Below are 111,513 nucleotides of genomic sequence, written 5' to 3'. Positions count from 1 at the left end.
AGAAGGGGAGACTCGATGCGAGCCGACGCCCGGCGCAATGCGGAGCGGATCCGTGCCGCGGCGGCTGAGGCCTTCGCTGAGCACGGGATCGACGTCCCGCTGGAGGACATCGCACGGCGAGCGGGCGTGAGCCCGGGCACGATCTACCACCGGTTCGGCAGTCGGGAGGGGCTCACCGATGCCGTGGTCGCCGACGTCGCCGCGGAGAAGCTCGCTACTGCGGTCGCGGCCACCGCCGGCGCGACCCCGTGGGAGCGGTTCTCGAGCTACGTGTTCGCGTTGGGCGCGGCTCAGGCGGCTGATCCGACCTTCAACGCGATCGTCGCGCGCCGCCATCCTGAGTCGGTCGCTCTGCGCGAGGTCACGTCGCAAGCGGTCGCGCACGCCGCTCCCCTCATGGAGGCCGCCCAAGCAGACGGCACGCTTCGCGACGACGTCTCCGGCGAGGACCTCGACCGACTCATCTGGCTGAACGCGCAGGCCGTCCGGTTGGGCGACGACTGGTGGCGCCGCTCGCTCGAGATCTTCCTCAACGGCCTGCGGGCGGACCGTTGAGCTGCCTTCAGGTTGCCGGGTGTCGCAGGTTTCCGGTGTGACCGGTGTCGGTGACGACAGAGCGACTCGCTGTCCGCGACGAGCCTAGGACCGACGGCGCAGACGCATGGAGCCTTGTTCGGGGAACGTCCAGTCACGACGCACCGCGGCCAGACGCACAGCGACCGTCACGGTTGCCGAGCCTGCCCCCGCGATCAGGATCGGGGTGGAGAGTGCGACCAGGACGATGAGAGCGGCCGCGCCTGCAGCGGCGGCCACGGCGTACAGCGTGCCGACGTGGAGGACGGAGACCGGCCGGTTCATCAAGATGTCGCGCAGCACGCCACCGCCGATCGACCCGATGACGCCCACGACCAGCGCTCCGACGTCGCCCACCCCCAGGGAGAGCGCCTTCGAGGTGGCGATCGCCCCGAACAGGCCCATGACGATGGCGTCGAGCACCGTGAGCGGCCACTCGGCGCGGGTCAGCGTCTGCTGCAGCGTCATTCCCAGGACGGCGGCGGATGCAGCGACCAGCAGGTAGCTGTTGGCCCAGATGACGACAGGTGGCTGGTCGAGCACCACGTCGCGCAGCAGGCTGCCGCCGAGCGCGACGCTCAGACCGATGATGACGACACCGAGCACGTCGACGCGGCGGTCGCGGTGCGCGGCCGCGAAGAGAGCACCCTGAAGTCCGCCGAGGGCGGCGGCGAGCAGCTCGATCCCGAGGGGGATCTCGAACGTCGCGACTCGCATCGCTCCTCCTCTCACGAGGGTCCGGCCGGCTCGCGGGGGTCGCGCGAGCCGGCCGGGACTGGTGGGTGTGCGTCTCAGTTCGCGCTGACGAGGGCGTGCTCGGCGGCGTCGACGATGACGTCCGCGACGACGGTGGCCTGAGTGAGGTAGACAGCGTGGCTGCCTGCGACCGTGGTGATCTGCGCACCCGCCCGCTGAGCCATGTGCTCGAGCATCGCCCGGTCGAACGCCTTGTCCTCGGTGCCGATGACCGCCCACGACGGCTTGCTGCGCCAAGCGGCGGTGGTGACCGGGCTGCCGAAGACCGACATGTTGATGGGGACCTGCGAGTCACGCATGAACTCCGCCTCGGCATCACTGGCGTCGGCGGCGAAACCGACCTTGAACTTCCCGGGGTTGAGGAAGCCGTAGCCGTCATCGCCGACATCGATGACGAAGTCGGGCGTTGCGGCGAAGCCCTCGTACTGCTGGGCTGTGGTCTGGCCGGAGTCAGGCGCGAGCGCTGCGACGTAGACCAGCCCGGCGACGTTCGGGTGGGACCCTGCCTCGGTCACGACCGTGCCGCCCCACGAGTGCCCGACCAGGATGGTCGGCCCGTCCTGGCGGTCGAGGACTCGCCTGGTCGCGGCGACGTCATCCGCGAGCGAGGTGAGCGGGATCTGCACGATCGTCACCCGGTAGCCGCGGCCGGTCAGGTCGTCGTACACGCCGCGCCAGCCGGAGCCGTCCGCGAACGCGCCGTGGACGAGCACGACGTTCTTGATCCCGTGATCGGTGGTGGTGTCCATGCTGCTGTTCCCTTCGGTGCCCGCAGACCGCGTCCGCGGAGTGTGTGGTGGACGTCGTGGCGTCGGAAGGCCGGTTCGACCGTCCTCACGCTGACGAGTCCCAACGTAAGAAGGGGCGCGCGCTCTTCGCGTACGTCACATGACGGTCATGCCGACCGTGCGCTGGTCCGTGGGTTCAGAGACCGAGGGCTTCGCGCAGGGCAGCGCGGGAGGTGATCCCCAGCTTGGGGAAGAGGCGGTGCAGGTGGGTGCCGACCGTCCGGTGTGAGAGGTAGAGCCGCGCGCCGATCTCGCGGTTGGTGAGACCTTCCGCGGCCAGCTGGGCGATGAGCAGTTCCTGAGGACTCAGCTGTTCGCGAAGGTCGGCGTTGCGTGGCCTGCTCTGCTCACCCGAGGCGCGCAGCTCCTGACGCGACCTCTCACCCCAGGCCACGGCACCGAGCGCGTCGAAGGTGTCCCGAGCGGCCCGGAGCGGCGCCCTGGACTCGGCCCCCCGCCGGCGCCTGCGGAGCCACGCGCCGTACGCCAGCTGCAGCCGCGCACGGGCGAAGGGCCAGGCGCTCAGGTCTGCGGCCAGCGCGGCCTCGTACAGCCGCTCGGCCTCGTCCTCGGCTGCCAGCAGCGCGCGGCCGTACCGCATCCCGACGTGCAGCATCGGGGAAGGCGTGGCGTGGGCGACCCTCTCGAGCTCGGCCATGACCTGCTCGGCCTCAGCGCGGTGTCCACTGTGCACGGCTGACTCGACGAGGTCGGCCGCAGTGTAGGTGTGCACCACGGCGTGATAGGCGGGATCAGCGGGGTCGGCGACCCGGATCAGCTCCTCCCAGGCCTCGTGGTGACGCCCCCCGCTGAGTGCGATGGCGCCGCGGGCGACCTGCACCACCGCCAGGACCCCGTTGGACTGGACCTGGATCCCCAGTCGAGACGCCTCGTCGAGGCGTTCCGCAGCATCTCGCTCAAGGTCTTCCGTGGCGCGCAGCGAGGACACGACGGACTGGACGACCAGTGAGATGGCCCGCACCAGCGGCTGCTCGGTGTCCGCGGCGAGCCGGCCGGCCTCGTCGGCTGCCGTGGCGGCGAGGTCGAACCGGCCGACCATCAGCGCACTCCAGGCCTGCACCATCAGGACCCGGCACAACAGTCCGAGTTCTCCGCCGGCCCGCAGACCAGGGAGCGCAGAGGCCAGCAGCTCGACGGCGAGGGGCATGTCGCCGGCCACGCTCGTCGCGAACCCGGCGGCACGTGTGCGCGCCGGGTCGAGGAGACCAGGGGAGTCAGCGCGCAGGCGTTCCAGGACCACGGCTCCGCGCTCGAACGGCAGGACGTACCCGATGCACTCGAGCGCGAGGGGGTCGTCGGGCTCGAGTGCCTGCTCGACGACTTCCACGACGCGGGCGCGCGTCGCCGCGCTGGCATCGGCCCACATGCACTGCAACGACGCCGCCTGGAGGAACACCAGAGCCTGATCCGTGCGACCGTCCGAGGCCGCCGCAGCGGCTGCCTCGGTCAACCTCCTGGTGCCCGCGCCCTCGAGGCCCTCCGCGAAGTTGTCGCGGATCACTGCCATCCGTGTTCGTTCCAGGGCAGGTACGTCGAGGGCGGCCGTCTCCTGCAAGAGCCGGTCGACGATGTCGGGTCTACCCCACTCGAACGCGAGCTCAGCGGCCATCAGGTAGCGCCTGATCCGGGCCGCCGGGTCCGCGCTCAGCCGGGCGGCACGCTCGAGTGCCGCCTGTGCTGCCGCCACCCCTCCGCGGTGCCGGGCGCGTGCGCCGACCTCCTCCAACTCCGAGGCGAGCTCCTCGTCCGGCCGGTCGGTCGCGGCGGCCCGGTGCCAGACCTGGCGGTGCGGGTCCACCAGTGTCTGCGCCAACGCGCGATGGGCGCTCTGCAAGTGGGGCAACGTGGCCTGCTGCCGGATCGCGTGGCGGACCAGAGGGTGACGGAACTCCAGCCTCCCGCCGGCCAGAGCGGCCAGTCCGGCCTCGACGGCCGGGACCACAGCCTGCGCAGACACCTCCTCGCCACGCAGAGCAGCAGCGGCCCTCAGAGCGTCTCCCAGGTCTCCTTCGCCTTCCAGGGCGGCGACGAGCAGCAGGTCTTGCGTCACGTCGGGAAGAGCGGGGAGCCGGGCTGCGAAGGCGCGCTCCAGGCGCGCGGTCAGGGACGGGGGCGCGGAGTCGTCGTACACGCCGTCGAGGGGCAACTCGGTCAGCGCAAGCGGGTTGCCCGCTGCCACGTCCAGCAGACGACCCAGGTCGGTCGACCCGAGGTGCGGCGCGCGGTGCGTGAGCACCTGTTCGGCCAGGTGGCGGTCCAGGCGTCCCAACGGCAGCTCGTGCACGACCGAGCCCGCAATGACAGGCGGGAAGTCGTCGCGTTGAGCGACCACCATGACCACCGCCTCGGACTCCAGACGTCTGGCGATGAAGCCGAGGACGTCAGCGCTGGGCCGGTCCAACCAGTGGGCGTCGTCGACCGCCAGGACGAGGGGTTGGCCCGCCGCGCTCTCGCTGAGCAGGTTCAGTGCCGCCAGGCCGATCAAGAAGGGCTCCGGCGCGGCCTCATCCGTCATGCCGAAGGCCGCCATCAGCGCGCGCAGCTGGGGGGGCGGGCAGTGTCGAGAGGCCACCCAACATCGGTTGGATCAGCTGGTGGAGGCCGGCGAACGGGAGCGTCATCTCGCCCTCGACGCCAGTGGCGCGCAAGACGCGCAACCCGCGTCGGGCCGCGGACTCGCGGCCGAGACGCATCAGTTCAGACTTGCCGATCCCTGCTTCTCCACGGAGGAGGACGACGCGCCCGTGGAGCCGGATGTCGCGGAACAGCTCATCGAGTACTGCCAGTTCGGCGTCGCGGCCGACCACGCCCTCAGTCGTCATCTCCGCGCCCCTGTCCCTCGTGCCGGCCGTCGTGGGGATCCGCGATCGGCCCACGGCGACGCCAGGGTAGGCGAGAACGTGGTCGGAGACGCCGACGTCCCTATGGGTGAAGCAGGCGGAACGGCCTCCTGGTCGACCTCAGTCCTTCCGGTCCACGCGCTCCACCAGAGCCAACGTCGGGGAGACCGTCACCTGACGTACGCGAGGAGGTGGCGCCCGTTCCTACGGTCGTCCCATCAGCGCACACGGCGGCCAGTTCTGGTCGTCCACGGCCGCTGCGGATCGAGAAGGACAGTGATGATGCTCAGTCGAAGGGGCCGGGAGCACGAGGGGAGTCCGGGAGCCGCGGCGCGTGGACGCTACGACTACGTGGTCGTGGGTGCAGGGTCGGCCGGTTGTGTGGTGGCCGCCCGTCTGTCCGAGGACCCGGCAGCTCGGGTGCTGCTGCTCGAATCCGGGCCGGCGGACAGTCTGCCGGACATCGCCGCGCCGCCGGCGTGGCCGGCCCTGTGGGGCACTGAGGTCGACTACGCGTACCGCACGGTCCCGCAGGCCGGCACTGATGGCGCCTCCCACAGCTGGCCACGAGGCCACACGCTCGGCGGTAGCAGCAGCATCAACGCGATGGTCTACCTGCGTGGTCACCGCAACGACTTCGACCAGTGGGCCGCGTCCGGATCTCCAGGCTGGGACTACGAGTCGGTGCTGCCCTACTTCCGCCGGATGGAGACGACCGTCGGACGGGACCCGCGGTACCGGGGGACCGAGGGGCCGATGCGGCCGGCACCTGCGTCCGGTCCCAACCCCCTCTCCCAGGTCTTCCTCGACGGTGCGGCAGCCGCTGGCTACCCGTCCACCGACGACTTCAACGGCGAGCACGCCGAAGGTGCTGGCTGGCACGACCTGTCCATCGCTGGGGGAGTGCGTCAGAGCACCGCAGTCGCGTACCTCCATCCAGTACTCGGTCACAGGCCCAACCTGACCGTCGCCACCAACTCACGGGTGCGGAGGCTGCGGTTCGACGAAGACCGCTGCGTGGGCCTCGAGCTCGAGCGCGACGGGCACCTCGCCACGGTCCACGCCGACCGTGAGGTCGTGATCACCGCAGGTGCGGTGGACTCGCCCCGGTTGTTGCTCCTCTCCGGGGTCGGCCCAGCTGCCGAACTCGAGGCCGCAGGGGTCGACGTCGTGATCGACCTGCCGGGAGTGGGCCGCAACCTGCACGACCACCCCCTGTGCGGGGTCGTATACGAGGCGGCCCAGCCGATCGCCCCGGGCCGGAACAACCACGCCGAGACATCGATGGTCTGGCGCAGCGAGGTCTCGCTGAGTGGTCCGGACATGCAGCTGATGTTCATCCACGTGCCGTTCCACCCACCGCACCTGGCGGCGCCCGCGAACAGCTTCACTCTGGCGGTCGCCACGGTGCCGGAGGCACGAGGCACGATCCGCCTCGCCGGGCCGGACCCTGCGACCGCGCCTCTCATCGACCCGAACTACCTGGGCACGGAGTCCGACGTCCGGCGGATGGTGCACGGAGTGCAGGTGGCACGCGAGATCGCAGCGAGCGAGCCGTTCGCGCCCTGGCGCGCCCGCGAGGTGCTGCCGGGACCGCACGTCACGGACGAGGCGGCTCTGCGTGCGTTCGTCGCCCGCGGCACCAGCACCTATTACCACCCCGTGGGCACGTGCGCGATGGGCACAGGCGCGGATGCGGTGGTCGATCCCGAGCTGCGCGTCCACGGTCTGGCTGGTCTCCGCGTCGCCGACGCCTCAGTCATGCCACGCATCACGCCGGTCAACACCAACGCGGCGACCATCATGATCGGCGAGAAGGCAGCCGACCTGATGCGCCGGTCGGGGGAGTGGACGCGATGAACAGCAGAGGCGGCCAGACCCCCTCCGTCAACCGTGCGGCACGGCCGTTCGGCGACCTCGTCGCCGATCTCACCGGAACCGACGACAGCAGGCCACCGGTCGTCCTCGTGCACGGACTCACCTTCGATCGCGGTATGTGGGCACCGGTGGTGGAGACCCTCGAGGGCCGCCGGTCCCTGGCCATCGACCTGCCTGGGCACGGCGACTCGCCAGCGAGGAGCTCCTACGACATGGCAGATGTCGCGGACGTCCTGCGCGGCGCCATCACCGCGGCGGGCCTGGACGCCCCGGTGGTCGTGGGGCACTCGATCGGAGCGCTGCTGGCCACGGTGTACGCGTCGCGCCACCCAGCACGGGCAGTGCTGAACATCGACCAACCGCTGTTGGCCGGGCCCTTCGCCGACATGTTGCGTTCAGTGGAACCAGTGCTGCGCGGGCCGGACTACCTGAGCGTGTGGGGACAGCTCTTCAACGACATGGCCACCGACGAGCTCAGCCCACGGCAGCGGGCGCTCTTGCGCTCGACCCCACGCCAGGACCTGCTGATCGGATACTGGGCGGAAGTCTTGGAGAAGTCGGCAGACGAGCTCCGGCAGCAGCGGACCGACGAGCTCGCGGCACTGCGGGCGCGCGGGGTCGCGTACCACCACGTCAGTCGCACTCCGCTGCCTCCGCCCTACCTCGAGTGGCTGCGCGCGGTGCTGCCCGCGGTGGAGATCACGGTCCTGCCGGGCGGTGGGCACTTCCCGCACGTGGCCCACCCGGCCGTGATCGCAGAACTCGTCTCCCGCTGGGACTGAGCTGCTCGGCGGCCCGACCTGCCCTGGACCTGCGGAGCGGGAGCCGGTCGACGTCACCGTGGGCGACGCTCGCTGCGACTCGAACGCATGACGGGGTCGAACGTTCCGTCTCTGGGGCGGAGGGACCCTCGGTCCGATCATCGCGGCCGAGAGGCTCGAGCAACGTCCTGCTGTCCTCTCATACGACCTGGGAAAGGATCACTCGTGAAGATCGTCTGCTGGGCCCTCGACTGGCTGGCTGAGCGAAAGCGCCGGCGGACACTCGGGTGAGGTGTCGTCGTCGTGGGTGACGTGTCGGAGGCAATCACAGCGTTGCCTCGTGGGCGGTGTCGACGAATCAACGGCTCCCGCACGTCGATCGGATGTGCCGGCTCCGGCGCGCGACCCACCACGACGGTGCGGCTACTGCCCGCCTGATCTCGTGGCGGGGCCGTGGTTCAGTTGGTGGTCGTCGTGCCGGTGGTCAGCGAGTCGACCTTGACGAACGACACGGTGGAGAACTCATTGCCACTCGTGTAGATCCTCGTGGCGCCGCCGCTCTGAACCCCCCACTGGAGTCGCGCGACTGAGCCGGCGGCAACCACGACGATTCCGGAGCTGGCGCACGAGGTGACGCCGCCGTTCGTCGTGGTGTAGACGAGGCCCTCCTCCTCGATGCTGGTAGCGCTCGGCTTCAGGTAGCACAGGACGGTCGACGGCGGGTCCCAGATGGCGTTGAAGCTGAAGGCGTAGGTGCCAGGTGCCAGCCCGGGGAAGTTGAAGTGACCACTGGTCGCGGTGGCGCCGCCCTGCGGCAGTCGGTAGCGGTAGGCCGCGGTCTGGTAGGTGCTGGCCGGCTGTCCGTTGAGGTTGGTGGCGTTGGTGGCGTTGGTGGCGTTGGTGGCGGTCGTGGCGGTAGTCGCGGTGTTGGCTGTCGCGGCGTGAGCCACGGACAACGACGGGGCGGCCTTCTTGATCACTCTGGCCGCGATCTTCTTGACCGAGGACTTGGTGAGAGCGCCTGCAGCTTGCCCGGGTGACCCGGCGCCGGCCATGAAGGCGACCGCCATGAGGGCGACGACGGCAAGGGCGGTTGCTGTTCTTCTCTTCATGCCGTCATCGTGGCCGCCCGTCGCCGTTCGCGCCTGACCCGAAGTGACCATCTGGTCGTGAGCTGTGGCAGGACGGCCGGGGTTCTGGCCCTGGACCTGGAGGAACAGCGCGGACCGGTCGTGGAGCTGGGCGGTGTCGTCGAGGGCGAGGCCGTTGCCGGCGCGGCAGACGACCAGCGCGCGGGTCAGGGTGGTGAGGGCTTCGAGGACCGCGACCTTGAGCGCGAGCCGCTCGTCCAGGCGGGCGGGGTCGGCCTCGTCGGCGAGGGCGTAGGCCTCGGTGCGCCAGCGGGCGACGTGCGGACGCCCCGTGGCCGTGACGTCCTGGCCGGTCCCGGGCTGCTCCAGCTCGAGCAGCACCTGCTCCGCCAGGCCGAAGCGGTGCGCTCGGGCGTCGCCGGCCAGGTCGGCGTCGCTGCGGCGCCGCTCGTCCCGGGTCTGCACCGAGAGCACCCGCTCGTCCGGGACCGGCGCGTCAGCCACGGCGACGCGGTGGGTCCGCGAGCCGGGGACCACGCTCAGCTCCAGCGGCACCAGCAGGGTCCGGTCGTCCACCAGCACCAGGGCGGTCACCACCCGCTCGGTCTCGGGCTCCACCGCAGCGATCGTTAGCGCGTCGTGCAGCCCCCAGCCGCTGACCCACGAGATGGTCCCGCTGCACGGGCGCGGTCCCCGCCGCCGGCGTCTGCGCCAGTCGCCCCACCGCCGGTGCGTCTGAGCCACACCAGCCAGGTGTCCAGGGCACGCCCCGGCCACCAGCTCGTGCCCGTGCCGGTCCTGGGCCGGGCTCAGCCCCGCGCCGCCGTACGCCGCGGGCGCCAGGGCGTTCAGCAGCCCCAGGCGGCCGAGTTCCGCGACCCGCTCCCGGTCCACCCCTCGCGGTCGGTCCGCAGGGCACTCGGGCGGAGCACGCCCTCGGCGTACTCCCGGACGCGGGCGACGGACGGGTGCTCCGCGCCCCGCTCGGCCTGCGCTCGGGGCGGGAGGTCGCCGTCAGGCGTCCCGGCGGTCCAGGGCGACGGCGGCGGCGACGAGACCGGCGGCGACCGACGCGACCATGACGCCGAGGCCGACCCAGGGCGACAGGGCGTGCGGCTGGGCGAGCGTGGTGGAGAAGCTCTGGCCGGCGCCGGTGGCCAGGTAGGCGGCGATGTAGCTGCCCCAGCTGGGGAAGACCCCGGTGCCGCCCTGCGGCGCGGGCGGCGCCAGGGCCGCGGGACAGCCCACGGCCTCATGACCCGCGAGGAGGCGGAGCCCGATGAGGACGAGGTACGCCGCCCCGACGTACCGGATCGCCAGGAAGGCCGGCTCGGAGGCCACGAGCACCGCCGTGAGGCCGACCAGCGAGGCCACCATCCAGACCAGGTCGGCGACGAAGACGCCGAGGGCAGTCGCCGCGGCGGCGCGGGCACCCCGGCGGGCGGCCGAGGTGGAGACGAGCACGACCGCGGGGCCCGGCACGGCGACGAGCACGATCGCGAGCCCGACGAAGGCGCCGTAGGCCGTCACGAGCGACGAGTGTGGTAGCCCTCACGTCTCGTCGCACCCCACGGGGTGGTCCCGCGGGTGGGGCCATCGGCCCACGATGTACAGACATGGACACCGGACTTGGACAACTCGTGCAAGGTCTCGTGCCGGTGCGGGTCCTGGCGGCGGCGGGCCTGCGGGTGCCCGGCGGGTCCGGGCCGCACGTCGTGCTGGTGACCGGGGCGTCCAGCGGCATCGGGCGGGCGACCGCGCTGCTCGCGGCCGAGCGGGGCGACCGGGTGGCGCTCATGGCCCGCAGCGAGGGTGCCCTGGACGACCTGGCCGACGAGTGTGTCGCCGCGGGCGCCGAGTCCGCGGACGTCGTGACCGCGGACGTCACCGACGACGCGTCGGTCGCGCGGGTCGTTGACGACCTGGTCGAGCGCCACGGGCGCATCGACGCGGTGCTCCACTGCGCCGGCGTGGTCACCTACGGGCGCACCGAGGACGTCGCCGCGGACGACTTCGAGCAGGTGGTGTCCACCAACCTGCTCGGCTCGGCCACCGTGGCACGGCACGTGATCCCGGTGCTGCGCAGGCAGCGGTACGGCGTCCTCGTGCTGGTCGGGTCCCTCCTCGGCCACGTCGCGGTGCCCGACATGACGCCGTACGTCGTCTCCAAGTGGGGCGTGCGCGCGCTGGCCAAGCAGCTGTCGCTGGAGAACGCCGACCTGCCGGACGTGCACGTGGTGCACGTGGCGCCGGGCAGCGTCGACACCCCGATCTACGGCAACGCGCTCGACTCGGCCGGCGCCGTCAACACCCCGCCGCCCCCGGTGATCAGCCCGGAGCGGGTGGCCCGGGTCATCTACCGCCAGCTGCGCTTCCCGACCGCGGAGTCGCAGACCGCGTTCAGCAACTACGCCATGATCTGGACCCACAACCTGCTGCCCTTCGTGTGGCGCCGGGCCGTCGGCCCCGTGTTCCGCGCCGTCTCGCACAAGGGGTAGCGGCGCGGGCCTCGTGGTGACGGTCGGCGCGCCTCACCGCCCGGCGTGCCGGTACGCAGCGCCGGCGGCGACCAGCACGAGCGCGACCTCCAGCGCGCCGTACGCCACGGCCGTGGTCTCGAGCCCGAAGCGACCAACGGCGAGCCCGGCCGCCAGGGCCGGGACGCTGAAGGCGAGGTAGCTGACGATGTACATCGTCGCGAAGACCTCGCCGCGGTGGTCGGCGGGCGCGGCGGCGCCGATGGCTTCGACCGCCGAGCGGAACGTCGCGCCGAAGCCGAGGCCCGCGACCAGGGAGCCGAGCACGTAGACCGGCAGGGTGTCGGTGTGCAGGGCCGCGATGGTCAGCACGACGCCGAGGGTGAGGGTGGCGAAGCCGAACGGCGCGCGCCGGTGAGCGGGGAGCGCGGCGGCGAGGACCGGGCCGGTGGCGCCCGCGGTGAAGAACACGCCGAGGACGGCGCCGACGAGGAAGTGGTTCTGCACCGAGAGCACGGTGCGCAGGATCGACGATCCCAGCGAGAGGTAGAGGCCGCCGAGTGCCCAGGTCGCGGCGATCGAGGGCAGCAGCGCGAGGAAGACCGGTCGCGTGACGGGGGGAAGCGCCGCCCGGGGGCGGAGCGAGCGCCAGAGCGATCCGCCGTTCTCCGGCTCGGGGCGGGGGCGCTCGGGGACGAGCCAGACCAGGGCGGCCAGCGCGAGGTAGGCGGCGCCCAGGATCCAGAACACGAGCTGGCGGGGGAGCGGGGCGTACTCGACGAGACCGCCCGCGAGGACCGCTCCGACGGCGATCCCGAGGGAGGGCACCGCGCTGCTGACGACCGAGCCCGACCGCGGGTCCGGCGCGTTGTCCATGATCATCGCGGTCGTGGTGCCGGTGGCGGCGCCGACGGCGAACCCCTGCACGATCCGCGCGGCCATCAGCCCGCCCGTGCCTGCGGCGGTGGCGAACAGCACCATCCCCACCGCCAGGAGCACGAGGGCCGCCGACGCGACCGGCCGCCGTCCCACCCGGTCCGACAACGACCCGACCGTCAGCAGGGCGAGGAGGAGCGCGAAGACGTAGACCGCGAAGACCAAGGTCAAGGTGAACGCCGAGAAGCCCCACAGCCGCTGGTAGACCGGGTAGAGCGGCGAGGGTGCCGAGGCCGCCGTCAGCGTCGCGGCACCCGCGGCGCCGGCGACGACGAACGAGAGCGGTCGGCCGAGCACGTGTCCTCCTGAAAGCAATGATCTTGGCTTTAGAGACACTAGAGGGAGTCCGCTGGAAGGGCAAACATCTTTGCTTTAGCCTGGCTGGATGGCACACGCACAAGCCACGACCCGCCCCGGTGGCCGGAGCAGTCGGGTGCTGGCGGCCATCCACACCGCGGTCGGCGAGCTGGTGGCCGAAGGGTCGGACAAGATGACCTTCCCCCTCATCGCCGCGCGGGCCGGGGTCAACCCGACGACGCTGTACCGCCGCTGGGCCGACGTCGACGAGCTCCTCGAGGAGACCGCCGTCGCCGCCCTGACCCAACAGGGCGGGGCCGTGCCGGACACGGGCACGCTCGAGGGGGACCTGAGCGAGTGGGCGACCCTGATCGCTCGCGACATCACGCGCCCGGTGCGCGTGCGCTACCTGCGCGCCATGGTCGGCGCGCGCGCCGACCTCGTGACGCACTGCCCGGTCACGGAACGGCGCACCGAGCAGGCCGCGGAGATGCTGCGGCGCGCGGAGGCGCGAGGGGAGGAGGTGCCCACGGTCGCGCAGGTGCTCGACCACGTGGTCGCGCCGCTGTACTACCGGGTCACCTTCGCGCTCCCGGTCGACGAGGACCACGCCCGCCGGCTGGCCCGAGACGTGCTGGCCATGAGGCGGTAGTCCGGACCGGCCGACCCGCGCCGTCCCGGCGCCAAGTGCCGTGTTTCCGCGGCTGCGGGAGGCGCCTGCGCACACGCAACATCGAGGGCATGACGACGACGACACCGACCGACGAGATCTGGCACACCCACCCCGACCTGGCGCTGGCCGGGTCGCTGAGCGAGGACTGCGTGGTGGGGCTGCTCGGCATCGAGTTCACCGACGCGGGCGCCGACTGGCTCACCGCCCGGATGCCGGTCGACCGGCGCACGCGGCAGCCGCTGGGGCTCCTGCACGGCGGCTCGTCGGTCCTGCTGGCCGAGACCCTGGTCAGCTTCGCGGCGAGCTTCGTGGTGGAGCCCGGCCGAGCGTGCGTGGGCACGGAGATCAGCGCCCACCACCTGCGCTCGGTCCGCAGCGGGTGGGTGACGGGGACGGCCCGGCCGGTCTCGATCGGGCGGCGGACCCAGGTCTGGGACACCCGGATCGAGGACGACGAGGGCCGGCTGGTCTGCGTGTCCCGGTGCACCGTCGCCGTGGTCGAGGCGCGGTGAGGTGCCCCGACCACGGCGGCCGGTCCTGCTGACGACGCCTAGATCGCCGCGAGCTGCGCCCGCGTGGGGGCGTACGGCGTGAGGTGCAGCCGCAGGCCCGCCTCGGCCGGGGTGCGGTTGGCCTTGCGGTGGTTGCAGGGCGCGCAGGCGGCGACGGCGTTCAGCCAGGTGGTGCCGCCGCCGCGGCTCTGGGGGAGCACGTGGTCGACGGTGGTGGCGTGCCGGCCGCAGTAGGCGCAGGTGTGGCGGTCACGGGTGAGCACGCCGGTGCGGGAGTAGCCGGCCGTGCGGTGCAGCCAGTGGGCGGCGACGTAGCGGACCAGCCGGATGACGCGAGGCCACGGGTGGGGGCCGATCATGCGCTCGCCGTGCTGCTCCTCGACGAGGGCGACCTCGCGGAACAGCATGCGCACGGCGTGCTTGAACGACACCTTGCCGAGCGGCTCGTAGGAGGCGTTCAGCAGGGCGACTTGTTGGGCGCTCACCGCTGGACCTCCTTCCGGTCAACTCTGGTCGGCGGTGGACCGACACGCGACGCCGAGCGCGCGGGCCTCGTCCTCGAGGCACGGCACGCACGGGGCGAGGCGGCTGGTCACGCGCACAGCGTACGGCGGGGGGCCAGCGGCAGACGAGAGATTTTGCGGCGGTTCGGTGAACAGGCGGTGGCGCCGACAGTGGTGCTGGCCCCACCCCGGCTCGGGTCCTGGCACTCCTGTCCGCGGCGCCGGACGCCGAGAGGCTCGAGGGCATGGCGACCACGACCTCGACGCTCCCCGCCCGCCCCTCCCGAGCCGCCGGCACTGGCAGCGACTTCGCCGAACTTCGCCGGCGCGTCGACGCGACCGGGCTGCTGGAGCGCAGGCCCCGCTACTACACGGTGCGCATCGGCGCGGTGGCGGCGGCGCTGGTGGCCGGCTGGTCGGCGTTCTTCGTGGTCGGGGCGAGTTGGTGGACGCTGCTGGTGGCGGCGTTCCTCGCGGTGGTCTTCGCGCAGGTGGCGCTGGTCGCGCACGACCTCGCGCACCGCCAGGTCTTCCGCAGCAACCGCACGAGCGCGCGCGCCGGGCTGGTGGCGGGCAACCTGGTCATCGGCATGTCCTACGGCTACTGGATGGCCAAGCACACGGCGCACCACGCCAACCCCAACCACGACGACCTCGACCCCGACGTCGGGCCCGGGCTGCTGGCCTGGGACGCCGAGCGGGCGCGGGGGTTCGTGGCGAGGCACCAGGCCTACCTGTTCTTCCCGCTGCTCACGCTGCTCGGGATCTCGCTCAAGCGCGACAGCGTGCGCGCCCTGCGCGACGGCACGGTCAAGCGGCCGCGGCTCGAGGGCGGGCTGCTGGCCGTGCACGCGGTGCTCTACGTCGGTGCCGTGCTCGCCGTGCTCGCCCCCTGCAGGCGCTGGCCTTCGTGGTGGTGCACCAGGCGCTGTTCGGGGTCTACCTCGGGCTGACCTTCGCGCCCAACCACAAGGGCATGCCGCACCCGGACGGCACCGAGGACTTCCTGCGCAAGCAGGTGCTCACCTCGCGCAACGTGAGCGGCGGCCGCCTGGTCGACGTGGCCCTCGGCGGGCTCAACCACCAGATCGAGCACCACCTCTTCCCGGCCATGCCGACGCCGAACCTCCCGCTGGCCAAGCCGATCGTCCGCGCGTACTGCGCCGAGCTCGGCGTCGCCTACGAGGAGACCACGCTGGTCGACTCCTACCGCCAGGCGCTGCGGCACCTGCACGAGGTGGGAGCCGGGCTCAGAACAGGGCGCGCACCAGGGCGGTGAGCGCGACCGCCACGACGACCGCGAGGACCACCGACCGGCCCCGCCACAGCAGGACCGCGCCGGCCGCGACGCCGACCACCTCGGCCCCCACCCCGAGGTGGCGGCCGTCGGCGAAGACCGAGGTCACCACCAGGGCCGCGAGCAGCGCGGGTGCCATCATCGCCACCACGGCCAGGAACCGCGGCCCCGGTGTCCGGCCGCCGAAGACCACCGGCCCGGCCGCCTTGATGAGCGCCGTGGTCAGGGCGAGCAGCCCGATGGCCAGCCAGATGGTCACCGGCGCAGCCCCAGGAGGGCGGCGGTGGCGGCGGCCATGATCGGTACGCCGGGCGGGGTGAACGGCACCAGGGCCAGCGCGACCACGGCGCCGAGCAGGGCGACCACCCGCGAGCGCGGGTCGCGCAGCTCGGCCAGCAGGATGCCGACGAAGAACGTCGGGTAGACCGCGTCGAGCCCGAGGCGGTCGGTGTCGCCGAGCAGGTCGCCGCCGAAGGCGCCCAGCGCCGTCCCGAGCGCCCACCCGACGTACTGCGGGAGCGTGGTGCCGAACAGCAGCCACCGGTCGAAGGTCCCGTCGCCGCGGTTGGCCAGCGCCCACGACGCGTCCACCATCGTCTGGCCCTGCAGCGCCCGCTTGACCGGGCCGCCGGGCAGTGACGGCGCGAGCGCGGTGCCCATGGCCAGGAACCGGCCGTTCATCAGGGTCCCGGCGGCGACGGCGGCCAGCGCGGAGCCGCCGCCGGTCAGCACGGCCAGGGCCGCGAACTGCGCCGAGCCCGCGAACACCACCAGTGCGGTGACGATGGTCTGCAGGGCGCTGAACCCGGCCTGGCGCGCGAGGACCCCGAAGGACATGGAGAGCACGAGCCCCACCGCGGCGTACGGCACCCCGAGGCGCACGCCGCGCGCGAACGAGCCCGTCACGGGCACAGGCTAGGTCCACCTCTTACCGCGGAATCATCCGGGCCACCGCGGCGTTCGTTGAAACGTGAAGAACATCGGCTTCCTGTCCTTCGGGCACTGGACCCCGTCGCCCCAGTCGCAGACGCGGTCGGCCTCCGACGCCCTGCTGCAGTCCATCGACCTGGCGGTCGCCGCCGAGGAGCTCGGCGCGGACGGTGCGTACTTCCGCGTCCACCACTTCGCCCGCCAGCTCGCCTCGCCGTTCCCGCTGCTGGCCGCCGCGGCCGCCAAGACCGCGCGGATCGAGCTCGGCACGGGCGTGATCGACATGCGCTACGAGAACCCGCTCTACATGGCCGAGGACGCCGGCGCCGCCGACCTCATCGCCGAGGGCCGGCTCCAGCTCGGCATCAGTCGCGGATCACCGGAGCAGGTCATCGACGGCTTCCGCTACTTCGGCTACCAGCCCGGCGAAGGCCGCGACCACGCCGACATGGCGCGCGACCACACCCAGGTCTTCCTCGAGGTCATCGAGGGCAAGGGCTTCGCCGAGCCGAACCCGCGCCCGATGTTCCCCAACCCGCCCGGCCTGCTCCGCGTCGAGCCGTACGCCCCCGGGCTGCGCGACCGGATCTGGTGGGGCGCCGGCAGCCGGTCCACCGCCGTGTGGACCGCCGAGCAGGGCATGAACCTGATGAGCTCGACCCTGCTCACCGAGGACACCGGCGTGCCGTTCCACCAGCTGCAGGCCGAGCAGATCCAGATGTTCCGCGACGCGTGGAAGGCGGCCGGCCACGAGCGCGAGCCGCGCGTGTCGGTCAGCCGCTCCATCTTCCCGCTGGTCAGCGACATGGACCGCGCGTACTTCGGCCACGACCGCAGCAGCCAGGACCAGGTCGGCCAGATCGACGGAGGACTGGCGCGCTTCGGCAAGTCCTACGCCGGCGAGCCCGACCAGCTGGCCGAGGAGCTGGCCGAGGACGAGGCGATCGCCGCGGCCGACACGCTGCTGCTCACCGTGCCGAACCAGCTCGGCGTGGACTACAACGCCCACGTCATCGAGAGCGTGCTCAAGCACGTGGCGCCCGAGCTCGGCTGGCGCTGACCCGCCACCCAGCCGCCGTCGCACGACCACCCCGAAGGGGCACCGCCGACTCCGGCGGTGCCCCTTCGCCGCATCGTCGCTGGTCAACCGGAGGGTCAGGGCCATTGCCAGCCATGACTAGACCAAGGTTGACTGAAAGGTGGACAAACCCGAGGCATTCCCCGATTCCGCCTCGGGCTGGGGGGAGCACTACCTACTGTGAACGCGATCTGGACCGGTCCCGTCGCCGCTGACCACGGCGTACCGACCTCGACTCAACCGGGTGGGTGGCATGTCTGAGGAGAAGCGTCGCGGCAGCGCGGGACGCATGGCGTCCGCCATCGCGCTCCCGGAGTGGTCGCTGCGCCGCAAGCTGGCCCTGGCGCTGACCATCCCGATGCTCCTGGCCGCCACCTTCGGCGGCCTGCGGGTGCAGAAGGAGCTCTCGGAGTCCGACAACTACTCCGCCACCGCCAAGCACGTCACGATCCTGCGCCCGGCGCTGGACTACCTCGCCTCGGCCGAGCAGGCGATCATCGTCTCCCGGCAGAAGCCGGCGCTGGACGACCCCGAGCGCGCCTCCGCGATCGAGGCGGTCAACACCGCCGCCCAGCGGCTCGAGGACGCGGCCGGTGCGGCCGACCTCAGCGCGGCCCAGCAGAACCGCTTCGACAGCATCCTCAAACTGAGCACCCAGCTGCGCGACGGCTCGGCGTACCCCTCCGCTGGCGGTGCGGTCGCCCAGGTCCGCCAGCTCCAGCGCGGCATCACCGGCCTCATCGACGCGATCGTCGCCGAGCAGCGCCAGCCCGAGCCCAAGCTGGCCGCGCTGCAACAGGCCATGGACGGCCGCGTGTCGCTGGCCATGCAGCAGTTCCAGACCTACGGCCCGGCCGCGAACATCAACGACGTCGACCTCGCCGCCGAGCTGGGCGTCGAGCAGGTCATCATCGACCGCCTCGGCTCCTACCTCGGCACGGACGACCCGCAGGTCTCGACGCTGAACCAGCAGAACGCCGCGCACTTCGGCGTCATCCGCAGCGGCAAGCACGACCTGGGCGACGCCGAGGCGTTCACGCCGTACGACGACCTGAGCAACACCCTGCTCAACCAGATCGACGGCAACCTGAGCAGCGCCGCGAACGACGCCCGTGCGCTGGCCATCGCCAACGCCGTCATCACCGCGGCCCTGCTGCTGGCCGCGATCTTCCTGGCCCTGCTCGTCTCGCGCCTGCTGCTGAACCCGATCCGCCAGGTGCGCGAGGGCGCGCTCGAGATCGCCAACGACCGGCTGCCCGCGATGGTTGCCCGGATCCGCGCCGGCGAGGAGCCCGGCGAGATCACGCCGATCCCCGTCACGACGCACGAGGAGATGGGCCAGCTGGCCCGCGCGGTCGACGACATGAACCGGCAGGCCGTCACCCTGGCCTCCGGGGAGGCGCGGCTGCGCTCGCAGGTCGCCGACATGTTCTCGACACTCTCGCGCCGCAACAACTCCCTCATCAACCAGCAGCTGAGCCTCATCGAGCGGCTGGAGAAGGACGAGGAGGACCCGCAGCGCCTCGAGTCGCTGTTCCGCCTCGACCACCTCGCCTCCCGCATGCGTCGCACAGCGGACTCGCTCATGGTCCTCGCCGACGCCCCCGTCCAGGCCAGCGACTCCGACGCCCTCGAGCTCGGTGACGTCTTCCAGGCCGCGATGGCCGGTGTGCAGGAGTACCAGCGCGTCCAGATCGAGGCCGCTCCTGCCGAGAAGGTCACCGGCGCCGCGGCCGCGGACATCGTGCACCTCATGACCGAGCTGGTCGACAACGCGCTGGCCTTCTCGCCGCCCACCGCGCCGGTGAAGATCACCAGCAAGATGGCCGGCGACAGCGTGGTCGTCGAGGTCAGCGACGGCGGTCTGGGCATCGCCGCCGACGTCCTCGCCTCGCTCAACGACGACCTCCGCTCCGGCGGCGAGGTCACCGTCGAGACCGCCCGCCGGATGGGCCTGCTCGTGGTCAGCCGGCTGGCCAAGCGTCACGCGCTCACCGTCTCGCTGGCGCGCAACACGCGTGGCGGCACGACGGCCACCGTCCTGCTGCCGCCCAGCGTGCTCCGGCGTACGGCGAGCGCCCCGGCGCCCGCTCCCGCCGCCAAGCAGCGCCCGGGTCTGGGCAGCATGACCTCGCTGCGCCAGGCCGAGCCGGTCCGCGAGGAGCTGAGCAACGACGCGCCGGCCGCACCCGAGGCTCCGGCCGCTGCCGCTCCGGCGGCTCCGGCGGCTCCGGCGGCTCCGGCGGCTCCGGTCGCCCCTGCTGCCGAGCCGTTCGCCCGCCCGACCGTGGTGCCGCCCGCGGTCGAGCCGGTCGCTCCGGCGGCTCCGGCCTCGACGCCGGCCGGGCTGCCGCTGCGCAGGCCCGAGCCGGTGGCCCAGGCCGCGCCGCCCGCGCCGGCTGCTCCGGTCGAGTCCGAGCCCGCGGCTGCCGCCGCCCCGGCCGCCTCGGCCGGGTCCGACGTGGACCCGATCGCGGCCGCGATCAACGCCGTCACCCGGCTGCCCCAGCGCTCGCCCGGTGCGACCCGGTCCGGCGGTCCGATGCCCGGCTCCGCGCCCGTCGGCACCACCGGCGGCTCGCTGTTCCAGCGGCTCCAGGCCCGCAAGGCCGAGGAGGCCGCCCAGGACGACGCTGTCGACCAGCCGGCCGAGCCAGCCGCCGAGACCGCCGAGCCCACCGAGACCGCCGCCGCCGAGGCGCCGGCCGCGGAGGGCACCGGCAGCGACCTGCCGCAGCGTGAGCCGGCCGCCCCGACCGGGGCGTTCGCGGCCATCGACGAGGCGACCGCCCAGGCCGACCCGCACGCGCTGCGCGAGGAGGCCGACCAGCAGGCCGGCTCCGCGCTGGCGGCGTTCACCGGGATGGCCGCGGCCCCGCCCGCACCGGCGGGTGACGACGCGCCGGCGCTGCCGCGCCGCAACGGGTTCAGCAACTTCCACGCGCTGAACCGTCCCGGCGTCAACGGCGCCGTCAACGGCGCCGTCAACGGCGTGGCGAACGGCAGCCTGAACGGCCATGCCGCCGAGCACGACGAGCCCGCCGCGGAGCCCACTGAGCAGTCCACTGAGGAGCCCACTGAGGAGCTCGTGGAGCCCGCCGAGGCGCCGGTGGCCGAGGAGGCTCCGGCCGCGGAGGAGTCCGTCGTCGAGGAGCCGGTGGACGCCGAGAGCGCGGAGATCGACGCCTCGGCGCCGGTGGCGAGCTGGGTGACCAGCCCGGCGGCCGGCGTACCGGCCCCGCCGCCGGCCCCCGCGAGCGCCTACGACCTGCTCGACTCGCGCACGCCGGTGGCCGAGACCGACCTGGCCGACGCGCCGCTCTACCAGACCCTCCGCTCGCGCTGGCTCAGCACTGACGAGGACGGCGGCGAGTGGACGACCTCGGAGATCGAGGCCGGCTGGGAGGCCGCCGAGCAGGTCGCGGAGAAGCCGCCCCTGCAGCGCCGCGAGTCCGGGCTGCCGGTGCGCCGGCCGGGCAACCGGCTCGTGCCGGGCGGCGTCTCGCCCACCCCCACCATCGTCCGGCGCGACCCGGAGGCCATCCGGGCGCGGCTCGCCGCGCACGCCGCGGGCGTCTCTCGTGGTCGCTCCGCGGCCACGGTCGACGAGTCCGTCACCACCACCGAGGAAGGCCCCGCATGACCGAGAACCTCACCGAGACCGACGAGCGCGGGCTCGACTGGCTCGTCAGCAAGTTCGTCGACGAGGTGCCGTCCGCGGCGCACGCGGTCCTCGTCTCCGCCGACGGGCTGCTGATGGCCAAGAGCTTCAGCCTCCCCGACGAGCGGGCCGAGCAGGTCGCCGCGGTCTCCTCCGGACTGGCCAGCCTGGCCGTGGGCGCGGCGCGGCTCTTCGAGGGCGGTGCGGTGCTGCAGACCGTGATCGAGATGCAGCACGGCTACCTGCTCCTCATGAGCGTCGGCGACGGCTCGCACCTCGCCGTCCTGACCGAGGACTCCGCCGACATCGGGCAGGTGGGCTACGAGATGGCCCTCCTGGTCGACCGCGTCGGCCGCATGGTCCAGGCCACCGCCCGCGTGAACCTCAGCGGCGTCTGAGGGAGAACCAGAGACCGTCATGGCACTGCCGACCCAGCCGTGGGAGCCGGAGGACGACGCGCCCGTCGCGCGCGTCGTCCGCCCCTACACGCTGACCGGCGGGCGCACGGCTCCCAAGGTCGAGCTGCCCTTCGAGGCGACGCTCCGCCGGGAGTCGGGAACCGGGGAGCCCACCGACCCCAAGCTGGCGCAGATCCTGGCCGTGTGCGACAAGCGCTCGGTCGCCGAGGTCTCCGCGCACGTGCACATGCCGATCGGCGTCACCCGGGTGCTCCTGGGCGACCTGATCGAGCAGGGCTTCGTCCGGGTGCAGGCAACACTCACCGCTGATTCGTCGCACGACGAGCGACGAGAGCTCATCGAAAGGACCCTCCGTGGACTACGCACGCTCTAGCGCTCAGCGCTCCGCTGCGTCGACGAAGATCGTCGTCGCCGGCGGCTTCGGCGTGGGCAAGACGACCCTCGTCGGGTCGGTCTCGGAGATCATGCCGCTGCGCACCGAGGCTCTCGTCACCAACGAGTCCGAGGGCGTCGACGACCTCGCGGCCGTGCCCACCAAGGCCACGACGACCGTCGCCATGGACTTCGGGCGGATCACGCTGGCCGAGGACCTGGTCCTCTACCTGTTCGGTACGCCGGGCCAGCGCCGCTTCTGGTTCATGTGGGACGACCTGTGCCTGGGCGCCATCGGCGCGATCGTGCTGGTCGACACCAACCGGCTCGACGAGGCGTTCTCGCCGCTGGACTACTTCGAGTCCAAGGGGCTGCCGTTCATCGTGGCGGTCAACATGTTCGACAACGCCACCCGCTACCCGCTCGACGAGATCCGCGCGGCGCTGGCGGTCCCCGAGCACGTGCCGATGATCGAGATCGACGCCCGCGACCGCGAGTCGTGCAAGAACGCGCTGATCAAGATCACCGAGTACTCCCTCACCCAGCTGATGGAGCCGGCCCCGGCCCCCGCGCCGGCCTACTAGAGGTACTGCTCGACCAGCCGTCGCTTGACCAGCTTGCCGGTCGGCGTGCGCGGCAGGTCGGCCACGAAGTCGACCGAGCGCGGCGCCTTGACGTGTGCGATGCGGGCGCGGACGTGGTCGATGAGCGCACGCTCGAGCTCCGGCCCGGGAGTGGCGTCCTCGGCCGGGACGACGACGGCCTTGACCACCTGACCCATGTCGTCGTCGGGCACGCCGATCACCGCGACGTCGTAGACCGCCGGGTGCAGGGCGAGAGCGTTCTCGACCTCCTGCGGGTAGATGTTCGCGCCGCCGCTGATGATCATGAACGCACGACGGTCGGTGAGGTGGAGGAAGCCCTCCTCGTCGACCCGGCCGATGTCGCCCGTGGTCGCCCAGTTGTCGTGGTGCGGGTGCTGCGCCTCGCGGGTCTTGTCCGGGTCGTGGTGGTAGGCGAACGGCATCACGTCGCGCTCGAAGTAGACGAGCCCGGTCTCGCCGACCGGCAGCTCCTCCTGGTCCGGTGAGTCCGGGTCGACCACGTGCAGGACGCCGAGCGCGGAGCGGCCGACCGAGCCCGGGTGGGTCAGCCAGTCCTGCGGCGTGATCCAGGTCAGCCCGATGGCCTCGGTGGCGGCGTAGTACTCGTAGAGCACCGGCCCCCACCACTCGATCATCCGCTGCTTGACCTCGACCGGGCACGGCGCGGCCGCGTGGATGGCCACCCGCATCGAGGACACGTCGTACGCCGCACGCACGGCGTCGGGGAGCTTGAGCATCCGCACGAACATCGTCGGCACCCACTGGCTGTGGGTGACCCGGTGCTCCTGGATGAGCGCCAGCGCCTCCTCCGCGTCGAAGCGTGGCATCATCACGACCGTCCCGCCCGTCGCGGTGATGACCATGCAGAAGCGCAGGGGCGCCGCGTGGTACATCGGTGCGGGGGAGAGGTAGACGGTCTCGGCGTCGAAGCCGAACATGGCCGGGAACAGCGCGACGTAGGTGTTGCCGGGCTCGTCGACCTGGTGGTCCTTGAGCGGCGGCTTGACCGCCTTCGGGAAGCCGGTGGTGCCGCTGGAGTAGAGCATGTCCGAGCCGGCCGGCTGGTGCTCGAGCGGCTCGGCCGGGACCGACGCGATCGCGTCGAGGACCTCGGCGCCGAGCAGCACGGTGCGTACGGCGGGCGCGCGGCTCGCGATCGCCGTGGCGCGCTCGGCCTGCGCGGCCGAGGCGAGGAGCAGCTGGGCGCCGGAGTCGTCGAGGACGTAGGCCTGCTCGTCGGCGGTGAGGTGGTGGTTGAGCGCCACGAGGTAGAGCCCGCTGCGCAGCGCCGCCCAGTAGGCCACGAGGAAGAGCGGGCTGTTCTCGCTCAGCAGCGCGACCGCGTCGCCGTGCCCCAGGCCGGCGTCGCGGAAGACGTGCGCGAGGCGGATGGACTGGTCCTCGAGCTCGGCGTAGGTCAGCGTCTCGCCGGTGTCGGCCATGACCACGGCCGGCTTGTCGGGGGTGGTCTGGGCGAAGAGGCCGGGGTACACGACGTCACTCCAGCACAGCCAGGTTGGCCGGTGGTGTGCTCAGCGGTGGTGCTTGTGGTGGCCCTTGGCCTTGCCGGGCTTGCCCGGCTTGTGCTTGCCGGGTCCGTGGGGCTTGTGCGTCTTGTGCGTCTTGTGGTGCTTCTTCTTCGCGTGGTGGTGCTTGCCCTTGCCAGCGTGGTGCTCCGCCCGCGGCGTCCTGGCCCTCGTCGGGGTGGGCTGCGGCGCGACAGCGGGTACGACGGCGGCGGCCTCGGGCGTCGGGGCCGCGGCCTGGCTGGGCTCGGGTGTCGCGGACCCGGCGCGGGGTCGGTCGGCGGCGGCCGCGGGGGGGCGCGGCGTCGGTGGGCCAGATCGACCAGGTGAGGCCGCCGACGGCGAGCAGCGCGGCGACCGCGACGGCGACCAGCGCCGAGCGGCGGCGCGGAGCGGCGACGGCGGGCGGGGCGACCGGGCGGGCCACCGGGTGGGCGAGCCCGGGGACGACGTCGCCTCGGCGGACGGCGCGGATCCGCTCGGCGACCTCGGCGGCGCTCGGGCGGGCGAGGGGGTCGCGGGCCGTCATCTGCGTGAGCAGCGCGGTCCAGGCCGCGGGCAGGGTGGTCGGGACCTCGGGCTGGCGGGCCAGGCGGGCGAACGCGCTCTCGACCGACGAGCCGGCGTACGCCCGGACGCCGGTGAGCGCCTCGAGCAGGACCAGGCCGAGGGAGTAGACGTCGACCGCGGTGCTGACCGGCTCACCGGCGACCTGCTCGGGACTGAGGTAGGCGACGGTGCCGACCAGGAAGCCGGTGCGCGTGTGGTGGACGGTGTCGTCGACCAGGCGGGCGATCCCGAAGTCGGCCAGCTTGGCCGTGCCGTCCTGGTCGAGCAGGACGTTGCCGGGCTTGACGTCGCGGTGCACGATGCCGGCCGCGTGGACGTGGGCCAGGGCGTCGGCCACCTCGGCGCCGATGCGCGCGACCTCGTCGGCGTCCAGCCCGTCGTCCATGGCCTCGGCCAGCGAGCGGCCGCGCACCAGCTCGAGCACGAGGTAGGGGCGGTCACCGTCGATGCCCGCGTCGAGCACGCGCACCAGGCCGGGGTGCGACAGCCGGCCGAGCAGGCGGGCCTCGTCGGCGAACCGGGCGCGGTCCTCCGCGCTCGTCGCGGTGTCACGGAGCAGCTTGACCGCGACCCGGCGGTCCAGGCGGCGGTCCTGCGCCTCGTGGACGACGGCGACGCCGCCCTCGCCCAGGCGCGTGGTCAGCTCGTAGCGCTCGGCCACGACCCCGGTCGAGCGCCCGGCCCCGAGCAGTGCGGCCATGTCGGCGACGACGGTCTCGTCGTCGTCTCCCACGGAGCCGGCAGCAGGGCGCGCGTCGTCGACCACGGGTCAGTCCTCGCGGTCAGCGGCCAGCAGGTGCGGTCTGCGCCGGCGGCGCAGGCGCCGGGGCGGCGGCGTCGATGGCCCACGCCGCACCCGTGACGCCCAACGCCAGCAGCGCGCCGGCCAGAGCCGTGGCGAGCGGCTGCCGGGCGAGAGGTGCGGTGGACATGGGTGCACGGTTCCCGCCCCGAGGGCATTTCAACCGCCGCGCTAGAACTCGTACCCGTACGCACGCAGGTCGGCCTCGAACAGCTCGGCCACCCGCTTCCTGGTCCGCTCGCTGTAGACGTCGCGGTAGTCGGGCCGACCCGGGTCGATGTTGACGCTCTGCAGCCCGGCCCACGGCAGCCCGAGGTGGTCGTAGATGTGGTGCAGGTCGGCCTCGAGGCTCTCCTGGCGACCGGTGAAGTCGGCGCGCTTCTGGTCGTTGTTGAGGAAGGCCACCTGGGGCTTGCGCAGCCGTGGGTGCTCGTCCGGCGCGTGCATGATGAACGACTCGAAGTCGGGGTGCGCCTCGAGGATCGAGGCGATGAACCGGTTGCGCTGGAGGTGCTCCACGTGGCGCTCGTTGCCGGCCGCGGCGCCCTCGCGGAAGCGCTCCATCATCCGCCACCACGAGAGCATCCGGGCCCACGGGTTCCGCACGAAGCCGGCCGTCCAGTACGACGCCAGCCCCGGCTCGAGCTGCAGCAGCCGGTCCAGCGGGGCGTGCCGGTTGGCCGCCGAGATGCGTCGCACGTCGCCCAGGGCCGCGGTGAGCCCGTTGTCGATGGTCGACCCGCCGGTCTTCTGCACGTGCACGAAGAGGAACCGGTGCGAGTCGGAGATGAGCACCGGTGCAGTATTGCTGCACTCGAGGGCCCTCGCTCCGCTCGGGCGTGCTCGGCGCGCTCTGACGAACCGTCCCGCGGGCCTCGCTGGCTCGCCCAGGGGCTCGCTCCGCTCGACCCGCGGGACGGTTCGGCGCGCCGAGCGGGCCCGCCTGTCGGTGGTGCGTGCCAGGCTGCGGACGTGCGGGAGCTGGGGGACCTGGTGGTCGACCTCAGCGTGCGCGGGGACCGGACGACGGCGCTCTACCGCGCGCTGCTCGAGGCGGTGCGGGGCGGGCGGTTGGCGCCGGGGGAGCGGCTGCCGCCCACGCGCGCGCTGGCTGCGGACCTGGGGGTCGCGCGCACGACGGTGGCCACGGCGTACGACCGGCTGGTGGCGGAGGGCTACCTCACCACCCGGGTGGGGGCCGGGACGTTCGTGGCCGAGGCGGCTCGACCGGCGCCGGCGCCGCGGCGCGGCACCGACCTGGCGCCGCGGGGCGGGTGGGAGCGGCGACCCCAGCCGACGAGCGGGGGCGCGCCGAAGCCGGCGTACGACTTCCGGGTGGGGATCCCCGACGCGCGGTTGTTCCCGTTCGACACCTGGCGCCGGCTGGTCACCGCCGAGCTGCGGGTGGGCGCGCACGACCTCGGGACCTACGCCGACCCGGCGGGCCACCGGCCGCTGCGCGAGGCCATCGCCCGGCAGGTGGCGCTGGGCCGCGGGGTCACGACGACGGCCGACGAGGTGCTGGTCACCCAGGGGACCCAGCAGGCGCTCGACCTGGTGACCCGGGTGCTGGTGTCACCCGGTGACGTGGTCGCGGTGGAGGAGCCCGGCTACCCGCTGGCGCGTGAGGTCTTCGAGGCCCACGGCGCCCGGGTCGTGCCGGTCCGCGTCGATCTCGAGGGGCTGGTCGTCGACGAGCTGCCCGAGCGGGCGCGGCTGGTCTTCACCACCCCGTCGCACCAGTTCCCGACCGGCCCCCCGCTGTCGATGTCGCGGCGCCGGGCGCTGCTCGCCTTCGCCGCGCGGCACCGGTGCGCGGTCGTGGAGGACGACTACGACAGCGAGTTCCGCTACACCGAGCGCCCGCTCGAGACGCTGCACGCGATGGACGACGCCGGCCGCGTGCTCTACCTCGGCACGTTCTCCAAGTCGCTGGTGCCGGGGCTGCGGGCGGGCTACCTCGTCGCACCCGCCCTGCTGCAGGACGCGCTGCGAGCCGCGCTCCAGCTCAGCGTGGGCTACGTCGACGTCCCCGCCCAGGCCGCGCTGGCCCGCTTCCTCGAGGACGGCCTCTTCGCCCGGCACCTGCGCAGGGCGAGGGCGGCGTACGCCGAGCGGCGGGCGCTGCTGCTCGAGCAGGTCCACGGCCCGCTGGCCGACCACCTCGAGCTGGTCCCGTGCCAGGCCGGGCTGCACATGACGACGGTGCTGCGCGACCAGTCCCGCGACGACGGGGCGGTGGTCCGGGCCGCGGCCGAGGAGGGCGTCGCGGTCGAGGCGCTGTCGTCCTACGCCGTCGGCGGCGCGCCGCGCGGGGTGGTGCTGGGCTACGGCGCGGCCGACCCGGCGACGATCAGGCCGGGGCTGGCGCGACTGGCCGGGGTCCTGGCCTCAGCACCGTCCACAGCAGGGCCCCGACCCCGATGAGCGCCGGGCCGAGCAGGTGCGCCCCGGTCATGGCCAGCAGGGCCAGGGTCGCGACGAAGGCCACGCCCGCACCGCGCCGGACCCAGGTGCCGCGCGGCAGGAGCTTGAGGGCGGCGGCCGTCCCCACGGCGTACACCAGCGTGAAGGTGCCGGTCGTCATCATCAGCGGGGCGTTGATGGACAGGTCGCCGATGGCGATCACGCCGAGCGAGGTCAGCGCGCCGAGGCTGAGGAACGCCAGCGAGCGGCGCGGCACCTCGCCGGCGCTGGAGCCGCGGGCCAACCAGACCGGGAACGAGCCGTCCCGGGCCAGCGCCGCGCCGAGGCGCGCGCCGCCGGAGAAGTAGGCGTTCATCGCGCCCACGGACAAGAGCACCGCCACCACCGTCACCACCGGCCGTGCCCACTCGCCGAGCCCGAGGACCAGCAGATCCGACAGCGGCGCCCGCCCGGGCTCGTCGCCCAGCACGACCACGGTGGCGAAGGCGATGCCGAGGTAGAGCACCGCGATGACCACGATCGCGATGCCGGTGGCACGGGTGATGTCGCGCGCCGGGTCGCGGTACTCCCCGCTCAGCGACGTCACCGCCTCCCACCCGGCGAAGGCCCAGACCAGCAGGGCGGCGGCCGAGCCGACGGCCAGCCACCCGTGCGGGGCGAACGGCGTGAGGTGGCCGAGCTGCGCGTGCGGCAGCGAGACCACGGTGGCCCCGGCCAGCAGCACCCCGAGCACCCCGGCGATCCCGAGCTGGACGCGGCCGGAGACCTTGAGCCCGAACCAGTTCATGACCGCGACCAGCGCGATGATCCCGGCGGTGGCCAGCAGCATCGTCCGGCGCCCGCCGCCGGCCGCGTCCGCGACGTACGCCCCGGCGAACCCTGCAGCCGTCGGCGCGCCGACGAGCACCGCGAAGAAGAAGCACCAGCCGATCACCGTCGCCGTGCGCGGACCGAAGGCCCGCCGGGCGTACGTCGACACGCCGCCGCCGTCCGGGTGCCGTGCGCCCAGGGCGGCGAAGGTCGTGGCGAGCGGGATGGACAGCAGGAGCAGCCCGGCCCACGCCAGCAGCGACGCCGGCCCGGCCTCCTGGACGGCCAGCGCCGGCAGCGAGATCACCCCCGTGCCCAGGACCGCGCCGATGGTGAGGGCCGCGCCCTGCGGCACGTCGAGGCTGGCCCCGGTGACCGCGGGCGTGGTGGGCGGAGCGACGGACGTCATGGCTCGATCCTGACGGGCCAGGTGGCCGGGTTGAACGGCCAATCCGGGCCGTTCCGGACCGGCCAATCCCCACCTGTGCCCACCGGGTAACGGTTAACCGGTGTGCACACTGCTGAGCGTGAAAGTGTGCACACCGCTTAACCGTTGAGCGGTGGGCACATCTCAGGCGAGGTCCGAGATCTTCTCGATGAGCGCGGTGGTGGAGATGGCGGGGGTCCGGGGCAGGTAGACCACCTCGCAGATGTCCTCGAACTCGTCGAAGCGGCCCTTCCAGTCGTCACCCATCACCAGCACGTCGGCGCCGAACTGCTCGATGTAGTGCCGCTTGAGTTCCAGGCTCTCCTCGACGAAGACCTCGTCCACCGGCTTGAGCGCGCCGACGATGGCCAGCCGCTCGGCCTGGCTGAAGACCGGCTCGCGACCCTTCTTGCTCACGTTGAGCGCGTCGGAGGAGACGCCGACGACCAGGCGGTCGCCGTACGCCGCCGCCCGCTCGATGACCCGGAGGTGGCCGACGTGGAAGACGTCGAACGTGCCGAAGGTCAGGACGGTGCGGGGCATGGGCGGATTCTTCCAGCCGGCGCACGTCGGTGAGAATCGAGGCCCATGACCACCACGGCCCCGATGATCGCCGGCGACCCCGCGGCCGACGCGCGGCGGCGCTCGGCGCTGCGCCGGATGCGCGGGGTGGCGACCGGGCTGCTGGTGCTGGCAGCCGTGGTCTACCTGCTCACCCGGGACCGGGACGGCTTCCTCGGCTTCGTGAACGCCGGCGCAGAGGCCTCGATGGTGGGCGCGATCGCGGACTGGTTCGCGGTCACCGCGCTCTTCCGGCACCCGCTGGGGCTGCCGGTGCCGCACACGGCGCTCATCCCGCGCAAGAAGGACGAGCTGGGCCGCGGGCTGGAGGAGTTCGTGGGCGAGAACTTCCTGCAGGAGGCGATCATCCGCGAGCGGCTCCTGGCCGCGGAGCCCGCGCGGCGGCTGGGGGAGTGGCTGGCCGAGCCGGCCAACGCCCAGCGGGTGGTGGACGAGGTGGCCGACGTGGCGGCCATCGCGCTGTCCAAGGTCCGCGACGACCACATCGAGTCGCTGGTCCGCGACGCGCTGACGCCGCGGTTCCGCGAGGAGCCGATCGCGCCGCTGCTGGGCGGTCTGCTGAGCGAGGCGCTGGCCGACGACCTGCACCACGGGCTGGTCGACCTGGCCCTGGACGAGCTGCACGGCTGGCTGGTCGACAACCCGGACACGGTCACCGAGGTGCTCGGCGAGCGGGCGCCGTGGTGGGCGCCGCCGCGGCTCAACGAGGCGGTGACCGGCCGGATCCACACCGAGCTGGTCCGCTGGGTCGGCGACATCCGCGACGACCCGCAGCACCGCGCCCGGCAGGCGCTGGACTCGGTCCTGCGCCAGCTGGCCGACGACCTGCTCCACGACGCCGACACCCAGGCCCGCGCCGAAGGGCTCAAGGAGCGCATCCTCGACAACCCCGCGGTCATCCGGTCCGCGATCTCGCTCTGGGACGCCCTGCGCCGGGCGCTCACCACCTCGCTCCAGGACCCCCAGGGCGCGGTCCGCGCCCGGCTGCTGACCGAGGCCACCGCGTTCGCGGCCCGGCTGCGCGACGACGCCGCGCTCCGCACCCGCCTCGACGGCCTGGCCGCCGACGCCGCGGTCTTCGTCGTGGACCGGTACGGCGCGGAGCTCACCTCCGTCATCACCCAGACCATCGAGCGCTGGGACGGCAAGGAGGCGGCCGAGCGCATCGAGCTGCACGTCGGGCGCGACCTGCAGTTCATCCGCATCAACGGCACCGTGGTCGGCGGCCTGGTCGGCGTCCTCATCCACGCGGTGAGCGTCGCGCTCGGCTGATTTGGGGTCGCGACACGCCCGGGAGGACAATGAGCGGGTGAGCGACTACAACGACGTGCCGGTGGAGGACGACTCGATCAAGCTCGGGCAGTTCCTCAAGCTGGCCGACCTCATCGAGTCCGGTGGCGAGGCCAAGCAGGTGCTCTCCGGCGGGATCGTCCGGGTCAACGGCGAGGTCGAGACCCGCCGCGGCCGCCAGCTCGAGCGCGGCGACGTGGTCAGCGTCGCCGCCAAGTCCGCCCGCGTGGGCGGCGAGCGCAACTGGGAGTGAGTCTCGGGGACGTCCGCGACCTTCCGTAGCGTAGCCAGCCCCGCCGGGCTACCCCCGACACGGACTATTCCGAAGCCTGGACAGCCGGTGGGATGGTCCGTGCATGACCAGACTCACCTCGTTCACGCGATCCTCCGGGCGGATGCTCGGTGTCGTCGCCGTCGTCATCGCGCTGTGCAGCGCCACCTTCGCCGTCACGTACGCCACCACCGCCGAGAAGGGCGGCACGATCACGGCGTGCGTCAAGAAGGGCACCGGTGCGCTCTACTCGGCGAAGAAGTGCGCCAAGGGCGACAAGAAGCTGACCTGGAACAAGATGGGCGTCGCCGGCCCCGCAGGCCCGGCCGGGCCCGCCGGGCCCGCCGGCGCCGCGGCAGGCTACTCCGCCTCGCAGACCGGTTCGCTGACGATCAACAGCAACCACAACGTGCAGAACACGGTGCTGTCCAAGAACCTCCCGGCCGGCAGCTACGTCGTGAACGCCAGCTACACGCTGAGTGCCTCCGACGACACCGACGACAGCTTCGCCAGCATCGAGTGCCACCTCGGCGGAGCCGGCTCCCAGTCGGTGCAGTCGTGGACCGAGGAGCTCGGCGGCGTCATCCTCGTCTACGCGTGGACGGCCAGCACGGGGCAGACCGTCGCGGTCACCAGCGCGAGCCCGTTCACCGTCACCCTCAGCTGCGAGGACAACCACACCTCCAGCCAGACCAACTTCACGGAGTCCGTGAGCAACGCCAAGCTGACCGCGGTGCAGACCGCGTCCAACTCCTGATCTCCACAGCGCGCCCCGTCCCGGTCCTCGGGGCGGGGCGCGCTGTCGTGTCGGAGGTGGGTCTCAGCTGACGCCCAGCAGGTCCACCACGAAGACCAGGGTCTCGCCGGGCTTGATGACGCCGCCGGCGCCGCGGTCGCCGTACCCGAGGTGCGGCGGGATGACGAGCTGGCGGCGGCCGCCGACCTTCATGCCCTGCACGCCGGTGTCCCAGCCCTGGATGACCTGGCCGACGCCGAGGCGGAACTTCAGCGGCTCGCCGCGGTTGTAGGAGGCGTCGAACTCCTCGCCGGTCGAGTGGGCCACGCCGACGTAGTGGACCTCGACGGTCTGCCCGCTGCGCGCCTCCTCGCCGTCGCCCTCGCGCAGGTCGGTGACGACCAGGTCGGTGGGCGGGGTGGGGTCGACGAAGTCGATCTCGGGCTTCTCGGTGCTCATGCCGCGAGCCTAACGACCGCCTGCGACCCGCAGCGTGGTGCCGGTGACGTAGGACGCCTCGTCGCTCATCAGCCAGGCCACGGCGTCGGCCACCTCCTCCGGCTCGCCCGCGCGCTGCAGGGGGATGAGCGGCGCGACGCGCTCGAGCCGGCCGGGCTCGCCGGCGTCGGCGTGGATGGTGGTGCGGATCATCCCGGGGGCGACCCCGACCACGCGCACGCCGTCCTGGGCCACCTCCTCGGCCAGGCCGAGGGTGAGCGCGTCGACACCGGCCTTGGCCGCGGCGTACTGGACGTACTCGCCGGGTGAGCCCTTGGTCGCCGCGCCGGAGCTGATGTTGACCAGCACGCCGCCCTGCCCGTCGTACGCCGTGGAGAGGGCGCGGACCGCGGCGCGGGCGACCAGGATCGCGGTGGTGAGGTTGAGGTCGACGGTCCGCCGGATCACCTCGACCGGCGTCTCGGCCAGCGGCCCGATGTGGAACGTCGCGCCGGCGTTGTTGACCACCCCGGTGAGGGCGCCCGCGGCCGCGAACAGGTCCTCGACGCCGTCGTCGTCGAGCAGGTCGCAGCGCACCAGCGTGCACTCGCCGCCGGCCGCCTGCACCGCGGCCTCGGCCAGCTCCGCGGCGGCGTCGTCGTGGGCGTAGCCGAGCACCAGGTCGTGGCCGGCGCGGGCCAGCCGCTGCGCGACGGCGGCACCGATCCCGCGGGTGCCGCCGGTGACGAGGCTGCGGGGTCGGGCCATGGGCCCCAGCATGCCGGTCCCGCGGTCCGCAAGGGCTCAGTCGAGTCATTCTGGGCGCCGGGTGCAAAGACGAGGATGGCGAGCATGAACCGCCTCGTCGCCTCGGGAGCGCTGCTCCTCGCCCTGGCCGCGCCGACCGCGCTGCCCTCGCCCGGACAGGCCGCCGCACCGGACCAGCCTCGCGCCGGCACCGGTCTCGGCCTCACCTCCAAGGCCCTCGACGTCGTGATGACCAACGACGGCGCTGCGGTCGTCGCCCTGCTGGACCGGGCCGCGGTCGGGCAGCCGTACGCCGTCCGCATCTGCCGGATCCCGGCCGGCGGCTCCGCCTGCGCCCTGACTGCGACGCTCTCCCCGCCCACGCCGGACGACGTCGACGACAGCACCGGGCCGTGGCTGGTCACCGACGGCACCAAGGTCGTCGTGGCGATCGGCAACCACGACGGTGCTGCGGAGCGGACCTACGCCGCGGCCTCGGCCAACGGTGGCGCCACCTTCGGTCCGATGGCCAAGGTCGCCAACGTCACCGCCACCGACGTCGAGCTCGCCCCTGGGAGCAACGGGCTCTGGATCGCCTCGAACAGTGGCCCTACGGGGGCCGCCGCTGACTACCAGGCCTTCACCGCGGCGCCGCTCCCCGGTGGCGCGCCCACCTCGGGCGCGACGTTCAGCACCGGCGGTGGCAGCGAGAGCGTCGACGGACTCCTGGTCGGCGTCACGCCGGAGGGTCGGCCCCTGGCCTTCCTCAGCGGCTTCGCCCCGGGCCTGGCCAACGGCACCTACTACCGGGCCTTCAACGGCAACGTCGTCCCCACCGAGATCAACGACATGAGCAAGTGGTCGAGCACGCCCACGAGGTACGACCTCGGCGCGCCCTGGGAGCGCAACGGCTCCTATGACGTGACGTCGGGCGCGGGTCGCCTGTGGCTCGGCTACGAGGGGCTGCAGCGCGACACGGTGCTCCGGCCGTTCGCCGGCGGTGCCTTCGGTGCGCCGGTGTCCCCAGACTGCGTGAGCAGCCGCTTCAGCTCGGGGACCCAGGACGCGCCGGACGTCGCCATCACCCGTACCGGCGACCTGCTCGTCACCGAGACCGGCAGCAACGGCAACGGGATGTTCCTGGGCTTCTTCCACGGCACGGCGGACGGGGCGACGTGGTCGGCGTACAGCGAGCTGGCCGCGGCTCCCGGCATCCGCGACGTCGAGACGGCGGCGGATCCGACGTCCGACACGACGGGCATCGCGGTGTGGACCGCGGACGACATCTACGGCGGCCCGGTCTCCTTCGCGCGGATCCCGTCTGCGCCCCCGGTGGGCTGCAGCTCCGACGTCGGCGCCAAGGTCGGCAGCGCGACCGTCACCCTGGACGGTCCCGAGGGCTGTGTGCCGTCGGGCAAGAAGTACCAGCTCAAGGTGACCAGGACCAAGGGCAAGGGCACCATCCGCCTAGTCGTCTTCAAGGCCACCGGCGCCAAGAAGAAGACCGACAAGGCGGCACCGTTCAAGACCAAGCTCAAGGTGAAGAAGGGCGCGGCCAGCGGCTCGACGGTCAAGGTCAAGGCCAAGGTCACCGTCAGGCAGCCGAGCGGCAAGCTCAAGACCAAGAGCCTGAAGACCAGCTTCACGGTCTGCTGACGCCGCCGGGCCCGGGCCCGGTCGCCGCGCGGCGGCCGGGCTCAGGTCTGGTGCACGTAGGAGTCGAGCTGGTCGCGCTCGAACTCGAGCTGGCTCATCTTGTGCTTCACCACGTCGCCGATGGAGACGATGCCGACCAGCCGGCCGTCGTCCACGACGGGCACGTGCCGGATCCGGCGGCGGGTCATCGTCTGCATGAGCTCGTCGAGCGTCGCGTCGGGCTCGGTGGTCTCGACGACCTCGGTCATGATCGCGGCGACGGTGTTGTTGATGACGGTGCCGTCGTGGTGCAGGTGGCGCACCACGTCGCGCTCGCTGACGATCCCGGCCACCGTCTCGCCGTCGGCGCTGACGATGAGCGCCCCGACGTTGTGCTCGGCCAGCTTGGCGATGAGCTCGCGCACGCCGGCCTCGGGGGTGATCGTGACGACCCCGGCCTCGGGCTTGGCGTTGAGCACCTCGACGATCTTCACGCGGACCTCCCAGGACGGTTCGGACCTCGACCGTAGCGAGGTGCGGCGGCGCTGGGAACCCTCGCGCCGCCAGGCGGGCCCCGTCTCGGGCTCAGCCCTCGGACCCGTCCTCCGGGCCGTCCTCGGCGGCCGGCACCGGCCGCGGACCCCGCGGACGCAGCTCGGAGACCGAGCCGGGCCCGGTCGGCTGCCAGTCGGGGTCGCTGTCGTCGTCCACCGAGCCCAGGAAGGACAGGGCGGCGTCGTGCAGGTGGCCGTTGGTGGCCAGCGCGTTGCCGCCCCACGGGCCGTCCTCACCGGACAGCGAGGTGAACGTCCCGCCGGCCTCGCGCACGATCACGTCGAGCGCGGCCATGTCGTGCAGCGCGAGCTCGGGCTCGGTGGCGATGTCGACCGCACCCTCGGCCAGCAACGTGTAGGACCAGAAGTCGCCGTACGCGCGGCTGCGCCACACCCGCCGCATCAGCGAGACGAAGTCGTCGCTCTGGCCGCGCTCCTCCCACCCGTGCAGCGAGGAGTAGGACAGCGAGGCGTCCTCGAGGCGGCGCACGTCCGAGACGTGGCACTGGGTCGCCTTCAGCAGCGAGCGGCCGGTCCAGGCGCCGGAGCCGGACGAGGCCCACCAGCGCCGCTGCAGCGCCGGGGCCGAGACCACGCCGAGCACCACCTCGTCGTCCACGGCCAGCGCGATGAGCGTGGCCCAGACGGGCACCCCGCGCACGAAGTTCTTGGTGCCGTCGATCGGGTCGATGATCCAGCGCCGCTGGCTGTGCCCGGTCGAGCCCTGCTCCTCGCCGGTGACTGCGTCGCGCGAGCGCACCCGTGACAGGGTGCGGCGCAGGCTCTCCTCGACCGCCTCGTCGGCGTCGGAGACCGGGGTCAGGTCCGGCTTGGTCATGACGTGCAGGTCCAGCGCCTTGAAGCGCGCCGTGGTCAGCGAGTCGGCGTCGTCGGCCAGCACGTGGGCCAGGCGGAGGTCGTCGGTGTAGTCCGCCACGGGCGCCACCCTATGCTGCGGTGAACCGTTCGCCGTGGAGGTACGTACAGCAGACATGTGGGAGTTCAACGGGTTGCCGCTCCACCCCCTCATCGTGCACGCCGCGGTGGTGTTCGGGCCGGTCTCCGCGCTGGTGGCCATCGCGTACGCCGTGCTGCCGCGCTACCGCGACCGGCTGCGCTGGGTGACGCTGGGCCTGGTGGTCATCGCCTTCGTCACGATCTGGGCCGCCTACCTCAGCGGGGACAACTTCCTGGAGAAGGGGCAGCAGTTCGCCAACCTGGGTGGTGAGGCCGCGGAGCGGATCGAGCACCACGAGGAGCTGGCCGACGTGCTGCGCTGGATGACCACCGGCTTCCTGGTCGTCACGGTCCTCGCGGTCTGGCAGCACGCCAAGGCGGGTGCGACCCGCTACGCCCTCGGCGGCCTGGTCGTGGTCGGCGCGGTGCTGACGCTGGTGTGGACGGCGCTCACGGGCGACGCCGGCGCGCAGGCCGTCTGGGGCAGCTGAGGCTCAGTACGCCGGCTCGGAGCGTGCGGCGAGCAGCCGCCGGAACGACGCCACCCGCTCGGGGTCGGCCTCGCCGCGGGCCACGGCCTCGTCGAGGCCGCACTCGGGCTCGTCGGTGCCGTGGGTGCAGCCGCGCGGGCACTCCTCGGTCATCTCGTCGAGGTCCGGGAACGCCTCGATGAGGTGCTCGGGCTGCACGTGGGCCAGCCCGAACGAGCGGATGCCGGGGGTGTCGATGATCCAGCCCTGGTCGTCGGGCAGCGCCAGCAGGTAGGCCGAGGTCGACGTGTGCCGGCCGCGCCCGGTGACGGCGTTGACCACGCCGACCTCGCGGTCCGCGTGGGGCACGAGCGCGTTGACCAGCGTGGACTTGCCGACACCGCTGGAGCCGAGCAGCACGCTGGTCCGGTCGGCCAGGCTCTCGCGCAGCTCGGCCAGGTCGCCGCCGCGGTGGGTGACGACCCAGGGCACGCCGAGCGAGCGGTACGTCGCGAGCAGCGGCTCGGGTGAGGCGAGGTCGGACTTGGTCAGGCACAGCAGCGGCGCCAGCCCGGCGTCGAACGCCGCCACGAGGGCGCGGTCCAGCAGCCGCGGCTGCGGCTCGGGGTCGGCGATCGCCACCACCACCACGAGCTGGTCGGCGTTGGCCACGATCACGCGCTCGACGGGGTCGTCGTCGTCGGCGGTGCGCCGCAGCGTGGTCGTGCGCTCGTGGACCTCGACGATGCGGGCCAGGGTGCCCTCGTCGCCGGTGACGTCGCCCTCGACCTTGACCCGGTCGCCGACGACGACGCCGCGGCGCCCGAGCGGGCGTGCCTTCATCGCGTAGACGAGGTGCCCGGCAACGAGGACCGTGAACCGACCCCGGTCCACGGTGACGACCACGCCGTCGGCGGCGTCGTCGTAGGTCGGGCGCTCCTTGGTGCGGGGGCGGGTCCGGCGTCGGGGACGGTCGTAGTGCTCGACGTCCTGGTCGGAGTACCGCCCCGTGGGCATCTCAGAACAGCCCGGACCAGAAGCCGGCGAAGTCGGGGAACGTCTTCGACGTCGTCGCGACGTCCTCGACGAGCACGCCCTCGACCGCGGCGCCGACGACGACACCGGCGTGCGCCATCCGGTGGTCGGCGTAGGTGTGGAAGACCCCGCCGTGCAGCGGGGCCGGGCGGAAGGACAGGCCGTCGGGGTGCTCGGTGACGTCGGCGCCGAGGCCGCCGAGCTCGCGGGCCAGCGCGGCCAGCCGGTCGGTCTCGTGCCCGCGGATGTGGGCGACCCCGCGCAGGTGCGAGGGACCGTCGGCCAGCGCGCACAGCGCCGCGACGGCCGGGGTGAGCTCACCGTGGTCGTGCAGGTCGACGTCGATCCCGCTGAGCCGGTCCGGACCCTGCACGGTGAGGCCCTCGTCGGTCCGCTCGACCGTGCAGCCGAATGACGTGAGGATCTCGCGCAGCGCGTCGCCGGCCTGCGTCGTCGACCCGGGCCAGTCGCGCACGTTCACCGTGCCGCCGGTGACCGCGGCCAGGGCCAGGAACGGCGCCGCGTTGGACAGGTCCGGCTCGATGACGTGGTCGACGGCCCGGATCGGGCCGGGAGCGACGGCCCAGCGGTGCGGGTCGCTGTCGTCGACCTCGACGCCGTGCTTGCGCAGCATGGCCACGGTCATGTCGATGTGGGGCAGCGAGGGCACGGGCTTGCCGTCGTGGCGCACGTCCACGCCCTCGTCGTACCGCGCCCCGGCCAGCAGCAGCGCGGAGACGAACTGCGAGGACGCCGAGGCGTCGATGACCACGTGGCCGCCGCGCACCGAGCCGGTGCCGTGCACCCGGAACGGCAACGAGTCGCCGGGGGAGACGTCCACACCGAGCGAGCGCAGGGCCGCGAGGACCTCGCCGATCGGACGGGTGCGCATGTGCGGGTCCCCGTCGAAGGAGACCGTCCCGCCCGACAGCGCGGCCGCGGGTGGCACGAACCGCATCACGGTGCCGGCCAGGCCGCAGTCCACGTCGGCGTCACGGTCGAAGGGGCCGGGGGCCACCGCCCAGTCCTCGCCGGCCGTGTCGACGGCCGAGCCCAGCGCGGTGAGGGCGGCGGCCATCAGCAGGGTGTCGCGCGAGCGCAGCGCGCGGCGCACGACGGAGGGACCGCCGGCCAGCGCGGCAAGCAGCAGCGCGCGGTTGGTCAGCGACTTGCTGCCCGGCAGCGAGACCACGGCCCGGACCGGGCCGCTCGCCCGGGGCGCCGGCCAGTCCGGCGCCGCGGGCGCCGTCGGTGCGGTCAACTCAGGTGACCTTGGCCTTGGCGAGGGCCGCCTCCCGCCGGGCGGAGCGGGCCAGCACCTTGGCCTCGCGGCGGGCGTCCTTGGCGGCGCGCCGGGTGCGCCACACCACGCCGGGCTGCCCCTCGGTGTCGCCCGAGGCGATGATCAGGCCGCCGAGCATCGAGACGTTCTTGAAGAAGTGCACCCGCTGCTGCGCCTTCTGCGCCGGGTCGCTGGCCTCCCAGAACCGGTGGCCGGCGGCGGTGGTCGGCACCAGGCTCGCGGCCAGGACCGCCGCGGACAGGCGCGGGAACCGGCCCGTGGCCAGCGCCAGACCGGCGGCGACCTGCACGCCGCCGTTGAGCCGGACCAGCGAGGCGGGGTCGGACGGGAGCTGCGGCACGGCGCGCTGCAGGAGCGGCGCGACCCTGTCGGTCACCGGACGCGCGGCCTCGGCCTTGGTCCGGGCGTTGCGCACCGAGTCCAGGCCCCCCACGATGAACATCGAGGCGAGCATCGGGCGCGCGAGCAGTCTGCTGATGGCCATGGCTCAGTCAAGCACGTCGACCTCACGGCGCCGCGGGCGACGGCACGAGCGCGGTGAGCACCGAGGCCACCACGGCGACCGGCTCGATCCCGGCGACCCGCAGGGTGGGGTCGACCTCGACCAGAGGTGGCGGACCGGCGGTCGGCTGCTCGGTCGGTACGTCGGTGGGTGCGGCCGTCGGCGCGGTGGTCGGCGCGGTGGTGGGCGCGGTGGTGGGCGCGGTGGTGGGCGCAGCGGTCGGCCCTGTCGCGACGAACTGCGCCGCGGGCCCGGCGGTCGGCGTGGGTCCCGGACCGGTGGGGGGCGAGGCGGTCGGCGTGCTGGTCGAGGGGACCGCGCGCGGCGGGCGTGCGGGCTGGCCTCCGCGCGGCGGCTGGACCGCCGGCGGCGCGGCCACCACGCCGGGGTCGGAGCGGTCCGGCGACCGGTCCCCTGGGCCGGCGCCTAGGAGTACGGCGGCGACCAGCCCTGCCGCCGCGCCGCCGACCAGCAGCCGGCCGGTGCCGGCCGGGACGACGAGACCGCGCCGCACCAGCCGGGTCCGCGCGTCCAGCATCCCGGCGTACGCCTCCGAGCACGCCGCACAGCAGGCCAGGTGCGCCGCGACCCGCGCCGCCTCGGCGCCGGTGAGCGCCGCGCGCGCGTGCGCGGCCAGCCTCGGACGCACGGCGAGACAGCCGGCCCGGGCCGGAGCCGTCGTCGAGGTCGGGCTCACACCGCACCAACGGGGCAGCGGCCGTTTCAGCACGCTCGGTCCAGACCACCGCGCGCTCTAGGCTGGCCCCATGTGCGGCCGCTACGCCTCCAGTCGGCGCCCCGAGGACCTCATCGAGGAGTTCGAGGTGGTCGACGACCGGGTGCCGCAGCCCCTGGCCCCGGACTACAACGTCGCGCCCACCAAGGAGGTGTACGCCGTCGTGGAGCGGCCGCCGTCGAGGGAGGCCGGCGACGCGGGGGAGCCGGCCGAGCGGCAGCTGCGGACCCTGAGGTGGGGCCTGGTGCCGTCGTGGGCCAAGGACGTCAAGATCGGCAGCCGGATGATCAACGCCCGCATGGAGACGGTGGCCGAGAAGCCGGCGTTCCGCCGCGCCCTGGCCGCGCGACGCTGCCTGCTGCCGGCCGACGGCTACTTCGAGTGGTATCCGACCGAGGAGCTGACCAAGGCGGGCAAGCCCAAGAAGCAGCCGTTCTTCATCCGCCCGTCGGACGGCGGCACGCTGGCCATGGCCGGGCTCTACGAGATCTGGCGCGACCCGGACAAGGCCGAGGACGCCGACGACCGGTTCCTGTGGACGTGCACCGTCATCACCACCGACGCCCCCGACGACCTCGGCCGGATCCACGACCGGATGCCGCTCATGGTCGAGCGCGACCGGTGGGCCGCCTGGCTGGACCCGCGCACCGAGAAGGACTCGGTCCTGGACCTGCTCACGCCCGCGGCGCCCGGACGGCTCGAGGCCTACCCGGTCTCACTCGCCGTCAACGCCGTGAAGAACAACGGCCCCGAGCTCCTCGAGCCGCTCGCCCTGTCCTGATGGGGCCCCGGTGAGCACCGAGCGGGAGGTCGCGACACCCCACGGCCCCGCCCGGCTGTCCGTACGCCGCGCGCGGTCGCCGTACGCCACCCTGCTGCTCTCCCACGGCGCCGGCGGCGGGACCGGCGCGCGCGACCTCCAGGCGCTGGCCGAGTGCCTGCCGCGGGAGCGGTTCAGCGTGGTGCTGCTCGAGCAGCCGTGGCGGGTCGCCGGCCGCAAGGTGGCCACCGCGCCACCGACCCTGGATGACGCCCTGGTGGCCGCCTCGCGCTCGCTGCGCCTGCGCACCCTGCTGGTGGTCGGCGGCCGCTCGGCCGGCGCCCGCTCGGCCGCCCGCTCGGCCCGGCAGGTCGGCGCGGTGGGCTGCCTGGCCCTCTCCTTCCCCCTGCACCCGCCGGGGCGACCGGAGAAGTCCCGGCTCGAGGAGCTGCGCGGCGCCGGCGTACCCACGCTCGTCGTCCAGGGCGAGCAGGACACCATGGGCCGGCCCGAGGAGTTCCCCGACGACCTCGAGCACGTGGACTTCGCGGTGGTGCCCGGCGGCGACCACGGGCTGCGGGTCCCGAAGGCGGCCGGGCTGACCCAGGACGAGGCCATGGAGATCGTGGTGGAGTCGACGCTGGAGTGGCTGGTGCGAGAGGTGACCGGCGTCCGGGAATGACCCCGGCGTGCGCGGCGTTCTGTCGACGTGATCGCGCTGATGGAGCCTCCCGCCTCGCGCGTAGGCTTGGGGGCGATGACTGAGACTCCCGACGACCTGTCCTCGCTCGACGCGCTCGAGCTCGAGGAGCCGGTGGACGTCGCCACCGAGACCGAGGACGAGCGGGCGCTGCGCTTCGAGCGCGACGCGCTGCCGTTCCTCGACCAGCTCTACTCCGCCGCGATGCGGATGACCCGCAACCCGGCCGACGCCGAGGACCTGGTGCAGGAGACGTTCGCCAAGGCGTTCTCCTCCTTCCACCAGTTCCGCCCCGGCACCAACCTCAAGGCGTGGCTCTACCGCATCCTGACCAACACCTTCATCAACAACTACCGCAAGAAGCAGCGCCAGCCGCAGCAGTCGATGTCCGAGGACGTCGAGGACTGGCAGCTGCACCGCGCGGAGTCGCACACCTCCTCGGGCCTGAAGTCCGCGGAGACCGCCGCGCTCGAGCACCTGCCCGACTCGCAGGTCAAGGACGCGCTGCAGCGGCTCCCGGAGGAGTTCCGGCTCGCGGTCTACCTCGCCGACGTCGAGGGGTTCGCCTACAAGGAGATCGCGGAGATCATGGACACCCCGATCGGCACCGTCATGTCGCGGCTGCACCGCGGCCGGCGCCAGCTGCGCGACATGCTCTCGGACTACGTGCGGGCCAACGACCTGCGCCGCCCCGAGCCCGTCAAGGCCGGAACCGAAGGGGACTCGTGATGGCTCACGACCACGGCGACCCGAGCGCGAGCGACTGCGCCGACTTCCTCGAGCAGATCGTCTACTTCATCGACAACGAGCTCGACGCCGCCGACTGCTCGGCGGTCCGCGCCCACCTCGACACCTGCAACCCGTGCCTGGAGCGCTACGACCTGCAGCGCACGGTGAAGTCGATCGTCGCGCGCTCGTGCTCCGAGGCCGCCCCGGCCGAGCTGCGCCAGCGCGTGATGGTCCGCATCCGCGAGGTGCAGGTCCGCATCACCGAGAGCTGAGCGGAACAGCCCGCGCCCACCCCTGCAGACAGCACGAGCCCCAGCCTTCCGGCTGGGGCTCGTTGCGTTCAGCGCCTGCGCTCAGGCGTTGGGGCGCTTGCCGTGGTTGGCGGCCTTCTTCTTGCGGCCGCGGCGCTTGCGTCCGGTCTTGCCCATGGTGACCTCCTGCGGTCTCTTCGATCGCTCCAGTGTCCCAGGCCGTGGGGAGGCGGTCTAATCGGCGCCCTGGTCGGGGGCGGGCCGCAGCCGACCGAGGAACCGCTCGGCGTCCACCACCACCCGGGTCACCTCGCCCGAGCCGACGACCTTGCCGTCGACGTGCCGGGCGGTGACGGTGAAGCGCCGGAGCCGGCCGTCGGCGTACGCCACCTCGGCGGTGACCTCGAGCTCGGCGCCGACCGGGCTGGCGGCCAGGTGCTCGAGCTGGACGCGGGTGCCGACCGAGGTCTCACCGTCGCGCAGCTCGTCCTCGAGGGCGGCGCAGGTGGCGGCCTCGCACCAGGCCAGGAGTCGCGGGGTGGCCAGCACGGGCAGGCTGCCCGAGCCGAGGGCCGCCGCGGTGTCGTCGTCGGTCACGGTGAACCTCACGCCAGCACCCTCTCGAAGCAGATGAGGTCGACGCCGGGCAGCGGCGACCAGTCGCGGTCGGGGAGCCGCTCGAAGCCGAGCCGGCCGTAGAGGCGGTGCGCGGCGCTCATCTCGGTCAGGCTCGAGATCACGACGGCGGGCGCGCCCTGTTCGCGGAAGTGGTCGAGGCAGTGCTCCACGAGGGCCAGCCCGACGCCCTGGCCCTGGGCGGCGGGGTCGACGGCCAGCATCCGGAACTCGCCCTCGTCGCCGCGCGCGACCTCGCGCCACGACGAGCCGTCGGGGCAGAGCGTGACGGAGCCGAGCACGGTCCGGTCGTCCTCGGCCACCGCGACCCAGAGCTCGGCCTCGCGGTCGCGCGCCCCGGCGTCGCGCAGCTTGTCGAGGTAGGGGTCGTTGCGCCCGGCGACGAACGAGGCGTACGCCGCGACCGTCGCCTCCCCGACCGCGGCCAGGTCCTCGGGCCGCGCGCGTCGCAGGTGCACGGGAGGCCTCAGATGCCGAACGTCGCCCGCGGGTAGCCCGCCTCGACGTCGGTGATGACGTTGACCAGGTAGGGGATCCCGCTGGCGAAGGCGCGGTCGAGGGCCGGCCCGATCTCCTTCGGGTCGGTGACGGTCTCGCCGCCACCGCCGAGGGCCTGGACGACCTGGTCGTACGGCGTGCGCGGGGCCAGGTCGGCGATCACGTCGTAGCCGTAGAGCATCTGCATCGGGCCCTTCTCCAGCGCCCAGGCGGAGTTGTTGCCCATGACCATGACCACCGGGAGTCCGTGGCGGACCATGGTGTCGACGTCCATGAGGGAGAAGCCGGCCGCGCCGTCGCCGAGCAGCAGCACCACCTGCGAGGACGGCCGGGCCAGGCGGGCCGCGATGGCCGCGCCGGGGCCGGCGCCGAGGCAGCCGTAGGGGCCGGGGTCGAGCCAGCCGCCGGGCCGCTTCGGCTCGACGTACTTGCCGGCGAAGCTGACGAAGTCGCCGCCGTCGCCGATGACGACCGCGTCCTCGGCCAGCCGCGGGACGAGCTCGCCGTAGATGCGCGCGGGGTGGATCGGGTCGGCCTCGGCGCCGAGCAGCTCGGCGTCGCGGGCGGCGGCCGCGGCGACGGTGTCGGCGAGGGTGGTGCGCCACGCGGACCAGTCCGGCTTCGCGCCCCGCTCGACCGCGGCCTGCAGGGCGTCGAAGACCGCGGTGAGGTCGCCGGACACCGAGCCCGCGAGCTCGGCGTGGGCCGCGACCTGGCCGGGGGAGTCGGCCACGTGCACCACGCGGGCGGGGGTGGAGCCCTCCTCCTTGCCGCCGAAGACGCCGTACCCGAGCCGGAAGTCCAGCGGGGTGCCGACCACGACGACCAGGTCGGCGCCCCCGAGCCGCCGCGCTGCGGGCCTTGGTCACCAGCAGCGGGTGGCCGCCCGGCACGACGCCGCGGCCCATGCCGTTGGTCAGTGTCGGGACGCCGAGGTCCTGCACGAAGCGGAGCGCGGCCTCCTCGGCGCCGTCGGCCCACACGTCGGTGCCGAGGACCAGCACCGGCTGCCGGGCCTCGCCCAGCAGCCGGGCGATGGCCGCGATCGCGTCGCCGTCAGGCTCGACCCGCTCGCGCACCGGCGCGGTGGGCGCGGGGCCGGAGGCCTGGTTGAAGAACTCGTCCATCGGCACGTCGACGAACGCCGGCCCGCGGTGCGGGCTGCGCGCGGCGAGGAACGCCTCGTCCATGCCGGTGAGCACCTCGCCGGCGGTCATGATGGTGCGCGCCAGCTTGGACACCGAGGCCACGATCGGCGGCTGGTCCAGCTCCTGGAGCGAGCCGGAGCCCCAGCGGTTCTGCGGGGCGCGGCCGCCGACCACGACCATGGGCGAGCCGGCGAACTGCGCCTGGGCGATCGCGCTCACGCCGTTGGTCACGCCCGGCCCGGCGGTGAGCACCGCGAGACCCGGGACGCGGGTCAACTTGCCGGTCGCCTCGGCCGCGAAGGCGGCGGTCTGCTCGTGCCGCACGTCCAGCAGCCGCATCGGCGGGTCGGCCTGCACCGCGCCGTCGTACATCGGGAACACGTGCGCCCCGGACAGCGTGAACATGGTCTCGACGCCGTGCGCGCGGGCGACCTCGACGGCGAGCTTGCCGCTGTGCCCCTCGGTGGTCCCCGTCGTGGTGCTCTCCGTCATGGGCTCACTCTGGCAGAGCCCTCGTGGGCCCGGTCGCCGAGTCTGCTCAGCGCGGCGACACGGACCGCTGCAGCTGCGGGTTGGTCGCCCGCAGCACGTCCACGAGGACCAGCAGCAGGTCCGAGCGGCACTGCGGCGGCTGGGTGCCGAGCGCGAGCTGGAGGTACAGCGCGCGCAGGTAGGCCTCGGCGTTGCCGCTGCGCAGGTGCGGGTCGCGGTCGTCGTACGACGCGCGCGCGGCCGCGCTGGCCGCGATCCGGGCGATCCACGGCTCGATCACCTTCATGGTGACGATGTCGCGGCGCAGCACCGCCATGGTGGCGGCGGCCAGGCGGTCCGGCTCGCCGTTGCTGAACAGCCGGTCGACCGGCAGCAGCAGCCGGTCGGCGATGACGTCGAGGAGCACGGTCAGCTCGTTGACCGCCACGTGGGGGGACTGGGCCAGGGTGCCGAGGGCGTCGGCGCCGTGGGCCACCGCGTGCGCCCACCCCTTGCCGGGCACGAACCCGCGCAGGTCGCGCTCGCGCAGCAGCCAGGTGGCCAGCCGGTCGCCCCACTCGAGCACCTTGCTGCCGGGCACGAGCGGACGCTGGTTGTCGCGGCCGATGCACTCACCGAGGATCAGCGCAGAGAAGCTGCGGCGGAAGACCGAGTCGGTCTCGCGCTCGCCGAGCCCGACGCCGAGCCCGGCGGCCATGCCGTCGCCGAGGCCGGACAGCAGGTCGTCGTACACGCCCCGGGTGACCCAGGTCGCGAGCGTCGGGTACGCCGTGCCGTCGCGGGTCTCGGGGTCGGCGTCGCCGAGCATCCGCGTGAGCTCGGCGGTGAGGTCGTCCAGGGCCCGGTCCTGCGGGACCGCCAGCCCGGAAGCGGCGACCTGCTTCCAGTACTGACCCGGCATGCGGCCCATCCTGCCAGGGTTTCCGGCCGCGCTGCAGACTTGCGTCAGCACGCCGAACATGCTTGCGGCACACCACCTACGCTGACCTGCGTGGCGTCCCTGATCGAGCTCGTCCGCGCCCACACCGACCTCGACGAGGACGACGTCGCGTGGCTCCAGCTGCTCCAGGCGGACTGGCAGATCATCGCCGACCTGAGCTTCGCCGACCTGGTCCTGTGGCTGCCCGACCGCGACGGCCACGGCTTCTGGGCCGGCGGCCAGATGCGGCCGACGACCGGGCCCACGGCGTACACCGACGACGTCGTCGGCACCTTCGTCCCCAGCGGCAAGCGGCCCCACCTCGACATCGCGTACGCCGAGGGGCGGCTCGTGCGCGAGGGCGACCCCGAGTGGCGCGACGACGTGCCGGTGCGGGCCGAGACCATCCCGGTCCGCCGCGGCCAGGAGGTCATCGCGGTGGTCGGGCGGCACACCAACCTGCTCGGCGTCCGGACCCCCTCGCGCCTGGAGCTGACCTACCTCCAGACCGCCGCCGACCTGACCCAGATGATCGCCGGCGGCCACTTCCCGGTGCCGGGACAGCGCAGCGACCACGCCGACACCCCGCGGGTCGGCGACGGCTTCCTGCGGGTCGACGAGCAGGGCCGGGTCGCCTACGCGAGCCCCAACGCGCTCTCGGTCTACCGCAGGCTCGGCCACTCGGGCGACCTGGACGGCCTCCGGCTGTCCGAGGTCACCCGCGAGCTGGTCCCGCCGCGGCTGCGCCCCGACGAGGAGACCCTGTCGGCCGTCCTCGGGGGTCGGGCCAACCGCGACGCCGAGATCGGCACCGACTCGGTGTCCCTCATCGTGCGCGCCATCCCGCTGCGCCCGCACGGCCGGCTCATCGGTGCGCTCGTGCTGGTCCGCGACGTCACCGACCTGCGCCGACGCGACCGCGAGCTGGTGACCAAGGACGCCACCATCCGCGAGATCCACCACCGGGTGAAGAACAACCTGCAGACCGTCGCCGCCCTGCTCCGCCTCCAGGCCCGCCGGATGAGCAACCCGGACGCCAAGGCGGCGCTGGAGGAGGCCGTGCGCCGGGTCGGCTCGATCGCGATCGTGCACGAGACGCTGAGCCAGGCCGGCGAGGAGAGCGTGGAGTTCGACGAGGTCGCCGACCGCCTCGGCGGCATGGTGGCCGACGTGTCCTCGGTCGGTGCGCGGCTGCGCGTGCACCGTGAGGGCTCCTTCGGGGTGCTGCCCTCCGAGACCGCGACCACCGTGGCCATGGTGCTCACCGAGCTGGTGCAGAACGCCGTCGAGCACGGCTACGCCGCCGGCTCCGCCGGCACGATCACCATGAGCGCCGCCCGGACCGACGGCCGGCTCACCTTCACCGTCGACGACGACGGTCAGGGCCTCCCGGACGGCTTCGACGCCGCCGGCTCGACGACTCTGGGGTTGTCGATCGTGGGCACGCTGGTGGAGTCCGAGCTGGGCGGCCGGCTCACCCTCGGGGCGTCACCGACGGGCGGCACCCGTGCGGAGATCGACGTCCCGGTCTGATCGGCGGTCCAGAGTCACGCGGTGCGGACGCGGGCGCGGGCGTTGCGGCGCTTGAGCGCGCGGCGCTCGTCCTCGGACAGCCCGCCCCAGACGCCGTGGTCCTGCCCCGCCTCGAGGGCCCACTGCAGACACTGCTCGCGCACGTCGCAGCGGCGGCACACCTGCTTGGCCTCCTCGATCTGGAGGATGGCCGGACCGGTGTTGCCGATCGGGAAGAACAGCTCCGGGTCCTCATCGAGGCACGCGGAGCGGTGGCGCCAATCCATGGCTGGGCTTTCCTACTTTCTGGAGCGGCAAACAGTTCGTCGGGTGGGGGCGTCATGGCCCCGGAGGGTGGGCTGCTGGCACAGCAGCGGGCACGGCGCGACGACACCGGCTCACCCGTGCACCTCCAGCGTGCCGAGAATTGTCGCTCCGCACAAGAGGAATCGCGGGTCTCGTGGATCACAAGCTTCCCGACGACGGATTCCGCAGGACTCCTGCCTATTCTCCCACCGTGACCTCGGGCGCCCGCACACACCCCCCTGTACCCCTCCTGGGGGCCGCCACCCTGGTCGCGCTGCAGGCCCTGGCCCTCGTGGTGCTGGGCGTCGTGGAGGTCGTCAGCGCCGACTCCGAGCGGGTCGCGCTGGCCGTGACCACCACGCTGTTCTTCGTCCTGCTGGCGGCCGGACTGGCCGCCTGCGCGCGTGGTCTGGTCCAGGTGAGCTCGTGGGCGCGCGGCCCGGTGGTGGCGGCCGAGCTCATCGGGCTGCTGCTCGCCTACAGCTTCTGGGGCGGTGGGACGACACCGGTCGCCCTCGCCCTGCTCGCGGTATCCGCGCTCACCCTCGTCGGCGTCCTGCACCCGGCCTCGACGCAGGCCCTGGCGGCCGGGGACGAGCCCGACGAGCTCTAGGCCGGCCCGCTACGGGGACTCCGCCTCCAGCGAGGTCCGCAGCTGCTCGAGGGTGCGCGAGAGCAGTCGGGAGACGTGCATCTGCGAGACGCCGATCTCCTCGGCGATCTGCGACTGGGTCATGTTCTTGAAGAAGCGCAGCAGGAGGATCCGCTTCTCCCGGGCGTCGAGCCGGTCGAGCAGCGGCTTGATCGACTCGCGGATCTCGACGTGCTCGAGGTTCTCGTCGTCCACGCCGATGGCGTCGAGCATGGTCGCCGCGCCGTCCTCGTCGTTGTCGCTGGCGTCGAGGGAGAGCGTGGAGTAGGCGTTGCTGGACTCGATGCCCTCGAGGATCTCCTCGACCGAGCAGCCGATCTTGTCGGCCAGCTCGCGCGGGGTGGGGGAGCGGCCCAGGCTCTGGGTGAGCTCGGCGCTGGCCGAGCCGATCTGCATCCGCAGCTCCTGCAACCGGCGCGGGACGCGGATGGCCCAGCCCTTGTCGCGGAAGTAGCGCTTGATCTCGCCGATGATCGTCGGGGTGGCGTACGTCGAGAACTCCACCCCGCGCTCGAGGTCGAAGCGGTCGATGGACTTCAGCAGCCCGATGGTGCCGACCTGGACCAGGTCCTCGAACGGCTCCCCACGGTTGCGGAAGCGGCGCGCGCAGTGCTCGACCAGCGGCAGGTGCAGGTGCACGAGCCCCTCCCGCGCCGCCTCGTGGGAGGTGGTGGAGCCGTCCTCGTCGCGCAGCTGCGCGAAGAGCTCGGCACTGCGGCGCCGGGTGGCCTCCACGGCGGAGGACCGCTCGGAGGCCGCGTCGAGCGTCGCGTCACCGGTCATCACTGGACCACGCTCAAAGCGCGGGCTCCGAGAGGGTCGACTGCATCGAGAGCGAGATCGTGAAGCGCCCGCTGTCGGTGGTCGCCGAGGTCTTGGAGGCCAGCGTGTTGAGCACCTGCCAGGCGAAGCTGTCCTCGTCGGGCGGGGTCGGCTGCCGCGCCGGCACGCCGACCGCGATGGTCAGCTCGTTGGAGCGCATCCAGAACTCGCACGACAGGTCCGAGCCGCTCTCGGCCTCGGGCAGGACGAGCGCACAGGCCTCGCCGACCGCCATGCGGAGGTCCTCGATGTCGTCGAGGGTGAAGTCCAGCCGCGCCGCGAGCCCGGCGGAGGTGGTGCGCAGCACCGACACGTACGCACTATCGGCGGGCAGGCGGAGCTCGACGTCGGCGCGCGGGTCGGCACCGGGTCCGTTCACGGACATCCTCAGTCCTCCGGGTGGGGTCGTGGGTGGAGCGTAGACCGTGTCCGCCGGTCATCCGAGGCGCTACCCGCGCGCGCCGCCGCCGAAACACCGGACGTCCTCCCGGTCCGGACCGCTGCGCCGTGCGCCGCTCCGAGGCGGTCGGGGACCGCTCTCAGACGCGCCAGTCGTGCGCGCCGTCCGCGGGCAGCTCCGCCCGCTCGGCGGCCCGCAGGAGCCCGATCCGCTCGATCCAGGTCATGCCGTCGGACCACGCGCAGCGCAGCGACAGGTGACCGTCCGGTTCCTCCACCGTGAGCAGCACGACCGCGCCGCACACCTTCTCGTCGGGGTCGATCTGCTGCGTGACGCCCAGCTGGTCGATCAGCTCCCCGAGCTCCCGCTCGTGCGGCACCTCAACCACTTCTTCCCGTGTCGTCTGCCCCAGATACGTCGGTGCCTCCACGGTTCCCGACCGCGCCGCGGTTCATGCACCGTCTCAGGCCCGTCGGGCCGGTCCCGCAGGCCCGGACACAGCACGACGCCCCCGGTCACAGGACCAGGGGCGCCGCGGAGCTGCGGGGCGCTGCGTGGGGCCAGGCGAGCGATCTGCGTGGTTCCGGGTGGTGCCGGGCCCCGTCAGGAGGCGACGGCGTCGCCCGCACCCAGCTCGGTGCGGAGCTGGTCGAGGATCCGCTTGAGCAGGCGCGAGGCCTGCATCTGGGTGACCCCGAGCTCGTTGCCGATCTCCTGCTGGGTCTTGTCCTCCACGAAGCGCATGTGCAGGATCTTGCGGTCGCGCGGGCTCAGGTGACGCACCGCGGGCCCGAGCATGAGCCGGGCCTCGAGGGCGCGCTCGTCGCCGTCCTCGTCGGAGGCCAGCTGGTCGATGGCCGGGCGGCCGTCCTCGGTGACCGGCACGTCGAGAGAGACCGGGCGGAAGCAGCCCTCGGCCTGCAGGGCCTCGGAGACGTCCTGCACCGGAAGGTCGAGCTGCTCGGCGATCCGCTCCGCCGAGGGAGGGGCGCCGTGCTCCTCGCCGCGGTGGTAGGCGTGGATGACCTTGGACTGGATCTCCTGCACGCGCCGCGGCGGGCGGATGGTCCAGCCCTGGTCGCGGAAGTGCCGCTTGATCTCACCGGAGATCGTCGGCACGGCGTAGGTCAGGAAGTCGCGCTCCTGGGAGACGTCGAACTTGTGCGCCGCACGCACCAGCGCCATGCAGGCCACCTGCTCCAGGTCCTCGACCGGGACGGAGCGGTTGCGGTAGCGGTGCGCGATGGCGTGCGCGACGCCGATGTTCAGCACGATGACCTGGTCGATCACCTGGTCACGCGCGGTGCCCTCGAGCTCGCTCGCCTCCTGCAGGAGTCGAGCGGTCTCCTCGCGGCGTACTGCTCGCGAGGGAGCTTCGTCAATCGCCGAGATCGTCATGGGCGGCCACCTACCCCTGCGGGGACGGCGCGGAAACCTGGTGGTTCACAATTCACCCTTCGGGGTGAGCGACACCACATCGACCCGTCAGGTCCGCCTGTCTGACGGTGTGCCCGTCCGCCCGGTTCCCGAAACCGCCCGGACGCAGGCGACGGGCCCGACCACGAGGTGGTCGGGCCCGTCGCGGGCGGAGCGGGAGCGGGGCTCAGCCCTGCTTGGTCTCCTTGAAGATCCGGTCGATCTCGTCGATCTTGTCGAGCAGCTCCTGGGCCTTGCCGGCGTCGAGCGCACCCTTGGTGCCGCTGGCCCCGGCGAGCTTGGTGGCCTCGTTCACCAGGGTGTGGAGCTCGGGGTACTTCTCGAAGTGCGGCGGCTTGAAGTAGTCGGTCCACAGCACCCACAGGTGGTGCTTGACGAGCTCGGAGCGCTGCTCCTTGATGATGATGGCCCGGGTGCGGAAGTCGGGGTCGTCGTTGCCCTCGACCTTCTTGCAGATCTCGAGGACGGACTGGGCCTCGATGCGGGCCTGCGCGGGGTCGTAGACGCCGCACGGCAGGTCGCAGTGGGCCGAGACCTCGATGGTGGGCGCGAACAGGCGTCGGAACATGCTGGTCCTTCCGGTGGTCAGATCGGTGTCGTACGTCGTGGGCTTGCGACACTACTCCGCGTGTCGCGCAGCCGTGGACCGGTACCCGAGGGCCGGCCGTCGACACCGCGGTGGGGGTTCGCGGTGGTCCGCGGGGACTCCATGCGACCCGGGCTGCGCGCCGGCGACCGGTTGCTCGTGGACCACCGCGCGACGCCCCGCGAGGGCGACCGCGTGGTCGCCCGGCTGCCGGGGCGCGGGCTCGGCGTGAAGCGCGCCACCGCCCGTCGTACGACGGACCTCGGCGAGCCCGGCTGGTGGCTGACCAGCGACGACCCCGAGCACGGCACCGACTCCCGGACCTTCGGTGCCGTCGCCGAGGCCGACGTGGTGGCCGTGGTCGTCAGGCGGATCTGGCCGCCGGGGCGCCGACGCGCTGTGCCAAACTCGCGGCGTGGCTGAACCGACCCATCCCCTCGCCGGCGACCCGGTCTTCGACCTCCACGTCGGTGGCAAGATGGAGGTCCGCTCCACGGTCGGCGTCGGCAGCCGCGAGGACCTCTCGATGGCCTACACCCCGGGCGTCGCGCGGGTGTGCACGGCGATCGCCGAGCAGCCCGAGCTGGCACGGCACTACACCTGGATCCCCAACGTGGTCGCGGTCGTCACCGACGGCACGGCGGTGCTCGGCCTCGGCGACATCGGGCCCGCCGCCGCGATGCCGGTGATGGAGGGCAAGGCGGTGCTGTTCAAGTCCTTCGGCGGCGTCGACGCCGTGCCGATCTGCCTGGACACCACCGACGTCGAGGAGATCATCGAGACCGTCGCGCGGCTCGCGCCGTCGTTCGGCGGGATCAACCTCGAGGACATCTCCGCGCCCCGCTGCTTCGAGATCGAGGACCGGCTCAAGGAACGCCTGGACATCCCCGTCTTCCACGACGACCAGCACGGCACGGCCGTCGTCGCCCTGGCCGCGCTCCAGAACGCCCTCAAGCTCACCGGCCGCGACCCGGCCACCACCCGCGTGGTCATCTCCGGGGCCGGCGCGGCGGGCGTCGCGGTGGCCAAGATCCTGCTCGAGGCCGGCATCCGCGACCTGGCCGTCACCGACCGCAAGGGCGTCCTGCACTCCTCCCGCGGCGACCTCACGCCGGTCAAGCGCGCGCTCGCCGTCCTCACCGCCGACCAGACCGGTCGTTCCGGCAGCCTGGCCGACGTCCTCGAGGGCGCCGACGTCTACATCGGCGTCTCCGGCGGCACCGTGCCGGAGGAGGACGTCGCACGCATGGCGCCGGAGTCGATCATCTTCGGGCTGGCCAACCCCGACCCCGAGGTCCACCCCGACGTCGCGCACAAGTACGCCCGCATCGTCGCCACCGGCCGCTCGGACTTCCCCAACCAGATCAACAACGTGCTGGCCTTCCCCGGCATCTTCCGCGGGGCCTTCGACGTGCACGCCACCGCGATCACCGAGGGCATGAAGCTCGCCGCCGCCACCGCGCTGGCCGACCTCGTCGGCGACGACCTGTCCGAGGAGCTGATCGTGCCCTCGCCGTTCGACCCGCGCGTCGGCCCGGCGGTCTCCGGCGCCGTGGCCGAGGCCGCCCGCCGCGACGGGGTGGCGCGACTCTAGAGTCGGAGGCGTGCAAGCCGTCTACGCCGAGTCCTTCGACCGCGACAACCCGCTCGACGGCCTGGTGGTCGGCGAGCGGCCCGAGCCCGAGGTGCCGGACGGGTGGACGACGATCGAGGTCAAGGCGGCTTCGCTCAACCACCACGACCTGTTCTCGCTGCGCGGCGTCGGCCTCAAGCCGGAGCAGCTGCCGATGATCCTCGGCACCGACGCGGCCGGCCTCGACGAGGACGGCAACGAGGTCGTGGTGCACGGCGTCATCAGCAGCCCGGGCTGGGAGGGCGACGAGACCTTCGACCCGTTGCGCTCGCTGCTCTCCGAGCGCCACCAGGGCTCGATGGCCGAGCGGGTGGCGGTGCCCCGGCGCAACGTGGTGCCCAAGCCGGCCTCGCTGTCCTTCGCCGAGGCGGCGTGCCTGCCCACGGCGTGGCTCACGGCGTACCGGATGCTGTTCACCCGCGGCGAGCTGCGCCCGGGCGAGACGGTCCTGGTCCAGGGCGCCGGCGGCGGCGTGGCCAGCGCGGCGATCGTGCTCGGCCGGGCGGCGGGCCTGCGGGTCCTGGTCACCAGCCGCGACGAGGCCAAGCGGGCCAGGGCCCTCGAGATCGGCGCGCACGAGGCCTACGAGAGCGGCGTCCGGCTGCCCGACAAGGTGGACGCGGTCATCGAGACGGTCGGCAAGGCCACGTGGTCGCACTCGGTGCGCTCGCTGCGGCCCGGCGGTCGCATCGTCACCAGCGGCACGACGTCCGGCCCGGACCTCGACGACGCCGAGCTCACGCGCACCTTCTTCCTGCAGCTCTCGGTCATCGGCTCGACCATGGGCACCCGCGACGAGCTGGCCGCGCTGACCCGCTTCCTCGACGCGACCGGCACCAAGCCGCTCATCGACCGCGAGCTGCCCTTCGCCGACGCGCGCGACGGCTTCGCGGCCATGGCGGAGGGCGACCTGTTCGGCAAGGTCGTCTTCACCCGCTGATGGCCACCCACCTGCTCACCGGCGCCGGCTCGGGCATCGGGGCGGCCCTGGCCGAGCGGCTGCTCGAGCGCGGCGACGCGCTGGTGCTGACCGCACGCAACCAGGAGCGCGCCCACGACCTCCGCGCGGACCTGCCGGGCGCCACCGTGCTCGTCGCCGACCTGGCCGACCCGGCCGCGCTCGACCGGCTCGAGCTGCCCGCGTCGCTGGACTCGGTCGTGCACGCAGCCGGCGTCGTCCAGCTCGGCCCGGTCGCCGAGCTGACCGCCGACGACTGGCACGAGCAGCTCGTCGTCAACCTGCTGGCGCCCGCCGTGCTGACCCGGCTCGCGCTCCCGGCCCTGCGCGCGGCCCGCGGCACGGTGGTCTTCGTGAACTCCGGGGCCGGCCTGTTCGCCCACCCGCAGTGGTCGGCGTACGCCGCCTCCAAGCACGGCCTGCGCGCCCTGGCCGACGCCCTGCGCGCCGAGGAGCAGGAGCACGGAGTGCGCGTCTCCTCGGTCTACCCCGGACGCACCGCCACGCCGATGCAGCAGGAGGTGCACCGCCAGGAGGGCAAGGACTACGACGCCGCCGCGTGGATCGACCCCGCGACCGTCGTGGACGCCGTCCTGCACGTGCTCGACCTGCCGGCGGACGCCACGGTCAGCGACCTCACGATCCGGCCCCGCTAGAACACCAGCCGCGGGTCCTGCAGCAGCGTCCGCACCGCGGCCTCGTCCAGGGTCCACCCCTTGCGCGGGGCGCCGTCGAGCACGGCCGTCACGAAGCCGTCCGGGCGCACCAGCCACACGCCGCGCCAGGTCAGCCCGCCGGAGGTGTAGACCTGCTCGTGCAGCGTGCCGCCCGGCACCTGCTGCTCCACGCACTGCGGGCACGCGAACGGCTCGGCGGGGGAGCTGACCATGACCAGGACCTGCTCGGCGCCCACGGTGTAGGCGGCCTGCCAGTCCTGGGCGGCGGCGAAGTCGGCGTCGGGCAGCGGCCCGGCGGTCTGGCCGTCGCTGGGGTAGACGTCGTCGGGCGTGGGCAGCGAGGGGGAGGGCCGCGGCCACGGCGGCCGCCAGCTGTTCGTCGGTGTCCGTGCCCGGCACGAAGTCGCCCGGCCCGGACGCCGGGGCCGGACCGGCCGCGGGCGGCGCGTCGTGCACCACCGAGGGACCGGGGTCGTCGCGCACCAGCGCACCGACGCCGACGGACCCGGCGCCGACCACGGCCGCCGCGGCGAGGGCCAGGCCGGCCCGGGTCGTGCGCCGCCGGCGCCGGCCGGCGCGGATGCTCACCGCCTGGTCGGGCACGCGCGGCACGTTCTCGGTCAGGTCGGTCAGGGCCTCGCGCAGCTGCTGCTCGGTCACGGGTTCCTCCTCGGTGGTGGGGTGGTCGTGAGGACGGACCGGAGCCGGTCCAGCGCGCGGGCGGTCTGGCTCTTGACCGTGCCCTCGGGCACGCCGAGCACGGCGGCGACCTCGACGACGGGGAGGTCGTCGAGGAAGCGCAGCGCGAGCACAGCCCGGTCGCGGACCGGGAGCCCGGCCAGGGCCTCGAGCAGCCCCGACGGCTCGACGCTGGGCGCCGGCTCGTCCGGCACCCGCTCGGTGGGCAGCTCGCGCCGCCCGCGGCCGGCCATGCGCAGGCACGTGCGCACCAGCGTCGTCCGGGCGTAGGCGTCGACCGCGCCCGGCTGGATCCGCGGCCAGTGCACGTAGAGCTGGGTCAGCGTGGTCTGCGCGGCGTCCTCGGCCGCCGGCCAGCTGCCCAGGACGGCGTACGCCGTGCGCGTGAGGGCATGGCGCCGGGCCGCGAAGTACTCGCAGTAGGCGCCCTCCCAGGCCGGCCCACGCGCCACGTCGCCTCCCGTCGTCCGGACCCTCCGGTCGTCCTCACCTACTCAAGAGCAGCTGGGACGCCCGGAGGTTCCGTCGGACGTGAGCTTTCTGGATCAGAGCTTGAAAGGTGTGGGCACCAGGAGCTCGACGTTGCGGTCCTCGACGGCGCCGCGGCGACCGTCCTTGCCGTCCTCCATGCGGGTGCGCTCCTGCCAGTCGTTGGCCGCGAGCTCCCGGGAGAGCGAGGCCAGCTCGATCGGCGAGGTCGGCTTGGTGGCCGGTGCCGGCGGCGCGACGTGGTCGACGATGGTGCCGAAGACCGAGAGCGTGCCGTCGCGGTTGTCGACCAGCTCGACGGTGCGCGCCTGCTGGGGCCAGTCGACGTGCGAGGCGGTGTTGACCTCCCAGAAGCCGCCGGGGGCCTTGGCGCTCTTCTTGCGCTTGTGGGCGAGCACCGAGTTGCGGTGGGTGTGCCCGTTGACCCAGAGGATCACGTTGGGGAAGCGGAGCAGCAGGTCGCGGACCTGGGGACCCAGCACCCGGCCGGGGCCGGTGTTGTTGTCCATGCTGTCGATGGTGTGGTGGGAGAACAGCACGAACAGCTTGTCCTTGCTGCCGCCCTTGACCCACTTCCCGCTCTCGTCGAGGTAGCGCCGGCTGCCCTTGATGAGCTGGGCGGTCAGCCACGCGAGCTGGGCCTGGTCGATCGAGCCCTCCGAGCCGCCGTTCGGGTTGACGGTGTCGAGGGCAATGCCTCGGACCTTGCCCTTGCCGAAGGTGTAGTAGGCGTTGCCGGTCGCGACGTTCCACGCGGTGTAGCCGTGGCCCTGCGGGGCGCCGGTCGACTTGAAGTACTCCGCGATCACCTCGCTGCGCGAGAGCGGCCGGCGGTTGGGGTCCGCGCTCACCTGGCGCGAGGGGCCGCCGAAGAGGGTCTGCAGGCCCTTCGGGTCGTTGTTGACCAGCTGGCCGGCGAGCTCGCCGACGTCGGCCCCGGGCGGCAGGTTGGTGATCTTGCGGTCACCGGTCGCGATCGCGGCGATGGCCGGGCTGGAGGGGACCGTGCCCTGCGCGAGCCCGTCGTGGTTGCCGAAGACCGAGATCCACGGCATGCCGAGGCCCTTGGCCTTGAACGGCTGGCGGCACGTGTCGAGCAGCCCCGGCACCTTCGGGAAGCCGAACTGCGCGATGCGGGTGTCGTCCGGCTGACCCGGCGGCGGGCCGTCAGGGTGCCAGTAGGCGGTGTCGTACGCCGTCTGGTCGGCCACGCCCTCGTACTTGCCCAGGTCGCCGGAGTCCGGGCGGACCGGCTGGCCGTCGAGGAGGTCGATCTGCCAGCGCAGCTCGTTGTACTGGGTGTTGTCGACGTTGTCGCCGGTGGTCACGGTGAAGGCCAGCGGCAGCCCGGTGACCGGCCCGCGGCGGACCTTGCGCAGCGCCCGGATGGTCGCGTCGGCCACGTGCGCCGTGAGCATCTCCTGCGGCCGGTAGGCGCCCTGGAACGGCAGCACGACGGCGTACGGCGAGCCCGGGTCGTCGAAGCGGTCCAGGAACTCGGTCCGCGCGGGCGACTGGGCGTCGAGCAGGTGCATGTCGGTCAGCTGACCCATGGCCAGCAGCCCGCGGCGCGCGCCGCGGCGCTCGCCCTTCTTCGTGCCCCGGACCAGCTCGCGCCGGACCAGGTGGGGCTCACCGGGGCCGACGACGATCTTGCGGTAGCCGCCCTTGCCCTTCTTCTTGCTCTTGACCAGCGTCTGCGCGAGCGTCGTGCCGCGGGCGCGCGGCTTGGCGGGCAGCACGCCGGCCGCCGCCGGGTCGACCGCACCGGCGCCGAGCGCCACACCACCGGCGACGCCGGCCCCCAGCACGCTGCGGCGCGACACTCCGCCGTCGCAGTACTCCTGCTCCTCCACCGGGGACTCCTCCCGCTCGGCACCTTGGTGTCCGGAGAGTAGCCACCGTGTGACACGGGTGTGAACCCCGGTACGGGTGAGGCGCGAGACGGCGGGCTGTCGGCGGCCGCTGCCAGACTCCGGCCCGTGCCCCGACCGCCCCGCACCGAGCCGACCGCGGAGGTGGTCGCGCGGGTGGGGGAGACCGCGTCCCGGCTGCCCGAGGCCGTGGAGGAGGAGGCGTGGACGGGCGTGCGGTGGCGGGTGCGCGGCGCGACGTTCGCCCACGTGCTGGTCGCGCAGCAGGGCTACACCTCGGCCTACCGCGAGGCCACCGGCGTCACCGAGCCGACGACGGTGCTGACCTTCCGCTCCGCGGGCGACGAGCTGCTCGCGCTGACCCACGCCGGGCCGCCGTTCTGGAAGCCGGCGTGGTCACCGACCGCGATGGGCATGGTGCTCGACGACGCCACCGACTGGGCGGAGGTCGCCGAGCTGGTCACCGACAGCTACCGCTGCTGTGCGCCACAGCGGCTGGTGCGCCGGCTCGACGCGCCGCCCTGAGCCGGCTACGGCCGGTCGTACGGCTCGTCGTCGGGCCCGTCACCGGCCCCGTCGCCGTGCCCGTCCTCGGCCGCCTTGCGCGAGGCCTCGCGGATCTCGAAGACCTCCGTGGCGAAGTCGCCGATCGCCCGGGTGATGTCGCCGACCGCGGCGGTCACGATGGTCGCGACCTGGCCCACGGTGGTGGCCGCCGCCTCGAGCGTGGACTGCACCGCGTCCTTGCCGATCTCGGCGCCGGACAGCTTCTCGCCGTGGTCGCTCTCGCCGTGCTGCTCGCTCATGGCGTCCAGTCTCGCGCGGGGCCGGTCAGGCGGCCAAGACGTCGTCGGTCGCGGTGGCCGGGCCGCTGTCCTTGGACGAGCCCGGCAGCGCCATCCGGCAGATCTTCCTGGCCACCGAGAACAGCTGCTGGGAGAGCCCGCCGGTGTTGTACGGCAGGTCGTAGCGCTCGCAGATCTCGCGCACCTCGACCGCGATCTCCGGGTAGCGCCGGGCCGGCAGGTCCGGGAACAGGTGGTGCTCGATCTGGTGCGAAAGGTTGCCGCTCATCACGTGGAAGAGCGGGCTGCCGGTGATGTTGGCCGAGCCCAGCAGCTGGCGGTAGTACCAGTGCCCGCGCGTCTCGTCCTCGCACTCGTCCTGGTGGAACGTCGCGACGCCGGCCGGGAAGTGGCCGCAGAAGATGATGTTGAAGGCCCAGATGTTGCGGACCAGGTTGGCCGTGGCGTTGCCGGCGAGGGTCAGCGGGAACAGCGGGCCGGTCAGCGCCGGGAACAGCAGGTAGTCCTTGAGCGTCTGGTTGCGGATCTTGCGGATCAGGCCGGGGTAGAGCGGCTTGTTGTCCGCGTGGCTGCGCTGGCCGGAGACGATGTTCTCCACCTCGAGGTCGTGCAGGGCCACGCCCCACTCGAAGAACAGCATCAGCAGCGTGGCGTACACCGGGTTGCCCAGGTAGTAGGGGTGCCACGGCTGGTCCTCGTCCATGCGCAGGATGCCGTAGCCGATGTCGCGGTCCTTGCCCAGGATGTTGGTGTAGGTGTGGTGGATGTAGTTGTGGCTGTGCTTCCACTGCTCGCCGGGGCACACGGTGTCCCAGTCGTACATCCGCGAGTTCAGGCCGGGGTCGCCCATCCAGTCGTACTGACCGTGCATGACGTTGTGGCCGATCTCCATGTTGTCGAGGATCTTGGAGATGCTCAGCGAGGCCACGGCGAAGGGCCACAGCGGCGGCACGTAGAACATCAGCCGGCCGGCCACCTCGAACTGCTGGCGGCGCTTGACCACGTTCCTGATGTACGCCGCGTCCTGCTCGCCGAGGTCGGCCAGGACGCGCTGGCGGATGGCGTCGAGCTCCTCGCCGAAGCGCTCGAGGTCCTCGTCGCTCAGCGTGGTGTTGTTGGACTTCATCTTCTTGGTCCTGGTGCTCATGAGTGGCTCCTCTCAGAGGTCGACGACGCAGTCGCCGACGGGGGCAGAGACACAGACACGGATCTCCTCGTCCGGCAGCGAGGACTCCTCGCCACTGAGGACGTTGCGGACCGTGCCCTCGCGCTTGAGTGCGGTGCAGGAGAAGCAGATGCCCATCCGGCACCCGAACTCCGGGGTGAGCCCGGCGGCCTCGGCCTGCTCGAGCAGCGGCGCGCCGGTGTTGGGCGCCTCGACCCCGGACCGGGCGAAGGCCACGTCGCCCTCGGCGGAGGTGCCCGAGGTGCGCGGGGGCTGGAAGTACTCCACCCGCAGGGCGGGGCTGTCGTCGTACGCGCCCCGGACGGCCTCGATCATCGGCGCCGGGCCGCACGCCCAGGTCGGGACGTCGCGGTAGCCGGGCACGAGCCGCTCGAGGAAGGCGGGGGAGAGGTTCGGGTCGCCGAGCTCGGGGTGGAGCAGGTGCACGTCGGTGCCGTGGCCGGAGCGGCGGACCTCGTCGAGCTCGGCGGCGAAGATCTGGTGCTCGGGGCTCTGCGCGTAGTGCAGGAAGGTGACCTGTCCCCGGTGCGTGCGGCGCTGCAGCGAGCGCAGCATGGACATCACCGGGGTGATGCCGGAGCCGCCGGAGACGAAGAGCAGCTGCTCGGGCACGCGGTCGGGGAGGACGAAGTCGCCCTCGGCCTGGCTGAGGTGGACCATCGTGCCCGGCCGGGCGCGCTCGACCAGGAACCGGCTCACCACGCCGTCCGGGTTGGCCCGCAGGGTGATCGTGAACCGGTCGCCCTGGCGCGAGTCGGGGCTGGAGATGGTGAAGACGCGCGTCGTGCGCCGTGCTCCGTCGACCTCCACGCCCAGCTGGACGTGCTGACCGGCCCGGTGGCCGCGCCAGGTCGAGGTCGGCTGGAGGGTGATCGTCGCCACCGGCGGGTGGCCGGGCACGTCGACCTCGCGGTGCACGTCGACGATGCGGGCGCGCACCTCGTGCGCGGCCCACATCGGGTTCACGTGCTCGAGGTAGCGGTCCACGCCCTGCGGCGAGGTCAGTGCGGCCACTGCGCGCGAGCGGAGGATGGTGTCGGCGAGTCCCACGGTGCCTCCTCGGTCATCGAGATTTGAGTGAACGCCTGTGCACTCAAACGATGCCCAAGCCGCCAGGTCACGGTCAAGCACGTCGCCGCGTGAGTGTGGACACACGTGCACCGACTAGGATGGCTCCATGTCCGAGGCCCGCGCGGAGTCGAGGGGTGAGCGCAAGGAGCGCACCCGCCGGGCCATCCTGGACGCCGCCATGCACCTGTGCGAGGACTCCTCGCTGGTCGCGCTGTCGCTGCGCCAGGTGGCCAAGGAGGTCGGGATCGTGCCGACCGCGTTCTACCGCCACTTCGACTCCATCGAGTCCCTCGGCCTGGCGCTGGTGGACGAGTCCTTCGTCTCGCTGCGCGCGATGCTGCGCGACGTGCGCCGCGGCGACCCGTCGTACGCCGCGATCGTGGACCGGTCGGTCGAGATCCTCTACGACCACGTGCAGCGCCACCGCGACCACTTCAAGTTCATCGCCCGCGAGCGCGCCGCCGGCCCGCCCCTGGTGCGCGAGGCCATCCGGCACGAGATCGAGCTCTGCGAGCGCGAGCTGGCCACCGACCTGGCCCGGCTGCCCGGCACCCAGCCCTGGTCGGCCGAGGACCTGCGGGTGCTCTCCAACCTGATCGTGACCGCGATGGTCTCGACCGCCGAGCAGATCATGGCTGCCGCCGGCCGTCCCGGCGCCGAGAAGCAGATCGTCGAGACCGCCCGCACCCAGCTGCGCATGGTGCTCATCGGCGCGCTCAACTGGCAGTCGCGCACCTGACCCTGCGGCACGCTGTCGTCCCGGGCGCCCGCCGTTCGTGGTAGTCGTGAGCGGCACCTGTCCGAAGGTGTCGCCGCCCGAGCGCAGGGAGCCCCGATGCAGTACTTCGTGTCCGTGATCGACGACCAGAGCAACTCCGGCACCGACGAGGAGATGGCCGCGATCGACGCCTTCAACGCCGACGTGCAGGCGCGCGGCCAGTGGGTCTTCGCCGCCGGCCTCGCCTCGCCCGACACCGCCACCACCGTCGACAACCGGGCCGGCCGCGCGCTGGTCGTCGACGGGCCGTTCGTGGAGACCAAGGAGTGGGTGGCCGGCTTCTGGGTCTTCGAGGCCCCCGACCTCGACGCCGCCCTCGAGCTCGCCGCCGCCGGCTCCCTGGCCTGCAACCGCCGCGTGGAGGTGCGGGCCTTCCTGCCCGAGCCGTCCTAGCCGGCCGTCCTGGCCGGCGGCCTCACCCGAAGGACATCCGGAAGCCGGCCTGCCGGAACGACGCCAGCTGCCGCGCGCCCACCAGCCAGCCCAACGGGCCGTCGGGGTTGACGTCCCAGCGCGCCCGCGCCGGCAGCGCCCGCGCGGCGCCCTGCATGACCGCGGTCCGCTCGGCGCCGCCGGTGTCCGCGATCCCCGGCTGCCACACCGTGGCCTTGAACGGCAGCCGCGGCGCCGCCCGCGACACGTCGCGGAACGTCGCGCTCGCGATCGGCGTACGCCCCTCGTGCGCCGTCCACCGCGTGGTGGACAGCGGCCCGGCGTGCACGGTCTCGAAGGAGAAGTCGCACAGGCCCTTCGGGATCGCCCACAGCTCCCGGCCGCCCGCCACCGACTCCGGCGAGTCCACCCAGATGTCGGTGATGCTCACCCGCCTCCCACGCTGGCCGCCCGCGGCCACCGGCCGGGCGACCAGCAGCTCGGCGTACTCCAGCGGGCTGCCCTCCTCGTAGGAGACGAACGCCGCGCCGTACAGCCCCGCCGGCCGCAGCTCGTCCACCGCTCGCGGCACCCGGAACAGCGTCAGCCACAGCGAGCCGACCATCTCCCACGGAGCGGCGGGGTACTCGACCCCCTCGCTGACGGTGGACGGGAGCCACTCGGTCTGCGCGGTCACGCACCCAGCCTAGGGTCCGCGCGCCCCCCGACCCTCAGTCCTCGGGGTCGTCCAGCCGCGCCAGCCACGTGGCCAGCCGCTCCACGGCGTTCTCGAACTCCGGGTGCACGTCGGTGAACTCGCTCAGCCGCTCCGCCAGCCACGCCAGCGAGACCTCCTCGTCCCCCCGCCGCTGCGCCAGCTCCTCGATCCCGCGGTCGGTGAAGTACACGCCTGCTCCTTCCGTTCGACGTCCATCCTCCCAGGCGGCAACGGACCCGAGCCCTGACGCACCGAGGGCCGGTCGCGTCAGCGACCGGCCCTCGGTGGTGCCGCTCAGGCGAAGGCGCGGGCCATGAGGTCCTTCTGCTCCTCCTGGTGCCGCTTGGCGGTGCCGACGGAGGGGCTGGAGGACTCGGTGCGCGTGACGGGCTCGACGGTGGCGTCGACGTGCGGCCAGACGTTCAGCGCGTAGTGCGGCCAGGGGCCCATGTTCTGGGGCTCGTCCTGCACCCAGCGGACGGCCTTGAGGTTGGGGTAGCGGGCGATCTCGTGCCTGATGTCGTCGAGCGGGCGGGGGTAGAGCTGCTCGACGCGGCCGATGGCGAAGCGCTCGCCGTCCTCGCGCTTGCCGCGCTCGACGGAGAGGTCCCAGGTGACGCGGCCCGAGCAGAGCAGCAGGGTGTCGACCTTGCTGGTGTCGGCCTGGGCGTCGCCGACGAACGGCCGGAAGGTGCCGGAGGTGAAGTCCCCGGGCTGCGAGGCGGCCTCCTTGCGCTTGAGCATCGACTTCGGGGTGAAGACGATGAGCGGGCGGTGCACCTCGCCGAGGGCGTGGCGGCGCAGCAGGTGGAAGTACGACGCGGGCGTGCTCGGCTGGGCCACGACGAAGGCCTCGTCGGCGGCCATGGTCAGCCAGCGCTCGATGCGGGCCGAGGAGTGGTCGGGGCCCTGGCCCTCGTAGCCGTGGGGGAGCAGCAGCACGACGCCGGACTTCTGGTTCCACTTGGTCTCGCCGGCGGTGATGTACTCGTCGATGACGCTCTGGGCGCCGTTGACGAAGTCGCCGAACTGGGCCTCCCACAGCACCAGCGCCTCGGGGCGGGCCACGGAGTAGCCGTACTCGAACCCGAGGGCGGCGTACTCCGAGAGCAGCGAGTCGTAGACGTGGAAGCGGGCCTGGTCCTCGGTCAGGTTGCTCAGCGGCGTCCACTCGTCGGCGTTGCGCCGGTCGATGATCGTCGCGAAGCGGGACACGAAGGTGCCGCGGCGGCTGTCCTGGCCGGCCAGGCGGACCGGCCGGCCGTCCATGAGCAGGGCGCCGAAGGCCAGGATCTCGCCGGTGCCCCAGTCGATCGGGCCGTCCTGGATGGCGGCGGCGCGGCGCTGGAGCTGCGGCATCACCTTGGGGTGCACGGTGAAGCCCTCGGGCGGGGTCACGTAGGCGTCGGCGATCCGCTTGAGCACCTCGGGCACCACCGCGGTCGCGGTCTCGCCCTCGGGCTTGTCGGGGTAGTCCGGCACCGTGGTCCACTCGGTCGGCGTGCTGCCGGCCTCGCGCACTTCGGTGAAGACCCGCTCGAGCTGCTGCTGGTAGTCGCGCAGGACCTGCTCGGCCTCCTCGATCGTGATGTCGCCACGACCGATGAGGGACTCGGTGTAGAGCTTGCGGACCGAGCGCTTCTGCTCGATGAGGTCGTACATCAGCGGCTGGGTGTACGACGGGTCGTCGCCCTCGTTGTGCCCGCGCCGGCGGTAGCAGACCAGGTCGATGACGACGTCCTTGTTGAACGCCTGGCGGTACTCGAAGGCCAGCCGCGCGACGCGGATGCAGGCCTCGGGGTCGTCGCCGTTCACGTGGAAGATCGGCGCCTGGACCATCCGTGCGACGTCGGTGCAGTACAGCGACGAGCGCGACGAGCCGGGCGAGGTGGTGAAGCCGACCTGGTTGTTGATGACCACGTGGATGGTGCCGCCGGTGCGGTAGCCGCGCAGCTGGGACAGGTTCAGCGTCTCCGCGACCACGCCCTGGCCGGCGAACGCCGCGTCACCGTGGACCAGCAGCGGCAGCACGGGGTACGCCGCGCCGCGGTCGAGCACGTCCTGCTTGGCCCGGGCGATGCCCTCCAGGACCGGGTCGACGGTCTCCAGGTGCGAGGGGTTCGCGGCCACGGAGACCTTGATGGTGTCGCCGGAGCCGGCCTCGAACTCGCCCTCGGCGCCGAGGTGGTACTTCACGTCGCCGGAGCCCTGGACGGTGCGGGGGTCGATGTTGCCCTCGAACTCCCGGAAGATCTGGGAGTACTTCTTGCCCACGATGTTGGCCAGCACGTTGAGGCGGCCGCGGTGGGCCATGCCGATGGTGACCTCGTCGAGGTCGGCCTCGGCGGCGGCCTCGCAGATCTCGTCGATGACCGGGATCGTGGTCTCGCCGCCCTCGAGGCTGAAGCGCTTCTGCCCGACGAACTTGGTCTGCAGGAACGTCTCGAAGGCCTCGGCCTGGTTGAGCTTGAGCAGGATGCGCAGCTGCTCCTCGCGCGGCGGCTTGCTGTGCGCCTGCTCCACGCGCTCCTGGATCCACCGGCGCTGCTCGGGGTCCATGATGTGCATGTACTCGATGCCGGTGGTGCGGCAGTAGGAGTCGCGCAGGATCTTGAGGATGTCGCGCAGCCGCATGAAGCGCCGGCCCTCGCCGCCGAACGACCCGGTCGCGAACTCGCGGTCGAGGTCCCACAGGGTCAGCCCGTGCGACTCCACCTCGAGGTCGGGGTGGGAGCGCTGGCGGTACTCCAGCGGGTCGGTGTCGGCCATCAGGTGCCCGCGCACCCGGAAGGCGTGGATCAGCTCCAGGATCCGGGCCTGCTTGCTGATCTCGTCGTCGTGCGAGGTGGCGATGTCGCTGGACCAGCGGATCGGCTGGTAGGGCACGCGCAGCGCCCGGAAGATGTCGTCGTAGAAGCCGTCCTCGCCCAGCAGCCGCTGGTGGATCCGCTTGAGGAACTCACCCGACTGCGCGCCCTGGATGACCCGGTGGTCGTAGGTCGAGGTCAGCGTCATGACCTTGCTGATGCCGTTGCGGGCGATCGCCTCGACCGAGGCGCCCTGCCACTCGGCGGGGTACTCCATCGCGCCCACGCCGATGATCGCGCCCTGCCCCGTCATCAGCCGCGGCACCGAGTGGGTGGTGCCGATGCCGCCGGGGTTGGTCAGGCTGATCGTGGTGCCCTGGTAGTCGGCGATGGTGAGCTTGTTGTCGCGCGCCCGGCGCACGATGTCCTCGTAGGCGGTCCAGAACGCCGCGAAGTCCATCTGCTCGGCGGCCTTGATCGACGGCACCACGAGCTGGCGGGTGCCGTCGGGCTTCTGCAGGTCGATGGCCAGGCCGAGGTTGATGTGCGCCGGCTGGACCAGGTTGGGCTTGCCGTCGCGCTCCTCGAAGCCGACGTTCATCTCCGGCATCGACTTCAGCGCCTGGACCATCGCGTAGCCGATCAGGTGCGTGAACGACACCTTGCCGCCGCGCGCCCGGGCGAGGTGGGAGTTGATGACGATGCGGTTGTCCCACAGCAGCTTGACCGGGACCTCGCGCACCGAGGTGGCGGTCGGCACGCTCAGCGAGGCGTCCATGTTCTGCACGGTGCGGGCCGGGGCGCCGCGCAGGACGGTGTACGTCGGCTCGTCCTTGGCGTCGGACTTCTCGGGCTGCGGCTGGTCCTTGGGCACCGGGCTGGCCGTGCCCTTGGCCGGCTCGGCCGCCTTGGACTCCGGGCGCGGCTTGGCCTTGGGTGCCGGGGTCGGCGTCGGGTCCACGTGCTCGGTGGCCTTGGGCTCGGCCTGGGCGGCCGGCTTCGGCTCAGCCTTGGGCTCGGCCTTGGGCTCGGCCTTGGGCTCGGTCTTGGGCTCGGCCTGGGCGGCCGGCTTCGGCTCAGCCTTGGCCTCCGGCTTGCTCGGCGCGGCCTGCGCCGCCGGCGCGGTGCCGTTGCCGTTGCCGCTGCCGTTGCCGTGCGTCTTGAAGTACTCCACCCAGCGCTCGTCCACGCTCCCCGGATCGGCCCGGAACTGGTCGTACATCTCCTCGACGAGCCACTCGTTGGCTCCGAACTCCTCCGGCACGGTGGCCGCAGAGGTCGACGAGGACGGATTGCTTTCGGGCACGGAACGGATCGCCTCTTCCTGGGCGCGGTGGTGGACGGCGTACCCCTCAACGTTAGTCCTCCCGACCAGCAAATACAGGGCGGGAGGGTGAGGCCGTGTGAGGCTGTGGCCATGAGGTGGGTCACCCGACGTCGCGCGGGCGGCGCGCTGGTCGTGCTGGCGCTGGTGGCGGGCGTGTCCGGGTGCGACTCCGGCGACGACATCTCCGGCGACGAGGACCAGCCGCGCTCGGCCGCCAGCCAGGCCACCGAGACGCCCGAGGTGGCCACCGTGCTCACCCTCCAGCACGTCGGGGACCGCCTGGACGCCGCGCACCGCGAGAAGGTCAAGGACGGCGTCACCCCCGTCGTGGACTCGTTCTTCGACGGCGCCTACCTCGGCGACTTCCCGCGCGAGGACTTCTCGGCCGGCTTCGCCTCCTTCACCGAGGGCGCGGCCGCCGACGCCCAGCGCGACCTCGAGCTGCTGACCAGCGCCTCGCTCTCGGACCGGATCGAGACCGCCACGGCCACCAAGCGCCGCGTCACCCTCGACGTCCTGGCCGTCGAGGGCCACGCGCGGGGCGCCACGGCCCACTTCTTCCTCGACTTCGACACCACCGGCGACCTCGAGGAGTCGCTGCGGGTGCGCGGGGAGCTCTACCTGACCAAGCAGGACGGCGTGTGGTCGGTCTTCGGCTACGACGTCGACGAGCCGGAGGTGCTGGCGTGAGCACGGACGCCCGGACCCGTCGTACTCCGCTGTGGCGGGCCGTCCGCCTGGTCGCGCTCGGCGTCGTGCTGGCCGTCTGCGCCACGCTGGCGCCGTCGTCCTCGGTCAAGCCGACCGACCTGGCCCTGGTCAAGGTCAAGCGCGCCACCGCCGTCGACGTCAGCCCCGACGTCGTGTGGATCATGGCCGTCGGCTCCGACGCCCGGCCCGGCGAGGACATGACCCGCACCCGCGGGGACGCGCTCCAGCTGATCGGGATGGACGTCAAGACGGGCGCGGCCGCCGCGATCGGCGTACCCCGCGACTCCTGGGTGGACATCCCCGGGGTCGGCAACGACAAGATCAACGCCGCGCTCTACTACGGCGGCCCGCAGCTGCTGGCCCAGACCGTCGGCGACCTGATCGGCATCGAGCCGGACTACGTGTTCGTCACGCGCTTCGAGAAGTTCAAGAACATGGTCAACGGCATCGGCGGCATCGACGTCGACAACCCGATCTTCTTCAGCGACACCTACCTCAAGCCGCAGGGCTTCGAGGCGGGGGAGCAGCACCTCAACGGCTACCTCGCCCTGGCCTTCTCCCGCATCCGCAAGAGCCTGCTGCGCGGCGACTTCGACCGCTCCGCCAACCAGCAGCGGGTGCTGCGCGGCATCCAGGCCAAGATCCGCGAGCGGGCCGGTCGCCCCGGCTGGCTCGAGGACGGCGTGCTCTCGGCCATCCAGAACATGGCCACCAACGCCTCGCCCGTCGAGCTCTACCGCCTGGCCCGGGCCGCGGCCGCGGTCAAGCCGTCCAAGATCACCACCTGCGTGCTGCAGGGCGGCATCGGCGACATCGGTGGGGCCAGCGTGGTGCTGCCCTACACCGACCAGGCCCAGCGACTCGGCGAGCGGGCCCGCGACGACGCGACGCTGGAGTCCTGCGACTGAGGGCCCGGCTCAGAGCGCCGTCGCGGCGGCCTTGAGCTCCTCCAGCGCGCCCAGGGCGTACGTCGCCAGGTCGGTCCGCCCGTCGCTCCCGGACCACTGGCTCCAGCCGTGGTGGAAGGCGAGCACCCCGAGCTCGCCGGCCAGGCGTGCGGTGACCTGCGGGACGCCGCGGGCCTCCAGCGCCTCGGTCAGCGCGACGGCCAACCCGACGCTCTTGAGCGCGTCGCGCTCCTGGAGCTCGGCGCTCGCGGCGACGGCGGCCTTGAGCCGCGGGCCCAGCTCGCGGTTGAACGACGTCATCTCCCCGGACACCTTGCGCAGCGCGGCCGCCACCGCCTCGAGCGGGGTCGCACCCTCGGGAGCCTCGGCCACGCCCTCGGTCAGCAGGGCGCTCAGGCTCTGCTGACCGGCGACGAGCACGTCGCGCTTGTCGGGGAAGTGGCGGTGGAAGGTGCTCTTGGTGACGCCGGCGCGCTCGGCGATCTCGGCGACCGTCGTGGCGTCGTAGCCCTGCTCGGTGAACAGGTCGACGGCGGCGAGCACCATCCGCTCCCGCGCACCGGGCTCCCACCTCGCCATGAACCCATCCTAGTGATGCGACACTTGTCGCATCGAGTGCTACGGTGATGGGACAACTGTCGCATCACTACTCGAGCCCCTGGAGGCACGATGCAGGTCTTCGTCACCGGCGCCACCGGCAACATCGGCTCGGCGGTCGTCGCCGAGCTCCTCGCCCACGACCACACGGTCCTGGGCCTCGCACGTTCGGAGGCCTCGGCCGCCACGCTGCGCGGCTGGGGCGTCGAGCCCGTGGCCGGCGCGCTCACCGACCTCGACGCGATCCGCGCGGCCGCCGCGCGGGCCGACGGCGCGGTGCACCTCGCGTTCAGCAACGACTTCAGCAGCCCCGAGGCGCTCGCCTCCGGCATCGAGGAGGAGACGGCGGCGATCCTGGCCGTCGCCGAAGCCTTCGGCGGCACCGACAAGCCGTTCGTGGTCTGCTCCGGCACGCCGTGGATCCCCGGCCGCCCCTCGACCGAGGAGGACCCGCTGCCCACCGTCGGGCCGGTGGCCGGCCGGGCGCTGACCGTCGAGAGGGTGCTGGCCACCGACGGCCTGCGCGCCAGCGCGGTCCGGCTGCCCCGCACCGTCCACCAGGGCGGCCAGGGCGGCTTCGCCGGCCTGCTCACCCAGATCGCGCGCGACACCGGCGTCAGCGGCTACCCCGGCGACGGCACCCAGCGCTGGCCGGCGGTGCACTCGGCCGACGCCGCGTCGCTGTTCCGGCTCGCGCTGGAGCAGGCTCCGGCCGGTACGTCGTGGCACGCGGTCCAGGACGAGGGCGACGCGGTCAAGGACATCGCCGAGGTCATCGGCCGGCGCCTCGGGCTGCCGGTGCGTGCGGTGCCGGTGGAGGAGTACGGCCCGATCGGCGAGGTCTTCGCCATGGACCAGCCGGCCACGGCAGCCCACACCCGGGCCGCGCTGGGCTGGGCGCCCACCCACCCCACGCTGCTCGAGGACCTGGAGCTGCTCCAGCCCTGAGTCACCCCGAGTCAGCCGGCCCGCTCGTAGACCTCGAGGTCGCGGGCGAAGAACTCCTGCAGCCGCGCCCGCGTCGCAGCGTCCACCTCGCCCTCGCGGGCGGGGGAGACGTTGGTGGGCTCCAGGACCGGCCGGTCGATGCCCAGCCGGTCCGACATCCACGCGGTCATGGCGTCGAGGTGCTCGTAGCGCCACAGCCGGTCGACGATGACCCGCCCCTGGGCGTCGGTGACGAAGTTGCTCGACGTACCGAGGGTGACCTCGCCACCGACGAGCCGGTCGGCGAACTCCGCGAAGCTCCAGTCGCCGGTGTAGTTGGGCTGGCCGGCCGCCTCCGGCCGCGCGCGGTACTTCCACCACGACACCGCCCGGTCGATCGGGTGCCGGACCAGGCAGGTCGTCTCGTACGACGGGCGCGGGTGGCCGTACTGCTCCAGCCAGGGCGCCAGGACGGACTCGAAGGTCGAGGCGCTCATGTGCTTCATGCCCGGCGGCTGGCGGAACAGGATCATCGCGTGCCGGGCGAAGTGCCGCTGCAGCACCGTGGACCCCGCCTTGGGCATCGAGAGGAACACGAAGCCGCGGTCGGCGAAGCACATCACGGCCTCATCCTCCCCCAGAAGGCGCGCGACGCCGCGCCGCGCGAAAGCGGGCCGAGTGGGGCCACGCACCTACGATGCTGGGCGTGCAAGCGGGTTTCCGGCCGGACATCCAGGGGCTCCGGGCCCTGGCGGTCCTGCTGGTCATCCTCGACCACGCCAAGATCGGCCCGTTCCACGGCGGGTTCGTCGGCGTGGACGTCTTCTTCGTCATCTCCGGATTCCTCATCACCGGCCTGCTGGTCTCTGAGGCCGAGCGCACCGGGCGGGTCTCGCTGCTGGGCTTCTACGCCCGCCGGGCCCGCCGGATCCTGCCGGCGGCGACCCTGGTCATCGTCGTCACCGTCTGGATCGGCACCCGGCTGCTCAGCGGCGTCGAGGCCGACGGCGCGGTCAAGGACGCGCTGTGGGCGACCTTCTTCCTGGCCAACTTCAAGTTCGCCAGCGACGGCACCGACTACTTCCAGAACGAGAACCCGCCCTCGCCGCTCCAGCACTACTGGTCGCTGGCGGTCGAGGAGCAGTTCTACGTCGTCTGGCCGCTGCTGGTCCTCCTGCTGTGCGTGTACGCCACGTGGCGGGCCAAGCGCAGCTCCGGCCAGCGCAGCCTCGGCCCGCGGGTGCGCGACCTGGGCGTCTCGCCGCTGGTCGTCATCATCGGCATCTCGTTCGCCTACTCGGTCTCCTACAGCACGACCGACCCGGTCTCGGCGTACTTCTCGCCGTTCACCCGCGCCTGGGAGCTCGGAATCGGCGCCCTGGCCGCCTGCCTGACCACGCGCCTGATCCTGCTCAAGCCCGGCGTGCAGGCCGCGCTGTCGTGGGGCGGGCTCGTCGCGGTGGCGGTGGCCTCGCTGGCCTTCGACGGCACCACGGTCTTCCCCGGGTACGCCGCCGCGCTGCCGGTCGTCGGGACCGCGGCCCTGCTGGCCGGCGGGCTGCGCCCGGCCGGGTGGGGGCCGCAGCGACTGCTCTCGATCAGGCCGATGCGGCTGGCCGGCGACTGGTCGTACTCCCTCTACCTCTGGCACTGGCCGGCGCTCATCATCATCGGCGAGCGGTGGGGCTGGGACAGCGGGTGGCGCGGCGCGGTGGTGATGGCCGGCGTCGTGCCGCTGTCGGCGCTGTCCTACCACTACGTCGAGAACCCGCTGCGGCGCGCGAAGCTGTTCCGGGTGCGCCGGATGCGCGGGGTGCTGCTCTACCCGGCGGTCGTGGTGCTGACGCTCCCGATGCTCGCCGCGGCCAACAACGTGGTGCAGAACGAGGTCAACGGCGGCGGCCCGCCCATCCTCGTGCCCGAGTCGGTGGCCCAGGACCCGCAGCAGGACCAGGTCGTCGCGCTGGTCAAGGCGTCGATCACCGCGGCCCAGGCCGACCAGGACGTCCCGGGCGACCTCAAGCCGCCGATCCTCCAGCTCGGCGAGGACATCCCCGACCTCGGCGAGTGCCAGTACTTCAAGATCAATGAGGACCGCCCGCTCTGCCCGCGCGGTGACACCGACGGCGACAAGACGCTGGTCCTCATCGGCGACTCCCACGCCCGGCAGTGGGTGCCGGCGCTGGACGAGCTGGCCCAGCGCTACGGCTACGTCGCCTACTACCTCATCCGCGAGGGCTGCCCGTCGTCCGACGTGACCCCGTGGATGGTGCACGGCGGCCCGAGCACCGACTGCGCCGCGTTCCAGGACTGGGCGCGCGAGCAGGTCGCCGACCTGCAGCCGGACGCGGTCTTCCTCGGCTCGGAGGCCAACCGGCGCGGCTTCACCAGCGACGACGACGAGCTCGTCGACGACGTGCCGACGATGGCCCAGATGTACCAGGAGGGCATGGAGCGCGAGATCGACTACCTGAGCCCGCACGCCGGGAAGGTGACGATCATCGGCGACCCGCCCGCGGTCTCCGAGGAGCCCGGCCCGTGCCTGTCCGAGCCCGGCGCGACCCTCGGCTCGTGCCTCATGACCGAGGACCCGGTCTCGCTCACCTTCATCGACTCGCTGCGCCAGGCCGCGGCGGCCAAGGGGGTGCCGTTCGTCGAGACCGGCTCGTGGTTCTGCTCCGACGGGCTGTGCCCGAGCGTGGTCGGCGACTACATCGCGCACCGCGACCGCACCCACATCAGCCGCAGCTACGCCGGCTTCCTCACCGACGAGCTCGAGGCGCAGATCCACCTCGACCCGGCGTACGTCGCGCCGGGCGCGGCGTGAGCGCCGCGCGCCCCGCGAGCGTGGTCAGCAGGGCCCCCCAGCTCGCGCACCGCGACGACGTCCAGGGGCTCCGCGCGGTCGCGGTGCTGACCGTGATCGCCGCGCACGCCTCCGTGCCGTTCCTCCCTGGCGGCTTCGTCGGCGTCGACGTGTTCTTCGTGATCTCGGGCTTCCTCATCTCCCAGCTGCTCTTCCGCGAGGTCGAGCGCTCCGGGCGGGTCTCGATCCCCGGCTTCTACGCCCGCCGGGCCCGGCGGATCCTGCCCGCGGCCACCCTGGTCACCGTCGCGACGGTGGCCGCGTCCGCGATCTGGCTCTCCGCGATCGACCTCAAGACGGTGGCCGAGGACGCCTTGTGGGCGACCTTCTTCGCGGCCAACATCCACTTCGCGGCCGTCGGCACCGACTACTTCGCCCAGGAGGAGCCGCCCTCACCGCTGCAGCACTACTGGTCGCTGTCGGTGGAGGAGCAGTTCTACCTCCTGTGGCCGGCGCTGCTGCTCGTCCTGGTGCTCCTCGCGCGGCGCCGTGCGCTGCCGCGTCGGCTCGTGCTGGCCGTGCTCGGGGTGCTGACCCTGGCCTCGTTCGTGTGGTCGGTCGTGTCCACGTCGTCGGACCCCCTCGCGGCGTACTTCTCGACGCCGGCGCGGGCCTGGGAGCTCGGGCTCGGTGCCCTCACCGCGCTGGTCGCCGTACCGCTCGCGTCGCGGCTGCCCGCGGCCGTGCGCGGGGTGCTCTGCGCGGCCGGGCTCGGCCTGATCCTGGCGGCCTGCCTGGCCTACTCCGACGCCACGCCGTTCCCCGGCTGGCAGGCGGCGGTGCCGTGCGTGGGCTCGGCGCTGGTGCTGCTCGCCGGCGCGGCGCCGGGCCCGACCCAGCCGCTCCCGGTGCGGCTGCTCGGCGTACGACCGATGGCCGTGGTGGGGGACTGGTCGTACTCGCTCTACCTCTGGCACTGGCCGGTGCTCATCATCGCCACGCGCAAGGTGGACCCGCTCGGCCTCTGGCGCACGCTGCTGTGCGTGGCGGCGGTGTTCGTGCTGTCCGCGCTGACCTACCGCTTCGTCGAGCAGCCGTTCCGCTCGTCGCGGCGCTTCCCGACCCGGCGCGCGCTGGCGCTCTACCCGGGCGCCGTCGCGCTCGTCGTGGTCGGTGCGCTGGGGGCCAACTGGTACAGCGAGTACTCCACCGGTGCCTTCGAGGACAACCCGCCGGTGACGCTGTCGAACTTCGGGGTCAAGGACCCCGGGTCCTTCGACCTGTCGAAGGACAAGACCGTCGCGCTCGTCCAGGCCTCGGTCATCGCCGCGCGCCACCACATGGCCATCCCCTCCGACCTGAAGCCGGACCTGCTCACCGTGCGCGACGACGAGCCGGACGTGGGGGAGTGCGACTACGAGGCCGACTCGCGCCAGCTGTGCCCGCGGGGCGACACCTCCGCGGACCGCACCATCGTGGTCTTCGGCAACTCCCACGCGCGCATGTGGATCCCGGCCTTCGACGAGATCGGGCAGCAGCTCGGCTACCAGACCTACTACTTCGTCAAGCCCAACTGCGCCGCCACCCTCGTCACCGTCGGCGAGCTCGTCCCCGGCTCACCCGCGTGGCCGCAGTGCGACGACTTCCGCACCTGGGCGCTCTCGCAGATCGAGGAGCTGCACCCGTCGCTGGTCGTGGTGGCCTCGTCCGGACCCAACCCCGTCCTCTACGACTCCGACGGCACCCGGATCCCCAAGGCCGGCATCCCCGGGGCGGTGCAGGCCGGCTACGAGGACCTGTTCGACCGGCTGGAGACCACCGCGGACCGGACCGTGCTGATCCGCGACGTGCCGAAGTCCACCGACCTGCCCGACGAGTGCCTGACCAAGAAGGGCAACGACCTGGGTGACTGCCTGTTCAAGCCGCTGCCGGCCTCCACCGAGGACGCCGACCTCTCGGTCGCGGCCGCCCAGGCCACCGGCACCGAGGTCGTCGACTCCACGCCCTGGGTGTGCTGGGACGGCCAGTGCCCGGCCGTCGTCGGCGACACCCTGCCCTACCGCGACCGCGGCCACCTGACCACCGTGTACGCCGCCTCGCTGGCCGACGAGCTCGCGAGCGCCATGGGACTCACGTGACGCTGGTCCCCTTCGCCGCCGACTGCGCTCCGCTGGTGGTCGGCTGGTGCGGCGCGTCGCCGTACTCCGCGGAGTGGGTGCCCGTCGGGCGCACCGCCCCCGAGGTGGTCGCGGGCTGGCTGGACGACCCGGACATCAGCGGGCACCTGCTGCTCGGCGAGGACTCGGTGCCGGTCGCCTACGGCGAGGTCTGGCTCGAGCCCGACGGCGACGAGGCCGAGCTCGCCCACCTGGTCGTCGACCCGGCGCTGTGCGGCCGCGGGCTCGGCGCCCACGTCGGTCGGGCGCTGGCCGCGACGGTCCCGCCCGAGCGCGCCGTGTTCCTGCGCGTGCACCCCGACAACGTCGTGGCCCAGGCGTGCTACCGCTCGATCGGCTTCGCCCGCGTCGCCGCCGAGGACGAGGCCGCCTGGAACGCCGGCCAGCCCACGGCGTACTGGTGGATGCGGCTGGACGACGCTCAGCGCTCCCGCTGAGCCTGCTCCAGCGCCGCCAGCCGCGCCGAGATCTCCTCGAGCCGCCGCAGCAGCTCGTCGTCGCGCCGCTCCTCCAGCCGCTCGCTGGACTGCACGTCCTCGCGGATGAACACCGCCGCCAGCGCCGCGCTGGCCAGGGACAGCAGCAGGAACCCCGTCACCATCAGCGCCACCGCCACGAACGACCCCGCCACCGTCTCCGGCGGCCCGTGCAGGAACCCCGCCGTCGTCATCAGCGTCACCGCCCACAGCAGCCCCTGCCCGAAGCTGCCCACGGTGTCGGACTCCAGCGCCGCCCCCGCCCCCGCGCCCGCGGTCAGGACGCACAGCCCGGCCAGCGACCCCACGATCAGCCAACGACGGCGCACCGGCGCGCGCCAGGGGGACGACGTGCTCACGAGCCCGAACCTACTCAGACCGCCTCGCGCACCTCAGCGGGCTGCGTGCGGCGGGAACGCCGCCGCGAGCTCGGTCGCGACGGCACCGACGTCCATGCCTTGCGCGTCCTGGGCCGTGATCTCCTTGACCAGTCGTCTGGGCCACACCACCCGCACGCCGCGGACGGCGAGGTGACCGCCGATGACGGGCCAGTCCGCGTCCACGAAGCACAGGGCGGCACGCACCGGCACCTCCGGGCCGACCGTGCCGGACACGCGCTCGACCTGCCGCAGCACCCCCTCGACGAGGGCGGTGCGGTCGCGACCACCGACGAACAACCTCTCCACGCGTGGTCGGAGCAGCCCGCCCTCGGCGCGCATCGTCGGACGGCGGTTGCGGTACCGCTTGCTGTCCACGACCCACACGGCGCTCGACGTCACCACCAGGTGGTCGATGTTCGCCCGGGTGCCGCGGATCCGCCGGTCGTGCAGGACGGCGAGGCGGGGTCCGGCCACGGCGTCGAGGCGCCGGCCCACCGCCTCCTCGCCGACGGCCCCGGTCTCCCACACCGCGGTGGTCGTCGGCTCGCCGGTCATCGCGAGCAGCGCGCCGCCGAGGCGCGGGTGCCGCGCACGGACCCGCTCCTCACGCAGCGCGCGGCGCCGCTCGTGCTCGCGCCGCGCCGAGCCACCCGCGCGGCCGCGGTCGTCCTCCAGGTCCACGCCGGGACCGTAGGGCGGACACCACGGCGCACGTCGGCGAACGGCGAGGGACCACCCGCGGGTGCGCGGGCGGTCTGGTCCGCCCGTCAGCGCACGCTGGTGACGTCCTCGACCTCGCCGACCAGCACCTCGAGCACGTCCTCCAGGAACAGCAGCCCGGTCGTCCGCCCGTCGGCATCGACCACCCGCGCCAGCTGGTCACCGTGCTGACGCATCCGGCGTACGGCGTCCTCGAGCTCGGCCCCCGCAGGCAGCGCGACGAGGCGGCGCACGCGCTTGGCGGGGACCGGCTCGTCGAGGGCGTCGAGGTCCATGACGTCCTTGACGTGGAGGTAGCCCGAGGGCTCGCCGCTGCGGTCGGGGACGACGTAGCGCGAGTAGCCGTGGCGCAGGGTGGCGTCGCGGACGTCGCGCGGGGTGGCGGCGTGGGGGAGGAGCACGACGTCGGCGAGGGGGACCTCCTCGTCGGCGACGGTCTTGTCGGTGAACTCGAAGGCGCCGGCGAGGGTGCCGGCGGTGTCGGCGAGCGTGCCTTCGCGGCGGGAGTGCTCGACGATGCCGGCGACCTCCTCGAGCGTGAAGGTGCTCGCGGCCTCGTCGACGGGCTGGACGTGGAAGAGGCGGAGCACGGCGTTCGCGACGGCGTTGAGCGCGCGGATGAGCCAGCCGAAGATCCGCGAGACCAGGACCAGCGGCGGCGCCAGCACCAGGGCGGCGCGGTCGGGGACGGAGAAGGCGGTGTTCTTGGGCACCATCTCGCCGAAGACCACGTGCAGGAACGTCACCAGCAGCAGCGCGACGGCGAAGGCCACCACGCTGATGAGGTCGGCGCTGAGGCCGGTGGCACCCAGCGGGATCTCGAGCAGGTGGTGGATGGCCGGCTCGGAGACGGTGAGGATCAGCAGCGAGCAGACCGTGATGCCGAGCTGGCTGGTGGCCAGCATGAGCGTGGCGTGCTCCATCGCGTAGAGCGTGGTCTTCGCGGCGCGGCTGCCCTCGGCCGCGCGCGGCTCGATCTGGGAACGGCGCGCGGACACGACGGCGAACTCCGCGCCCACGAAGAACGCGTTGCCGACGAGCAGGACGACGAGCCAGACCAGGCCGGGGAGGTACTCAGCCACGGGGCGTCACCTCCTGCGCGGTCAGCGGTGCCACGGGTGCGGGCTGGTGGCGCAGCCGCGTGATCCGCGCGCCGTCCACGTGCTCGACGCGCAGCGTCCCGCCGTCGGGCAGGCTCACCTCGTCGCCGGGCTCGGGGACGCGCTCGAGCTGGTCGAGCACGTAGCCGGCCACGGTCTCCCACTCCTCGGAGTCGGGTACGGCGACGCCGGCGCGGTCGAGCACCTCGTCGGGCCGGAGGGAGGCGTCGAAGACGGCGCTGCGCCCGCGCCGCACGACGTCCGAGCGGGTCCGGTCGAACTCGTCCTCGAGCTCGCCGACCAGCTCCTCGACCAGGTCCTCCAGGGTGACGATGCCGGCGGTGCCGCCGTGCTCGTCGGTGACCACGGCCAGCTGCAGGCCGCTGCCGCGCAGGGTGCCGAGCAGCGTGTCCACGCCGGCGGTCTCGCCGGTGCGCACCGGCTCGGTCATCAGGTCGGTGACGGCCGCGGAGGGCGCGGCGGTCCACGCCTGCTTCACGTGCACCACGCCGAGCACGTCGTCCGGACCGTCGCCGACGACCGGCAGCCGCGAGTGGCCGCTGGCCAGGCTCTGGCGCACCACGTCCGCGGCGGTGGCCGTGCTCGGCACGCTCGACATCCGCACCCGCGGCGTCATCACGTCGGCCGCGTCGAGGGCCGAGAACCGCAGCGTGCGGTCCAGCAGGTCCGCATCGTGCTCCTCGAGCAACCCGGCCTGCGCGGAGCGCCGGACCAGGAAGGTCAGCTCCTCGGCCGACCGCGCGCCCGACAGCTCCTCCTGCGGCTCGACCCCGAAGGACCGGATCACCCGGTTGGCGGTGCCGTTGAGCAGCGCCACGACGGGCCGGAACACCGCGGTGAACGCCACCTGGAACGGCACGACCAGCCGCGCGGTCTGCCGGGGTACGGCGAGCGCGAAGTTCTTCGGGACCAGCTCGCCCAGGATCATCGACAGCAGGGTCGCCAGCACCACGCCGACCACGGCGCTCACCGCCCGCGCGGCGCCGCCCTCCAGCCCGACGCCGGCCAGCGGGTCCTCGAGCAGGCTGCTCACCGCCGGCTCGAAGGTGTAGCCCGTCAGCAGCGTCGTCAGCGTGATGCCCAGCTGTGCGCTGGACAGGTGCGTCGACGTGCGCCGCAGCGCGCCGATCGTCGTACCCAGCCCGCGCTCCCCGCGGGCCTGCCGCTGCTCGATCTCGTGCCGGTCCAGGTTGACCAGCGCGAACTCCGAGGCCACGAACAGCCCGGTGCCGACGGTCAGCAGCAGTCCGACCCCGAGCAGCACCCACTCACTCACCGTGCGCTCCTCCCGACCTCACGGGCGCCGGTGTGCGGCGCGGTGGTGGGAGGGCAGGGACTTCGGTGGCGCGATCGCTTGCGACGAGACCTCACACCGCGGCCAACGGACGAGGCGTGTGACGGGTTCCCACCGGTCCCCGCGAGGGGCATGACCTAGGCCACGCCCACCTCGGCCAGCGCGTCGTCCAGCGTCGGCCAGATCCGCAGCACCTGGTCCAGGCCCACCATCTTCAGCACCTGCAGCGCCGCGCCCCGCCCGGCGACCAGGCCGAGCTCGGCCTCACGCGCCTGCAGCCGCCGCCGCGACGAGACGAGCGCCGCGATCCCGGTCGAGTCGAGGAACCCGACCGCGGTGAGGTCGACGAGCACGTACGGGCGCAGCGACAGGACCGCCATCGCCACCACGTCACGGAACGCCATGACGCTGTAGATGTCCAGGTCGCCGGTCGCCACGACGACGTCCACGCCCGCGTGCTGCTCGAGGCGGGCGGTCGGTGTGTCGTCGCCGGGAGGCGGCGCAGGGGTGCTCATGGGGCAGGGGTCCAGACGCGCAGTGGGTGTCGGGTCTTGCTCACCCCGAGCGGGAGCAGCGGCCTCGGTAGGGCTCAGCCTCTCAGATCCGGGCCTCCCCGCGCTCATCAGCGACGCTGTGCCTCGCGCCACGTCCCGTGCCGTCAGTGCTGCGTCAGCCCGCACGCCCGCGCCCTCAAGGAAGCGTCAGCGCGGCCCCGCCGCCGCCCCGCCCGGCGCAGCATCGTGGTGTGCACATGACCGCCGACCTCGACGCCCTGCTCCGCACCACCTCGGCCGCCTTCTGCGACGTCCTCCACGCCGTCCTCGACGACGACGTCCCGCGGGCCCGCGAGGTGCTCAAGGGCTCGGCCACCCGCCGCCGGCTGGTCGCCACCGCCGGCGACGACCTCCGCTCGCACCCCTGGGTGCCCGCGCCCCAGCTCAACGACCAGCTCCAGTTCGTCGACGACATCCGCCGCGTCGGCGACCTCGTCGACCAGCTCGCCCGCCACGTCGTCGCCGCCGACGACCGCGTCGCCGTCACCCCCGCCCGCCGCATGGAGGTCGCCGTCCTCCTCGACGCCGGTCACCGCCGCCTCCACCAGCTCCTCGCCGGACCGTCCGGCCCGGCCATGGACCCGGCCTACCGGCACTGCGGCGCCGCGCTCTTCGAGGTCGCCGACCACGGCGGCCGCGACGCCTCGGTCGTCGTCGAGGCCTGCGGTGCCCTCGCCGCGCTGCTGCTCCAGGCGTCCCGGCACGCGACGCGCGCCGCCTGACCGCCCGGCCCTCGCCAGAGCGGCGGCACCCCGCCGGACGACACAGACCGGTTCGAGCGCTGCCCTCCGGAGGCGGGAGCATGGCGGCGGACCCGGACGGGGGTGCCGCGAGCGAGCGGAGCGAGTGTGTACCCCCGGTAGGATTCGAACCTACGCTCCCGCCTCCGGAGGGCGGTGCTCTATCCCCTGAGCTACGGGGGCTCAGGTTCGGAACCATACCGGGCGGCTGTCCGCGCGGAGAAACTGGTGCGGGGTGGGCGCGGGGGCGCCGATAGGCTTGGCCGGTGACTCCCGAGCAGCTGTCCGCCGCGATCGTCGACGTGCTGGCGACGCTGTCCGGCGAGGGTGTGCTCACCCTGCCGGACGGTGTGCCGAGTGCGGTGACGGTGGAGCGACCCCGGGTGCGGGAGCACGGCGACTACGCGACCAACGTCGCGCTGCAGCTGGGCAAGAAGGCGGGCATGAACCCGCGCGACCTGGCCACGCTGGTGCAGGAGCGGCTGCGGCAGGTGGCGGGCGTGGCCGGCGTCGACATCGCGGGCCCTGGCTTCCTCAACATCCACGTCGAGGCCGGCGCGCAGGGCGTGGTGGCCGAGCAGGTCGTGGCGGCGGGTGCGCGGTACGGCGCCAGCGAGTCGATGGCGGGGGAGAACATCAACCTCGAGTTCGTCAGCGCCAACCCCACGGGCCCGCTGCACATCGGCGGCGTCCGGTGGGCGGCGGTGGGCGACGCGCTGGGCCGGGTCTTCGAGTTCTGCGGCGCGGCGGTGACGCGGGAGTACTACTTCAACGACCACGGCGCCCAGATCGACCGGTTCAGCTCCTCGCTGCTGGCCAACGCCAAGGGGCTGCCGGCGCCGGAGGACGGCTACGGCGGCGACTACATCAGCGAGATCGCCCAGGCAGTCATCGCCAAGCGCCCCGACGTCCTCGACCTGCCCGACGAGCAGGCGCAGGAGGTCTTCCGCAACGAGGGCGTCGAGATGATGTTCGCGGAGGTCAAGCAGAGCCTCATCGACTTCCGGGTGAGCTTCGACGTCTTCTTCCACGAGGACGACCTGCACAAGAGCGGCGCCGTCGACCGGGCCATCGAGCGGCTGCGGGCGCTGGGCAACACCTACGAGGCCGACGGCGCGCTGTGGCTGGCCACCGAGAGGTTCGGTGACGACAAGGACCGGGTCATCGTCCGGAGCAACGGGCAGCCGGCGTACCTCTCCGGCGACCTGGCCTACTACCTCGACAAGCGCGAGCGCGGCTTCGACCGCTGCTTCATCATGCTGGGCGCGGACCACCACGGGTACGTCGGCCGGATGATGGCCATGTGCGCGGCGTTCGGCGACCAGCCGGGCGTCAACCTCGAGATCCTCATCGGCCAGCTGGTCAACCTGCTGCGCGACGGCGAGCCCCTGCGGATGTCCAAGCGGGCCGGGACGGTCATCACCATCGACGACCTGGTCGAGGCCATCGGCGTGGACGCGGCCCGCTACGCGCTGGCCCGCTACACCAGCGACTCCACGATCGACCTGGACCTCGACCTGTGGGCGAAGGCCTCGAGCGACAACCCGGTCTACTACGTGCAGTACGCCCACTCCCGCAACTCCTCCCTGCTCGAGAACGCCGCGGCGCTCGGCCTGGCGCCGGAGTCGCACCCGGAGTTGCTCACCCACGAGAAGGAGGGCGAGCTGCTGCGGGCCCTCGCGGAGTTCCCGCGCGTGGTGGAGACGGCCTGCCAGCTGCGCGAGCCGCACCGGATCGCGCGCTACCTCGAGGACCTCGCGGGCTCCTACCACCGCTTCTACGACAACTGCCGGGTGCTGCCGATGGGCGACGAGGAGCCGACCGACCTGCACCGCGCCCGGCTCGTGCTGGTCGCGGCGACCCGCACCGTGCTGGCCAACGGCCTGGGCCTGCTCGGCGTGAGCGCGCCGGAGCGGATGTGAGCACCACCCACGAGGCGGGCTGGGCGCACGCCTCCGGGGCGCTCCGGGCGCCCGCGTGGCTGCGCACGCCCGGCGATGCCAACGCCCTCGTCGAGCCGCTGTGGTCGCAGACCGCGTCCAAGGAGGCCGGCGTCCTGCACGTCGGCGGCGTCGCGCTGACCGACCTGGTGCGCGAGCACGGCTCGCCGGCGTACGTCCTCGACGAGGCCGACTTCCGCGCCCGTGCCCGGGCCTTCCGCGACGCGTTCCGCACCTACGACGTCTTCTACGCCGGCAAGGCGTTCCTCTGCACGACGGTGGCCCGGTGGGTGGCCGAGGAGGGGCTCAGCCTCGACGTCTGCAGCGGCGGCGAGCTGGCGGTGGCCGAGCGGGCCGGCTTCCCGATGGCGCGGGTCGGCTTCCACGGCAACAACAAGTCGCCGGCCGAGCTCGAGCGCGCGGTCGAGCTCGGGGTCGGGCGCATCATCGTGGACTCCTTCCACGAGATCGAGCGGCTGGCCGAGGTGGCGCGGGAGCTCGGGCGGACCCAGCCGGTGCTCGTGCGCGTGACGGCCGGCGTCGAGGCGCACACCCACGAGTACATCGCCACGGCCCACGAGGACCAGAAGTTCGGCTTCTCGATCACCAACGGCGCGGCGTACGACGCCGTGCAGCGCGTGCTCGCGGCCGAGAGCCTCGAGCTGCGCGGCCTGCACAGCCACATCGGCAGCCAGATCTTCGACTCCGCCGGCTTCGAGGTGGCCGCCCGACGGGTGCTCGCCCTGCACGCCCGCGTGTCCGACGAGCTCGGCGTGGAGCTGCCCGAGATGGACCTCGGCGGCGGCTTCGGCATCGCCTACACGACCCAGGACGACCCCTCGGACCCCGCGCAGCTGGCCACGGAGATGACCACGATCGTCGAGCACGAGTGCCGCGCCCTCGGCATCCCCGAGCCGCACCTGTCCATCGAGCCCGGCCGCTCCATCGTCGGCCCGGCGGTGTGCACGGTCTACGAGGTCGGCACGGTCAAGGAGGTCGCGCTCGACGGCGGCTCCTCGCGCTCCTACGTCAGCGTGGACGGCGGCATGAGCGACAACATCCGCACCGCGCTGTACGACGCCGACTACTCCTGCACGCTGGCCAGCCGGAGCTCCGACGCGGCGCCCGTGCTCAGCCGGCTGGTCGGCAAGCACTGCGAGGCCGGCGACGTGGTGGTCAAGGACGAGTTCCTCCCCGGCGACGTGCGCCCCGGCGACCTGGTGGCCGTACCCGGCACGGGCGCCTACTGCCGCTCCATGGCCTCCAACTACAACCACCTCCTGCGCCCGCCGGTCGTGGCGGTCCGTGACGGCGTCTCCCGGGTCGTCGTGCGCCGGGAGACGTTGGACGACCTCCTGTCCACTGATGTAGGGATCGACGCGTGAGCACACCGCTGAAGGTCGCCGTGCTGGGCTGCGGCTCGGTCGGCTCGCAGGTCGTGCGCCTGCTGCAGGAGCAGGCCGGGGACCTGGCCGCCCGGGTCGGTGCGCCGCTGGAGCTGGTCGGGGTCGCCGTACGCCGCCTCGACGCGGCCCGCGAGGTCGACGTGCCCGAGGGGCTGCTCACCACCGACGCCCAGGGGCTGGTGGCCCGCGACGACGTCGACCTGGTGATCGAGGTCATCGGCGGCATCGAGCCGGCGCGCTCGCTCATCCTCTCGGCGCTCGAGAACGGCGCCAGCGTGGTAACCGCCAACAAGGCGCTGCTGGCCGAGGACGGCCCGACCCTCTACGAGGCGGCCGAGAAGGCCGGCCGCGACCTCTACTTCGAGGCCGCCGTGGCGGGTGCGATCCCGATCATCCGGCCGCTGCGCGAGTCGCTGGCCGGCGACACCGTGACCCGGGTCCTCGGCATCGTGAACGGCACCACCAACTTCATCCTGGACAAGATGGACAGCTCCGGCGCCGGCTTCGCCGAGGCGCTGGAGGAGGCCCAGGAGCTCGGGTACGCCGAGGCCGACCCCACCGCCGACGTCGAGGGCTTCGACGCCGCGGCCAAGGCCGCGATCCTGGCCTCGCTGGCCTTCCACTCCCGCGTCACCGCCTCCGACGTGCACCGCGAGGGCATCTCGGAGGTCACCGCGGCCGACGTGCAGTCCGCGCGCGACATGGGCTCGGTGGTCAAGCTGCTCGCGATCTGCGAGCTGAAGGACGACGCGGTCGCCGTCCGCGTGCACCCGGCGATGATCCCGCGCAGCCACCCGCTGGCCTCGGTCCGCGAGGCCTACAACGCCGTCTTCGTGGAGTCCCAGGCGGCGGGCCAGCTCATGTTCTACGGCCCCGGCGCCGGCGGCGCGCCCACGGCCTCCGCGGTCCTCGGCGACCTGGTCACGGTGGCCCGCAACGTGCTGGCCGACAAGCGCGGCGCCGGCGAGTCGGCGTACGCCGACCGCGCGGTGCTGCCCATGGGCGAGACCACGACGCGCTACCACGTGGCCATCGACGTCGACGACAAGGCCGGTGTGCTGGCCACCGTCGCCCAGGCCTTCGCCGAGCACGGCGTCTCCATCCAGACCGTGCGCCAGGAGGGCCGCGACGACGACGCCCAGCTGGTCGTGGTCAGCCACAGCGCCACCGACGCCGCGCTGGCCGCGACCGTGGAGCACCTGCGCGGCATGGACATCGTCCGCGAGGTCACCTCGGTGATGCGCGTGGAAGGCGGCGAGGAGTGAGCACCGGGCGCACCCACCAGTGGCGCGGGGTCGTCGAGGAGTACCGCGACCTCCTCGACCTCCCCGACGGCGTCGCCGCGGTCACGCTGCGCGAGGGGGGCACCCCGCTGGTGCACTCCGAGTGGCTGTCCGGGCACAGCGGCGCGGACGTCTGGCTCAAGGTCGAGGGCGACAACCCGACCGGCTCGTTCAAGGACCGTGGCATGACCGCCGCGATCTCGGTCGCGGTGCACGAGGGGGCCGAGGCCGTGGTGTGCGCCTCCACAGGCAACACCAGCGCGTCCATGGCGGCGTACGCCGCGAAGGCCGGGCTCACCCCGCTCGTCCTGGTCCCCGAGGGCAAGATCGCGGCCGGCAAGATGGCCCAGGCGATCCTGCACGGCGCCCGCGTGATCATGGTCCGCGGCAACTTCGACGACTGCCTGGGGCTGGCCAAGGGCCTCGCGTGGGAGTACCCCGTCGCCCTCGTGAACTCGGTGAACCCCGTCCGCCTCGAGGGGCAGAAGACCGCGGCGTTCGAGATCGTGGACTTCCTCGGCGACGCCCCGGACTACCACCTGCTGCCGGTCGGCAACGCCGGCAACATCTCGGCGTACTGGCTCGGCTACACGCAGTACCTCGAGCTCGGCGAGGCCACCCGCCGCCCGCGCATGCACGGCTTCCAGGCCGAGGGCGCGTCGCCGCTGGTGACCGGCGAGCCGTTCCCCGACCCCGAGACCAGGGCCACCGCGATCCGGATCGGCAACCCGGCCTCGTGGAAGCTGGCCGAGGTCGCCGCCCACGAGTCCGGCGGCCGGTTCCGGGCGCTGAGTGACGACCAGATCCTGGCCGCCCAGCGCGACCTGGCCGGCCACGACGGCGTGTTCGTGGAGCCCGCCTCCGCGGCCGGCGTCGCGGGCCTGCTGGCCGACGTGGCCGCGGGGGACTCCTACGCCGGCAGCACGGTCGTCGTGACCGTCACCGGCCACGGGCTCAAGGACACGGTCACGGCGCTCGAGGGGTTCGGGCCGATGGTCGAGTCGGTGGTCGACGCCGACGTGACCGCGGCGGCGGAGGCCGCCGGGCTCGCGTGAGCGTCCGGGTCACGGTCCCCGCCACCTCCGCCAACCTCGGTCCGGGCTTCGACTGCCTGGGCCTGGCCCTGGGCCTGCGCGACGAGCTCGAGGGCGAGCTGACCGACACCGGCATCGGGGTGGACGTCGTGGGGGAGGGCGCCGGGTCGGTGCCGCTGGACGAGACCCACCTGGTCCTGCGGGCCATGCGGCTGGCCTTCGACGCCCTCGGCGAACGGCCCTCCGGACTGCGGCTGTCGTGCCGCAACGCCATCCCGCACGCCCGCGGCCTCGGCTCGTCCTCGGCCGCGATCGTCGGCGGCCTGGTGCTCGCCCGCGCGCTCGTGGTGTCCGGGCCCGAGCGCCTGTCCGACGACGACCTCCTGGCGCTGGCCGTCGACCAGGAGGGCCACCCCGACAACGTGGCGCCGGCGCTGCACGGCGGGTTCGTGCTGTCCGGGACCGACGAGCGCGGCGAGCTGTACGCCGTCGGCTCGCCCGTGGACCCGCAGGTCTCCGCCGTCGTGTTCCTGCCGCCCGAGCCCCTGTCGACCGAGGTCGCGCGCGGGCTGTTGCCGGCGAGCGTCCCGCACGCCGACGCCGCGGCCGACGCCGGCGCCGCCGCCCTGCTCGTGGCCGCCCTCGCCGGCCGGACCGACCAGCTGTGGCGGGCCACCCGCGACCGGCTGCACCAGGAGTACCGCCGCCCCGCCATGCCCGCCTCCCTCGACCTGGTCGACCGGCTGCGCGCCGACGGCCACGCCGCCGTGGTGTCCGGCGCCGGGCCGACGGTGCTCGTGCTGGTGGCGGGGGAGGACGGCGCCGGGGCCGACCTCGCGGCGTACGCCCCGGACGGCTGGCGCCACCTCCGGCTGCCGGTCAGCGCCGACGGCGCCCGGGTCGAACCGTCCTGATATGTTCGGCCCAGCGCCGGATCTGTCGGCGCGGCACCGCATCTGAGGTGCACCACTTCCACTCTCGTGCCGGCCCCTGTCGTGCAGGTTGCGCCGGCACAGCGAAGGACCACCGTGACCGAAGCAGACAACGAGACCACCGCCGCCCCCGCCGCCCAGCCCAGCGCTGAGAAGCCGGTGAAGAAGGCGGCCAAGAAGAGCGGCGGCCTGGGCGGCATGCTGCTCGCCGACCTGAAGTCGATGGCCGGCGGCCTCGGCATCAAGGGCTCCGGGTCGATGAAGAAGGCCCAGCTCGTCGACGCCATCAAGGCCGCCCAGGCCCAGCCGGCGCTGCCCACCGAGACGCGCGAGCAGCCGCGTCGCGCCGAGGTCAAGGCCGAGCCCCAGCCCGAGCGCCGGGAGCGCCAGCCCGAGCGGCAGCCGGAGCGGCAGGAGCGCCAGGAGCGGCAGGAGCGCCAGGAGCGGCAGGAGCGCCAGGAGCGGCAGCCCGAGCGCCAGGAGCGGCAGCGGGACCAGCAGAAGGACCAGCAGAAGGATCAGCAGAAGGACCAGCAGGCCCAGCGCGACCAGCAGGCCCAGCGCGACCGCCAGCAGAGCCGCCCGCAGCGGGACCAGCAGGGCAACCAGCAGGGCAACCAGCAGCGGGACCAGCAGCGCGACGGCCAGCAGCAGCGGGACCAGCAGCGGGACCAGCAGCGCGACGGCCAGCAGCAGCGGGACCAGCAGCGGGACCAGCAGCGCAACCAGCCGCAGCAGTCCCAGCGCGAGCCGGAGCCGGTCGACGCGGACGACGAGGACGGCGAGGGCGGGCGCCGCAGCCGGCGCCGCCGGGGCCGCGACCGCGACCGCACCCGCCAGCCCGGGAGCCGCAGCGAGCCGGACACCACGATCCTCGACGACGACGTCCTGGTGCCGGCGGCGGGGATCCTCGACGTGCTCGACAACTACGCGTTCGTGCGGACCAGCGGCTACCTGCCGGGCGTCGACGACGTGTACCTCTCGCTGTCGATGGTGCGCCGCTACGGCCTGCGCCGGGGCGACGCGGTCGTGGGCCAGGTGCGCCAGCCGCGCGAGGGGGAGCGCAAGGAGAAGTTCAACCCGATGGTCCGCATCGACGCGGTCAACGGCGCGGACCCCGACGCGGCCAAGAACCGCGTCGACTTCACCACCGCGACGCCGGTGCACCCGCGCGAGCGGCTGCGGCTGGAGACGGGCGCGGACGACGTGGTCGGCCGGGTGCTCGACCTGGCCGCGCCGGTGGGCAAGGGCCAGCGCGGGCTGATCGTGGCGCCGGCGCGCTCGGGCCGGACGACGATCCTGCAGGCCGTCGCCGCGGCCGTGACCGCCAACAGCCCCGAGGCGCACCTGATGGTCGTGCTCGTCGACGAGCGGCCCGAGGAGGTCACCGACTTCCAGCGCAGCGTCAAGGGCGAGGTCATCGCCTCGACGTTCGACCGCCCGCCGGCCGACCACACCACGGTCGCCGAGCTGGCCATCGAGCGGGCCAAGCGGCTCGTCGAGCTCGGCCACGACGTGGTCGTGCTGCTGGACGGGCTGACCCGGCTCGGCCGCGCGTACAACCTCACCGCCTCGACCGGGGGCCGCACCCTGGCCGGCGGCGTGGACGCGGCGTCGCTGTACCCGACCAAGCGCTTCTTCGGCGCCGCCCGCACCCTCGAGGACGGCGGCTCGCTGACTGTCCTGGCCACCGCGCTGGTCGACAGCGGCTCGGCGGTCGACGAGCTGCTGGTCGAGGAGCTCACCGGCACCGAGAACCTCCTGCTGCGGCTCAGCGGCGACCTGGCCGAGGCCCGGGTCTTCCCGGCCGTGGACCTGGCGCAGTCCGGCACCCGGCACGAGGCGGCGCTGCTCGGCACCCGGGCGGCGGCGCTGGACCGGCTGCGCACCCGGCTGGCCGCGAAGACGCCCGAGGAGGCGCTGCGCGAGCTGCTCGACCGGATCGCCAGGACGGGCTCCAACGACGAGCTGCTGGCCTCCGTCTAGCCGGCACGTCGTCCGGACCACCCGTTCGGAGGGTCCCCGGCCCGGTGCCGGGGACCCGATCGGGTGGTCTCGGGGCCGGATCGCGACTTCCTCGGCGTTTGGCTGCGCGGGGTGTGCGGATGCGTCGATACTCGACAGCGACCGACGGGGGAGAAGGAGCATCTGTGGCGCTCATCGTGGTGGCTGACGACGACGTGGACATCCGCGATCTCGTGGAGTTCAAGCTCGCCACCCTCGGTCACCAGATCGTCACCGTGGCCGACGGCAGCGCCGCGGTCGACGCCTGCCGCGACACCCACCCGGACCTCGCGGTCCTCGACGTGATGATGCCGGGGCTCACCGGCCTCGAGGCGGTCCGCGAGATCCGCAGCAACCCGGCGCTCAAGGACATCCCGGTCATCCTGCTGACCGCCCGCGCCCAGCAGTCCGACGTGCAGACCGGCTACGACTCCGGTGCCGACGACTACATCACCAAGCCGTTCAGCCCCAAGGACCTCGCCTCGCGCGTCGAGGCCCTGCTCGCCCGCGCCGCCGTCTGAGCCTCGCGGGGCTCCCGGTCGGCGGGAATGTGACGGGTGGGTGCGGCGTTGCCTAGCATGTACTGCTGGCTCCGGTTCACGTCGCGCGTCCCGCGCTGACGACCCGGGGCGCCGAGAGAGGACACCATGAAGGCCGACATCCACCCGGACTACCACGACACCCAGGTCACCTGCACCTGCGGCGCGTCGTTCACCACGCGCAGCACCGCGAAGAACGGCGCGATCCACGCCGACGTCTGCTCGCAGTGCCACCCGTTCTACACGGGCAAGCAGAAGATCCTCGACACCGGCGGCCGCGTGGCCCGCTTCGAGGCTCGCTACGCCAAGGCGGCCCAGAAGAAGGACGCAGCGGCGGCCGACAGCAAGTAGCTTCCCCCCAGCGCCGACCCGTGCCCGTCAGGGCGTGGGTCGGCGCTGGCGATTTCACCCCCTGTTCCACCACCCACCCGTACGGCGAGAGGAGGTCCCGGTGTTCGAGGCGGTCGACACGATGGCAGCCGAGCACGGCGAGCTGGAGAAGCAGCTGGCCGCGCCGGAGACGCACGCCGACGCGCGCCTGGCCAAGCGGCTCAACCAGCGCTACGCCGAGCTGAGTCGCATCCTCGCCGCCAAGCACGAGTGGGACAGCCTCGGCGGTGACGTCGAGGCCGCCCGTGAGCTGGCCAAGGAGGACGAGGCCTTCGCCGAGGAGGTCGAGACCCTCGGCCAGCGCCGTCACGAGGCGGAGGAGAAGCTCCGGCTGCTCCTGGTCCCGCGCGACCCGGCCGACGACAAGGACGCCATCCTCGAGGTGAAGTCCGGTGAGGGCGGGGAGGAGTCGGCGCTGTTCGCCGGCGACCTGCTGCGCATGTACTCCCGGTACGCCGAGCGCCGCGGCTGGAAGGTCGAGCTCCTCGACGCGGCCGAGTCCGACCTGGGCGGCTACAAGTCCGTGACCGTCGCGGTCAAGGCCAAGGGCGCCACCGAGCCGGGCGAGGCGCCGTACGGCCTGCTCAAGTTCGAGGGCGGCGTGCACCGCGTCCAGCGGGTCCCGGTGACCGAGTCCCAGGGGCGGGTGCACACCAGCGCGGCCGGCGTCCTGGTGCTGCCCGAGGCCGAGCAGGTCGACGTGGAGGTCAACGACAACGACCTGCGCATCGACGTCTTCCGCTCCAGCGGCCCCGGCGGCCAGAGCGTCAACACCACCGACTCCGCGGTCCGCATCACCCACCTGCCCACCGGCATCGTGGTCAGCTGCCAGAACGAGAAGTCGCAGCTGCAGAACAAGGAGCAGGCCCTGCGCATCCTGCGCGCCCGGCTCCTGGTCGCGGCGCAGGAGGAGGCCGACGCGGCCGCCAGCGACGCCCGCCGCAGCCAGGTGCGCACCGTGGACCGCTCCGAGCGGATCCGCACCTACAACTACCCGGAGAACCGCATCTCCGACCACCGCACCGGCTACAAGTCCTACAACCTCGACCAGGTCCTGGACGGCGACCTCCAGCCCGTCCTCGAATCCTGCCTGGAGATGGACCTCGCCGACCGGCTGGCGGCCCTCGAGCAGTGAGGCCCCGGGCGCTGCTGGGCGCGGCGACCGCGCGGCTGGAGGCCGCCGGCGTGCCGAGCCCCCGGCACGACGCCGAGGAGCTCCTCGCGCACGTGGTCGGCGTCGCGCGGGGGCGGTTGTTCCTGCTGGACGAGGTGGGCGAACGCGAGCTCGCGGCGTACGACGGGCTGCTGGAGCGCCGGGCCCTCCGCGAGCCCCTGCAGCACCTGACGGGCGAGGCGTGGTTCCGGCACGTGCGGCTCGAGGTCGGTCCCGGCGTGTTCACGCCCCGACCCGAGACCGAGCTGCTGGCCGGGTGGGCCATCGAGCAGGCCCCGGACGGCGGCGTGCTGGTCGACCTCTGCACGGGCTCGGGCGCCATCGCCAAGGCGGTCGCGGACGAGGCGCCCGACGTCGAGGTGCACGCCGTCGAGCTCGACGAGGCCGCGCACGCCTACGCCGCCCGCAACCTGGCCGGCACCGGTGTCGACCTGCGGCTCGGGGACGCCTTCACGGCCTTCGACGACCTGCTCGGCGGCGTCGACGTGGTGGTCTGCAACCCGCCGTACGTCCCGCTGGAGGCCTGGGAGTCCGTGGCGCCCGAGGCCCGCGACCACGACCCGCACCTGGCGCTGTTCTCCGGCGACGACGGCCTCGACGCCATCCGCCGACTGGCCGTCCGCGCGGCCCTGCTGCTGCGGCCCGGGGGCGTGCTCGGGGTCGAGCACGCCGACGTCCAGGGCGAGGCGGTGCCCGCCGTCCTGACCGCCACGGGTCGGTGGAGCGAGGTCCGCGACCACACCGACCTCGCGGGCCGTGCGCGCTTCACCACCGCGCGACTGGCACCATGACCTCCGTGCCCCAGCGCTACCCGACCTCCACCGACGAGGAGCGCGAGGCCGCGGTCGAGGCCGCGAGCCTCGCCATCCAGCGTGGCGAGCTCGTCGTGCTGCCCACCGACACCGTCTACGGCCTGGCCGCCGACGCCTTCGACAAGGACGCCGTGCAGGAGCTGCTCGACAGCAAGGGCCGCGGCCGCGACATGCCGCCGCCGGTGCTCGTCTCGGCGCCCACCACGCTCGACGCCCTCGCCGTCAAGGTGCCGGCCTGGGCCCGGCGCCTGGTCGAGGAGTTCTGGCCCGGGGCGCTCACCCTGGTCTGCCACGCCCACACCTCGCTCCAGTGGGACCTCGGCGACACCCGCGGCACGGTCGCGGTCCGGATGCCCGACCACGACGTGGCGCTCGAGGTGCTCAACCGCACCGGGCCGCTCGCGGTCAGCTCGGCCAACCTGACCGGCCGCCCGGCCGCCACCGACGTCGATCAGGCGGAGGAGATGCTCGGCGACGACGTCGACATCTTCGTCGACGGCGGTACGTCGCCCGGCGGCGAGGCCTCCACGATCGTCGACGCCACCACCACCCCGGGCCGCGTCCTGCGGGTCGGCGCGATCAGCGTGGCCCGGCTCAACGAGGTCCTCGAGCCGCTCGGCCACCCCCTGCCGGATCCGGACGCCGCGGCGGCGCCGGACGGCCCCGACCAGGAGGACGAGCCCGCCGGCGGGGAGAGCCCGGCGGAGTGAGGGAGTACGTCCTCGTCTTCCTGGTGGCCTTCGCGGTCACCTACCTGCTCACGGTCATCGCCCGCGAGATCGCCCTGCGCTCCGGCGCGGTGGCCCGGGTCCGCGACCGTGACGTGCACGACGAGCCGATCCCGTACCTCGGGGGCCTGGCCATGCTCGGCGGCCTGGTCGCGGCGTACCTCGTGGCCCGCGAGCTCCCGTTCCTCTCCCTCAGCGGCCCCTTCGTCTTCCGCGACGCGGGGATCGTGCTCATCGCGGGCTGCCTCATCTGCGCGGTGGGCGTGCTCGACGACCTGTTCGAGCTCGACGCGCTGACCAAGCTGGGCGGGCAGGTCCTGGCCGCGGGGTTCCTGGTCGCCTTCGGCATCCAGTTCGTGTTCTTCACCGACGCCCAGGGCCAGGTCTACTCCGTCGACAACGCGCAGGGGCAGCTGCTGGCCGGGCTCCTGGTCGTGGCGACGATGAACGCGGTCAACTTCGTCGACGGCCTCGACGGGCTGGCCGCCGGGGTGGTCGGCATCGGCGCGCTGGCCTTCTTCGTCTTCTGCTACTCCCTGACCGTGGCCAACGGCACCGAGCGGGCCACCACCGCGGCGTTCCTCAGCGTCGCGCTGGCCGGGGCCTGCGCCGGGTTCCTGGTCCACAACTTCCACCCGGCGCGGCTGTTCATGGGCGACAGCGGGTCGATGCTCATCGGGCTGGTCCTCTCGGCCAGCGCGGTCACGCTCTCGGGCCAGTTCTCGCCCGACCAGCTCAGCAAGGGCGGCGGCGGCTCGTCGGCCAGCCTGCTGCCCACCCTGCTGCCGGTGCTGCTCCCGGTCTCGCTGCTCATCGTGCCGCTGGCCGACCTGATCCTGGCCGTGGTGCGCCGCACCCGGGCCGGGCGCTCGCCGATGGCGGCGGACAAGCAGCACCTGCACCACCGGATGCTCGAGATCGGCCACAGCCAGCGCCGCGCGGTGCTGATCATGTGGCTGTGGGCCGGGCTGGTGGCCTTCGGCACCGTGCTGGCCAGCCTTTACAGCGGCATGTGGGTGGTCGCCGCCCTCCTGGCCGGGACGCTGGTGACGATCGTGCTGACCTTCCTCCTGCCGCGGCTGCGTGGCCCCCGCTTGCAGGCGGCCGAGCGGGACTGAGAGGGTAGGCCGACCCCGGTTCCAAGCGCACGGGGACTTTGTGCTAGTTTTCACAAGCACTCAGGACGCTCTCAGTTCCACCCTCGACCAGGACGGCCGCCGACGATGACGACTGCCCCTCTTCACCCGATCGGGGCAGGGGCGCGCCGTGTTAGGTTCGCGGCGTGGATGCAGCCTCCGGCGACGGCCTCAGTGGCCGTGACCTCATCGGTCTCGGAGGCCTCCTCGTCGGTGCGATCGTGGTCGGCACGCTGCTCGGCCTCTGGATCGACAGCGCTGCGGGCACGAGCCCGGCGTTCACGGTCGTCGGTGTCTTCCTCGGGATGGCGCTCGGTGCGCTCGGTTTCGCCGTGCGCGTCCGCGCCGCGTCGCGCTGACGCCCCGTCGTGCCAGGACCAGAGCCGGATCGAGGTGGCCGCATGACCGAGCAGCGCCTCGAGCAGGAGCCGCAGCAGGACCAGGACCTCGCGCAGCCGCAGGCCGCCTCGGACGCACCCGCGCCCGCGCTGCCCCAGGGCCGCGCCACCGTCGGCCGGGTGCTGCGCGACCAGCGCAAGACCATCGCCGTGGCCCTGTGCCTGGCCGTCGCGTCGTACTGGATCATCGGCCAGCTGGGGGAGTGGCGCCTCGCCGGCGCCCTGGCCATCGGTGTCGCGCTGGGCCTGCTCAACCACCTGGCCACCGAGTTCTGGCTGCTGCGGATCATCACCAACGGCTCGAACCCGAGCCGGGGCCAGATGATCCGCTCCACGATCTCCCGCCTCGCGCTGCTCTCGGTGGTGGCCGTGGGCGCCGCCGTGCTGATGTGGCCCGACGGCATCGGCGTGCTGCTGGGCCTGGCCGTGTTCCGGCTGATCGCCCTGATGATGACCAGCCTGACCCTCCTGAAGGAGCTGAAGAGCGATGACCCTGCGTAACCTCAGCATCGCGAGCCTCGTGGTGTTCGTGGCGGCGCTGGCGACCGGCACCGTCCTCAACCTCACCTCGGACGAGAAGCGCAACACCGAGATCGAGATCGGGCACCACGTCACGGCCGGCCGCGGCTTCATGACCTTCAACCTCGACACGATCTGGACGACGGCCATCGCCGGCGTCGCGGTGCTGCTCCTCGGCTTCCTGGCCAAGCGCGCGCTGACCCGCAACCCCGACGACCACGTCCCCACCAAGCTCCAGCTGTTCTGGGAGGCGATCGTCAAGCAGGTCAACGAGCAGGTCGCGGACAACCTCGGCAAGGTGCACCCCTACGTCACCCCGCTGGCGATCTCACTGTTCTTCTTCATCCTGTTCGCCAACTGGCTCGAGCTGCTGCCGACCGAGCTCAACCACGACACGCACCTGACGCCGGCGCCGACGGCCGACACCAACCTGACCTACGCGCTCGCGCTGCTCACCATGGTCAGCGTCTGGGTCTACGGCATCCGCCAGCAGGGCGCGCGGGGCTACTTCGGCCACTTCTTCGCCAACGGCCCGCTGCTCGCGCCGCTCAACATCCTCGAAGAGCTCATCAAGCCGGTCACCCTGGCGCTTCGACTCTTCGGCAACATCTTCGCCGGTGGCATCATGCTGGCGCTGATCGGTCTGCTCCCGGTCTACGTGCTGTGGGCGCCGAACCTGATCTGGAAGCTGTTCGACATGGCGATCGGCGGCATCCAGGCCTTCATCTTCGCCCTGCTGACCGTGCTCTACTTCGCCATGGCCGGTGCCGGTCACGGCGACGACCACGCCGAGGAGCACGGCCACGACGCCAAGTCGGCGGAGAAGACCCCCGTTCCCGCGTCCTGACCGACCGGTCCGGACCGCACCAGAGGTAAACCCCGAGCGCCACGCCCGGCGCTAGACAAGAGGAGAGAAATCCCATGGCAGCAACTGACACCGGAGTTCAGCTCGCTGGCGCCTTCATCGGTGGTGGCATCGCCCTCGCCGGTGGCGCGATCGGCGCCGGTATCGGTGACGGTCTGGCTGGTTCGTCCTACATCCAGGGTGTGGCTCGCCAGCCCGAGGCCCAGGGCCGGCTGCAGACGATCTTCTTCCTGACCGTCGGTCTCTGCGAGGCGGTGTTCTTCATCAACCTCGCGTTCATGGCGCTGTTCGTCTTCGTGCTCGCCTGAGCCCGCGTCACCGCTGAACCACCCCTAGTCCGAAGGACATCAGATGCACAGCCTCACCACCGCGCTCGTCGTGAGCGCTGCCGAAGACGGTGGCGGCGGCACGGAGAGCAACTTCCTCGTGCCGAACGCGACGTTCTTCGTCGAGCTCGCTGCGTTCGCGCTCGTGTTCTTCATCCTGACCAAGTACGTCATCCCGCCGATCAACAAGGCGATGACGGCGCGGCAGGAGGCCATCCGGCAGGAGTTCGCCGAGGCCGAGCAGGCCAAGAAGGACGCGAACTCGGCCGAGGCGGAGTTCAAGGCCCAGATCGCCGACGCCCGCAAGGAGGCCGCCCGCATCCGCGAGGAGGCCCACGAGCAGGGCAAGCAGATCATCGAGGAGGCCAAGCAGCAGGCCCAGGCCGAGCAGCAGCGGATCAAGGAGCAGGCGCAGGCGCAGATCGCCGCCGAGCGTCAGCAGGCCCTGACCTCGCTGCGGGCCGAGGTCGGCACGCTGGCGACCTCGCTGGCCGGCCGCATCGTCGGTGAGGCGCTGGAGGACGACGAGCGCAGCGGTCGCGTGGTCGACCGCTTCCTGGCCGACCTCGAGTCCCTCGAGACCAGCAAGGCGGCGCGGAACGGGGCGCCGTCCTGATGCTGCGCGGAGCCTCAGCCGACGCGCTGGCCGAGCTGAGCCAGCAGGCCACCGGGACGCGCACGCTCGCGGACGCGGCGACCCTGGGCAGCCAGCTGTTCGGCGTGGCCGACGTGGTGCGCCGCGACGCGGCCCTGCGGCGGGCCATGACCGACAGCTCGGTCGAGCCCGAGGCCAAGTCCGGGCTCGCCCGGGCGGTGTTCGGCAACGCCCTCGACGAACCGGCCCTGGCGCTGGTCGCGGACGCGGCCAGCCGGCGCTGGATCTCCGGCAACGACCTGCCCGACGCGCTCGAGCAGGTGGCGGTGGCCGCCACCGTCCGCTCGGCCGGCGCCCAGGGCAACCAGGTCGGCGACGAGCTCTTCTCGGTCAAGCAGATCGTGGCCCACGACGTGGCGCTGCGGGGTGCGCTGTCGGACCACTCGCGCTCGGCGGCCGACCGCAGCGCGCTGCTGCTCGGCCTGCTCGGCGGCAAGACGCTGCCGGCGACCGAGGTGCTCGTCGGTCAGGCCGTGACCCGCGGGCGCGGTACCGTCGAGAGCGCCCTCCAGGAGTACCTCGACCTCGCGGCCGAGGCGCTCGACGAGGGTGTCGCCACCGTGCACACCGCGCGGGAGCTCACCGCTGACGAGCAGCAGCGGCTGGTCGCGGCACTGAAGAAGCAGTACGCCCGCGACATCCAGCTGCACGTGGTCGTCGACCCCGAGCTGATCGGCGGCCTGCGGGTCGAGATCGGTGACGACGTCATCGACGGCACCGTGGCCAACCGGCTCGACGACGCCCGCCGGCGACTGGCCGGCTGACCCACCCAGACCTGAACGAACACCCCAAGGGAAGAGGCAGGAACATGACGGAGCTGTCCATCCGCCCGGAGGAGATCCGGGACGCGCTCCAGAAGTACGTCGACGACTACAAGCCGTCGGCTGCTGCGAAGGAAGAGGTCGGCACCGTCGCCCAGACCGGCGACGGCATCGCCCGCGTCAGCGGTCTGCCGTCGGCGATGGCCAACGAGCTGCTCGAGTTCGAGGACGGCACGCTGGGCCTCGCCCTGAACCTCGACACCCGCGAGATCGGTGTCGTCATCCTCGGTGACTTCGAGGGCATCGAGGAGGGCCAGAGCGTCCGCCGCACCGGCGAGATCCTCTCGGTCCCCGTCGGCGACAACTTCATGGGCCGCGTGGTCGACCCGCTGGGCAACCCGATCGACGGTCTCGGCGAGATCGAGTCCGAGGAGCGCCGCGCGCTGGAGCTCCAGGCTCCCGGCGTGATGATGCGCCAGTCGGTGAGCGAGCCGCTCGCGACCGGCATCAAGGCGATCGACTCGATGACCCCGATCGGTCGCGGTCAGCGCCAGCTGATCATCGGTGACCGCGCGACCGGCAAGACCACGATCGCGATCGACACGATCATCAACCAGAAGACCAACTGGGAGTCCGGCGACCCGGACAAGCAGGTGCGCTGCATCTACGTCGCCATCGGCCAGAAGGGCTCGACCATCGCCTCGGTGCGTGGCGCCCTCGAGGAGGCCGGCGCGCTGGAGTACACCACCATCGTCGCCTCACCGGCCTCCGACAGCGCGGGCTTCAAGTACCTCGCGCCGTACACCGGCTCGGCCATCGGCCAGCACTGGATGTACGACGGCAAGCACGTCCTGATCATCTTCGACGACCTGACCAAGCAGGCCGAGGCCTACCGCGCGGTGTCGCTGCTGCTGCGCCGCCCGCCGGGTCGCGAGGCCTACCCGGGTGACGTCTTCTACCTGCACAGCCGGCTCCTCGAGCGCTGCGCGAAGCTGTCGGAGGCCCTCGGCTCCGGTTCGATGACGGGCCTGCCCATCATCGAGACCAAGGCCAACGACGTCTCGGCGTACATCCCGACCAACGTCATCTCGATCACCGACGGTCAGATCTTCCTGCAGTCCGACCTGTTCGCGGCCAACCAGCGCCCGGCGATCGACGTGGGCATCTCGGTGTCCCGCGTGGGTGGTGCGGCCATGACCAAGGCGATGAAGGCGGTCACCGGCTCGCTCAAGGTCGACCTGGCGCAGTTCCGCGCGATGGAGGCGTTCGCCATGTTCGCCTCCGACCTCGACGCGGCCTCGCGCCAGCAGCTCGACCGCGGCCAGCGCCTGATGGCGCTGCTCAAGCAGCCGGCGTACTCGCCCTACCCGATCGACGCGATGACCGTGTCGCTGTGGCTCGGCACCAGCGGTCGCCTCGACCGGGTCCCGACCGACGACGTGCTCCGCTTCGAGAGCGAGTTCATCGACTACCTGCGCCGCTCGCACGACGAGCCGCTGGCCGCGATCCGCGACACCCTGAAGTTCGAGGAGGGCACCGAGTCGTCGCTCAGCGACGCCTACGACTCCTTCCTCGACCAGTTCGAGACCTCCGAGGGTGGCTCGATCCAGGTCGGCAACGAGGCCAAGGAAGAGGCGCTCGAGGACGACGAGCTCGAGCAGGAGCAGATCGTCAAGCAGAAGCGGGGCTGACGGCACATGGCTCTCTCGCTGCGTGAGTACCGCGCGCGGATCAGGTCGACCGAGTCGATGAAGAAGATCACGCGCGCCATGGAGCTCATCGCTGCGTCCCGGATCATCAAGGCGCAGCAGCGGGCTCAGGCGGCCGCGCCGTACGCCCGTGAGCTGACCCGTGCGGTCTCGGCGGTGGCGACGTTCTCCAACGCCAACCATCCCCTGACCAAGGAGGAGGAGGACCCCAAGCGCGCGGCGGTGCTGGTCATCACCAGCGACCGCGGGCTCGCCGGCGCCTACTCCTCCAGCGTGCTCAAGGAGGCCGAGCGGCTCAACGAGCGGCTGCGCTCGGAGGGCAAGGAGATCGACACCTACATCACCGGCCGCAAGGGCGAGGCGTACTACCGGTTCCGCCAGCGGCCGATCGTGCAGTCCTGGACCGGCTTCAGCGACCAGCCGTCGTACGACGTGGCCGCCGAGATCGGCCGGACCCTCATCGAGTCCTTCGTCAAGGACCCGGGCGAGGAGGGTGACGTCGACGAGGTGCACATCGTCTACACGCGGTTCCGGTCGATGCTGACCCAGGAGCCCACCTCGCTGCGGCTGCTGCCGCTGGAGGTGGTGGAGGGCGAGGAGAAGCCCGCCGCCGACGAGATCCTCCCGCTCTACGAGTTCGAGCCGTCGGCGGAGGCGGTGCTGGACGCGCTGCTCCCGCAGTACGTCCAGAGCCGGATCTTCTACGCGCTGCTCCAGGCCGCGGCGTCCGAGCTCGCGGCCCGCCAGAAGGCGATGAAGTCGGCGACCGACAACGCCGACGAGCTCATCAAGAAGTACACCCGGGTGGCCAACCAGGCCCGTCAGGCCGGCATCACCCAGGAGATCAGCGAGATCGTCGGCGGCGTGAACGCGCTCGCGGACGCCCAGGCAGAAGCCCAGTAGGGCGAGAGGGAGACAGACATGACTGCAACGGTCGAGGAGACCAAGGAGACCTCGGGCGCCGGCACCACCGGCCGCATCGCCCGGGTCATCGGCCCCGTGGTCGACGTGGAGTTCCCCGTCGACGCGATGCCCGACATCTACAACAAGCTCGAGTCCGACCTCGAGCTCGGCGGCGAGACTCGCGTCCTGTCCCTCGAGGTCGCTCAGCACATCGGTGACGGCATGGTCCGCGCCATCTCGCTGCAGCCGACCGACGGTCTGGTCCGCGGTGCGCAGGTGCGCGACACGGGCAGCCCGATCACCGTGCCGGTGGGCGACGCCACGCTCGGCAAGGTCTTCAACATGCTGGGTGAGCCCCTCAACCTCGAGGAGGGCGAGGAGCTCGACGTCAAGGAGCGGTGGAGCATCCACCGCAAGGCGCCGGCCTTCGACCAGCTCGAGGCCAAGACCGAGATGTTCGAGACCGGCATCAAGGTCATCGACCTGCTCACCCCCTACGTCCAGGGCGGCAAGATCGGCCTGTTCGGCGGCGCCGGCGTGGGCAAGACCGTGCTGATCCAGGAGATGATCGCCCGCGTCGCCCGCGACCACGGTGGCGTGTCGGTGTTCGCCGGCGTCGGTGAGCGCACCCGCGAGGGCAACGACCTGATCGTGGAGATGGAGGAGGCCGGCGTCATCGGCCAGACCGCCCTGGTCTTCGGTCAGATGGACGAGCCGCCGGGCACCCGCCTGCGGGTCGCTCTCTCGGCGCTGACCATGGCGGAGTACTTCCGCGACGTGCAGAACCAGGACGTGCTGCTGTTCATCGACAACATCTTCCGGTTCACCCAGGCCGGCTCGGAGGTCTCGACCCTGCTCGGCCGCATGCCGTCCGCCGTGGGCTACCAGCCCAACCTGGCCGACGAGATGGGCACCCTGCAGGAGCGGATCACCTCGACCCGTGGTCACTCGATCACGTCGCTGCAGGCGATCTACGTGCCGGCCGACGACTACACCGACCCGGCCCCCGCGACGACGTTCGCCCACCTGGACGCCACCACCGAGCTGTCGCGCGAGATCGCCTCGCTCGGCATCTACCCCGCCGTGGACCCGCTGACCTCGACGTCGCGGATCCTCTCGGCGGAGTACATCGGCCAGGCGCACTACGACTGCGCGATCCGGATCAAGCAGATCCTCCAGCGCAACAAGGAGCTCCAGGACATCATCGCGATCCTCGGTGTCGACGAGCTCTCCGAGGAGGACAAGATCATCGTCTCGCGGGCGCGCCGCATCCAGCGGTTCCTCTCGCAGAACACCTACGTGGCCAAGCAGTTCACCGGCCTCGAGGGCTCGACGGTGCCGGTCGCGGAGACCATCGAGGCGTTCAACAAGATCGCCGACGGTGAGTACGACCACGTGGCGGAGCAGGCGTTCTTCATGTGCGGCGGTCTGGACGACGTCGAGCGCAAGTGGGACGAAATCCAGAAGAACCTCTGATCGGGCTGCTGAGACATGGCTGACGCACTCACGGTCGAGCTGGTGGCCGCCGACCGGACCGTCTGGTCCGGCACGGCGACCATGGTCTCGGCCAAGACCGTCGACGGTGACATCGGCATCCTCCGGGGCCACTCACCGGTCCTCTCGGTCCTGGCCGAGGCGATCGTCGAGATCACCCCGGAGGACGGCGAGTCCGTCTTCGCGGTGACCGACGGCGGGTTCCTCTCGGTCGCGCACGACCGGGTGTCGATCCTGGCCGAGCGGGTCGAGCTGGCGAGCGAGGTCGACGTCAACGAGGCGCGCTCGCAGCTCGAGGAGGCCCGGTCCGGCGACGGCGGCGAACAGCAGGAGCGGGCGGTTCGGCTCGCCGAGGCCCGCCTGCGCCTGGTGGAGAAGGACTCGAGCTCCTCCTAGCGGGGGAGTCCCCGGCCCCGTGCTGGGCTGGGCTGGAAGGATGGGGGAGTGCCGCTCTGGTTGGAGCTGCTGGACGCAGCCGGCCTCGTGGTGCTCCTCGTCCTGCTCTACGGTCTCGCGCTCGTCGTGCGCCGAAGGGTGCTGGCCCGGAACGGGGGCACCTTCGAGCTGAGTCACCGCATGCGGCCGGGCCAGGAGCCCGGCCGCGGCTGGCTCCTGGGCCTGGGCCGCTACTCCGGCGAGGACCTGCAGTGGTTCCGCATCTTCACGCTGTCCCCGCGCCCGAAGTGCGCGTGGCACCGCGCGGCGCTGACCTACGACGACGTACGTGACCCGGAGGGGGTGGAGCGGACCGTGCTCTACCCCGACCACGTCGTCGTCGACTGCACCTCGCCCGAGGGGCCGGTCGAGCTGGCCATGAGCCGCGCCTCGCTCACCGGCTTCCAGGCCTGGCTCGAGGCCCGGCCGCCCGGGACGGACTGGTCGCGCTGAGCCCCGCTGCCCCACCCGCCCACGTGCTGGCCGCCCGGAACGCCGTCGTCCTCGTCTTCGCGCTCAACGGCCTGCTCATGGCCTCGCTGGTCGCGCGCGTGCCCGACCTGCGCTCGGGCCTCGACCTCGGCAACGGCGCGCTCGGGCTGCTGCTGCTGTGCATCGCGTTCGGCTCGGTGCTGGCCCTGCCCTCGGCCGGCTTCCTCATCCACCGCCACTCCGCCGGCTGGGTGGTCCGCCTCGGCGTGGTCGCCGACGGCATCGGGCTCATCGTCGGCGGCACCGGCGCGGCCCTGGGCTCGGTCCCGCTGGCCGGAGCCGGCCTGTTCGTCTTCGGCATCGGCACCGGCGTGTGGGACGTGGCCATGAACGTCGAGGGCGCCGAAGTCGAGCGCGGGCTGCGCCGCTCGATCATGCCCCGCTTCCACGCGGCCTGGTCCTTCGGCTCGATCGCCGGCGCTGCCGTCGGCGTACCGGCCGCCGCGCTGCACGTGCCGCTCCCGGTCCACCTCGGCGTGCTCTCCGTCGTGGCCGGCGTCGCGGTCTCGCGCGGCACCGGCTCCTTCCTGCCCGCGCTCGAGAGCGCCCCCACCGAGCGCGGCCTCTCCGCCTGGCGCGAGCCGCGGGTGCTGGCAATCGGCGTGATGGTGCTGGCCTTCGCCGTCGTCGAGGGCACGGCCAACGACTGGCTCTCCCTGGCCCTCATCGACGGCTACGACGTGGCCCACTGGGTCGGCGTCAGCGGCTACGCGCTCTTCGTGTGCGCCATGACCGTCGGCCGCCTCACCGGCCCCGTCGTCCTGGACCGCTGGGGTCGCGCGCCCGTCCTCTGGGTCACCACCGTCGCCGCGGCCGCCGGCATCCTGCTCGTCGTCCTGGGCTCGCACCCCGTCGTCGTCGGCCTCGGCATCCTGGTGTGGGGCCTCGGCGCCGCCCTCGGCTTCCCCGTCGGCATGTCCGCCGCCGCCGACGACCCCACCCGCGCCGCCGCCCGCGTCTCGGTCGTCTCCACCATCGGCTACGGCGCCTTCCTCGGCGGCCCCCCGCTCCTGGGCTGGCTGGGCGACCACGTCGGCACCCTCGACGCGCTCCTCGCCGTGGCCTTCCTGATGCTCCCCGCGGCCCTCACCGTCTTCGCCTCCCGCACGCCCGCCGTGACCTCGGCCACCTCTGCCTGAGCCTCGGCGCTCCGCCTTGAACGCCCCAGCCGATCTGGGCACCGTGGGCGGGTGATCCCCCTCCTCGTCCTCGGTGCCGTCGTCCTGCTCGCCCTGCTCTACACCGGCTCCCGCCTGCTCTGGGCGGGCCGCCAGCTCGACTCCGCGGCGCCCGCGCCGGCCGGCACCGTCGCGGCCAAGGTCGACGCCCGCCTGGCCGCCGCCCGCTCGGCCGTGGAGACGCTGGTCATGCCCGAAGCGGTCCCCGCCGACGAGCTCCGACCCTCCGCCTCGGCCTTCCGGGAGCGTGCTCAGACCTACGTCGTGCTCGGCTGCGGCCTCCTCGGCGTCGCCGCACTGCTGGTGACCGGCGTGCTGTTGCTGCTCTGAAGGCCCTCGGATCTCGCCTCCCCGTCGGCGCTTCTTGCTTGTTGGTGTGATCAATTGCGTTGCGGCCGCGCGCTCACCACCCCGACTCCCGCTGTCAAGGACGCCTTCGGCGCCGCAAGCGGCGAACGGCGGGGGCCTTCGGCCCGAGTGATTCGTCCTTGACAGCGGGACCCGGTCGGGGCGGTAAGAAGCGCTCAAGGGCGGGGCAAGCCCCGCTCGCAATGCGCGGCCGCCTCTGGCGGCCACGCTGCGGTCCGCCTCCACGCACTTGTAACGCTCAGTTATCGGATCTTCCGACCCGTTGCAACGGGTCGGAAGATCCCATAACTGCGCGTTACAAGTTCTCGGCGGCGCCGGCCGCGGCAACCCGCACCGCCCCCACCCCACCCAGGTGAAGGCGGAGGCGAGGGTGCCGCCGCCAAACCAGGCCGCCTGTGGGCTGACCCGGCCCCCGCCGGACCGCAGCCCCCTCGCCGAACGCTAGACCCGCGGCGTGGGGCACGCACACGAGACGTAAGAGGGCTGGGAGCAGTCGCGTGCAACACGGCGTCGGTTGCGTTCGGTGAGGGGCTGCGGTCAGGCGGGGGCCGGGTCAGTCCACAGGCGGCCGGACCCGAGAGCCCGCACCACGAGACCCAGCACCCAGACCCCTAAGAAGACCTCTCCCCACCCGGCACCCACAACACATCCCCTGCCGCACGGTTCGAGTACCGCGCGAGGATGAACAACAGGTCGGAGAGCCGGTTGAGGTACCTCATCGCCAGCGGGCTCATCGAGTCCTCGTAGACCTCGAAGGCGGCCCAGGCCGAGCGCTCGGCGCGGCGCACGACGGTGCGGGCGACGTGCAGGTGGGCGGAGCCGGGGGTGCCGCCGGAGAGGATGAAGCTCCGCAGCGGCTCGAGGTGCTCGTTGTAGGTGTCGCACCAGCGCTCGAGGCGGTCGACGTAGTCCTGCTCGACGCGCAGGGGCGCGTACTCCGGCTCGGGGACGACGGGGGTGCAGAGGTCGGCGCCGACGTCGAAGAGGTCGTTCTGCACGTGCACGACCACGTCGGTGACGTCGGGGTCCAGGCCGCCGAGGGCGACGGCGAGGCCGAGGTGGGCGTTGGCCTCGTCGACGTCGGCGTAGGCGTGCAGGCGGGGGTCGTTCTTGGAGGCGACCGAGTTGTCGCCCAGGCGGGTCTCCCCGGCGTCGCCGGTCCGGGTGTAGATCCGCGTGAGGTTGACCATGGGCGCACAGTAGTAGCCGTGCCCCGGCATCCCTTCCTCCTCGGCGTCCCGGGCCTGGCCCTCGCGCTGGCGGGGCTCTTCCACCCGCACCACCTGACCTACGACACGTCGATGCGGTGGTACGCCCTGCACCTGCCGGGGCTGCTGGTCTTCCCGCTGGTGGGGTGGGCGCTGGCCGAGCTGGTGCGCGGTCGTCGCGACGCGCTGTCGTGGCTGGTCCGGCTGGCGGCGTACGGGTACGCGACGTTCTACACGGCGCTGGACGTGATCAGCGGGATCGCCGCCGGCTACGTGACGCACGAGCTGGGGCCGGGGGTGCCGCGGCCCGACGCGGTGCGACTGCTCTTCCGCATCGGTACGCCGCTCGGGGAGGTCGGCTCGGTGTGCCTGGTGGTGTGCTGCGCGCTGCTGACCGTGGACCTGCTGGTGCGGTGGCGGGCCTGGCCGGTGCTGCTGCTGGTGCCGGGGGCGCTGCTGGTGCACGCCGACCACATCTTCGCCCCGAAGGGTGTGCTCGGGATGGCCCTGCTGGGCGCAGGATCGGCTGCCACAGCACTCGTGACCGCGCGTCGAGCAACCTCGGGGCCCCCTGCGGCGTCATAGTGGTGTGACCTCGGACACCCTGGAGCAGCCGGTGGACATCATGAGCGACGGACCCGTCCTCGTCCTGTCCGGCGACCTCGACGTGCGGAGCACCATGGAGGTGCGCACCGCGGTGCGCGACCTGCTGCTCAGCTACGACGAGGTGGCCATCGACCTGAGCGGCGTGGAGAGCGCCGACGTGACCGCGCTGCGGGTGCTGGCGGCGGCCACGGTGCAGGCGGTGCGCGACGGCCACCACCTCACGCTGCGCCAGCCGTCGCCCGCCGTGCGGCGCATGCTGCACCTGAGCCACCTGGCCCGGATCGTCGAGGTGACACCGGCCGAGGGTGTCGGATAACCCACACGTCGCAGGCGGTGACTGACGAGTAACCACCGCCCTACCCTCGGGGGATGAGCGACCAGGACCGGGCCACCCGGCCCACCAAGGACCGGCCGTGGGTGATGCGGACCTACGCCGGGCACTCGACCGCGGAGGCGTCCAACGCGCTGTACCGCGGCAACCTGGCCAAGGGTCAGACCGGCCTGTCGGTGGCCTTCGACCTGCCCACGCAGACCGGCTACGACCCGGACTCGCCGCTGGCCCGCGGTGAGGTCGGCAAGGTCGGCGTGCCGGTGCCGCACCTGGGTGAGATGCGCAAGCTGTTCGCCGACATCCCGCTCGTCGAGATGAACACCTCGATGACCATCAACGCCCCGGCCATGTGGCTGCTGGCGCTCTACCAGGTCGCCGCCGAGGAGCAGAACCCGGACCTGTCGCCGGAGGAGGTCGCGGCCCAGCTGGCCGGGACGACCCAGAACGACATCATCAAGGAGTACCTCTCGCGCGGGACCTACGTCTTCCCGCCCGAGCACTCGTTGCGGCTGATCAGCGACGTCATCTCCTACACCGTCCACCAGATCCCGAAGTGGAACCCGATCAACATCTGCAGCTACCACCTGCAGGAGGCCGGGGCCACGCCGACCCAGGAGCTGGCCTACGCGCTGTGCACCGCGATCGCGGTCCTCGACACGGTCAAGGGCTCCGGCCAGGTCTCCGACGAGGACTTCGACAAGGTCGTCGGCCGGATCTCGTTCTTCGTCAACGCCGGCGTGCGGTTCGTCGAGGAGCTGTGCAAGATGCGCGCCTTCGTCGAGCTGTGGGACCAGATCACCCGTGAGCGGTACGGCGTGCAGGACCCCAAGATGCGCCGCTTCCGGTACGGCGTGCAGGTCAACTCCCTCGGCCTGACCGAGGCGCAGCCCGAGAACAACGTCCAGCGCATCGTGCTCGAGATGCTCGGCGTGACGCTGTCCAAGAACGCGCGGGCGCGCGCCGTGCAGCTGCCGGCGTGGAACGAGGCCCTCGGGCTGCCCCGGCCGTGGGACCAGCAGTGGTCGCTGCGGCTGCAGCAGGTGCTGGCCTTCGAGTCCGACCTGCTGGAGTACGACGACCTGTTCGACGGCTCCACCGTCGTCGAGGCCAAGGTCGCCGAGCTGGTGGCCAGCGCCCGGGAGGAGATCGACCGGGTCCAGGCCCTGGGCGGCGCGATCGCCGCGGTCGAGTCCGGCTACATGAAGGAGGCGCTGGTCAGCTCGCACGCCGCCCGGCGCGCGCGCATCGAGTCCGGCGAGGAGATCATCGTCGGCGTCAACCGCTTCGAGACCACCGAGCCCTCGCCGCTGACCGCCGACCTCGACACGGCGATCCAGGCCGCCGACCCCGAGGCCGAGCGCTCGGCGCTGGCCAGCGTGGAGGCGTGGAAGGCCCAGCGCGACCCGGCCGAGGTCGAGGCGGCGCTGAGGCAGCTGGCCGAGGACGCCAAGACCGAGACCAACCTGATGACCGCCACCCTCGCCGCGGCGCGGGCCGGGGCGACGACGGGGGAGTGGGCCGGCACCCTGCGCGAGGTCTTCGGCGAGTTCCGCGCCCCGACCGGCGTCTCCGGCGCAGTGGGTGTCGCCTCGTCGGTGGGCGAGGCCGGCGAGGAGCTCGCCGCGGTGCGCCGCAAGGTCAAGGAGACCGGCGAGGAGCTCGGCGGCCGGCTCCGGCTGCTGGTCGGCAAGCCCGGGCTCGACGGCCACTCGAACGGCGCCGAGCAGGTGGCCGTGCGCGCCCGCGACGCCGGCTTCGAGGTCGTCTACCAGGGCATCCGGCTCACCCCGGAGCAGATCGTGGCGGCCGCGGTGGCCGAGGACGTGCACTGCGTCGGGCTGTCCATCCTGTCCGGCTCGCACATGGAGCTGGTGCCGGCGGTGCTGGACGGGTTGCGCGAGCAGGGGCTCGACGTGCCCGTCATCGTCGGCGGGATCATCCCGGACTCCGACGCCCGCCGGCTGACCGAGGCCGGGGTGGCCGCGGTCTACACGCCGAAGGACTTCGGGCTGACCGAGATCATGGGCGGCATCGTCGACGTGATCCGGAAGGCGAACGGGCTGCCGGTCTGACTGGTCTTTAGGTTAGGCTGCCCTTCGTGGGCAAGGCCAAGGTGCAGAAGCTCCCCAAGACGGAGTGCTGCGAGTCGAGAACCAAGTGCAGCCGGTGCCCCCTGCGCATGCTCAAGGAGGGCAGCCTGCCCTCGGGGTATACCGTCAAGCGACGCAAGCTCGTGCGCGTCGACGGCAAGAAGGTGACCAAGAAGCGGCTGCGCAAGGCCGCCTGAGCCCCGACCCCAGGAGACTCCCGTGCCCGCGCAACGCTTCATCGAGGCGCTCAACGCCCAGATCGGCAACGAGCTGGCCGCGCACAACCAGTACCTCGCCTGCGCCGTCCACTACGACGCCGAGACGATGCCGCGGATGGCGGCGTTCTTCTACGGTCAGGCGCTCGAGGAGCGCGACCACGCGATGATGATGGTGCAGTACCTCCTGGACACCGACGCGCCGGTGACCATCCCCGGCGTGGAGTCGCCGCAGTCGCTGTTCCCCGACGTCGTCGCCCCCGTCGCGCTGGCCCTGGAGCAGGAGAAGCGGGTCACCGAGCAGATCAACGGGCTGCTGCGGATCGCGCGCGAGGAGTTCGACTTCGCCAGCGAGCAGTTCCTGCAGTGGTTCATCAAGGAGCAGGTCGAGGAGGTCGCCACCATGACCGACCTGCTCGCGGTCGTCACCCGCAACCAGGACGACGTCGAGGACATCGAGGAGTACGTCGCCCGCGAGGCCGGCGGCGAGTCCGCCGACCCGACCGCTCCCCGGGTGGCCGGCGCCTGACGTAGGTTCCTGCCCGTGGGCAGGGTGGTGGTCGTCGGCGCCGGCGTCCTCGGGCTGTCGTGCGCGGTGCGGCTGCTCGAGGCCGGGCACCGCGTCGACGTGCTGGCCCGCGACCTGCCGCGGGAGACGACGTCGGCGGTGGCCGCGGCGATCTGGTACCCCTACCGCGCCTGGCCCGAGGACCGCGTGCTCGGCTGGTGCACCACGACGTACGCCGCGTTCGCCGACCTGGCCGCGGACCCGCGGTCCGGCGTGCGGATGCAGGTGGGCACCGAGGTCGTCGCCTCGCGCGGGAGCCGGCCGTGGTGGGCCGCGGCGGTGCCGGACCTGCGCGAGACGCTCGAGGTGCCGGCCGGGTACGACGGCGGGTGGAGCTTCACGGCGCCGGTGGTGGAGATGCCGGTCTACCTGGCGTGGCTGGCCGCGCGGGTGCTGGAGCTGGGCGGCTCGGTGACCCGGCTCAACCTCCAGGCCCTGCCCGCCGCCGGTGCGGGTGGCGCGGACGCGGTCGTGGACTGCGCCGGGATCGGCGCCAAGCACCTGGCCGCCGACCCCTCGGTGCACCCGGTCCAGGGCCAGGTGGTGCTGGTCGAGCAGGTGGGCCTCGCGCGCTGGTGGCTCGACCCCGGGACCGCCGGCAGCCCGACGTACGTCGTGCCGCGCTCGCGCGACGTGGTCGTCGGCGGCACCGACGTCGAGGGGGAGTGGAGCCGCACGCCCTCGCCGGAGGTGGCCTCGGCGATCCTGCGACGGGCGCTGCGGCTGGTGCCCGAGCTGGCCGGCGCCGAGGTGCTCGGGCACAAGGTCGGGCTGCGTCCGGGCCGGCCCGAGGTGCGCTTGGAGCGGGTCGGCGACGTGGTGCACTGCTACGGGCACGGCGGGGCCGGCGTGACCCTCAGCTGGGGCTGCGCGGACGAGGTCGCGGGGCTCCTGGCCTGATTGGGGCGGCCCCGGCGGCGCCGGTACCCTCAGCCGGGTGTCTCGGTCCCGTCTGGTCGCCCTCGTGGTGGCGGTGTGCGCGGTCTTCGCGCTGGCCGGCCTGGGGCTGCACGACGCCGGCTCCGCCACCGAGCGGAGCCCCGAGGACGCCTCGCTGGCCTCCGGCGCGGACCGCCCCGACGAGCCCGGCACGCCCTCCGCGCCGAGCCCGGCGCCGCAGCCGAAGCCGAACGTCGTCGTCATCCTGACCGACGACCTCGACACGTCGCTGATGCCGTACATGCCCAACGTCAACCGGCTGATCAAGGACCAGGGCGCGGAGCTGACGAACTTCTACGTCGAGCAGTCCAGCTGCTGCCCGTCACGGGCGTCGATCCTGTCCGGGCTCTACGCGCACAACCACGGCGTGATCGGCAACGTGTGGCCCGAGGGCGGCTACGAGCGGTGGAAGCAGACCGAGCAGGACGACGACCTGCCGGTCTGGCTGCAGCAGGCGGGCTACCGCAACGCGCTGCTGGGCAAGTACTTCAACGAGTACCCCTTCCACCCCGGAGCCCACCTGAGCGACGAGGAGAAGGACGCCCTCCGCGCCTACGTGCCGCCGGGCTGGGCGTCGTGGGCCTCGCCGGTGCAGGGCAACGCCTACGCACAGGACCACTACAAGCTCAACGTCGACGGGCAGATCGACCCGCAGTTCCACACCGACTACCTCGACTCGTTCCTCGGCGAGCGCGCGCTGTCGCTGGTCAACGGGGCCACCGACGGCTTCGACTTCGCCGACGGCGGGCAGTTCCTCTACTACGCGTCGTACTCGCCGCACACGCCGTACGCCTTCCCCGACTCGCTGGCCGGCTCCTTCGCCGACGTGACCTACCCGCGCACGCCGGACTTCGACGAGGGCGACACCTCCGACAAGTTCGGGCTCACCCGCCAGCGCCGCCCGCTGACCGCCGCGGACGAGGCGCTCATCGATGAGACGTTCCGCAAGCGGGTGCGCTCGGTGCAGGTCCTCGACCAGAACGTGGCCCGGCTGGTCCAGGCGCTGGCCGACCAGGACGCGCTGGACGACACCTACATCATCTTCACCAGCGACAACGGCTACCACATGGGCAACCACCGTCGCGAGATCGGCAAGTACACCCAGTTCCAGACCGACGTCCGCGTGCCGTTCTA

The 111,513-nt window shown here is 72.8% G+C and carries 123 protein-coding genes, 1 tRNA gene and 1 pseudogene (1 of these 125 only partly in view); 71 read left to right on the top strand and 54 right to left on the bottom strand.

Translation table 11 applies throughout. From position 1 onward, the window contains the following. Positions 1–15 precede the first annotated feature (15 nt). The gene (locus tag G5V58_RS15095) at positions 16–555 is read left to right on the top strand and encodes a TetR/AcrR family transcriptional regulator (protein ID WP_165234339.1); all 540 of its coding nucleotides are present in this window, start codon (positions 16–18) and stop codon (positions 553–555) included. Positions 556–639: 84 nt separating this feature from the next. On the opposite strand, the gene G5V58_RS15090 is transcribed toward G5V58_RS15095, so the two are convergent. The 4 genes from G5V58_RS15090 to G5V58_RS15075 form a co-directional block, all read right to left on the bottom strand. Next, positions 640–1,290 (bottom strand): trimeric intracellular cation channel family protein, encoded by a 651-nt coding sequence (locus G5V58_RS15090; RefSeq protein ID WP_165234336.1) that lies wholly within the window; start codon positions 1,288–1,290, stop codon positions 640–642. Positions 1,291–1,364: 74 nt separating this feature from the next. Then, entirely contained in the window at positions 1,365–2,078 is a 714-nt protein-coding gene (locus tag G5V58_RS15085; RefSeq protein ID WP_165234332.1) for an alpha/beta fold hydrolase, read from the bottom strand. 175 nt (positions 2,079–2,253) lie between these two features. Then, on the bottom strand, positions 2,254–4,668 hold the full coding sequence (locus tag G5V58_RS15080; RefSeq protein WP_165234329.1) for a LuxR C-terminal-related transcriptional regulator: 2,415 nt from the start codon (positions 4,666–4,668) through the stop codon (positions 2,254–2,256). After that, a complete protein-coding gene (locus G5V58_RS15075) occupies positions 4,643–4,960 on the bottom strand; it encodes an AAA family ATPase (RefSeq protein WP_165234326.1) in 318 nt (105 codons plus the stop codon). Before G5V58_RS15075 ends, G5V58_RS15080 begins: the two co-directional genes overlap by 26 nt. A gap of 102 nt (positions 4,961–5,062) precedes the next feature. Here G5V58_RS15075 and G5V58_RS15070 point away from each other — a divergent pair, with 102 nt between their 5' ends. After that, positions 5,063–6,838, top strand: coding sequence for a GMC family oxidoreductase (locus G5V58_RS15070; RefSeq protein ID WP_329957582.1), 1,776 nt, complete (start codon positions 5,063–5,065; stop codon positions 6,836–6,838). After that, positions 6,835–7,638 (top strand): alpha/beta fold hydrolase, encoded by an 804-nt coding sequence (locus G5V58_RS15065; protein WP_165239142.1) that lies wholly within the window; start codon positions 6,835–6,837, stop codon positions 7,636–7,638. The genes G5V58_RS15070 and G5V58_RS15065 overlap by 4 nt, the downstream gene beginning before the upstream one ends. A gap of 437 nt (positions 7,639–8,075) precedes the next feature. Here G5V58_RS15065 and G5V58_RS25630 read toward each other — a convergent pair whose 3' ends face one another. Beyond that, positions 8,076–9,326, bottom strand: coding sequence for a hypothetical protein (locus tag G5V58_RS25630; RefSeq protein WP_196240516.1), 1,251 nt, complete (start codon positions 9,324–9,326; stop codon positions 8,076–8,078). 396 nt (positions 9,327–9,722) lie between these two features. Further along, the gene (locus G5V58_RS15055; protein ID WP_165234323.1) at positions 9,723–10,238 is read right to left on the bottom strand and encodes a LysE family translocator; all 516 of its coding nucleotides are present in this window, start codon (positions 10,236–10,238) and stop codon (positions 9,723–9,725) included. A gap of 110 nt (positions 10,239–10,348) precedes the next feature. On the opposite strand from G5V58_RS15055, the gene G5V58_RS15050 reads away from it, so the two are divergent. Beyond that, positions 10,349–11,206: an SDR family NAD(P)-dependent oxidoreductase gene (locus tag G5V58_RS15050; RefSeq protein WP_165234319.1), complete on the top strand. Its 858-nt coding sequence runs from the start codon at positions 10,349–10,351 to the stop codon at positions 11,204–11,206. A 33-nt stretch (positions 11,207–11,239) separates the two neighbouring features. Here G5V58_RS15050 and G5V58_RS15045 read toward each other — a convergent pair whose 3' ends face one another. After that, a complete protein-coding gene (locus G5V58_RS15045) occupies positions 11,240–12,418 on the bottom strand; it encodes an MFS transporter (RefSeq protein ID WP_165234316.1) in 1,179 nt (392 codons plus the stop codon). A gap of 88 nt (positions 12,419–12,506) precedes the next feature. On the opposite strand from G5V58_RS15045, the gene G5V58_RS15040 reads away from it, so the two are divergent. Next, positions 12,507–13,070, top strand: a complete 564-nt coding sequence (locus G5V58_RS15040) for a TetR/AcrR family transcriptional regulator (protein WP_165234313.1) — start codon at positions 12,507–12,509, stop codon at positions 13,068–13,070. 89 nt (positions 13,071–13,159) lie between these two features. Next, entirely contained in the window at positions 13,160–13,603 is a 444-nt protein-coding gene (locus G5V58_RS15035) for a hotdog fold thioesterase (protein ID WP_165234310.1), read from the top strand. A 38-nt stretch (positions 13,604–13,641) separates the two neighbouring features. Here G5V58_RS15035 and G5V58_RS15030 read toward each other — a convergent pair whose 3' ends face one another. Next, positions 13,642–14,088, bottom strand: coding sequence for an HNH endonuclease (locus G5V58_RS15030; RefSeq protein ID WP_230486647.1), 447 nt, complete (start codon positions 14,086–14,088; stop codon positions 13,642–13,644). Between the two features lie 263 nt (positions 14,089–14,351). Between G5V58_RS15030 and G5V58_RS26025 the strand changes: the two genes are divergently transcribed. Both G5V58_RS26025 and G5V58_RS26020 read left to right on the top strand, forming a co-directional pair. Then, a complete protein-coding gene (locus tag G5V58_RS26025; RefSeq protein WP_329957528.1) occupies positions 14,352–15,059 on the top strand; it encodes a fatty acid desaturase family protein in 708 nt (235 codons plus the stop codon). Beyond that, positions 15,017–15,385: a fatty acid desaturase family protein gene (locus tag G5V58_RS26020; RefSeq protein WP_329957527.1), complete on the top strand. Its 369-nt coding sequence runs from the start codon at positions 15,017–15,019 to the stop codon at positions 15,383–15,385. Before G5V58_RS26025 ends, G5V58_RS26020 begins: the two co-directional genes overlap by 43 nt. Here the strand turns inward: G5V58_RS26020 and G5V58_RS15020 are convergent. Further along, the gene (locus G5V58_RS15020) at positions 15,357–15,662 is read right to left on the bottom strand and encodes an AzlD domain-containing protein (protein WP_165234307.1); all 306 of its coding nucleotides are present in this window, start codon (positions 15,660–15,662) and stop codon (positions 15,357–15,359) included. The genes G5V58_RS26020 and G5V58_RS15020 overlap by 29 nt on opposite strands. Continuing rightward, positions 15,659–16,309 (bottom strand): AzlC family ABC transporter permease, encoded by a 651-nt coding sequence (locus tag G5V58_RS15015; protein WP_165234305.1) that lies wholly within the window; start codon positions 16,307–16,309, stop codon positions 15,659–15,661. Before G5V58_RS15015 ends, G5V58_RS15020 begins: the two co-directional genes overlap by 4 nt. 64 nt (positions 16,310–16,373) lie before the next feature. Here G5V58_RS15015 and G5V58_RS15010 point away from each other — a divergent pair, with 64 nt between their 5' ends. The 5 genes from G5V58_RS15010 (at position 16,374) to G5V58_RS14990 (ending at position 22,447) form a co-directional block, all read left to right on the top strand. Next, positions 16,374–17,393 carry an LLM class flavin-dependent oxidoreductase gene (locus G5V58_RS15010; protein ID WP_165234302.1) on the top strand — a complete coding sequence of 340 codons (1,020 nt, stop codon included), beginning with the start codon at positions 16,374–16,376 and terminating at the stop codon, positions 17,391–17,393. 307 nt (positions 17,394–17,700) lie between these two features. Beyond that, on the top strand, positions 17,701–21,054 hold the full coding sequence (locus tag G5V58_RS15005) for a sensor histidine kinase (RefSeq protein ID WP_165234299.1): 3,354 nt from the start codon (positions 17,701–17,703) through the stop codon (positions 21,052–21,054). Then, positions 21,051–21,470, top strand: coding sequence for a roadblock/LC7 domain-containing protein (locus G5V58_RS15000; RefSeq protein WP_165234296.1), 420 nt, complete (start codon positions 21,051–21,053; stop codon positions 21,468–21,470). The genes G5V58_RS15005 and G5V58_RS15000 overlap by 4 nt, the downstream gene beginning before the upstream one ends. Positions 21,471–21,489: 19 nt before the next feature. Beyond that, a complete protein-coding gene (locus G5V58_RS14995; RefSeq protein ID WP_165234293.1) occupies positions 21,490–21,864 on the top strand; it encodes a DUF742 domain-containing protein in 375 nt (124 codons plus the stop codon). After that, positions 21,845–22,447: a GTP-binding protein gene (locus G5V58_RS14990; protein ID WP_165234290.1), complete on the top strand. Its 603-nt coding sequence runs from the start codon at positions 21,845–21,847 to the stop codon at positions 22,445–22,447. Before G5V58_RS14995 ends, G5V58_RS14990 begins: the two co-directional genes overlap by 20 nt. On the opposite strand, the gene G5V58_RS14985 is transcribed toward G5V58_RS14990, so the two are convergent. Genes G5V58_RS14985 through G5V58_RS14970 form a run of 4 tightly spaced genes read right to left on the bottom strand, consistent with a single transcriptional unit; the run spans position 22,444 to position 26,161 of the window. Further along, positions 22,444–23,961 (bottom strand): acyl-CoA synthetase, encoded by a 1,518-nt coding sequence (locus tag G5V58_RS14985; protein ID WP_165234287.1) that lies wholly within the window; start codon positions 23,959–23,961, stop codon positions 22,444–22,446. The two genes, G5V58_RS14990 and G5V58_RS14985, sit on opposite strands and share 4 nt — an antisense overlap. Before the next feature lie 4 nt (positions 23,962–23,965). After that, positions 23,966–25,330 (bottom strand): serine/threonine-protein kinase, encoded by a 1,365-nt coding sequence (locus tag G5V58_RS14980; RefSeq protein ID WP_165234284.1) that lies wholly within the window; start codon positions 25,328–25,330, stop codon positions 23,966–23,968. Between the two features lie 16 nt (positions 25,331–25,346). Next, positions 25,347–25,496, bottom strand: a complete 150-nt coding sequence (locus G5V58_RS14975) for a hypothetical protein (protein WP_165234281.1) — start codon at positions 25,494–25,496, stop codon at positions 25,347–25,349. A gap of 41 nt (positions 25,497–25,537) precedes the next feature. After that, positions 25,538–26,161, bottom strand: a complete 624-nt coding sequence (locus G5V58_RS14970) for a sulfotransferase family 2 domain-containing protein (RefSeq protein WP_165234278.1) — start codon at positions 26,159–26,161, stop codon at positions 25,538–25,540. Between the two features lie 177 nt (positions 26,162–26,338). On the opposite strand from G5V58_RS14970, the gene pdxR reads away from it, so the two are divergent. Then, complete coding sequence (pdxR, locus tag G5V58_RS14965; RefSeq protein WP_230486646.1) at positions 26,339–27,793, top strand: MocR-like pyridoxine biosynthesis transcription factor PdxR; 1,455 nt, start codon at positions 26,339–26,341, stop codon at positions 27,791–27,793. On the opposite strand, the gene G5V58_RS14960 is transcribed toward pdxR, so the two are convergent. Beyond that, positions 27,720–29,012 carry an APC family permease gene (locus G5V58_RS14960; RefSeq protein WP_165234275.1) on the bottom strand — a complete coding sequence of 431 codons (1,293 nt, stop codon included), beginning with the start codon at positions 29,010–29,012 and terminating at the stop codon, positions 27,720–27,722. The genes pdxR and G5V58_RS14960 overlap by 74 nt on opposite strands. A 162-nt stretch (positions 29,013–29,174) precedes the next feature. Continuing rightward, on the bottom strand, positions 29,175–29,573 hold the full coding sequence (locus G5V58_RS14955) for an adenylyltransferase/cytidyltransferase family protein (protein ID WP_165234272.1): 399 nt from the start codon (positions 29,571–29,573) through the stop codon (positions 29,175–29,177). A gap of 45 nt (positions 29,574–29,618) precedes the next feature. Here G5V58_RS14955 and G5V58_RS14950 point away from each other — a divergent pair, with 45 nt between their 5' ends. The 3 genes from G5V58_RS14950 (at position 29,619) to G5V58_RS14940 (ending at position 31,930) form a co-directional block, all read left to right on the top strand. Beyond that, positions 29,619–30,884 (top strand): DUF445 domain-containing protein, encoded by a 1,266-nt coding sequence (locus G5V58_RS14950; RefSeq protein ID WP_230486645.1) that lies wholly within the window; start codon positions 29,619–29,621, stop codon positions 30,882–30,884. A 37-nt stretch (positions 30,885–30,921) separates the two neighbouring features. Next, positions 30,922–31,155 (top strand): RNA-binding S4 domain-containing protein, encoded by a 234-nt coding sequence (locus G5V58_RS14945; protein WP_165234269.1) that lies wholly within the window; start codon positions 30,922–30,924, stop codon positions 31,153–31,155. Positions 31,156–31,258: 103 nt separating this feature from the next. Beyond that, positions 31,259–31,930, top strand: coding sequence for a hypothetical protein (locus G5V58_RS14940; protein WP_165234266.1), 672 nt, complete (start codon positions 31,259–31,261; stop codon positions 31,928–31,930). 63 nt (positions 31,931–31,993) lie between these two features. On the opposite strand, the gene G5V58_RS14935 is transcribed toward G5V58_RS14940, so the two are convergent. Together G5V58_RS14935 and G5V58_RS14930 are read right to left on the bottom strand one after the other, a co-directional pair. Then, positions 31,994–32,368, bottom strand: coding sequence for an FKBP-type peptidyl-prolyl cis-trans isomerase (locus tag G5V58_RS14935; RefSeq protein ID WP_165234263.1), 375 nt, complete (start codon positions 32,366–32,368; stop codon positions 31,994–31,996). A 9-nt stretch (positions 32,369–32,377) separates the two neighbouring features. Beyond that, positions 32,378–33,115: an SDR family oxidoreductase gene (locus G5V58_RS14930; RefSeq protein WP_165234260.1), complete on the bottom strand. Its 738-nt coding sequence runs from the start codon at positions 33,113–33,115 to the stop codon at positions 32,378–32,380. Between the two features lie 84 nt (positions 33,116–33,199). Between G5V58_RS14930 and G5V58_RS14925 the strand changes: the two genes are divergently transcribed. Beyond that, positions 33,200–34,750, top strand: a complete 1,551-nt coding sequence (locus G5V58_RS14925; protein WP_165234257.1) for a hypothetical protein — start codon at positions 33,200–33,202, stop codon at positions 34,748–34,750. 41 nt (positions 34,751–34,791) lie between these two features. Here the strand turns inward: G5V58_RS14925 and G5V58_RS14920 are convergent, their stop codons facing one another. Both G5V58_RS14920 and G5V58_RS14915 read right to left on the bottom strand, forming a co-directional pair. Continuing rightward, positions 34,792–35,223 (bottom strand): CBS domain-containing protein, encoded by a 432-nt coding sequence (locus tag G5V58_RS14920; protein ID WP_165234254.1) that lies wholly within the window; start codon positions 35,221–35,223, stop codon positions 34,792–34,794. A 91-nt stretch (positions 35,224–35,314) separates the two neighbouring features. After that, complete coding sequence (locus G5V58_RS14915) at positions 35,315–36,220, bottom strand: inositol monophosphatase family protein (protein ID WP_165234251.1); 906 nt, start codon at positions 36,218–36,220, stop codon at positions 35,315–35,317. A gap of 55 nt (positions 36,221–36,275) precedes the next feature. Here G5V58_RS14915 and G5V58_RS14910 point away from each other — a divergent pair, with 55 nt between their 5' ends. Beyond that, the gene (locus tag G5V58_RS14910; protein WP_165234248.1) at positions 36,276–36,731 is read left to right on the top strand and encodes a DUF2231 domain-containing protein; all 456 of its coding nucleotides are present in this window, start codon (positions 36,276–36,278) and stop codon (positions 36,729–36,731) included. A gap of 3 nt (positions 36,732–36,734) precedes the next feature. Here the strand turns inward: G5V58_RS14910 and rsgA are convergent, their stop codons facing one another. The 4 genes from rsgA to G5V58_RS14890 are packed head-to-tail and all read right to left on the bottom strand — an operon-like array spanning position 36,735 to position 40,199. Next, a complete protein-coding gene (gene rsgA / locus G5V58_RS14905; protein ID WP_165234245.1) occupies positions 36,735–37,727 on the bottom strand; it encodes a ribosome small subunit-dependent GTPase A in 993 nt (330 codons plus the stop codon). A 1-nt stretch (position 37,728) separates the two neighbouring features. Next, on the bottom strand, positions 37,729–39,006 hold the full coding sequence (gene aroA / locus G5V58_RS14900) for a 3-phosphoshikimate 1-carboxyvinyltransferase (RefSeq protein ID WP_165234242.1): 1,278 nt from the start codon (positions 39,004–39,006) through the stop codon (positions 37,729–37,731). 1 nt (position 39,007) lies between these two features. Further along, on the bottom strand, positions 39,008–39,532 hold the full coding sequence (locus tag G5V58_RS14895; RefSeq protein ID WP_165234239.1) for a DoxX family protein: 525 nt from the start codon (positions 39,530–39,532) through the stop codon (positions 39,008–39,010). A gap of 22 nt (positions 39,533–39,554) precedes the next feature. After that, positions 39,555–40,199: a hypothetical protein gene (locus G5V58_RS14890; protein ID WP_165227616.1), complete on the bottom strand. Its 645-nt coding sequence runs from the start codon at positions 40,197–40,199 to the stop codon at positions 39,555–39,557. A 118-nt stretch (positions 40,200–40,317) separates the two neighbouring features. Between G5V58_RS14890 and G5V58_RS14885 the strand changes: the two genes are divergently transcribed. From G5V58_RS14885 to rsrA, 4 genes are all read left to right on the top strand, one after another. Next, a complete protein-coding gene (locus G5V58_RS14885; RefSeq protein WP_165234236.1) occupies positions 40,318–41,067 on the top strand; it encodes an SOS response-associated peptidase in 750 nt (249 codons plus the stop codon). 10 nt (positions 41,068–41,077) lie between these two features. Continuing rightward, positions 41,078–41,728 (top strand): alpha/beta hydrolase family protein, encoded by a 651-nt coding sequence (locus tag G5V58_RS14880; protein ID WP_165234233.1) that lies wholly within the window; start codon positions 41,078–41,080, stop codon positions 41,726–41,728. A gap of 75 nt (positions 41,729–41,803) precedes the next feature. Continuing rightward, a complete protein-coding gene (locus G5V58_RS14875) occupies positions 41,804–42,475 on the top strand; it encodes a sigma-70 family RNA polymerase sigma factor (protein WP_165234230.1) in 672 nt (223 codons plus the stop codon). Beyond that, positions 42,475–42,747: a mycothiol system anti-sigma-R factor gene (gene rsrA, locus G5V58_RS14870; protein WP_165234228.1), complete on the top strand. Its 273-nt coding sequence runs from the start codon at positions 42,475–42,477 to the stop codon at positions 42,745–42,747. The genes G5V58_RS14875 and rsrA overlap by 1 nt, the downstream gene beginning before the upstream one ends. 81 nt (positions 42,748–42,828) lie before the next feature. Here rsrA and G5V58_RS26740 read toward each other — a convergent pair whose 3' ends face one another. The 6 genes and pseudogenes from G5V58_RS26740 to G5V58_RS14850 form a co-directional block, all read right to left on the bottom strand. Next, positions 42,829–42,903: a 50S ribosomal protein bL37 gene (locus G5V58_RS26740; RefSeq protein ID WP_396408713.1), complete on the bottom strand. Its 75-nt coding sequence runs from the start codon at positions 42,901–42,903 to the stop codon at positions 42,829–42,831. A 57-nt stretch (positions 42,904–42,960) separates the two neighbouring features. Then, positions 42,961–43,335 carry a thioesterase family protein gene (locus G5V58_RS14865; RefSeq protein ID WP_165234225.1) on the bottom strand — a complete coding sequence of 125 codons (375 nt, stop codon included), beginning with the start codon at positions 43,333–43,335 and terminating at the stop codon, positions 42,961–42,963. Further along, the gene (locus tag G5V58_RS14860) at positions 43,332–43,820 is read right to left on the bottom strand and encodes a GNAT family N-acetyltransferase (protein WP_230487359.1); all 489 of its coding nucleotides are present in this window, start codon (positions 43,818–43,820) and stop codon (positions 43,332–43,334) included. Before G5V58_RS14860 ends, G5V58_RS14865 begins: the two co-directional genes overlap by 4 nt. An 8-nt stretch (positions 43,821–43,828) precedes the next feature. Beyond that, the gene (locus G5V58_RS26015; protein WP_230486644.1) at positions 43,829–44,680 is read right to left on the bottom strand and encodes a thiamine pyrophosphate-dependent enzyme; all 852 of its coding nucleotides are present in this window, start codon (positions 44,678–44,680) and stop codon (positions 43,829–43,831) included. A 103-nt stretch (positions 44,681–44,783) separates the two neighbouring features. After that, a pseudogene (locus G5V58_RS26010) lies at positions 44,784–45,413 on the bottom strand (thiamine pyrophosphate-binding protein); the annotation flags it as partial. A gap of 133 nt (positions 45,414–45,546) precedes the next feature. After that, positions 45,547–46,401: a DUF2785 domain-containing protein gene (locus G5V58_RS14850; protein WP_165234222.1), complete on the bottom strand. Its 855-nt coding sequence runs from the start codon at positions 46,399–46,401 to the stop codon at positions 45,547–45,549. Positions 46,402–46,491: 90 nt separating this feature from the next. On the opposite strand from G5V58_RS14850, the gene G5V58_RS14845 reads away from it, so the two are divergent. Next, a complete protein-coding gene (locus tag G5V58_RS14845; protein WP_165234219.1) occupies positions 46,492–47,952 on the top strand; it encodes a sensor histidine kinase in 1,461 nt (486 codons plus the stop codon). A 14-nt stretch (positions 47,953–47,966) separates the two neighbouring features. Here G5V58_RS14845 and G5V58_RS14840 read toward each other — a convergent pair whose 3' ends face one another. Beyond that, positions 47,967–48,218 carry a WhiB family transcriptional regulator gene (locus G5V58_RS14840; protein ID WP_134720666.1) on the bottom strand — a complete coding sequence of 84 codons (252 nt, stop codon included), beginning with the start codon at positions 48,216–48,218 and terminating at the stop codon, positions 47,967–47,969. A 230-nt stretch (positions 48,219–48,448) separates the two neighbouring features. On the opposite strand from G5V58_RS14840, the gene G5V58_RS14835 reads away from it, so the two are divergent. Then, the gene (locus G5V58_RS14835; protein ID WP_165234216.1) at positions 48,449–48,850 is read left to right on the top strand and encodes a hypothetical protein; all 402 of its coding nucleotides are present in this window, start codon (positions 48,449–48,451) and stop codon (positions 48,848–48,850) included. A 9-nt stretch (positions 48,851–48,859) separates the two neighbouring features. Here the strand turns inward: G5V58_RS14835 and G5V58_RS14830 are convergent, their stop codons facing one another. The 5 genes from G5V58_RS14830 to sodN all read right to left on the bottom strand — a co-directional run bounded on the left by G5V58_RS14830 (position 48,860) and on the right by sodN (position 52,116). Next, positions 48,860–49,672: an RNA polymerase sigma factor SigF gene (locus tag G5V58_RS14830; protein ID WP_165234213.1), complete on the bottom strand. Its 813-nt coding sequence runs from the start codon at positions 49,670–49,672 to the stop codon at positions 48,860–48,862. A gap of 13 nt (positions 49,673–49,685) precedes the next feature. Beyond that, positions 49,686–50,090, bottom strand: a complete 405-nt coding sequence (locus G5V58_RS14825; RefSeq protein ID WP_230486643.1) for an ATP-binding protein — start codon at positions 50,088–50,090, stop codon at positions 49,686–49,688. Positions 50,091–50,250: 160 nt separating this feature from the next. Continuing rightward, positions 50,251–50,490, bottom strand: a complete 240-nt coding sequence (locus G5V58_RS14820) for a hypothetical protein (RefSeq protein ID WP_165234206.1) — start codon at positions 50,488–50,490, stop codon at positions 50,251–50,253. Positions 50,491–50,714: 224 nt separating this feature from the next. Further along, positions 50,715–51,509 carry a sigma-70 family RNA polymerase sigma factor gene (locus G5V58_RS14815; RefSeq protein ID WP_165234203.1) on the bottom strand — a complete coding sequence of 265 codons (795 nt, stop codon included), beginning with the start codon at positions 51,507–51,509 and terminating at the stop codon, positions 50,715–50,717. A gap of 205 nt (positions 51,510–51,714) precedes the next feature. Continuing rightward, positions 51,715–52,116 (bottom strand): superoxide dismutase, Ni, encoded by a 402-nt coding sequence (gene sodN / locus G5V58_RS14810; protein WP_165234201.1) that lies wholly within the window; start codon positions 52,114–52,116, stop codon positions 51,715–51,717. 177 nt (positions 52,117–52,293) lie between these two features. Here sodN and G5V58_RS14805 point away from each other — a divergent pair, with 177 nt between their 5' ends. From G5V58_RS14805 to G5V58_RS14790, 4 genes are read left to right on the top strand one after another with little or no spacing between them, the layout of a single operon-like run. Further along, positions 52,294–52,557 carry a S24/S26 family peptidase gene (locus G5V58_RS14805; RefSeq protein ID WP_230486642.1) on the top strand — a complete coding sequence of 88 codons (264 nt, stop codon included), beginning with the start codon at positions 52,294–52,296 and terminating at the stop codon, positions 52,555–52,557. Positions 52,558–52,612: 55 nt separating this feature from the next. After that, positions 52,613–53,728, top strand: a complete 1,116-nt coding sequence (locus tag G5V58_RS14800) for an NAD(P)-dependent malic enzyme (RefSeq protein WP_165239132.1) — start codon at positions 52,613–52,615, stop codon at positions 53,726–53,728. A 10-nt stretch (positions 53,729–53,738) separates the two neighbouring features. Then, entirely contained in the window at positions 53,739–54,707 is a 969-nt protein-coding gene (locus G5V58_RS14795; protein WP_165234195.1) for a zinc-binding dehydrogenase, read from the top strand. Then, the gene (locus G5V58_RS14790) at positions 54,707–55,381 is read left to right on the top strand and encodes an SDR family oxidoreductase (RefSeq protein WP_165234192.1); all 675 of its coding nucleotides are present in this window, start codon (positions 54,707–54,709) and stop codon (positions 55,379–55,381) included. Before G5V58_RS14795 ends, G5V58_RS14790 begins: the two co-directional genes overlap by 1 nt. Here G5V58_RS14790 and G5V58_RS14785 read toward each other — a convergent pair. From G5V58_RS14785 to G5V58_RS14775, 3 genes are all read right to left on the bottom strand, one after another. Beyond that, complete coding sequence (locus G5V58_RS14785; RefSeq protein ID WP_165234189.1) at positions 55,378–55,893, bottom strand: hypothetical protein; 516 nt, start codon at positions 55,891–55,893, stop codon at positions 55,378–55,380. The two genes, G5V58_RS14790 and G5V58_RS14785, sit on opposite strands and share 4 nt — an antisense overlap. A 165-nt stretch (positions 55,894–56,058) precedes the next feature. Further along, complete coding sequence (locus G5V58_RS14780; RefSeq protein WP_165234186.1) at positions 56,059–56,553, bottom strand: sigma-70 family RNA polymerase sigma factor; 495 nt, start codon at positions 56,551–56,553, stop codon at positions 56,059–56,061. A 93-nt stretch (positions 56,554–56,646) separates the two neighbouring features. After that, entirely contained in the window at positions 56,647–58,446 is a 1,800-nt protein-coding gene (locus G5V58_RS14775) for a TIGR03767 family metallophosphoesterase (protein WP_165234183.1), read from the bottom strand. A 126-nt stretch (positions 58,447–58,572) separates the two neighbouring features. Between G5V58_RS14775 and G5V58_RS14770 the strand changes: the two genes are divergently transcribed. After that, entirely contained in the window at positions 58,573–58,989 is a 417-nt protein-coding gene (locus tag G5V58_RS14770; RefSeq protein ID WP_165234180.1) for an MmcQ/YjbR family DNA-binding protein, read from the top strand. Between the two features lie 5 nt (positions 58,990–58,994). Here G5V58_RS14770 and G5V58_RS14765 read toward each other — a convergent pair whose 3' ends face one another. From G5V58_RS14765 to G5V58_RS14755, 3 genes are read right to left on the bottom strand one after another with little or no spacing between them, the layout of a single operon-like run. Then, on the bottom strand, positions 58,995–59,270 hold the full coding sequence (locus G5V58_RS14765; RefSeq protein ID WP_165234178.1) for a hypothetical protein: 276 nt from the start codon (positions 59,268–59,270) through the stop codon (positions 58,995–58,997). Positions 59,271–59,295: 25 nt separating this feature from the next. Continuing rightward, a complete protein-coding gene (locus tag G5V58_RS14760; RefSeq protein ID WP_196240514.1) occupies positions 59,296–60,417 on the bottom strand; it encodes a fatty acid desaturase family protein in 1,122 nt (373 codons plus the stop codon). A 12-nt stretch (positions 60,418–60,429) separates the two neighbouring features. Next, positions 60,430–61,506: a ferredoxin reductase gene (locus G5V58_RS14755; protein ID WP_165234177.1), complete on the bottom strand. Its 1,077-nt coding sequence runs from the start codon at positions 61,504–61,506 to the stop codon at positions 60,430–60,432. Positions 61,507–61,633: 127 nt separating this feature from the next. Here G5V58_RS14755 and G5V58_RS14750 point away from each other — a divergent pair, with 127 nt between their 5' ends. After that, positions 61,634–62,266: a TetR family transcriptional regulator gene (locus tag G5V58_RS14750; protein WP_165234176.1), complete on the top strand. Its 633-nt coding sequence runs from the start codon at positions 61,634–61,636 to the stop codon at positions 62,264–62,266. Between the two features lie 96 nt (positions 62,267–62,362). Then, a complete protein-coding gene (locus tag G5V58_RS14745) occupies positions 62,363–62,698 on the top strand; it encodes a YciI family protein (RefSeq protein WP_165234175.1) in 336 nt (111 codons plus the stop codon). A 22-nt stretch (positions 62,699–62,720) separates the two neighbouring features. On the opposite strand, the gene G5V58_RS14740 is transcribed toward G5V58_RS14745, so the two are convergent. From G5V58_RS14740 to G5V58_RS14730, 3 genes are all read right to left on the bottom strand, one after another. Next, on the bottom strand, positions 62,721–63,374 hold the full coding sequence (locus G5V58_RS14740; protein ID WP_165234174.1) for an acetoacetate decarboxylase family protein: 654 nt from the start codon (positions 63,372–63,374) through the stop codon (positions 62,721–62,723). Positions 63,375–63,408: 34 nt separating this feature from the next. Further along, the gene (locus G5V58_RS14735; RefSeq protein WP_165234173.1) at positions 63,409–63,585 is read right to left on the bottom strand and encodes a DUF6104 family protein; all 177 of its coding nucleotides are present in this window, start codon (positions 63,583–63,585) and stop codon (positions 63,409–63,411) included. Between the two features lie 104 nt (positions 63,586–63,689). Beyond that, positions 63,690–67,424: a multifunctional oxoglutarate decarboxylase/oxoglutarate dehydrogenase thiamine pyrophosphate-binding subunit/dihydrolipoyllysine-residue succinyltransferase subunit gene (locus tag G5V58_RS14730; protein WP_329957581.1), complete on the bottom strand. Its 3,735-nt coding sequence runs from the start codon at positions 67,422–67,424 to the stop codon at positions 63,690–63,692. A 195-nt stretch (positions 67,425–67,619) separates the two neighbouring features. Here G5V58_RS14730 and G5V58_RS14725 point away from each other — a divergent pair, with 195 nt between their 5' ends. Both G5V58_RS14725 and G5V58_RS14720 read left to right on the top strand, forming a co-directional pair. Continuing rightward, positions 67,620–68,219 (top strand): hypothetical protein, encoded by a 600-nt coding sequence (locus tag G5V58_RS14725; protein WP_165234171.1) that lies wholly within the window; start codon positions 67,620–67,622, stop codon positions 68,217–68,219. Beyond that, a complete protein-coding gene (locus G5V58_RS14720) occupies positions 68,216–69,148 on the top strand; it encodes an LCP family protein (RefSeq protein ID WP_230486641.1) in 933 nt (310 codons plus the stop codon). Before G5V58_RS14725 ends, G5V58_RS14720 begins: the two co-directional genes overlap by 4 nt. Before the next feature lie 9 nt (positions 69,149–69,157). Here the strand turns inward: G5V58_RS14720 and G5V58_RS14715 are convergent, their stop codons facing one another. Continuing rightward, the gene (locus tag G5V58_RS14715; RefSeq protein ID WP_165234169.1) at positions 69,158–69,727 is read right to left on the bottom strand and encodes a TetR/AcrR family transcriptional regulator; all 570 of its coding nucleotides are present in this window, start codon (positions 69,725–69,727) and stop codon (positions 69,158–69,160) included. Positions 69,728–69,817: 90 nt separating this feature from the next. Between G5V58_RS14715 and G5V58_RS14710 the strand changes: the two genes are divergently transcribed. Further along, on the top strand, positions 69,818–70,693 hold the full coding sequence (locus G5V58_RS14710; protein WP_165234167.1) for an SDR family oxidoreductase: 876 nt from the start codon (positions 69,818–69,820) through the stop codon (positions 70,691–70,693). Between the two features lie 11 nt (positions 70,694–70,704). On the opposite strand, the gene G5V58_RS14705 is transcribed toward G5V58_RS14710, so the two are convergent. Further along, positions 70,705–71,292: a sulfotransferase family 2 domain-containing protein gene (locus G5V58_RS14705; protein WP_230487358.1), complete on the bottom strand. Its 588-nt coding sequence runs from the start codon at positions 71,290–71,292 to the stop codon at positions 70,705–70,707. Positions 71,293–71,378: 86 nt separating this feature from the next. Here G5V58_RS14705 and G5V58_RS14700 point away from each other — a divergent pair, with 86 nt between their 5' ends. From G5V58_RS14700 to G5V58_RS14690, 3 genes are read left to right on the top strand one after another with little or no spacing between them, the layout of a single operon-like run. Continuing rightward, positions 71,379–73,499 (top strand): acyltransferase family protein, encoded by a 2,121-nt coding sequence (locus G5V58_RS14700; protein WP_165234163.1) that lies wholly within the window; start codon positions 71,379–71,381, stop codon positions 73,497–73,499. Next, the gene (locus tag G5V58_RS14695; RefSeq protein WP_165234161.1) at positions 73,496–75,616 is read left to right on the top strand and encodes an acyltransferase family protein; all 2,121 of its coding nucleotides are present in this window, start codon (positions 73,496–73,498) and stop codon (positions 75,614–75,616) included. The genes G5V58_RS14700 and G5V58_RS14695 overlap by 4 nt, the downstream gene beginning before the upstream one ends. Then, positions 75,613–76,092, top strand: coding sequence for a GNAT family N-acetyltransferase (locus G5V58_RS14690; RefSeq protein ID WP_165234159.1), 480 nt, complete (start codon positions 75,613–75,615; stop codon positions 76,090–76,092). The genes G5V58_RS14695 and G5V58_RS14690 overlap by 4 nt, the downstream gene beginning before the upstream one ends. On the opposite strand, the gene G5V58_RS14685 is transcribed toward G5V58_RS14690, so the two are convergent. From G5V58_RS14685 to G5V58_RS14665, 5 genes are all read right to left on the bottom strand, one after another. Further along, a complete protein-coding gene (locus tag G5V58_RS14685) occupies positions 76,077–76,490 on the bottom strand; it encodes an ion channel (protein WP_165234157.1) in 414 nt (137 codons plus the stop codon). The genes G5V58_RS14690 and G5V58_RS14685 overlap by 16 nt on opposite strands. Before the next feature lie 33 nt (positions 76,491–76,523). Then, on the bottom strand, positions 76,524–77,192 hold the full coding sequence (locus G5V58_RS14680) for a nuclease-related domain-containing protein (protein WP_165234155.1): 669 nt from the start codon (positions 77,190–77,192) through the stop codon (positions 76,524–76,526). Between the two features lie 86 nt (positions 77,193–77,278). After that, complete coding sequence (locus G5V58_RS14675; RefSeq protein WP_165234153.1) at positions 77,279–78,313, bottom strand: hemolysin family protein; 1,035 nt, start codon at positions 78,311–78,313, stop codon at positions 77,279–77,281. Beyond that, positions 78,306–79,628 (bottom strand): hemolysin family protein, encoded by a 1,323-nt coding sequence (locus tag G5V58_RS14670; RefSeq protein WP_165234151.1) that lies wholly within the window; start codon positions 79,626–79,628, stop codon positions 78,306–78,308. Before G5V58_RS14670 ends, G5V58_RS14675 begins: the two co-directional genes overlap by 8 nt. A 155-nt stretch (positions 79,629–79,783) precedes the next feature. After that, positions 79,784–80,161 carry an STAS domain-containing protein gene (locus G5V58_RS14665; protein WP_165234148.1) on the bottom strand — a complete coding sequence of 126 codons (378 nt, stop codon included), beginning with the start codon at positions 80,159–80,161 and terminating at the stop codon, positions 79,784–79,786. A 236-nt stretch (positions 80,162–80,397) separates the two neighbouring features. On the opposite strand from G5V58_RS14665, the gene G5V58_RS14660 reads away from it, so the two are divergent. After that, entirely contained in the window at positions 80,398–80,922 is a 525-nt protein-coding gene (locus G5V58_RS14660; protein WP_165234145.1) for a hypothetical protein, read from the top strand. A 129-nt stretch (positions 80,923–81,051) separates the two neighbouring features. Here the strand turns inward: G5V58_RS14660 and G5V58_RS14655 are convergent. Further along, positions 81,052–81,123: transfer RNA gene (locus G5V58_RS14655), tRNA-Arg, on the bottom strand. Between the two features lie 83 nt (positions 81,124–81,206). On the opposite strand from G5V58_RS14655, the gene argS reads away from it, so the two are divergent. The 25 genes from argS to G5V58_RS14530 all read left to right on the top strand — a co-directional run bounded on the left by argS (position 81,207) and on the right by G5V58_RS14530 (position 104,383). After that, on the top strand, positions 81,207–82,862 hold the full coding sequence (argS, locus tag G5V58_RS14650; RefSeq protein ID WP_165234141.1) for an arginine--tRNA ligase: 1,656 nt from the start codon (positions 81,207–81,209) through the stop codon (positions 82,860–82,862). Further along, positions 82,859–84,265, top strand: coding sequence for a diaminopimelate decarboxylase (gene lysA / locus G5V58_RS14645; RefSeq protein WP_165234138.1), 1,407 nt, complete (start codon positions 82,859–82,861; stop codon positions 84,263–84,265). Before argS ends, lysA begins: the two co-directional genes overlap by 4 nt. Further along, positions 84,262–85,551, top strand: a complete 1,290-nt coding sequence (locus G5V58_RS14640) for a homoserine dehydrogenase (RefSeq protein ID WP_165234135.1) — start codon at positions 84,262–84,264, stop codon at positions 85,549–85,551. Before lysA ends, G5V58_RS14640 begins: the two co-directional genes overlap by 4 nt. Continuing rightward, positions 85,548–86,624, top strand: a complete 1,077-nt coding sequence (gene thrC / locus G5V58_RS14635; RefSeq protein WP_165234132.1) for a threonine synthase — start codon at positions 85,548–85,550, stop codon at positions 86,622–86,624. The genes G5V58_RS14640 and thrC overlap by 4 nt, the downstream gene beginning before the upstream one ends. Then, positions 86,621–87,517: a homoserine kinase gene (gene thrB, locus G5V58_RS14630; protein WP_165234129.1), complete on the top strand. Its 897-nt coding sequence runs from the start codon at positions 86,621–86,623 to the stop codon at positions 87,515–87,517. The genes thrC and thrB overlap by 4 nt, the downstream gene beginning before the upstream one ends. A gap of 114 nt (positions 87,518–87,631) precedes the next feature. Continuing rightward, the gene (gene rho / locus G5V58_RS14625; protein WP_329957526.1) at positions 87,632–89,521 is read left to right on the top strand and encodes a transcription termination factor Rho; all 1,890 of its coding nucleotides are present in this window, start codon (positions 87,632–87,634) and stop codon (positions 89,519–89,521) included. A gap of 164 nt (positions 89,522–89,685) precedes the next feature. Continuing rightward, on the top strand, positions 89,686–90,060 hold the full coding sequence (locus tag G5V58_RS14620) for a response regulator transcription factor (RefSeq protein WP_196240513.1): 375 nt from the start codon (positions 89,686–89,688) through the stop codon (positions 90,058–90,060). A gap of 126 nt (positions 90,061–90,186) precedes the next feature. Further along, entirely contained in the window at positions 90,187–90,429 is a 243-nt protein-coding gene (gene rpmE, locus G5V58_RS14615) for a 50S ribosomal protein L31 (RefSeq protein ID WP_165234123.1), read from the top strand. Between the two features lie 100 nt (positions 90,430–90,529). After that, complete coding sequence (gene prfA, locus G5V58_RS14610) at positions 90,530–91,603, top strand: peptide chain release factor 1 (protein WP_165234120.1); 1,074 nt, start codon at positions 90,530–90,532, stop codon at positions 91,601–91,603. After that, on the top strand, positions 91,600–92,433 hold the full coding sequence (gene prmC / locus G5V58_RS14605) for a peptide chain release factor N(5)-glutamine methyltransferase (RefSeq protein WP_165234117.1): 834 nt from the start codon (positions 91,600–91,602) through the stop codon (positions 92,431–92,433). The genes prfA and prmC overlap by 4 nt, the downstream gene beginning before the upstream one ends. 5 nt (positions 92,434–92,438) lie before the next feature. Then, positions 92,439–93,164, top strand: coding sequence for an L-threonylcarbamoyladenylate synthase (locus G5V58_RS14600; protein ID WP_230486640.1), 726 nt, complete (start codon positions 92,439–92,441; stop codon positions 93,162–93,164). Beyond that, entirely contained in the window at positions 93,161–94,300 is a 1,140-nt protein-coding gene (locus G5V58_RS14595) for a glycosyltransferase family 4 protein (protein WP_165234113.1), read from the top strand. The genes G5V58_RS14600 and G5V58_RS14595 overlap by 4 nt, the downstream gene beginning before the upstream one ends. 164 nt (positions 94,301–94,464) lie before the next feature. Beyond that, positions 94,465–94,677 (top strand): AtpZ/AtpI family protein, encoded by a 213-nt coding sequence (locus G5V58_RS14590; RefSeq protein ID WP_230486639.1) that lies wholly within the window; start codon positions 94,465–94,467, stop codon positions 94,675–94,677. 42 nt (positions 94,678–94,719) lie between these two features. Beyond that, the gene (locus tag G5V58_RS14585; protein ID WP_165234111.1) at positions 94,720–95,217 is read left to right on the top strand and encodes a hypothetical protein; all 498 of its coding nucleotides are present in this window, start codon (positions 94,720–94,722) and stop codon (positions 95,215–95,217) included. Continuing rightward, a complete protein-coding gene (gene atpB / locus G5V58_RS14580) occupies positions 95,204–96,082 on the top strand; it encodes a F0F1 ATP synthase subunit A (protein WP_165234109.1) in 879 nt (292 codons plus the stop codon). The genes G5V58_RS14585 and atpB overlap by 14 nt, the downstream gene beginning before the upstream one ends. 74 nt (positions 96,083–96,156) lie before the next feature. Beyond that, positions 96,157–96,408, top strand: coding sequence for a F0F1 ATP synthase subunit C (locus G5V58_RS14575; RefSeq protein ID WP_165234107.1), 252 nt, complete (start codon positions 96,157–96,159; stop codon positions 96,406–96,408). Between the two features lie 70 nt (positions 96,409–96,478). Beyond that, a complete protein-coding gene (locus G5V58_RS14570; protein ID WP_230486638.1) occupies positions 96,479–97,042 on the top strand; it encodes a F0F1 ATP synthase subunit B in 564 nt (187 codons plus the stop codon). After that, the gene (locus G5V58_RS14565; protein ID WP_165234103.1) at positions 97,042–97,845 is read left to right on the top strand and encodes a F0F1 ATP synthase subunit delta; all 804 of its coding nucleotides are present in this window, start codon (positions 97,042–97,044) and stop codon (positions 97,843–97,845) included. The genes G5V58_RS14570 and G5V58_RS14565 overlap by 1 nt, the downstream gene beginning before the upstream one ends. 44 nt (positions 97,846–97,889) lie before the next feature. After that, positions 97,890–99,533, top strand: a complete 1,644-nt coding sequence (gene atpA / locus G5V58_RS14560; RefSeq protein WP_165234100.1) for a F0F1 ATP synthase subunit alpha — start codon at positions 97,890–97,892, stop codon at positions 99,531–99,533. A gap of 6 nt (positions 99,534–99,539) precedes the next feature. Beyond that, positions 99,540–100,454, top strand: coding sequence for a F0F1 ATP synthase subunit gamma (locus G5V58_RS14555; protein ID WP_165234097.1), 915 nt, complete (start codon positions 99,540–99,542; stop codon positions 100,452–100,454). A gap of 18 nt (positions 100,455–100,472) precedes the next feature. After that, positions 100,473–101,930: a F0F1 ATP synthase subunit beta gene (gene atpD, locus G5V58_RS14550; RefSeq protein WP_165234094.1), complete on the top strand. Its 1,458-nt coding sequence runs from the start codon at positions 100,473–100,475 to the stop codon at positions 101,928–101,930. A 15-nt stretch (positions 101,931–101,945) separates the two neighbouring features. Continuing rightward, on the top strand, positions 101,946–102,344 hold the full coding sequence (locus G5V58_RS14545) for a F0F1 ATP synthase subunit epsilon (RefSeq protein ID WP_165234091.1): 399 nt from the start codon (positions 101,946–101,948) through the stop codon (positions 102,342–102,344). 48 nt (positions 102,345–102,392) lie between these two features. Next, a complete protein-coding gene (locus G5V58_RS14540; protein ID WP_165234088.1) occupies positions 102,393–102,836 on the top strand; it encodes a DUF2550 domain-containing protein in 444 nt (147 codons plus the stop codon). A 23-nt stretch (positions 102,837–102,859) separates the two neighbouring features. Beyond that, positions 102,860–104,014 carry an MFS transporter gene (locus tag G5V58_RS14535; RefSeq protein WP_230486637.1) on the top strand — a complete coding sequence of 385 codons (1,155 nt, stop codon included), beginning with the start codon at positions 102,860–102,862 and terminating at the stop codon, positions 104,012–104,014. A 51-nt stretch (positions 104,015–104,065) separates the two neighbouring features. Further along, on the top strand, positions 104,066–104,383 hold the full coding sequence (locus tag G5V58_RS14530) for a hypothetical protein (RefSeq protein ID WP_165234085.1): 318 nt from the start codon (positions 104,066–104,068) through the stop codon (positions 104,381–104,383). Positions 104,384–105,033: 650 nt separating this feature from the next. Here G5V58_RS14530 and G5V58_RS14525 read toward each other — a convergent pair. After that, a complete protein-coding gene (locus G5V58_RS14525) occupies positions 105,034–105,612 on the bottom strand; it encodes a cob(I)yrinic acid a,c-diamide adenosyltransferase (protein ID WP_165234082.1) in 579 nt (192 codons plus the stop codon). An 18-nt stretch (positions 105,613–105,630) separates the two neighbouring features. Here G5V58_RS14525 and G5V58_RS14520 point away from each other — a divergent pair, with 18 nt between their 5' ends. The 7 genes in view from G5V58_RS14520 to G5V58_RS14490 are tightly spaced (at most 53 nt apart) and all read left to right on the top strand, a layout consistent with a single transcriptional unit that may run on beyond the window. After that, positions 105,631–106,215: a hypothetical protein gene (locus tag G5V58_RS14520; protein WP_165234078.1), complete on the top strand. Its 585-nt coding sequence runs from the start codon at positions 105,631–105,633 to the stop codon at positions 106,213–106,215. Positions 106,216–106,219: 4 nt separating this feature from the next. Continuing rightward, entirely contained in the window at positions 106,220–106,552 is a 333-nt protein-coding gene (locus G5V58_RS14515) for an STAS domain-containing protein (protein ID WP_230486636.1), read from the top strand. Between the two features lie 53 nt (positions 106,553–106,605). Continuing rightward, a complete protein-coding gene (locus G5V58_RS14510) occupies positions 106,606–108,639 on the top strand; it encodes a protein meaA (protein WP_165234075.1) in 2,034 nt (677 codons plus the stop codon). Between the two features lie 26 nt (positions 108,640–108,665). Further along, a complete protein-coding gene (locus G5V58_RS14505; RefSeq protein ID WP_165227614.1) occupies positions 108,666–108,854 on the top strand; it encodes a hypothetical protein in 189 nt (62 codons plus the stop codon). Between the two features lie 22 nt (positions 108,855–108,876). Beyond that, positions 108,877–109,401: a ferritin gene (locus G5V58_RS14500; RefSeq protein ID WP_165234072.1), complete on the top strand. Its 525-nt coding sequence runs from the start codon at positions 108,877–108,879 to the stop codon at positions 109,399–109,401. Between the two features lie 15 nt (positions 109,402–109,416). Beyond that, positions 109,417–110,340 (top strand): FAD-dependent oxidoreductase, encoded by a 924-nt coding sequence (locus G5V58_RS14495; protein ID WP_165234069.1) that lies wholly within the window; start codon positions 109,417–109,419, stop codon positions 110,338–110,340. Positions 110,341–110,377: 37 nt separating this feature from the next. Continuing rightward, on the top strand, positions 110,378–111,513 hold the 5' portion of the coding sequence (locus G5V58_RS14490) for a sulfatase family protein (RefSeq protein WP_165234066.1). Its footprint extends 499 nt past the window's final position; the window shows 1,136 of its 1,635 coding nt (coding positions 1–1,136); its start codon is at positions 110,378–110,380; the stop codon falls past the right edge of the window.

This window comes from Nocardioides anomalus, assembly GCF_011046535.1.
GTDB classification, from domain to species: domain Bacteria; phylum Actinomycetota; class Actinomycetes; order Propionibacteriales; family Nocardioidaceae; genus Nocardioides; species Nocardioides anomalus.
This window is presented reverse-complemented; position numbering and strand designations above follow the sequence as displayed.

Excerpts from the sequence above, each read along its gene's own strand:
- G5V58_RS15095 (WP_165234339.1), top strand. The coding sequence starts at position 16 with ATGCGAGCCGACGCCCGGCGCAATGCGGAGCGGATCCGTGCCGCGGCG.
- G5V58_RS15090 (WP_165234336.1), bottom strand. The coding sequence starts at position 1,290 with ATGCGAGTCGCGACGTTCGAGATCCCCCTCGGGATCGAGCTGCTCGCC.
- G5V58_RS15085 (WP_165234332.1), bottom strand. The coding sequence starts at position 2,078 with ATGGACACCACCACCGATCACGGGATCAAGAACGTCGTGCTCGTCCAC.
- G5V58_RS15080 (WP_165234329.1), bottom strand. The coding sequence starts at position 4,668 with ATGGCGGCCTTCGGCATGACGGATGAGGCCGCGCCGGAGCCCTTCTTG.
- G5V58_RS15075 (WP_165234326.1), bottom strand. The coding sequence starts at position 4,960 with ATGACGACTGAGGGCGTGGTCGGCCGCGACGCCGAACTGGCAGTACTC.
- G5V58_RS15070 (WP_329957582.1), top strand. The coding sequence starts at position 5,063 with ATGGGTGAAGCAGGCGGAACGGCCTCCTGGTCGACCTCAGTCCTTCCG.
- G5V58_RS15065 (WP_165239142.1), top strand. The coding sequence starts at position 6,835 with ATGAACAGCAGAGGCGGCCAGACCCCCTCCGTCAACCGTGCGGCACGG.
- G5V58_RS15040 (WP_165234313.1), top strand. The coding sequence starts at position 12,507 with ATGGCACACGCACAAGCCACGACCCGCCCCGGTGGCCGGAGCAGTCGG.
- G5V58_RS15035 (WP_165234310.1), top strand. The coding sequence starts at position 13,160 with ATGACGACGACGACACCGACCGACGAGATCTGGCACACCCACCCCGAC.
- G5V58_RS26025 (WP_329957528.1), top strand. The coding sequence starts at position 14,352 with ATGGCGACCACGACCTCGACGCTCCCCGCCCGCCCCTCCCGAGCCGCC.
- G5V58_RS15005 (WP_165234299.1), top strand. The coding sequence starts at position 17,701 with ATGGCGTCCGCCATCGCGCTCCCGGAGTGGTCGCTGCGCCGCAAGCTG.
- G5V58_RS15000 (WP_165234296.1), top strand. The coding sequence starts at position 21,051 with ATGACCGAGAACCTCACCGAGACCGACGAGCGCGGGCTCGACTGGCTC.
- G5V58_RS14995 (WP_165234293.1), top strand. The coding sequence starts at position 21,490 with ATGGCACTGCCGACCCAGCCGTGGGAGCCGGAGGACGACGCGCCCGTC.
- G5V58_RS14975 (WP_165234281.1), bottom strand. The coding sequence starts at position 25,496 with ATGTCCACCGCACCTCTCGCCCGGCAGCCGCTCGCCACGGCTCTGGCC.
- G5V58_RS14960 (WP_165234275.1), bottom strand. The coding sequence starts at position 29,012 with ATGACGTCCGTCGCTCCGCCCACCACGCCCGCGGTCACCGGGGCCAGC.
- G5V58_RS14955 (WP_165234272.1), bottom strand. The coding sequence starts at position 29,573 with ATGCCCCGCACCGTCCTGACCTTCGGCACGTTCGACGTCTTCCACGTC.
- G5V58_RS14950 (WP_230486645.1), top strand. The coding sequence starts at position 29,619 with ATGACCACCACGGCCCCGATGATCGCCGGCGACCCCGCGGCCGACGCG.
- G5V58_RS14940 (WP_165234266.1), top strand. The coding sequence starts at position 31,259 with ATGACCAGACTCACCTCGTTCACGCGATCCTCCGGGCGGATGCTCGGT.
- G5V58_RS14935 (WP_165234263.1), bottom strand. The coding sequence starts at position 32,368 with ATGAGCACCGAGAAGCCCGAGATCGACTTCGTCGACCCCACCCCGCCC.
- G5V58_RS14930 (WP_165234260.1), bottom strand. The coding sequence starts at position 33,115 with ATGGCCCGACCCCGCAGCCTCGTCACCGGCGGCACCCGCGGGATCGGT.
- G5V58_RS14925 (WP_165234257.1), top strand. The coding sequence starts at position 33,200 with ATGAACCGCCTCGTCGCCTCGGGAGCGCTGCTCCTCGCCCTGGCCGCG.
- G5V58_RS14910 (WP_165234248.1), top strand. The coding sequence starts at position 36,276 with ATGTGGGAGTTCAACGGGTTGCCGCTCCACCCCCTCATCGTGCACGCC.
- rsgA (WP_165234245.1), bottom strand. The coding sequence starts at position 37,727 with ATGCCCACGGGGCGGTACTCCGACCAGGACGTCGAGCACTACGACCGT.
- G5V58_RS14895 (WP_165234239.1), bottom strand. The coding sequence starts at position 39,532 with ATGGCCATCAGCAGACTGCTCGCGCGCCCGATGCTCGCCTCGATGTTC.
- G5V58_RS14885 (WP_165234236.1), top strand. The coding sequence starts at position 40,318 with ATGTGCGGCCGCTACGCCTCCAGTCGGCGCCCCGAGGACCTCATCGAG.
- G5V58_RS14875 (WP_165234230.1), top strand. The coding sequence starts at position 41,804 with ATGACTGAGACTCCCGACGACCTGTCCTCGCTCGACGCGCTCGAGCTC.
- rsrA (WP_165234228.1), top strand. The coding sequence starts at position 42,475 with ATGGCTCACGACCACGGCGACCCGAGCGCGAGCGACTGCGCCGACTTC.
- G5V58_RS14850 (WP_165234222.1), bottom strand. The coding sequence starts at position 46,401 with ATGCCGGGTCAGTACTGGAAGCAGGTCGCCGCTTCCGGGCTGGCGGTC.
- G5V58_RS14840 (WP_134720666.1), bottom strand. The coding sequence starts at position 48,218 with ATGGATTGGCGCCACCGCTCCGCGTGCCTCGATGAGGACCCGGAGCTG.
- G5V58_RS14830 (WP_165234213.1), bottom strand. The coding sequence starts at position 49,672 with ATGACCGGTGACGCGACGCTCGACGCGGCCTCCGAGCGGTCCTCCGCC.
- G5V58_RS14815 (WP_165234203.1), bottom strand. The coding sequence starts at position 51,509 with ATGACGATCTCGGCGATTGACGAAGCTCCCTCGCGAGCAGTACGCCGC.
- sodN (WP_165234201.1), bottom strand. The coding sequence starts at position 52,116 with ATGTTCCGACGCCTGTTCGCGCCCACCATCGAGGTCTCGGCCCACTGC.
- G5V58_RS14800 (WP_165239132.1), top strand. The coding sequence starts at position 52,613 with ATGGAGGTCCGCTCCACGGTCGGCGTCGGCAGCCGCGAGGACCTCTCG.
- G5V58_RS14790 (WP_165234192.1), top strand. The coding sequence starts at position 54,707 with ATGGCCACCCACCTGCTCACCGGCGCCGGCTCGGGCATCGGGGCGGCC.
- G5V58_RS14765 (WP_165234178.1), bottom strand. The coding sequence starts at position 59,270 with ATGAGCGAGCAGCACGGCGAGAGCGACCACGGCGAGAAGCTGTCCGGC.
- G5V58_RS14760 (WP_196240514.1), bottom strand. The coding sequence starts at position 60,417 with ATGAGCACCAGGACCAAGAAGATGAAGTCCAACAACACCACGCTGAGC.
- G5V58_RS14750 (WP_165234176.1), top strand. The coding sequence starts at position 61,634 with ATGTCCGAGGCCCGCGCGGAGTCGAGGGGTGAGCGCAAGGAGCGCACC.
- G5V58_RS14745 (WP_165234175.1), top strand. The coding sequence starts at position 62,363 with ATGCAGTACTTCGTGTCCGTGATCGACGACCAGAGCAACTCCGGCACC.
- G5V58_RS14730 (WP_329957581.1), bottom strand. The coding sequence starts at position 67,424 with ATGTACGACCAGTTCCGGGCCGATCCGGGGAGCGTGGACGAGCGCTGG.
- G5V58_RS14725 (WP_165234171.1), top strand. The coding sequence starts at position 67,620 with ATGAGGTGGGTCACCCGACGTCGCGCGGGCGGCGCGCTGGTCGTGCTG.
- G5V58_RS14715 (WP_165234169.1), bottom strand. The coding sequence starts at position 69,727 with ATGGCGAGGTGGGAGCCCGGTGCGCGGGAGCGGATGGTGCTCGCCGCC.
- G5V58_RS14710 (WP_165234167.1), top strand. The coding sequence starts at position 69,818 with ATGCAGGTCTTCGTCACCGGCGCCACCGGCAACATCGGCTCGGCGGTC.
- G5V58_RS14705 (WP_230487358.1), bottom strand. The coding sequence starts at position 71,292 with ATGTGCTTCGCCGACCGCGGCTTCGTGTTCCTCTCGATGCCCAAGGCG.
- G5V58_RS14665 (WP_165234148.1), bottom strand. The coding sequence starts at position 80,161 with ATGAGCACCCCTGCGCCGCCTCCCGGCGACGACACACCGACCGCCCGC.
- G5V58_RS14660 (WP_165234145.1), top strand. The coding sequence starts at position 80,398 with ATGACCGCCGACCTCGACGCCCTGCTCCGCACCACCTCGGCCGCCTTC.
- rpmE (WP_165234123.1), top strand. The coding sequence starts at position 90,187 with ATGAAGGCCGACATCCACCCGGACTACCACGACACCCAGGTCACCTGC.
- G5V58_RS14585 (WP_165234111.1), top strand. The coding sequence starts at position 94,720 with ATGACCGAGCAGCGCCTCGAGCAGGAGCCGCAGCAGGACCAGGACCTC.
- atpB (WP_165234109.1), top strand. The coding sequence starts at position 95,204 with ATGACCCTGCGTAACCTCAGCATCGCGAGCCTCGTGGTGTTCGTGGCG.
- G5V58_RS14575 (WP_165234107.1), top strand. The coding sequence starts at position 96,157 with ATGGCAGCAACTGACACCGGAGTTCAGCTCGCTGGCGCCTTCATCGGT.
- G5V58_RS14565 (WP_165234103.1), top strand. The coding sequence starts at position 97,042 with ATGCTGCGCGGAGCCTCAGCCGACGCGCTGGCCGAGCTGAGCCAGCAG.
- atpA (WP_165234100.1), top strand. The coding sequence starts at position 97,890 with ATGACGGAGCTGTCCATCCGCCCGGAGGAGATCCGGGACGCGCTCCAG.
- G5V58_RS14555 (WP_165234097.1), top strand. The coding sequence starts at position 99,540 with ATGGCTCTCTCGCTGCGTGAGTACCGCGCGCGGATCAGGTCGACCGAG.
- atpD (WP_165234094.1), top strand. The coding sequence starts at position 100,473 with ATGACTGCAACGGTCGAGGAGACCAAGGAGACCTCGGGCGCCGGCACC.
- G5V58_RS14545 (WP_165234091.1), top strand. The coding sequence starts at position 101,946 with ATGGCTGACGCACTCACGGTCGAGCTGGTGGCCGCCGACCGGACCGTC.
- G5V58_RS14525 (WP_165234082.1), bottom strand. The coding sequence starts at position 105,612 with ATGGTCAACCTCACGCGGATCTACACCCGGACCGGCGACGCCGGGGAG.
- G5V58_RS14510 (WP_165234075.1), top strand. The coding sequence starts at position 106,606 with ATGAGCGACCAGGACCGGGCCACCCGGCCCACCAAGGACCGGCCGTGG.